Here is an 88,456-nt window from a genome sequence, read left to right as displayed (position 1 = left end):
CGTGGCCGACCCGGTCGAGGCGCCCACGCCCGTGGCCGTCGCGACAGCCGTGGCGCCAGCGCCGTTGCCGCCGCTGCCCCCCAGGCCAGCCCCGGCGCCGCCGCTGGCGCCACCGCTGCCTCCCGATCCACCATGGCCGCCGTTGGCGGCGGCGTTGGCGGTGGCCGCGCCTGCAGCGGGCGCCGTGGTGGCACTGGCGGCGGCCGAGCCGCCGTCGCCGCCGTTGCCGGCGTTGCCGCCGGAGACGACCGCGGTGCCGCTGCCCCCATTGCCGCCGGCACCGCCGGTGCCGCCGCTGGCGTTCGCCGTGTTGCTGCTGTCGCCATTGGGGCCTGCCGTGGCGCTGGCGCTGCCGCCGGTGCCGCCGTTGCCACCACCACCACCCGGCGACGTGCCCTGCGTGCCCGCGGTGCCGGCGGCCCCGATGTCGTTGACCGTGGCGGCCCAGGCCTGCTGGATCGCCGCGCTGAGCAGCAGCGGCACCAGCACGGCGCCCATGGCCAACGGACGGGCCATGCGGCTGGCACGGCGGGAGGTGATCGGTCGATTCATGGCAAGGCTCCTGGAGTCGGCGCGCCATCCCTTTGGGCGCACCGCATCAGCAGATGCTGCCAGTTGCAGCGCCCGCGCACCCTCCCTCGGATCAAGTTTCGAGCGCGTCGGACACCCTTGCTTTAGGGATGCCGACACGGCGCCATCTTCCGTGCGGGTTCAGCCGCGCCCGACAAAGGGCATGCCGGTGGCCATCACCGTCATGAACAGCACATTGGCCTCCAGCGGCAGGCCGGCCATCTGCACCACCGCGTCGGCCACGTGCCGCACGTGCATGCGGGCCTCGGCGCGCACGCTGCCGTCGGCCTGCGGCATGCCGGCGGCCATGGCGGTGGTCATGTCGGTGGCGGCGTTGCCGATGTCGATCTGACCCACCGCGATGTCAAAGGCGCGGCCATCGAGCGCGCAGGACTTGGTCAGCCCGGTCATCGCATGCTTGGTGGCGGTGTAGGCGGCCGAGTTGGGCCGCGGCACATGGGCCGAGATCGAGCCGTTGTTGACGATGCGCCCGCCGCGCGGCTGCTGCGCCTTCATCAGCCGGAAGGCGGCGCGGGTGCACAGGAAGGCGCCGGTCAGGTTGGTGTCCACCGCGGCGCGCCAGGCGGCCACCGGCAGGTCGTCCAGCGGCACACCGGCGGTGAAGACACCGGCGTTGTTGAACAGCAGGTCCAGGCGACCAAAGCGCTGCTGGATCTGCGCGAACAGCGCATCGACCGAGGCCTCATCCGTCACATCGGCGACGATCGCCACGCCGCGCTCGGGCGTGGGTGAGGCGTTGATCGCAGCCTGCAGCTTGTCGGCCGAGCGGCCGCTGAAGACCACGGTCCAGCCGACGGCCATCAGGGCCAGCGCGCAGGCCTGGCCAATGCCGGAGCCGGCGCCGGTGACGAGAGCGATGCGGGAAGCAGGAGGATGCATGGCGGGCTGGCAGGACGACGGGTCGGTCAGTCTGCCATGCCCGGCTGAGAGGCTGAGAGTCTTTCACTCATGCCCGCCCTGCACCTGAAAACGCCCCCGCTCATCGTTGCAAATGCTCGCCATAGCCCGAGCTATGGCTGTGCTTTGCGCCTCAATCGGAGGCGTTTGCAGGCACCTGTCGGGCACGATCGAAAAACACTCAGCCTCTGAGCCGAGATCAGGCCGCTGCGCCGGTGCCATACCCCGCCGGCGCCAGCACCTCGCCGCCCGCGCTGACCCGCACCGCGCAGTACTTGAACTCCGGGATCTTGCCGAAGGGGTCCAGCGCCGGGTTGGTCAGCAGATTGGCCGCCGCCTCGGCGTAGGCAAAGGGCATGAACACCGTGCCTTCGGGCGTGCCATCGTCGCGCCGCGCATGCAGCGTGACGCTGCCGCGGCGCGAGCTGACCGTCAGCGCATCGCCGGGCTGCAGGCCCAGCCGGTCCAGATCGGCGCCACACAGGCTGACGGTGGCCAGCGGCTCCACCGCGTCCAGCACGCGGCTGCGCCGCGTCATGCTGCCCGTGTGCCAGTGCTCGAGCTGGCGGCCGGTGATCAGCACGAAGGGGTAGTCGGCATCCGGCGGCTCGTTGCCCGGCACCAGCGAGGTGGGCACCAGGTGGACCTTGCCGTCGGCGGTGGGCACGCCGTCGGTGAAGACGATGGGCTGGCCGGGGTCGTCCTCGCTCAGGCAGGGGTAGGTGACCGAATCGGCGGCCAGCAGCCGCTCCCAGCTGACGCCGGCGATCACGCCGTGCATGGCCTGGCGCATTTCCTCGTAGACCGCGGCCACGCCGTCCTCGGGGCCCTCGTAGCGCCAGTCCAGGCCCATGCCGCGCGCCAGCTGCTGCAGGATCCACAGGTCGCGCCGCGCGTCGCCGGGCGGGGCCACGGCGGGGCGGCCCATCTGCACCATGCGGTCGGTGTTGGTGGCCGTTCCCCACTTCTCGGGCCAGGCGCTGGCGGGCAGCACCACGTCGGCCAGCCAGGCGGTCTCGGTGAGGAACAGGTCCTGCACCACCAGATGCGTCAGCGAGGCCAGGCCTTCGCGCGCATGGTTCAGGTCGGGGTCGGACATCGCCGGGTTCTCGCCCATCACGTACATCCCGCGGATCTTGTGCGGGTCGCTGTCGGGCGCCTTGGCCTTGTGCAGGATCTCGACCACGGTGTAGCCCGGCGTGGCGTCCAGCGGCGTACCCCAGAAGCGCTCGAACCAGGCATGGGCCTCGGTGTTGTTCACGCGCTGGTAGTTGGGGAACATCATCGGGATCAGGCCGGCGTCGCTGGCGCCTTGCACATTGTTCTGGCCGCGCAGCGGGTGCAGGCCGGTGCCGGGGCGGCCGATCTGGCCGGTCAGCGTGGCCAGCGCGATCAGGCTGCGCACGTTGTCGGTGCCGTGCACGTGCTGGCTGACCCCCATGCCCCACAGGATCATCGAGCCCTTGCTCTTGGCATAAGCGCGGGTGACCTCGCGGATGGTCTGCGCCGGGATGCCGCAGATCGGCGCCATCGCCTCGGGGCTGAAGCCCTGGACGCCGTCGATCACCGCCTGCAGGTTGTGCGCGCGCTGGGCCACGAAGGCGTGGTCGATCAGGTCCTCCTCGACCACCACGTAGAGCATGGCGTTGACCAGGGCCACGTCGGTGTCGGGGCGGAAGTTCAGCACCTGCCAGGCGTCACGGGCCAGCTCGGTGCGGCGCGGGTCGGCCAGCACGATCTTGGCGCCGCGGCGCGCGGCGTTCTTCATCCAGGTGGCGGCCACCGGGTGGTTGGCGGTGGGGTTGGAGCCGATGACGATGAACAGCTCGGCCAGCTCCACGTCGCGCACCGGGTTGCTGACCGCGCCCGAGCCCACGCCTTCGAGCAGCGCCGCCACGCTGGAGGCATGGCACAGCCGGGTGCAGTGGTCGACGTTGTTGCTGCCAAAGCCCACGCGCACCAGCTTCTGGAACAGGTAGGCCTCTTCATTGCTGCCCTTGGCCGAGCCGAAGCCAGCCAGCGACTTCGGGCCGTGCTGGTCGCGCAGCGCCTTCAGGCCACCCGAGGCCAGCGCCAGCGCCTCGTCCCAGCTGGCCTCGCGGAAGACCTCGGCCCACTGGTCCTGGCGCCAGGGGATGCTGGGGTCCTTGGCCACGCCCTCGCGACGCACCAGGGGCTTGGTGAGGCGCTGCGGGTGGTGGATGTAGTCGAAGCCGAAGCGGCCCTTGACGCACAGCCGCCCGCCGTTGGCCGGGCCGTCGCGGCCGGTGACGCCAACGATCTGCTCGTCCTTGACATGCCAGGTCAGCAGGCAGCCCACGCCACAGAAGGGGCAGACCGAGTCGACGCTGCGGTCGGGCATCAGGCCCGGCGGCATGGTCTTGGCCGACAGCGCGCCGGTGGGACAGGCCTGCACGCATTCGCCGCAGGCCACGCAGCTGCTCAGGCCCATCGGGTCGCCCAGGTCGAAGGCGATCTGCGCATGGGCGCCGCGGTGCAGCACACCGATGACGTCGTTGTTCTGCGTCTCGCGGCAGGCGCGCACGCAGCGGGTGCACTGGATGCAGGCGTCCAGGTTGACCGCCATCGCCGGGTGGCTGAGGTCGGCGGCGGGGGCCGGCGCGCGCAGAGCCGTGAGCGCCTCGCGCGGCTGCACGCCCAGGCGAGCGGCCCAGTCGGCCAGTTCGCCCAGCGGGCGGCCGCTTTCAAGCGCATCGGGGCGGTCGGCCAGCAGCAGCTCCAGCACCATCTGCTGGCTCTTGCGCGGGCGCTCGCCACTGACATTGACCTCCATGCCGGGCTGCACGCTGCGGCAGCACGAGGCCGCCAGCGCGCGCTCGCCCTTGACTTCCACCACGCAGGCGCGGCAGTTGCCGTCGGGGCGCAGGCCGTCGCTGTAGCACAGGCGCGGCACGTTCACGCCGTGGCGCTCGGCGGCCTTCAGGATGCTTTCGCCTTCGAAGGCTTCGGCGGGCTGGCCGTCCAGCACAAAAGCAATCATCTTCGGGAGATCGGTCATCGCGTTCACAGCCCCACCTCCTGCGGGAAATGCCGCTGCACGCAGCGGATCGGATTGGGGGCCGCCTGGCCCAGGCCGCAGATGGACGCGTCGGCCATCACCGTGGCCAGGTCCTCCAGCGTGGCGTGGTCCCAGTCGGCGCGGGCCATCAGCACGGCGGCTTTCTCGGTGCCCACGCGGCAGGGGGTGCACTGGCCGCAGCTTTCCTCGGCGAAGAAGCGCATCGCGTTGAGCGCCGCCTCGCGCGCGGTGTCGTGCTGCGACAGCACCACCACCGCCGCCGAGCCGATGAAGCAGCCATGCGGCTGCAGGGTGTCGAAGTCCAGCGGCACATCGGCCAGCGCGGCCGGCAGCAGGCCGCCCGAGGCGCCACCGGGCAGGTAGCCGTAGAGCGTGTGGCCGTCCAGCAGGCCGCCGCAGAACTCGTCGACCAGCTCGCGCAGTGTGATGCCCGCCGGCGCCAGCTTGACGCCCGGGCGCTTCACCCGCCCGCTGACCGAGTACGAGCGCAGCCCCGTGCGGCCATGGCGGCCAAAGCCGCTGAACCAGGCGGCGCCGCGCTGCACGATGTCGCGCACCCAGTACAGGGTCTCGAAGTTGTGCTCCAGCGTCGGCCGGCCGAACAGGCCCACCTCGGCGATGTAGGGCGGGCGCAGGCGGGGCTCGCCGCGCTTGCCTTCCAGGCTCTCGATCATCGCCGACTCTTCGCCACAGATGTAGGCGCCAGCGCCGCGGCGCAGCACCAGGCGCGGCAGCGCGCAGGGCGGGTCGGCCTGCAGCTCGGCCAGGGCGTGTTCCAGCACCGCGCGGGCGCCGTGGTATTCGTCGCGCAGGTACAGGTAGGCGGCCTCGCAGCCCACCACCTGGGCGGCCACCAGCACACCTTCCAGGAAGCGGTGCGGGTCGCGCTCCAGATACGTGCGGTCCTTGAAGGTGCCAGGCTCGCCCTCGTCGATGTTCACCGCCATCAGCCGCGGACCCGGGAAGCCGCGCACGATGCGCCACTTGCGGCCGGCCGGGAAACCGGCGCCGCCCAGACCGCGCAGGCCGGCGTCGGACAGCGCGCTCAGCACCGCCTCGGCGTCGCGCTCGCCGTTCACCACCTCGGCCGCCAGCGCGTAGCCGCCGGCCGCGCGGTAGGCGGCATAGCCGACGTGGGCGGGCGCGATGTCGGTGGCGGGGCCGGTCACCTCGTGCGGGCCGTGGGCGGCAGGGTCGAAGGCGCCGTCGCCCGCCGACAGCGCGTGGCGGGTGTCGCCTGCCGCGATGGCGTCCTGCACGCTGGCCAGCGTGGCCTGCGGCAGCGCGCGCTGGCCCAGCACCGCCACCGGCGCCTGCTCGCAGCGGCCCACACAGGGCGCGGGGATCACCCGCACCTCCGGGCCCACCGCGGCGGCCAGCGCGGCCATCAGCGGCGCGGCACCGGCCATCGCGCAGCTTTGGCTGTCGCACACGCGCAGCGTCATCGCCGGCGGGGTGTCGTCATCGGCCCGGAGGTCGAAGTGGTGGTAGAAGCTGGCGACTTCGGCGACCTCGGCGATGGCCAGGCCCATCTCGGCGGCCAGCGCCACCAGGTGGCCCTCGAACAGCGCGCCGTGGGCGTCCTGCAGGCGGTGCAGCTGCTCGATCAGCGTGTCGCGCGCATGCGGGCCGGCGCCGATCAGGGCGCGCACCGCGGCGCGGGCGGCGTCGCCCGGCTGGCGGCCCTTGAGGCGGCTCTTGCGCTGCAGGCGCTGGCGCAGGGCGTCGACGCTGACGGTGGTCTCCGGGGGATGGTTGGGGCTCATGGCGGCGCCTTGTTGCGCGGGGGATCCGCGGCTGCTCGGCGCACTGTACGCAGCCGCCCGCGGCGGCTCAATATGCGGCGCACGGCGCTCGCCATGTGCTGGCCAGTGCATAAATCGTTTACCCTGCCCTGTCGCCATGAAACGCATCTCGATCCGCCCCACCTGGACGATCCAGGACCCCGACGGCCCGGCCCTGCCCGTGCGGCTGGTGGAACTGCTGGTGCAGGTGCAGGCGCAGGGCAGCCTGCTGTCGGCCTGCCAGCAGCTGGGCATGTCCTACCGCCACGCCTGGGACCTGGTGCGCCAGGGCGAGGCGCTGTTCGGCAGCACGCTGCTGCACATGGAGCGCGGCAAGGGCTCCACGCTCAGCGCGCTGGGCGAGAAGCTGGTCTGGGCCGACCACCGCATCACCGCCCGGCTGGGCCCGGTGCTGGATTCGCTGGCCTCGGAGCTGGCCGCCGAGATCGGCCGCGTGGTCGAGCAGGTGCCGCCGGTGCTGCGGGTGCATGCCAGCCACGGCTTCGCGATCGAGGCGCTGTTCGAACAGTTGGGCCGCCAGGGCCTGGTGGTGGAGCGCCGCTACGGCAGCACCACCGCCGCACTGGCCGCGCTGCACGACGGTGACTGCGACGCCGCCAGCCTGCACATCCCGCAGGGCCCGTTGCAGGCCGCAGCGCTGGCCCATTACGCGCGCTGGCTGGACACCGAGGATCTGTGTGTGCTGGACATCGCCGTGCGCCGCCAGGGCCTGATGGTGCCGGCCGGCAACCCCAAGAAGCTCTACGAATTGCGCGACCTGGCGCGGCCCGATGTGCACTTCATCAACCGCGAAGCGGGCTCGGGCACCCGCTTCCTGCTGGAAGGCCTGCTGCGCGCCGAGGGCCTGGCGCCGGAGGCCATCGCCGGCTTCGAGCGCGGCGAGTACACCCACGCCGCGGTGGCCGCCTATGTGGCCAGCGGCATGGCCGACGCCGGCTTCGGCCTGGAGCCGCCGGCGCGCCAGTTCAAGCTCGACTTCATCCCGCTGGCCAGCGAGCGCTACTTCCTGCTGTGCCGCGCCAGCACCCTGGCCACGCCGGCCATGCAGCGTCTGGTCGAGACCCTGCGCGACCCCGCCTTCCGTGCCGCGGTGGACGCCCTGCCCGGCTACCACGCCGCCGACACCGGCCGCGCCTGGCCACTGCGCGAGGCCTACCCGGAGGCCTGATGGAGCGCGTCGACACCGTCGTCATCGGCGCCGGCGTGGTGGGCCTGGCCTGCGCCCGGACACTGGCCATGGCCGGGCGCGAGGTGATCATCCTGGAGAGCGAGAACGCCTTCGGCACCGCCACCAGCGCGCGCAACTCCGAGGTCATCCACGCCGGTCTGTATTACCCCGCCGGCTCGCTGCGCGCGCGGCTGTGCGTGCGGGGCAAACAGCAGCTGTACGCCTTTTGCGCCGAGCGCGGCGTGGCGCACCAGCGCTGCGGCAAGCTGGTGGTGGCCACTGAGGCCGCGGAACTGCCAGCCTTGCGACGCCTGCAGCAGCACGCCGCCGGCAACGGCGTCGATGACCTGCGCTGGCTCAGCCACGCCGAGGCCCAGGCGCTGGAGCCCGCGCTGCGCTGCGAGGCGGCACTGTTGTCGCCCTCCACCGGCATCGTCGATAGCCACGGCCTGATGCTGGCGCTGCTGGGCGAGGCCGAGGCGCATGGCGCGATGCTGGCGCTGTGCTCGCCGCTGCTGCGCGGCCGGGTGGTGGACGACGGTCTGGTGCTGGAGGTGGGCGGCGACACCGCCACCACGCTGCACGCGCGTCAGGTGATCAACGCCGCCGGCCTGCATGCCTGCGCGGTGGCCGCCGCCATCGACGGCCTGGACCCGGCCGATGTGCCACGGGCCTTCTACGCCCAGGGCGCCTACTTCACGCTCAGCGGCCGCGCGCCGTTTCGCCACCTGGTCTACCCGGTGCCCGGCGAGAGCAGCCACCTGGGCGTGCACCTGACGCTGGACCTGGGCGGCCAGGCGCGCTTCGGGCCCAGCTTCCGCTGGGTGGACGCCGTGGACTATGGGGTGGATCCGGCCGATGGCGCCGGCTTCGCCGACGCGGTGCGCCACTACTGGCCCGGCCTGCCCGAGGGCGCGCTGCAGCCCGGCTACGCGGGCGTGCGACCCAAGATCAGCGGCCCGGGCGAGCCGGCCGCCGACTTCCGCATCGACGGCCCGGCGGTGCATGGCGTGCCGGGGCTGGTGAACCTGTTCGGCATCGAGTCGCCAGGCCTGACGGCGGCGCTGGCGATCAGTGAGGAGGCGCTGCTGCGCCTGGCGCGCTGATCAGCCGGCCGACGCCGCCGAAGCCGCCACCGGTGCTGCGGGCGCGCTGGCTGGGGCGCTGGCACCTTCGGGCGCATGGATGGCTTCGGAGCCGTGCTTCTCGCCGCTCATGTCGAGCTTGTCGCCGCCCTTCATGATGATGAACATGGCCAGGCCGGCAAAGACGATGAAGCCGAGAGCGATCTTCCACATGGTGACTGTCTCCTGAGAACTGAGGGGATGGCGGATTGTGGAGGTCGCGGCTGACGCGACCCCTTCACCGAATGGGAAAGGCCCGCCAGGTGGCGGGCCTTCGGGAGCGGGTGCGGCACCGCCGGGCGGCGCCGCACCGCGGCAGGCATCAGTCGCCCGCGTAGATGTCCACGTCCTTGGTCTCCTTGACGAACAGCATGCCGACGACGAAGGTCATCGTGGCGATGATGATCGGGTACCACAGGCCGTTGTACATGTTGCCGGTCTGCGCCACGATCGCGAAGGCGGTGGTGGGCAGCAGGCCTCCGAACCAGCCGTTGCCGATGTGGTACGGCAGGCTCATCGAGGTGTAGCGGATGCGGGTGGGGAACATCTCGACCAGCATCGCGGCGATCGGGCCGTAGACCATGGTGACGTAGATCACCAGGATGGTCAGGATGCCGACGATCTTCACCTTGTCGAGCTTGGCCGGGTCGGCCTTGGTCGGGTAGCCGGCGGCCTTCAGCGCGGCCGACAGGCCGGCCTTCATCGCGGCGTCCTTGGCCTTGACGGTGGCCGCCTTGGCGTCCTTCTCGAAGCCGGCGACGGCCTCGGTGGCCTTCTTGATGTCCTCTTCCTTGCCGCCGGCGGCCTTCAGGTCCTCCAGCTTCTTGGTGGCGGCAGCCTTGGCGGCGGCGATGTCCTCGTCGCTGACCTTGGCGGCGTTGTAGCTGCTGACCACGGTGTCGCCCACCTTGATCACGGCGGTCGTGCCGGCCGGCGCGGCCACGTTCTCGTAGCTCACCGAACCTGCGGCCAGCTGTTGCTTGGCGATGTCGCAGGAGCTGGTGAACTTGACGGTGCCGGTCGGGTTGAACTGGAACGAGCACTCGGCCGGATCGGCTTCCACCACCACCTTGTTCGCGGCCTGGGCCTTGGCGAGGTCGGGGTTGGCGGCCTCGGTCAGCGCCTTGAACAGCGGGAAGTAGGTCAGCGCGGCGATCAGGCAGCCGGCCATGATGATCGGCTTGCGGCCGATCTTGTCCGACAGCGTGCCGAAGACCACGAAGAAGGGCGTGCCGATGATCAGCGACGCGGCCACCAGGATGTTGGCGGTGGCGCCGTCAACCTTCAGGGCCTGGGTCAGGAAGAACAGGGCGTAGAACTGGCCCGTGTACCAGACCACGGCCTGGCCGGCGGTCAGGCCGATCAGCGCCAGGATCACGATCTTCAGGTTCTTCCACTGGCCGAAGGACTCGGTCAGCGGCGCCTTGGAGGTCTTGCCCTCTTCCTTCATCTTCTTGAAGGCGGGCGACTCGTTCATGCTCAGGCGGATCCACACCGAGATGCCCAGCAGCACGATCGAGACGATGAACGGCACGCGCCAGCCCCACTGGGCGAAGGCTTCCTCACCGGTGAAGGTGCGGGTGCCCAGGATCACCATCAGCGACAGGAACAGGCCCAGGGTCGCGGTGGTCTGGATCCAGGCGGTGTAGGCGCCGCGCTTGCCGTGCGGCGAGTGCTCGGCCACATAGGTGGCGGCGCCACCGTACTCACCGCCCAGGGCCAGGCCCTGCAGCAGGCGCAGCACGATCAGGATCACCGGGGCGGCGACGCCGATCGAGGCGTAGTTGGGCAGGATGCCGACGATGAAGGTCGACAGGCCCATGATCAGGATGGTCACCAGGAAGGTGTACTTGCGACCGATCATGTCGCCCAGGCGGCCGAACACCAGCGCACCGAAGGGGCGCACGATGAAGCCCGCGGCGAAGGCCAGCAGCGCGAAGATGAAGGCCGAGGTCGGGTCCAGACCCGCGAAGAACTGCTTCGCGATGATCGCCGCGAGCGAGCCGTAGAGGTAGAAGTCGTACCACTCGAACACCGTACCCAACGACGAGCCGAAGATGACCTTCTTCTCCTCGGCGGTCATGGGCGCATTGGACGCCGTTGCCATATGTTGTCTCCTGTTGATGCGGGCGGACCACCACACTGACCGTGGCCCGTGGAAGGCGACTGTGTTCAGGGTCGCTGACCGCGATCTGACGCGAGGCTGAACGAAACCTGACAAAGTCAGGAGCAACCCGGACGCGCCGTTTCGCACGGTGAGATGGTGACCGGGTGTACGGGAAAATCCCGACGATCGCAGTCAGGTTCAACCGGGGCGATCACGTGCGCTGCAGGCTGGGTCAATGGCCGGCGAGCGCGGCCATCGTCGGCCTCAGACGGGCGACAGCTGCGGCGCGCAGAATCGCCCGCTCCCGCATCGACGAGCCGCCCGACATGAACACCCACGCCACCCTCATCATGGCCATCCCTGCGGGCGTGGCGGTGGCCGGCGGCGCGCTGGCCGCGCTCTGGCGTCCGTCGCATCAGCTGCGCAGCCTGATCCAGCATTTCGCGGCGGGGGTGATCCTGGCGGCGCTGGCGGTGGAGCTGCTGCCCGACATCGGCAAGGAGCACGCCACCAAGGCGGTGGTGCTGGGCGCGTTTGCCGCCGGCAGCCTGTTCATGTATGCGCTCAACCTGTGGACCGAGCGGCTGGAGCAGGCCGCCCAGGGCGCGGCCGTGGGCCTGCTGGTGGCGACCTTTGTCGATGTGGCCACCGACGGCTTCATCATCGGCGCAGGCTTCGCTGCCGGCGGCGAGACCGGCACCGTGCTGGCGCTGGGGCTGTCGGTGGAGCTGCTGTTCCTGGGGCTGGCGGTCACCTCGGAGCGCATCGCCGGGTGGCGCATCGTGGCCGTGACGGCGGCCCTGGGGCTCACCGTGATGGGCTGTGCGGTGCTGGGCAGCGCGCTGCTGGCCGGGGCCTCGCCGGCCCTGCTGGCGGGCACCTTGTCATTCAGCGCCGCGGCGCTGCTCTACCTGGTGACCGAGGAGCTGCTGATGGAGGCCCATGAGGTGGAGGAAAAGCCGATCGCCACGCTGGTGCTGTTCGGCGGCTTCCTCACCTTCTGGGGCATCCAGCTGATGGGGCATTGAAGGCGGCGCGTGGCCAGCACGCGCCGCAGCGACGCGCGTCAGGTCGCCTTGCAGGCGGTCGGGCGCCACTTGTTCGGCACGGTGGTGCCGGTCACGCATTCCCAGGTGGTGCCGTTGTCCGCCGACTTGAAGACCACCACGTAGGTCTTGGCCTGGCCTTCCTGCATGCTGTACTGGATGGCGATGTTCGGCAGGGTGCCGGTGACCGAGTCGAACTTCGAGTAGCGGCCCTTCAGGGTGGCGCTCAGTTCGGTCGGGCCCGGGCTGGCCGGCGGCGCCACATAGGCGGAGGGCAGCGTGTTGCGGTCGATCACGTAGTCGGTCAGTGGCTGCTTCAGCCCGCCGCCCAGCTCCACCGCCTCCGCCACCTGGGCGCGGGTGGTGTAGTCGTTGTAGGCGGGCAGCGCGACGGCGGCCAGGATGCCGATGATCGCCACGACGATCATCAGTTCGATCAGAGTAAAACCTTGGTGGACTCGTTGCATGGAGGTGCTCATGGTGGTTGGGTAATGCCAGGGAGCCGTTGATCGGCCCCGTCCTCCTGTTGCGAATCGCGTGCCCGGTCCCGGGACGGCCGTTCGGGCCGCGCGCACCGCTGTGACTGACCACGCGTGTCAACTGGATGCGACCAAAGCTGTCAGATGGGCACACCCTGTGACAGGTTTGGTCGGTCCGCGCGTTACCGCGTGAGGGCCTGCGCGCCACAGGGCGCGCGCTGTGGCGCCACGCCCCTCAGCCGGCGGCCAGCAGGTCCTCGCGCAGCATCGGCAAGGCGTCGACACCCCAGTAGAGGCGCCCGTCGACCTCCACCGTCGGCACGCCGAACAGGCCGCGGGCCACCGCCTGGTCGGTCAGTGCGCGCAGCTCGGCCTTGACCTCGTCGCCTTGCGGGTCGCGCAGCGGCTCAAGGTCGGCCTGCAGCGCCTGCAGGCGATGCGGGTCGTTCGGATCGGCGCCGTCGGCACACCAGGCATGGCGGAACAAGGCCTCGACGATGCGCCGCCCCGGCATCTGGCCGGCCGGCACGCACGCCAGGCCCAGGCGCAGCAGCGCCAGCGGGTTGAACGGATGGGGCTGCGGCAGTTGCAGCGGCACGCCCAGCTGGCGCGCCAGCCAGTCGACCTGGCGGTAGGTCCATTCGCGCTTGCCCGGGATCTCGGCCGGGCCCTTGTGCCCATGGGCCTTCAGCAGGCCGGCGAACAGCACCGGGCGGTAGGCCACCGCATGGCTGATGCCTTCCATCGCCTGGGGCAGCCGCTCGAAGGCCAGCCAGGCGTAGGGCGAGACCACGTCGTAGTGGAAGACCAGCGACTTCACGCGCGGGCGCTCATTCGTTGTGCACGCGGGCGCGGCGGCCGGGCAGCAGCATCCAGACGTCCATGCGCTGCTCGTCGGTCATCGTCGACCACGCCGCGATCTCCTGCAGCGTGCGGTGGCAGCCCTGGCACCAGCCGGTGTCGGGGTCGGTGCGGCAGATGCTGATGCACGGCGAAGGCACGCCGCCGGCCGGGCTGTGCGAGGTCTGCGGGGCCACGGGGTCGGTCATGGAGGGTCTCCTGGGTCAGCGGGCCTGCACGACATCGGCCACCGGCGCCGCGGTCAGGCGCGCCAGGTCGGCGAAGCTCAGGCGGAAGACGCCATTGGGGTGTCCGGCTGCGGCCCAGATCTCGTCGAAGCGGGCCAGGTCGGCGTCGATCAGCGTCACCGGCTCGGTGGCGTGGCCGATCGGGGAGACACCGCCGATCGAGTAGCCGGTGCGGGCCTTGACGAAATCGGCGTCGGCACGGCCGATGGCCCCGACCAGCGCCGCCACCTTCTTCTCGTCGACGCGCCGGTCACCGGAGGTGATGACCAGCACCGCGGCCTCATCGGACTTGCGCCGGAAGATCACGCTCTTGGCGATCTGCCCGACCGTCACGCCCAGCGCGTCGGCCGCCTCCTGGGCGGTACGCGCGGGCACGCTCAGCCACTGCGGGGCATGCGGGTGCCCGCGCTCGGCCAGCAACCGGGTGACGGCGGCAAAGGCCTGGTGCGGGGCGTCTTGCAGGGAGGTGTCGTCGGCCATGGCGGCGATTGTCGCCAAGTTCGCCACACCCCTGTTTCAGGCGGTGGCGATGGCGCCGCGGCGCAGCTGGTCGCGCTCCAGGCTCTCGAACAGGGCCTTGAAGTTGCCTTCGCCAAAGCCCTCGTCGTTCTTGCGCTGGATGAACTCGAAGAACACCGGGCCCAGCAGCGGCTGGCTGAAGATCTGCAGCAGCAGGCGCTTGTCGCCGCCAGCGGTGGAGCCGTCGACCAGGATGCCGCGGGTCTTGAGCTCGGGCACCGGCTCGCCGTGGCCGGGCAAGCGCTCCTCGAGCATCTCGTAGTAGACGTTGTTGGGCGCGGTCATCAGCGGGATGCCGGCCAGCTGCAGCTTGTCGACGGCGGCGATCAGGTCGTCGCACAGCAGCGCCACGTGCTGGATGCCCTCGCCGTTGAACTGCATCAGGAACTCCTCGATCTGGCCGCCGCCCTGCTTGGCTTCCTCGTTGAGCGGGATGCGGATCAGGCCATCGGGCGCGGTCATCGCGCGGCTGGTCAGGCCGGTGTACTCGCCCTGGATGTCGAAGTAGCGGATCTCGCGAAAGCCGAACAACTTCTCGTAGAACGCGCCCCAGTGGGCCATGCGGCCGCGGTAGACGTTGTGCGTCAGGTGGTCGACCACCTTGAAGCCGTGGCCTTCGGGGTGGCGGTTCGCCGGGTCGGCGAAGGCGGGCAGGAATTCGAAGTCGATGTCGTAGATGCTCTTGCCGTCTTCGAAGCGGTCGATCAGGTACAGCGGCGCACCGCCGATGCCCTTGACCGCCGGCAGGCGCAGCTCCATCGGGCCGGTGGGAATCTCGATCGGCTGCGCACCGCGCTCCAGCGCCAGCGCATAGGCCTTGTGCGCGTCCTTGACGCGGAAGGCCAGGCCGCAGGCTGACGGGCCGTGCTCGGCGGCGAAGTAGGCCGCCTGGCTCCGGGGCTCGCGGTTGACGATGAAGTTGATGCCGCCCTGGCGGTACAGCAGCACGTCCTTCGAGCGGTGCCGGGCGACGAGCGAGAAGCCCATCGCCTCGAACAGCGGCTCCAGGACATTCGGGGTGGGGGATGCGAACTCGACGAACTCGAACCCCATCAGGCCCATGGGGTTGTCAAACAGATCAGCCATGTGCGGCTCCTGCAGAAAGAAACGATGAACACAGGCTCCGGGCGCGGCAGGCGGCCAGGCCGGGGGCAATCAGCGCGTTTCGCAGGTTCCAGGCGGCGAGCAGGGCACGCCCCGCACGCTGCGTGCGAGGTGATCGCCGATCACACCCTGGAAGACGGAGGTCGTCATGGGGGCGCATCGTAGCCGTCGGGCCCCGCAGGCGCCAGTGGCGAAACTGCTTAACCCCAATCAAGGGTATTCCCGGAGGGTTCTGACTTGCGTCAAGCCACGCCGGAAATTACATTGACCGACCGGTCGGTCGAATAACTCGATCCGGCCCTCACCGGAGATCCCCCGCATGTACACCCAAGCCATGGACACCATGGGCAAGGACGGCGAAAGCGCCGCCGGCAAGCCCGTGCGCTCGGCCGAGGAGATGCACCTGGAACAGCGCTTCGAGGCCCGCATCGACGACGGCGGCTTCATCGAAGCCAAGGACTGGATGCCCGAGCACTACCGCAAGACGCTCACCCGCCAGATCAGCCAGCACGCGCACAGCGAGATCGTCGGCATGCTGCCCGAGGGCAACTGGGTGACCCGCGCGCCGACGCTCAAGCGCAAGGCCATCCTGCTGGCCAAGATCCAGGACGAGGGCGGCCACGGCCTGTACCTGTACGCCGCGGCCGAGACCCTGGGCACCAGCCGCGACCAGCTGCTGGGCGCGCTGCACAGCGGCAAGGCCAAGTACAGCTCGATCTTCAACTACCCGACGCTGACCTGGGCCGACGTGGGCGTGATCGGCTGGCTGGTCGACGGCGCGGCGATCATGAACCAGGTGCCGCTGTGCCGCTGCTCCTACGCGCCCTATGCGCGGGCGATGGTGCGCATCTGCCGCGAGGAGAGCTTCCACCAGCGCCAGGGCTATGACGCGCTGCTGGTGATGATGCAGCAGGGCACGCCCGAGCAGAAGGCGATGGTGCAGGACGCGGTGAACCGCTGGTGGTGGCCCTGCCTGATGATGTTCGGTCCGCCCGACGCCGAGAGCGTGCACAGCGTGCAGAGCATGCGCTGGGGCATCAAGCGCATCAGCAACGACGACCTGCGCCAGAAGTTCGTCGACGCCACCGTGCAGCAGGCCGAGGTGCTGGGCGTGACGCTGCCCGACCCCGAACTGAAGTGGAACGAACAACGCGGCCACTGGGACTTCGGCACCATCGACTGGGACGAGTTCTGGCGCGTGGTGGGCGGCGACGGCCCCTGCAACCGCGAGCGCCTGGGCATGCGCGTGAAGGCCTGGAACGACGGGGCCTGGGTGCGCGAAGCCGCCCTCGCCCACGCCCGCAAGCAAGCAACCAAGCAGGAGGCCGCATGAGCGCCGACAACACATCGAAGGAATGGCCTCTGTGGGAGGTGTTCGTCCGCAGCAAGGCGGGCCTGGACCACAAGCACTGCGGCAGCCTGCATGCGGCGGATGCCGCCATGGCCATCCAGATGGCGCGTGACGTCTACACCCGGCGCCAGGAAGGCACCAGCGTGTGGGTGGTGCTGTCCAGCCAGATCGTCGCCAGCGACCCGGGCGACAAGGACATGTTCTTCGATCCGATGGAGGACAAGGTCTACCGGCACCCGACCTTCTACAAGCTCCCCGCCAGCGTGGACCACATGTAAGGCCATGACCGCTCCCTCCATCACCCCGAGCCGCGCCCCCGCGGTGCGCTACCTGCTGCGCCTGGCCGACCTGTGCCTGATCCACGCCCAGCGCCTGGGCGAGTGGTGTGGCCACGCGCCGATCCTCGAAGAGGACATCGCGCTGACCAACCTGTCGCTGGACCTGATCGGCCAGGCCCGCGCGCTCTACACCCATGCCGGCCGGCTGGGCGCGGCCGACACCGGCGGCCAGCCGCTGGACGAGGACCAACTGGCCTTTCTGCGCGAGGAGCGCGACTACCTGAACCCGACGCTGGTGGAGCTGCCGCACAGCGCCGATGGCAGCCCGCGCGGTGAGCGTGACTTCGCCGTCACCACGCTGCGCAACGCGCTGGTCGCCACCTGGCTGCGCCTGGCCTGGGAGCGGCTGACCGAATCGTCCGACGAGGAAGTGGCCGCGATCGCCGCCAAGGCCGTCAAGGAGGCCCGCTACCACCAGCAGCACTCGGCCGACTGGGTGCTGCGCCTGGGCGATGGCACCGACGAGTCGGCGCGCCGCATGCAAAACGCCGTGGAGCAGCTGTGGCGCTTCGTGCCCGAGCTGTTCGAGGACGACGAGGTCGACGCCCACGCCGCCGCCAGCGGCCTGGGCCCGGCCGCCTCGTCGCTGAAGGAGGCCTTCGATGCCGAGATCGCCGAGCTGATGGCCGAGGCGCAGCTGAAGGCGCCCGCCGTCGGCGTGTTCCGCAGCACCGGCCGGCGCGGCGTGCACAGCGAGCACCTGGGCTTCATCCTGGCCGAGATGCAGCACCTGCAGCGCGCCTATCCCGGGGGCGCCTGGTGACCTCTGTCGTCACCGAGCGCATCCAGCAAGCCTGGACCGTGCTCCAACAGGTCCCCGACCCCGAAGTCCCCGCGATCTCGGTGTGCGAGCTGGGCATCGTGCGCGACGTGCAGCAGGCCGATGACGGCGCGCTGGAGGTGGTGCTCACGCCCACCTATTCCGGCTGCCCAGCCACCGAAGTGATCGAGCGCAGCGTGCTGGACGCGCTGTCCGCCGCGCAGCTGGGCCCGGCCCGCGCGCTCACCCGCCGCCACCCCGCCTGGACCACCGACTGGATCAGCGACGAGGGCCGGCGCAAGCTGCGCGAGTACGGCATCGCGCCGCCCGGCCGCACCACGCCGGCCGACACCGCCCCGATCCGCATCGTGCGCCGCCAGCGCGAGGCCAGCGTGGCCTGCCCCCGCTGCGACAGCCCGCAGACCGAGCGCCTGAGCGCCTTCGGCTCCACCGCCTGCAAGGCCCTGTACCGCTGCCTGGCCTGCCGCGAACCCTTCGAGCACTTCAAACCCATCTGAAGGCCTCTTCTCGATGAGCACCCCCCTCTTCCACCCCTTGCGCGTGCGCGCCATCGAACCCGACACCGCCGAAGCGGTGATCGTCAGCTTCGACGTGCCGCCCGAGTTGCGCGAGACCTTCGCCTTCACCCAGGGCCAGTACCTGACGCTGCGCGCCACCGTCGACGGCGAGGACCTGCGCCGCTCGTACTCGATCTGCGCTGGCGTGGACGATGGCGAGCTGCGCGTGGGCGTGCGCCAGGTCAAGGGCGGCCGCTTTTCCAACTGGGTCAACCAGCAGCTCAAGGTGGGCGACGCGGTGCAGGTGATGGCGCCGCAGGGCCGCTTCTTCGTGCAGCTGCAGCCCGCAGCGCGCCGGCACTTCGTCGGCATTGCCGGCGGCAGCGGCATCACGCCGATCCTGTCGATCATGAAGACGGTGTTGGCGCGCGAGCCGCTGAGCCGCTTCACCTTGCTGTATGCCAACCGCGCGCTGGCCTCGACGATGTTCAAGGAAGAGATCGAGGACCTGAAGAACCAGTACCTGACACGCGTGGTGCTGCACCATGTGTTCAGCGACGAGCCCACCGAGTCGCCGATCAACCACGGCCTGATGAACCGAGACAAGCTGGGCGAGTTCCTGAGCACGCTGGTGCCGGCCGCCACGATCGACCACGCCTTCGTTTGCGGCCCTTTCCAGATGAACGATGAGGCTGAGGCCGCGCTGAAGGCCGCGGGCGTGCCCGCCGAGGGCATCCACATCGAGCGCTTCGGTGTGCCGCAGGACAAGAAGGTGGACGCCATCGTCCACCAGGCCCAGCCCGGCGATGCCGAGCAGGCCCGCGTGACCATCGTGCGCGACGGCCTGAAGCGCGAGATCGCCTTCCACAAGGACCAGCCCAGCATCCTGGACGCCGCCAGCGCCGCCGGCCTGGAGGTGCCGTTCTCCTGCACCTCCGGTGTCTGCGGTACCTGCCGCGCCAAGGTGCTGGAAGGCCAGGTGCGCATGGAGCGCAACTTCGCGCTGGAAGCCGCCGACGTGGCCGCCGGCTTCGTGCTGTGCTGCCAGGCGCACCCGCTGACCGAACGAGTCCTCCTCTCCTTCGACGAGAAATGATGCAACTCCAGTCCTACATCGCCGGCCGCTGGGTCGGCCGCGAGGCCGCGCAGACGCTGCGCAGCGCCATCAACGGCCAGCCGGTGGCCACCACCCACGCCGAGGCGATCGACTTCGCCGAGGCGGTGCACCACGCGCGCACCGTCGGCGTGGCGAACCTGCTGAAGCTCGATTTCCAGCAGCGCGCCGCGATCCTCAAAGCACTGGCCAAGTACCTGAACGAGCGCAAGGAGCAGCTCTACGCGGTGTCGGCCCACACCGGCGCCACGCGCGCCGACAGCTGGATCGACATCGAAGGCGGCACCGGCACGCTGTTCGCGTACGCCAGCAGCGGCAGCAACGAGCTGCCCTCAGGCAATGTGTGGCATGAGGGCCCGGCGCTGTCGCTGGGCAAGCAGGGCCAGTTCGCCGGCACCCATATCCTGGTGCCGCGCCGCGGCCTGGCGGTGCACATCAACGCCTTCAACTTCCCCATCTGGGGCCTGCTGGAGAAGTTCGCGCCGAGCTTCCTGGCCGGCATGCCCTGCATCGGCAAGCCCGCCAGCGCCACCAGCTACCTGACCGAGGCGGCGATGCGGCTGATCGTCGACAGCGGCCTGCTGCCAGAGGGGGCCCTGCAGCTGGTGATCGGCTCCACTGGCGACCTGCTCGACCGCCTGGACGGCCGCGACGTGGTCACCTTCACCGGCTCGGCCGACACCGCCGCCAAGCTGCGCGTGCACCGCAACGTGATCGCGAAGAGCATCCCGTTCAACGCCGAGGCCGACTCGCTGAACTGCGCGATCCTGGCGCCCGACGCGGTGCCCGGCTCGCCCGAGTTCGACCTCTTCCTCAAGGAAGTGGCGCGCGAGATGACAGTCAAGGCTGGCCAGAAGTGCACCGCGATCCGCCGCGCCATCGTGCCGCGGGCTCATCTGGATGCCGTGGCCAGCGCGCTGCGCGATCGCCTGGCCAAGGTGGTGGTGGGCGACCCGGCGGTCGACGGCGTCAAGATGGGCGCACTGGCCAGCGCCGACCAGCAGCGCGACGTGGCCGAGCGCGTGGCGGCGCTGATCGAGGGCGGCGCGCGTCCGGTCTTCGGCGCCAGCGATGGCTTCGCGCCGCGCGGCGAGGGCGTGGCCGAGGGCGCCTTCTTCGCGCCCACGCTGCTGCTGGCCGAGCGCGCGCTGCACACCCCCGCTGTGCACGAGCTGGAGGCCTTCGGCCCGGTCAGCACGCTGATGCCCTACGACGACCTGGACGAGGCGGTGGCGCTGGCCGCGATGGGCCAGGGCAGCCTGGTCGGCTCGCTGGTCACCCACGACCCGGCCGTGGCTGCGCGCGTGGTGCCCGAGGTGGCGGCGCTGCATGGCCGCATCCTGGTGCTGGACCGCGACGCCGCGCCCGAATCCACCGGCCACGGCAGCCCGCTGCCGATGCTCAAGCACGGCGGCCCCGGCCGCGCCGGCGGCGGTGAGGAGCTGGGCGGCACCCGAGCGGTCAAGCACTACCTGCAGCGCGCCGCGCTGCAGGGCTCACCCACGATGCTGGCCGCGGTGACGGGAGAGTACGTCCGCGGCGCCGCCCGCATCGAGACCGAGGTCCACCCCTTCCGCCGCCACTTCGAGGAGCTGCAGATCGGCGAGAGCCTGCTGACGCATCGCCGCACGGTGAGTGAGGCCGACATCGTCAACTTCGGCGGCATCTCGGGCGATTACTTCTACATGCACTTCGACGCCATCGCCGCCAAGGACACTGCCTTCGGCCAGCGCATCGCCCACGGCTACTTCGTGCTGTCGGCGGCGGCTGGCCTCTTCGTCAGCCCGGCCCCGGGCCCGGTGCTGGCCAACTACGGGCTGGACACGCTGCGCTTCGTCAAGCCGGTGGCGATCGGCGACACCATCCAGGCGCGCCTGACCGCCAAGCGCAAGATCGACCGCATGAAGGTCGACGCGCAGGGCCGCGGCCAGGGCGTGGTGGCCTGGGACGTCGAGGTGACGAACCAGGCGGGTGAGCTGGTGGCCAGCTACGACATCCTGACGCTGGTGGCCAAGAAGGGCTGAGCGCCGTGCGGATCAGGGCGCCGGCTGCTTGGTCAGCACCAGCATCACGTTGGTGTTGTCGGCCGGGTTGGCGCCGGTGCGCGTGATCACCGTCATGTCGGCGCTGATCGTGCCGGCCGGGTTGCCGTCAACCATCAGCGTATTGCCCTTGACCGTCCACTTACCCTTGACAACCTGCTCGGGCGAGGCGAAGGACTGCACGGTGTCGCCGCCGTTGATCAGTTCATTGCCCGAGGACGCGATCGTTAGCTTGTACTTGCCGGTGTCGTAGAGGCTGATCGTGCCCTGGTGCACGTAGCTGCGCACCTGCCAGGCGCCGGCGCCGCCGTGCATTTCGCTCTGGAATCCTGTCAGCGTCCAGTCGCCGACCAGATCAGCCGGGGTGGGCGCGGCGGTCACCCGGGCGGCGCGCGCCTGCAGCGCCGCCACCTGGGCAGCCAGCGCATCCACCTTGGCGCTCAGCGCCTGCAGGCGCGACGACTCGGCCTGGGCCGCGAACGGCAGAACGGCCAGTGCGGCAACCAGCACAGTGCTCGCCATCCACTGGGGGCAACGAACTTCACATCCCATGTCAACTTCCTTTCGGTGGTCGCAGCCAAACCACCCGGCCGCGTGTCACCGATGCTGACGGACCGGCCCGGGCCGACGTTTCCGGGCTAACCCTCGGCCATCCCCAGGACAGCGGATCAGGCCAGCAAGCGGCGGGCGTCCAGGTAGTCCGTCACGAAGTCGTCGAAGCTGCCCTGCTGTTCGGCCTCGATCCGGGCCTGCTCGCGCAGCGAACGGTCGGCCAGCGCGGCCCAGTGCAGCGCGCGTTCGGTGGACAGCGGTTGCGCCAGCAGCACCCGCCGGGTGGCCTGCGACAGCGCAGCGATCATCGCGGCGTACTCGCCGCGCCAGGTGTCACCGGCTTCGCGCAGCACCCGCGCCGAGGGCAGCGCGTCGGGGTGCAGCAGCCGCGACTGTGCGCCGGCCAGCGCCTGGCGGTAGGCCTGGCCGCCCAGCGCCGCGTCCATGCGGCGGGCGATCGGCTCGCAGCCTTCCAGCAGCTCGGCCGCCCACTCCACCAACACCACCTCGGCACCGCCGCGGCTCAGGCGCAGACCGGGCTCGCGGCCACGGGCGGCCACGCGCTGCTGGTTCTCGCTGAGCGCGGCGATTTCCTCCGGGCTGTCGGGCGGGCTGTCGCTGGCCAGGCAGTGCAGCAGGAACAGGTCGATCACGCGGGCGGTGTCGGGGGCGATGCCCAGCGGCTCGAAGGGATCCAGGTCCATGCAGCGCACCTCGACGTACTCGACGCCGCGCTCGCGCAGCGCATGCAGCGGCCGCTCGCCGGAATGAATGGTGCGCTTGGGGCGGATGGTGCCGTAGAACTCGTTCTCGATCTGCAGCAGGTGGGTGCTGAGCTGGCGCCAGCCGCCCTGCTCGTCGCGCAGGCCGATCGCCTGGTAGGCCGGCCAACTGCGCGTCATCGCGTCTTCCAGCGTGGCGCCGTAGCCGGCCAGACCGTTGTAGCTGACCGCCAGCGAGGCCTGGGCCTCGCTCTGGTAGCCCAGGCGGCCCATGCGCAGCGAGGTGGCGTGCGGCAGGTGCAGGGTGCCGCTGCCCAGCGGCTCCAGGCCGTGCGGCAGGCCGTCGACAAAGCTGGCGCACACCGCCGGTGACGCGCCAAACAGCCACAGCAGCAGAAAGCTGTCACGGCGGAAGTTGCGGATCAGGTGGAAGTACTCGTCATTGCCCAGCCCGGGCAGCGACCAGTTGTAGTGGATGCCCGAGATGGTCTGCATGCGCCGCCCGTAGCGGTGCGACAGGCCCTGGCGGTAGACGGTCTTGACGCGGCCGATGTGCGAGGCGCCGTACTGGCCCAGCGGAATGGCCTCCTCGCTGGGCAGGCAGCAGGGCATGCTGGAGACCCACATGCGCTCGTCGCCCAGGGCCTGGGCCACCGCCTGGTGCAGCTCGCCGAGCTGGGCGAAGGTGTCCTCGACCCGGGTGAACGCGCCGGTCACCAGCTCCAGCTGCGACTCGCTGAAATCGGTGGTGATGTGCGGGTGGGTGAGGGCCGAACCCAGCGCCAGCGGGTGCGGCGTCAGCGCCAGGCCGCCGTCGGGGGTGGTGCGCAGGCTTTCCTTCTCGATGCCGCGGCGCATGCCGACCAGTTGGTCGTCACGCCAGGCGTCGATGCGGTCATGCAGGGTCAACAGGGTCTCCTTGTCGGGCCCACCGAAGCAGCCCGGGGGCGTATTGGACGCTTTTTTCGTGATCGGCGTGCGACCGGGGCCAAGCCGGCCTCAAGTCAGGCCGCAGGGCGCCGAATCACGCAGGAACACGACTTGCATCAACCAAATCGCCCCCTCACGCGTTGTCGCCCGATGTGCCTGATCATCCACAAACCCGCCAACCGACCGGTCTGCCCGGCCTTTGTTGAGAACGCCTGGCAGCGCAATGGCCATGGCTGGGGCGTGATCACCTGGGACACCGACGGCGAGCCGCACGCCCAGCAGGGCATGCGCCTGGATGACCTGCTGCGGCAGCTGCAGGCCCTGCCCGAGGCGCAACCGGCGTTGCTGCACCTGCGGCAGGCCACGGTGGGCGCGGTGAACCTGGCGATGACCCACCCCTTTCTGGTGCGTCCGGGCCTCTGGCTGATGCACAACGGCTCGATCCGCACGCTGCGGCCCAGCCAACCGGGCCACAGCGACACCGCCGAGCTGGCCCGTCTGCTGGGCGAGCTGCTGGCCGGTCTGGACGATACCCAGGCCCGCGCCATGGTGCGCTCTGAGGCCTTCGCCCGCCTGCTGGCGCCGCTGGTCAAGGGCTCGATGGTGCTGCTGGCCGACCGCGACGGCGTGGTCCGCCTGGGCCGCGAGTGGCACCGCGTGGCCCACGACGAATGGCACCCCAGCATGCAGGGCATCGAGGTCTCGAACGCCCGCACCTGGCGGCCGCGCTGCCCGCAAGCCTGGCGCCAGGCCTGGGCCGACCTGCGCTGGCAGTTCCGCCACTGGAAGGCCCGGCTGGCGGCCTGATCAGCGCTGCTGCAGCGCCCGCGCGATGCGCTGGCGGTGCACTGTGGGCCGCGGCACCTTGCCCGGCCACTGCTCGAACCAGGCGCGCACGTCCTCGTCCAGGCCGATGCCGTGCATGAAGTTGTAGATCGCCTTCTTCAGCCCCGGCCCGAGCAGGTCATGGTCGACGCCGGTGGGGTCATGGAAGCCGACATCGTTCATCGCAAAGGGTGAATCGGGCAGTGGCTTGAGCGTCACGCCGTAATGCGCCGGATCCTGGCCCACCGGCGAATGCACGGTGCAGGCAAAGCGGTGGAAGAAGCCGCTGTGGATGCAGCCCTCGGCAAACAGCTGGCGCACCAGCTCCAGCGCGTCCACCGTGTCCTGCAGTGTCTGGGTGGGAAAGCCGTACATCAGGTAGGCGTGGACCAGCACCCCGGCGTCGGCAAAGCCCTTGGTGACGCGCGCCACCTGCTCCACCGTCACGCCCTTGGCCATCAGCGCCAGCAGGCGGTCGGAGGCCACCTCCAGGCCGCCGGTGACGGCGATGCAGCCGCTGTCGGCCAGCTGCCGGCACAGCGCGGGTGTGAAGGTCTTCTCGAAGCGGATGTTGCCCCACCAGCTGATGCCGGTGCCGCGGCGTTGCAGCTCATCGGCCAGCGCCTTCAGCGCCTTGGGCGGCGCGGCCTCGTCGACAAAGTGAAAGCCGGTCTGCCCGGTCTCGGCGACGATGGTCTCGATGCGGTCGACCAGCACCGAGGCATTGGCCGCCTCGTAGCGCGAGATGTAGTCGAGGCTGACGTCGCAGAAGCTGCACTTCTTCCAGTAGCAGCCGTGGGCCACGGTCAGCTTGTTCCAGCGCCCGTCGCTCCACAGCCGGTGCATGGGGTTGAGCATGTCCAGCAGCGACAGGTACTTGGCCAGCGGCAGGCCGTCCCAGGTGGGCGTGCCGACCTCGTCGAAGGGGATGTCGGGCTCGGGCCAGTGGATTTGGCGCACCGCCCCGTCCTCGCGCACCATGGCGCGCACCAGGCGTTCGCGCGAGCGCTGGCCCTGCAGGTGCTCGATCAGCGCCAGCAGCGGCCGCTCGCCGCCGTCCAGCGTGATCACGTCCACGTGGTCAAAGAGCCGCGGCTCGCGCAGCTGGCGCAGCTCGGTGTTGACGAAGCCGCCGCCCAGCGCCACGGTGATCGTGGCATCGTGCGCCTTGACCGCCGCGGCGATGCGCAGCGCCGCGTACAGCGCGCCCGGGAAGGGCACCGACAGCAGCAGCAGCGTGGGCTGGTGGCGCGCCAATGCCTCACGCGTCAGGCGCGCCAGCGTGCGGTCCAGCAGGTTGGGCGGTGCGGCCAGCGCCTCGGCCATGGGCTCGAAGCTGGGCTGGCTGGTGGCCAGGCGCTCGGCGTAGCGGACGAACTCGAAGCGCGGGTCCACCGCCTCGCGGATCACATCGGCCAGGTCGTTCAGGTACAGCGTGGCCAGGTGGCGTGCGCGGTCGCTGCCGCCCAGCACGCCGAAGGCCCAGCCCAGCGGGTCGCCGCTGCCATCGTCCACGTAGTGTTCCAGCGCGTCGAAGCGCGGGCCTTCGGGCAGCAGGGTGCGGGCGTTGATGCGGTGCGCCAGCGTGCTGTCGCCGCCCTGCAGGAAGCGGATCACCGGCGCGATCGTGGCGCGGTAGGCGTCGAAGTGCTGCAGGAAGTGGGCAATGACCGGGCCGGGCTTCGTCACGCGGCGGGCGTCGGCGCGCAGCGCGTCCAGGCCGTCGGGGGTGAACAGGTCCAGCACCAGCGCCAGCGCCAGGTCCTCCTGCACCGCGTCGATGCCGCGCGAGCGCAGGAAGCCGGTCAGGTAGGCGGTGGACGGGTAGGGCGTGTTGAGCTGCGTCATCGGCGGGATGACGCTGAGAACGCGGACCGGCGTGGCCGTCATGGCCGGGGCTCCAGCCAGGGTGACCAGGTGGGCAGCTCGATCGGCCCCAGCGCGCGGCCGTGTTCGTAGGTGGCGGCCAGGCGGAAGGGGTGGCGCGCGCTGCTGTTGTCGTAGACGCGGGTCGAATCGGCCCGCTGGGCGGCCTGGGCCAGCAGGCTCCACAACCGCTGGTGGCGCTCGCGCACCCGCTCTTCGGGCACCGAGTGGCCGCCCTGCGCCGAGCGCAGCTTCACCCGCGCCACGCTCAGTTCCACCGGCACCAGCACCACGTGCAGGTGGACCAGGTAGCCGCGCGCCTGGGCGTCCTGCACCAGGGCCAGCTTGGACGGGTGGGAGAAGACGGTCTCGGCCACGAAGGACAGGCCTTGCGCCAGCGCCTGCTGGCGGGCCTGCGCGGCCAGTGCGGCGGCCTCGTGGCCATGCGCCTCTTCGTCACCCGGCCAGTGCTGGCGCGCCAGCACGTCGGCATTGATGAAGGGCAGGCGCGTGATGGGTGACAGCACGCGCTCGAACAAGGTGGTCTTGCCGGCGCCATTGGGGCCGGCGATCAGCTGCAGCAGCGGCATTCACTCGACGATGCGCAGCTGGCCGTCGGCGTCGAGTTCGGCGTAGCGGTGGCCCTCCTGGGCGAAATCGCGCGCCAGGTCCAGCCGCGCCAGCTGCGCCGCCAGCTGCTCCTCCCAGGTGGCGCGCACCACGGCCTGTTCCTGCAGCTGCAGCGCGTCGTACGAGGCCTGGCCGCGCAGCACCGCCTGCACCTGGGCCACCGAGACGCCGGGGCTGCGTTCCAGCTCGCGGCCCAGCCGGGCCCAGTGGCTGACCTGCTCGGCCACGCTGCGGCTCATGGTCTGGGCGGCCTCGCGGGCGGCGGCGGCCAGTTCACGGTCCAGGCGGATGGGGGCGGCGGCAGTGGCCATGGTGGGCTCCAGAAGGACGAGTAGCAATATGCTACAGCAATCCGGCCGACTGCATCAGAACAAGGACGGCTGGTCCGGGTGGGGCGTCAGGCGCGCCTGCTCCAAGGTCAGCAGCTGCAGCTTGGTGCGGGTGCCGCCCGGTGCCGAGAAGCCGCCCGCCCCGCCCTGGGCCGCCAGGATGCGATGGCAGGGCACGAAGGGCGCGAAGGGGTTGGCGCCCAGCGCCTGACCCACGGCCCGGGCGGCGCCGGGCTCGCCCAGGTCCAGCGCCAGCTCGCCGTAGGTGCGCGTGCGGCCGGGCGGGATGGCCCGGGCCAGCGCCCAGACGCGGCGGTGGAACTCGGGCGCATCCTCATCGGCCAGTGGGATGTCGGCCAGGTCGTCGGCGGCGCCGGCCATCACCGCGCGCAGGCGGGTGATCCAGGTCTGGGCGACAGCCGGCACGTCGCTGGCCGGGCCCTCGCCGTGGCGGCGGCGCATGCGCGCCGGCAGGCCATCGCCGGGCAGCAGGCTGCCGGCCAGGCGCGCTTGTGCATCCCAGGCCAGGGCGCAGACGCCGACCGGCGTTTCGAATGCGACCCAGCCCGTTTCGATCACTGTGCCTGGAAGCCAGTAGCCTTGATGATCTTCGACCAGGTCGCGGTGTAGGCCGCCTCGGTCTTGCCCAGTTGCTCGCCACTCATGTGGCCCACCGTCAGGCCCATCGCGGTCAGGCGATCGTGTACCGCCGGCTTGGCCACCGCCTTGGCCAGCGCGGCCGAGAGCTGGTCCAGCGTGGCCTTGGGCGTGCCGGTGGGCGCCCAGATGCCGTAGTAGGGCAGGTCCTCGAAGCCGGCGAGGCCCAGCTCCTTGAAGGTGGGCACGTCGGGCAGCACGGCCTGGCGCTTGTCGCCGATCACCGCCACCATCCGCAGCTTGCCAGCCTTGTGGTTCTCGATGAAGTCGGGCACCGAGCCCACACCGGCGGCGATCTGGTTGCCCAGCATGTCGGCCATCATCGGTGCGCTGCCGCGGTAGGGCGCGGCCACCAGGTCGAGCTTGTTGCGCTCGCCCAGCACCTTGACCAGGAACTCGGGCACCGAGCCCGGCGCCGGCACGCCCACCACGCCCTTGCCGCCCTGCGGGCCACGCAGCCACGCCAGGTACTCGGTGTAGCTCTTGGCCGGCGTGCCGCCCGAGACCGCCAGGCCGTTGACGAAGGTGGCGAAGCCGGCCACCGGCACGAAGTCCTTGGCCGGATCGAAGCCGGGCGTCTTCATCGTCTGCGGAATGATCGAGATGCTGTGGTCGTGGCTGAGGAACAGCGTCGTGCCATCGGCCGGTGCGGCCTTCAGCGCCTGTGCCGCCAGCTGGCCACCGGCGCCGGCCTTGTTCTCGACGATGACGGTGGCGCCCAGTTCGTCCTTCAGGTGCTCGGCCAGCAGCCGGGCGATGGCGTCGGTGCCGCCGCCGGGCGGAAAGCCCACCAGCAGCTTGATGGTCTTGCCATCGGCGTGGGCCAGGCCGGCGGCGCACAGCGCGGCGGTGGCGAGCAGGGTGCGGACGAGGCCGCGGCGGGAGGAAACAGGAGGCATGGCGGACTTTCTGCTGGAGGAGAGGGGGCGGGCCAGGCCGCCGGTCGAGGGCCAGAATACCGCAGCTGGCGGCAACAGCCTCAGCCGGGCTGACGGGGTCGCTACACTCGACCAGGGCGCACCAGACTGACCGCTTCGCCGGCTTCAGCGCAGGTGCCGTGATGCCTGGCACCTTCCGTCTTCCTCGATGGATGCCCGGCGGCAGAACAAGACATCCAGGAGGATTCCCATGCTCACCATTGTTCTCAGCGCGGCGGTCGCCACGGCCCTGGCCCAACAGCCCTTGCCATCGGCCGCTGCAGCACCCCAGGCGGCAGCCCGGTTCGCGGCCATGCCCCCGAGCCGGGTGATGGCCGAGTTGCAACGGCCCGCGGCACCCCCCAAGCTGCCAACCGACGCGGTGGACAGGGATGTCGAGCCGCCCATCCTGTCGCAGTTCGAATCCAAGACCACCGTGAACGCCGGTGGCCTGATGACGATCAAGCTGCAGGTCAGTGACGACCTCTCGGGCATCGCAAGCATTTATGCGCGCGCGGTCGGACCCGGCGCGAACATCTGGGTCGAGCTGAGGCCGTCCTTCCCCCGCACCACCTTTTCCGGCAAGATCGTCGCCAAGGTCAGCGAGTACACCACCCCAGGGACCTACACGTTCGATCGCGTCGACCTCTACGACGGCGCAGGGAGCGGCCGGTACTACGGCGCCGCAGCCTTGGCAGCCATGGGCAACACCCAGGTGGTGGTCCGAAATACCCATGGCAGCGATGGCATCCCACCGACGCTGAACCGTGGCCAGATCCTGACCCCCGAACTGTCGGTCAGCGCCTACCAGCCAGGCACCATCCAAGCGGCCGTGGCCGGGGTGATGCTGGCGGTCACCGACACAGGCGAGACGCGCGTCTCGGGCGCCAAGCAGATCAGCGTCGAGTTCTGCAAGTTGGACCAGAGCAAATGCTTCGACGTGAGCGGGTACGCCGGTCTTGAAGGCCGCACCAGCCATGACTTCGAAGCGGGCGGCCGACCGGCCTGGCGTGGCGCGACGGCGGGCAATTACTACCCGATGTGGGTCACGATGTTGGATTGGGCAGGCAATACCGTGATTCTCAAGGGCACACGCTTTGGGGGCAGTACCGACTTCTCCACGCTGTTCGTCAACGGTGATCAGATCACCTTGACGCCCTGAGGCGCAGCGCCGCCGCCTGCGACGACAATCGGGCGGCGCATGAACCCTCCTCTCCTTCGCCTGCCCGACGCCCGCCACGCCCCCCGCGTGCCGGCCCACATCACCCCCGAGCAGCTGGAGCGTGTTCGCCAGGGGGCCTACAACCTGCCCCAGGTCGTCAAGCCGGCCGACTTTGTCGACGAAGCGACGCCCGGCCTGGAACGCCTCCTGGACGAGCGCGGCCTGATCCTGCTGCAAAAGGCCGTGCAGCACCAACGGCCCAGCCGCTGGATCGCGCCGGGCCTGATCGACGCCGCGCTGCGCCACCTGGACGAGGTGGGTGTGGGCCGCGAGACCCGTGGCCCGATGCTGGAGCGCCACGCCACGCTGGAGGCGCTGGGCATCACCCGCGACACCGCGCGCGGCCAGGGCGAGGGCTGGGAGCGCCTGTACCGCGCGCCGCTGCCGCTGCGCTGGGCGGCCTGGAGCAAGCCAGGCACACTGCAGATCGCTTACCGCGCGCCGGTGGACGCCGAGATGGTCTGGGCCTTCTTCCGCCACGGCGACAAGCGCGCGCTGCTGGGCGGCCTGGCCGATGCGCCGCCCTGCCCCCACGCCGCCGAGGTGGCCGCCCACATCGACAGCCTGGCCGAGCGCAGCGCCTGGTGCGACGAGGGCGCGATGGACACGCTGCTGCCACGGCTGCAGGCCGAGCTCTCCCGCGCCGGCAGTGCCGATGAACTCAAGGCCGCCTGCACCCGCGCCCAGGACCGCTGGGAGCGCCAGGTGGGCGAGCAGCAGACCCTGTCCAGCCTGACCCACGAGCTGGCCTTCCAGGGCTACCCCGACAGCTTCCCGCTGGCGCGGCAGTTGAAGCGCAAGGTCACGCTCTACGTGGGCCCGCCCAACAGCGGCAAGACCCACGCCGCCTTCGAGAAACTGGCCGGCGCGCTGGACGGTGCCTACCTGGCGCCGCTGCGCCTGCTGGCGCTGGAGGGGCGCGATCGCCTGGTGGCGCGCGGCGTGCCCTGCAGCCTGCTGACCGGCGAAGAGAACCAGCCCGCCGACGGCGCGCGGGTGGTCAGCAGCACGATCGAGATGGTGGGCACCCGCGAGGTGCTGGACGTGGCGGTGATCGACGAGGCGCAGATGATCTTCGACGCGTCACGTGGCTGGGCCTGGACCCAGGCCATCGTCGGCGTGCCGGCGCGCGAGGTGATCGTGATCTGCTCGGCCTATGCGGTGCCGGCCATCGAGACCCTGCTGGGCCTGTGCGGCGAGGCGGTGGAGGTGCGCCAGTTCCAGCGCAAGCAGCATGTGCAGCTGCTGCCCGGCCCGGTGGCCCTGCCTACGCTGAAGAAGGGCGATGCGGTGGTGGCCTTCAGCCGCCGCGACGTGCTGATGCTGCGCGACCAGATCGCCGCCAACGGCCACCCGGTCAGCGTGATCTACGGCGCGCTGCCGCCCGAGGTGCGCCGGCGCGAGGCCGAGCGCTTCGCCGGTGGCGAGTCGCACATCCTGGTGGCCACCGACGCCATTGGCATGGGCCTGAACCTGCCGATCCGGCGCGTGCTGTTCAGCACCATGGTCAAGTTCGACGGCGTGGGTGACCGCGCGCTGACCGAGTCCGAGGTGCACCAGATCGCCGGCCGTGCCGGCCGCTACGGCATCCACGAGGAAGGCTTCACCGGCGTGCTGCACGAGGCCGAGCCCGGCGCCGCGCGCGCACTGAAGGAACTGCTGCCGCGCCCGCCGCGCGCGCCGCGCCACTTCAAGGCGCCGGTGGCGCCGAACTGGTGGCATGTCAGCACGATCTCGCAGCGCCTGGGCAAGTCGCGGCTGCACGAGGTGCTGAGCGTGTTCATGGACCAGCTGGCGCTGGACAACGCCCACTTCGAGGTGGCCGAGCTCGAGCAGATGCTGGACCTGGCGGTGGAGCTCGATGCCCAGGCCGGCAGCCTGAGCCTGAAGGAGCGCTTCATCTATGCCCAGGCCCCGGTGGACACCCGCACCGAGCACCTGCTGCAGGACTTCTACAGCTGGGCCCACCAGCACGCCGCCACCGGCCAGGCCGGCCGTCCGGTGTTCCTGGACATGGTCGACAGCCACAGCCGACTGGAGCGGATGGAGCAGGCGCTGCGCGCCTGCACGCTGTGGCTGTGGCTGGACCTGCGCTTCCCCGGCGTCTACGGCCACCTGGACGAGGTGTTGGGGCTGCGCGAGGTGCTCAATGACGGCATTGAGCGCCAGCTCAAGGCGAAGCGGCCGCTGTGGCAGGCCCGGCAGCGGCGCGGTGCGCCGCGCCGCTGACACGACCGTCGACGCACTCCTCAGTTGGGTGGATGCGCGCGCGAGCGCACCGGCCTAGTCTGGCGTCCACGCGTCCGGTGGTCGGGCCGCAAGAAGGTGTGCAGATGCGTCATTCCTGGTGGGTGCTGGGCCTGTGGGCCCTGGGTGTGCAAGCGGTCTGGGCGGCAACGCCCTGGGGGTCGGAGCGTCTGAGCGGCGCCGAGCTGTCGCGGATGCCGCTGCCGATGGTGAAGGCCTATGTGCGCGAGCGCATCGCCCAGCAGCGGCTGCGCGGTGAGCGCGCGGGCGCCGACACGACGCCGCCGGAGCTGACCCGGCTGTCGGTGGCACCGCAATCCGTGGCGGGCGAGGCGATGCTGGTGGACATCCGGGCCTCGGACAAGGGCTCGGGCATCATGCGCCTGGGCCTGTACGGTGGCGAACGGGGTCAGGAGGTCAGCCTGGCCTACGACTTTCCGGCGCCGCGCTGGAGCCTGGCCGAAACGCTCAGCGGTGAGGTCTCACGCTATACGCCACCGGGCCCGGTGACGCTGAGCTGGGCCTTCCTGGAAGACAAGGCCGGCAATTTCGTCGAGTACGAGGGCGAGGCGCTGACCCGCCTGGGGCCGTTGCAGACCACGGTGATCAATCCGCTGGGCGGCGACCGCACGCCACCCGAACTGGTGCGGGGCGTGATCGAAACGCCGCGCACCCGGCTGTCGCGCACCACCCCGGGGTCCGATGATGCGCGCTATGTCCGCGCGACGCTGACGGTGCGCGACCTGGGCGATCCGCAGGTGGCGGGTCCGGCGATGTCCTACCTGTACTTCTGCACGCTCGACGGACAGTCCTGCTTCGGCATGCGCAGCGACTGGCCAGGCCCGGGCGTCGCGCAAGCGGCGCTGCATTTCGGCGGGCAGCCGCACGCCGACGCGGTGCGACCCGGCGTGCACTACCTGCGGGAAGTGGCGTTGAGGGATCACGCCTGGCTGTGGCGGACCTACACCAGCCTGCGCTTTCCGGAGGGCACCGATGACCTGTCGGCCTGGTTCCCGGAGGGCGACAGCATCCTGGTCAAGCCCTGAGGCTCAGGCCGCGCCGGGGTAGAAGCCCTCGGTGTGCAGCAGCTCGTCGCGCGCACCCAGCGCACGGGCGGCGGCGACGCAATCGTCGACAAACGCGGTGGATCCGGCCACGAACACGCTGTGGCCGGACAGGTCCGGGAACAGCGTGGGCAGCAGCGCCGGGATGCGGCCACTCAGGCCGTTCCAGTCCGCGGGGGCCGGGCCGGTCAGTGTGGGCCGGTAGCTGAAGCCGCGGTGCTTGGCTGTCCACCAGGCCATCAGGCCGGTGTCGTAGACATCGTCTGGCGTGCGGCCCGAGTAGAGCAGCGTCACGCGCTGCTTGAAGCCACGGCGCAGTGCCGCCTCGGTCAGCGCCAGGATGGGTGCCAGGCCCGAGCCGGCGGCCAGGCATAGCACCGGCGTGTCCACCGCCGGGTCGCCGATGAAGGTGCCGTAGGGGCCGCTGACCTTGACCTGCTGACCCGGCAGCAGTTGCTCATGCACCCACCGGCTGGTGATGCCAGCCTCCTGGCGCGTCACCTGCAGCGTGATCTCGCCATCGTCGCGGGGCGCGCTGGCCAGCGAGTAGCTGCGCACCGGCGCACCCGCCGCCGCATCACCCAGCTGCACGTACTGGCCAGGCCAGTAGCGCATCGGCTCGCCCAGCGGGCGCAGCTTCAGCTCGATGATGCGCGGCGTGCGCACCACCCGGTCGGTGACCACGTGGTACTGCTGCTCGCGCGGCGGAAACAGCTTGGGTCCGGCGGCGTCGGTGCCCCACTCGATGACCAGCTCGTCCGACAGCGGCTTGGCCATGCACATCAGGCCATAGCCCTGGCGCCGCTCGTCCTGGCTCAGCGCCATGTCCAGCACGAAGCCCTGGTCGAAGTGGCCCGAGACCACCTTGACCTTGCACTCGCCGCACGCGCCCGCACGGCAGTTGTTCGGCAGGGCGTAGCCCGCCTTCTCCAGCGCCTCCAGCACGGTCAGGCCGCTGTCGCACTCGACCGTGCGTCCGCTGGGATGCAGACGAATCACACCCATTCAGTTCTCCGCTTTGACGCTGCGCCGACCGCGGCGGTACGCCGCCCCGTCAAGGACCGCGCGCGGAACCGGCTTCGCCGGGCCGCTGCGCGAGCCCCCTTGGGGGGTGGCGACCGCCAGGGAGCCTGGGGGCCTCAGAACACCGGGATGATGTCGACCATGTCAACGTCGCGGATCTCTTCGCCGGTGATGCCCACTTCGGGGATCGCCGGGAAGGGGATGCCGTACTTGTCGAGCACGCCCTTGAGGTTGAGCATGGCGCTCTTCCAGTTCTCCTTCTTGGCCTCGTATTCGGGCACGAAGAAGCCGGCGTTGCGCGCGACGGTCTCGATCTCGCGCTGCCAGGCGACGAAGTCGGCGGGGATGTCCCAGAAGTCCTCCGGCGGCTCGAACAGCACGCCCGACAGGAACAGGAAACCGGCGCGCACCTGCTTGGTGATCAGCGCCTTGTCGCTCAGGTCCATCTTCGGGTAGTCGCGCTCCATCAGCGAGAGGCAGATCGCCATGTGGCGGCCCTCGTCGCGGCCGATGTTCCGGAAGGCCTCCTTGAACACCGGCTCGGTGCACTTGGCGGCCATCTGGTGGAAGATCGTGGCGGCGGCGATCTCGCCCATCAGGAAGCTGCTGAACAGCACCGCCAGGCTGTACTTGGGCACGGCGTTCTTGTAGCCGTTCCAGTAGCGCCCGCCGTTGTAGTACAGCCAGTGCGCATTGCGCTGCGCCTTGCGACCGATCTCGGTCTTGGGCACATAGGTCAGCGGGTCCGGGTGCTCCAGCATCTTGGTGATGGCCAGGCCGCAGACCTGCTCGTGGTTCTGCTCGTCACGCGTCACGCTGAAGAAGCAGCGGCGCACCGGATCTTCCTCGTGCGCTTCGTAGGTCTTGATGAAGGCGGCAGCAAACACCGGCGGCGCCGAGGCGTCGAAGACCGACAGGATGGTCCACCAGTAGGCGATGGCCTCGCGCTCTTCCCAGCTGTACTTGCTGGCATCAAACGTGTCCCAGGGCAGCTTCTTCGGGTCCCAGTTCTCGCGCTGGGCGGCGTCCCAGATGTCTTCCAGCTTCTTCGTGTGGGCGTGCCAGCTCAGCGGATAGACGTTGGGCTGCGGCGTGATCGGCGGCAGCGCCATCGACTTTGCCAGGTGTTCGTGCTTGGCCATCGGGTGTCTCCTTGGGGGTGGGGTCTGTTCATTAACCGACCGGTCGGTAATCTAATTCAGTGAGGCCCTTGACGCAAGACAGGCCAGCGCCCGGATAAACCCTGATCGCCTCAGGGTGGCTGCTACACTGGCGTCGTCATGGGGGAGTAGCCGCCCTGCGCAAGGCAGGGGCCCGACGTCAACACACTTGGCCTGAAAGCGGCCATGGCGCGGGCAACCTCAACCGTCTGGCAAGACCTTTGACCACGCGTGCCGCCACTGGAGCCGGGGCGGCGCCGTGGTCATCGCGATCTGTGCCGGCCCCTGTTGGACATCACATGGAAGCCTTCCTCGTCTCGACCGGTCTGGTCGCCCTCGGTGAAATGGGTGACAAGACCCAGTTGCTGGCCCTGATGCTGGCCGCCAGGTTCCGCCGCCCCGCCCCCATCGTGCTGGGCATCCTGGTGGCCACGCTGCTCAACCATGCAGCGGCCGGCGCCGTGGGCGGCTGGGTCGCAGCGCAACTGGGGCCGGACCTGCTGCGCTGGGTGATCGGCGGCGGCTTCCTGGCGATGGCGGTGTGGATGCTGGTGCCCGACTCGCTGGACGAGGACACCGAGGGCGGCACGCAGCGCTGGGGCGTCTTCGGCACCACGCTGGTGGCCTTCTTCCTGGCAGAGATGGGCGACAAGACGCAGATCGCCACCGTCGCGCTGGCCGCGCGCTACCCCAGCCTGGTGGCGGTGGTGGCCGGCACCACGCTGGGCATGATGCTGGCCAACGTGCCGGCGGTGTTCCTGGGCGACGCGGTGTCCCGGCGCATCAACATGCGGCTGGTGCACACCATCGCCGCGGCCGTGTTCGCGCTGCTGGGTGTGCTGACCCTGCTGAACGTCGGCCAGCTCTTTTGAGCCAACATCACGCCATGACGACGCTGCACGACGACAGCCCCGGCGGCTGGCTGCACTCCCACGACTTCGACGCCGGCAACCCGGCCGGCGAGCGCGGCACGCGCCTGGTGATGTGGCTGACGCTGGCCACGATGGCGGTGGAGATCGCCGCCGGCTGGTGGTTCAACTCGATGGCCCTGCTGGCCGACGGCTGGCACATGAGCTCGCATGCGCTGGCGCTGGGGCTGGCGGCCGGCGCCTATGCGCTGGCCCGCCGCGAAGCGCGCGACCCGCGCTACGCCTTCGGCACCTGGAAGATCGAGGTGCTGGCCGGCTTTGCCAGCGCGGTGCTGCTGCTGGTGGTGGCGGCGCTGATGGTGGCCGGTTCGGTCGAGCGCCTGATCGACCCGCAGGCCATCCACTACCCCGAAGCCATGGCGGTGGCCGTACTGGGCCTGCTGGTCAACCTGGGCAGCGCCTGGCTGCTGGGGGGCGGCCATGGGCATGGGCACGACCATCACCATGCCCACGACCATGACCACGACCATGACCATCCCCACGACCTGAACCTGCGCTCGGCCCAGGTGCATGTGCTGACCGACGCCGCCACCTCGGTGCTGGCGATCGTCGCGCTGGGTGCCGGCTGGTGGCTGGGCTGGGCCTGGCTGGACCCGGTGATGGGCATCGTCGGCGCGGTGCTGGTGGCGCTGTGGGCCAAGGGCCTGGTCACCGACACCGCCCGCGTTCTGCTCGACCGCGAGATGGACCACCCGGTGGTGGCCGAGATCCGCGAGGTGGTCGAGGTGGACGGCGCACGCATCACCGACCTGCACGTCTGGCGCGTCGGCCGCGAGCGCTTTGCCTGCGCGATCACGCTGAGCGCCCCGCCCGGCCTGAGCGCCGCCGAGGTGCACCGCCGCCTGGCCGTGCACGAGGAGATCGTGCACGCCACGATCGAGCTGCAGTAGACCCCGGCCATGGACGCCAGCCACCAGCTGCCCTGGATCCCCGACAGCTTCGCCGCCCTCTACCAGGGCCAGCGCGGCAAGCTGCTGGTGCTGGTCGAGGAACTGCGCGCGCGCTACGAGCTGTGCGAGGACCTGGCCCAGCAGCTGATGCCCACCGCCCAGGCCCTGCACCACGATGACGGTCTGGCCGAGGACGATGTGCTGGGCCGCATGCAGGCCGCGCTGTCGGTGCCCGATTCGGGCCTGCGCGAGGACGAGGCCGGCTGGGTGGTCACCCGGCTGGCCGAGCTGCTGCGCTGGTAGACCGGCCGCGGCTCAGCGCGGCTGCAGCATCGCGCAGGTGGTGGTGGCGTGGGCGTAGAGCCGCCCGTCCGGGCCGTACAGCCGCCCCTCCGAGAACCCCAGCTGGCGCCCGGCGCTGATCACCTTGCCTTCGGCCCTCACCAGCGGCACATCATGGGTCAGCGCGCGCAGGTAGCTGATCTTCAGCTCGGCGGTGGTCTGCGCCCGGCCGGCCGGCAGCGTGGTGTGGATCGCGCAGGCCACCGCCGAGTCCAGCAGCGCGGCGATCCAGCCGCCATGGATGGTGCCCATCGGGTTGAGGAACTTGATGCTCGGCCGGCCCTGGAAGACGAAGCGGCCCTCTTCGTACTCGACCGGGTAGAAGTCCATCGACGCGCCGATCGGCACGCTGGGCAGCTCACCGCGACCGATGGCGGCGAAGAACTCCAGCCCGCTCAGGTGCGCCACATCGGCCGGGCGGGTCACGCCAGGCGGCGCCAGCGCGGCGCGCACGCGCGCCTCGTCGGCTTCCCAACGCGCCAGCGTGGCGGCGATCTCGTCATGCAGGGCGTGGCTGGCGGTGCTCATCGGGGTCTCTCCATTCCGTTGCAGATGCAATCATTGCATGTACAATGATAACCATGCCTGCCGCCCGCCCATCAGTCACCCTGGCGACAGCCGCCACGCCGCGCGGCTGCAGCCACTTCAAGCTGCGCCAGGCCGATCGCGTGGTCAGCCGCCACTATGACCGGCACCTGGCCGAGGTGGGGCTGAAGACCTCGCAGTACTCGCTGCTGGGGCACATCGCCGCGATGGCCCCGGTGCGGCCCGCCGAGCTGGCCGCGGCGATGGCGCTGGACGCTTCCACCCTGACCCGCAACCTGCAGCCGCTGGTGGCCCAGGGCTGGGTGGCGGTGGGCGCTGGCGACGACGCCCGCTCGCGCTCGGTGCAGCTCACCGAGGCCGGCCGCGCCAAGCATGCCGAAGCCAAGCGCGCCTGGAAGAAGGCGCAGCTGGCCTTCAACGCGCGCCTGGGCGAGGCGCGCGTGGCCGAGCTGCACGCGCTGCTCGACGACTGCCTGCAACTGCTGGACGCCGCCGAGCCCTGACACAGTCAGGTGGTCAAGCGCTCAGGCCGCCTGTCGCTGGTGCACCGCCAGCGTCTGCAGCACGGCCCGCGCCGCTTCGGTGCCCTTGAGCACGAAGTGCTCGCCAAACTGCTGCTGGTGCACCGGATGCTCATGGAAGTGGTGGGGCGTCAGCACCGCCGAGAACACCGGCACACCGGTGTCGAGCTGCACCCGCATCAGGCCGTCGATCACCGCCCGGCCAACGAAGTCGTGGCGGTAGATGCCGCCATCGACCACCAGCCCGAAGGCGACGATGGCATCAAAGCGGCCGCTGTCGGCCAGGCGCCGCGCCAGCAGCGGGATCTCGAAGGCGCCGGGCACCTCCAGGTACTCGATGCCGTCGGGCGGCCAGCCCTCGCGCAGCAGTTCGTCGGTGCAGGCGTCGCGGGCACGGTGGACGATCGCCGCATGCCACTGGGCACTGATCGCCGCCAGGCGGCGCGAGGGGAACTTCGGGATCTGATTCATGGTGATTTCCTTGAGTTGAAGGCCAGAATCAGGGCAAGCGAACGCGCGGCCCGCCGTGCAGGCACGGCAGCCGGTGCGGTTCTCTTTCATCCGGACTGTGACCGTCGGCCCCGGGATCACACCGGGTCTGCTGACCCCGTCCACGGGCGTGGACGGGCGCTCGCGGGCTTGTGTCGCGCCTGTTGCCAGGCGCCACCATCACCGCCGGTGGGGACTTCCACCCCGCCCTGAGAACATCGGCACCGCCGGCAGGCGGCACCGGCTTTGATCATCGCACAGGCCCGACAATGCGCGCCGATGAACCCCGAGACCTGGATCCTGCTGCTCACCGCCGCCCTGGCTGCCGGCGCCCTCAATGCGGTGGCGGGCGGCGGCAGCTTCCTGACCTTCCCGGCGCTGGTCTTTGCCGGTGTGCCGCCGATCGCCGCCAACGCCACCAGCGCGGTGGCGGTGAGCCCCGGCTACCTGGGCAGCACGCTGGGGTTCCGGCCTGAGCTGGCGGCCTTGCCGCGGCCGCGGCTGTGGGCCGAGGGCGCGGTGTGCGCCGCGGGCGGCCTGGCCGGGGCTGGGCTGCTGCTGGTGACGCCAGCCAAGGTCTTTTCGGCATTGGTGCCCTGGCTGCTGCTGTTCGCCACCGCGCTGTTCGCGCTGGCGCCCTGGCTGACCGGGCGGCGCGGCGGCGCCGCGCATCCCGCAGCGCGCCTGGCCGGGCTGGCCTGCGTGGCGGTCTATGGCGGCTACTTCAACGGCGGCCTGGGCATCCTGCTGATGGCGCTGTACGCGATCACTGGCGAGACCTCGATCAACACCGCCAACGCGCTGAAGAACCTCAACTCGCTGGTGCTGTCGCTGCTGTCGGTGGCGGCCTTCGCCTGGGCCGGTGCGGTGGCCTGGCCGCAGGCGCTGGCGATGGCGGCCGCCGCCACGGTCGGCGGCTATGCCGGCGCGCGCGTGGCGCGGCGACTGCCGCCCAAGCTGCTGCGCGGCGGTGTCATCGCCACCGGGCTGGTGATGGCGGCGCTGTTCTTCGCGCGCGGCTGATCAGAGCAGTTCGGCCACGGTGGCCGCTGGCCGGCACATCCGCGTGGCCCGGGGCGAGACCACGATCGGCCGGTTGATCAGCACCGGGTGCGCCAGCATCGCGTCGAGCAACGCATCGTCACTGGCGCCGTCCAGCGCCAGCTCGGTGTAGAGCGCCTCCTTGGCGCGCACCAGGCCGCGCACACCCTGGCCCATGTCGCGCGCCAGACGCTGCAGGGTGGCGCGGTCGGGCGGGGTCTTCAGGTACTCCACCACCTGGGGCTCGATGCCCGCATCGCGCAGCGCGGCCAGCACCTGGCGCGAGGTGCTGCAGCGCGGGTTGTGGAAGATCGTCCAGCCGCTCATCAGTTCTTGCCGGCCTTGGCGGCGCCCTCGTGGTTCAGGTTCAGGAAGGGCACCGGCGCGCCGGCGTAGATGTTCTGCGGCAGCTCGCCGTTCCAGCGCTCGGCCTTGATCTTTTCCACCTCGATGCGGCGCAGCTCCAGCACCTCGCGGCTCTGCGCCAGCGCGGCGTTCTGGATCTTCAGCGCCTCGGCCTGCGCGGTGGCCGCCTTCAGCGCGGCATAGGCCTCGCCATCGGCCTTGGCCTTCAGCGCGGTGGCTTCGGCCTCGGCAATGGCGACCTTCTGCTTCTGCTCGGCCTCGACCGTGCGCACCTTGTTCTCGGCCGCCAGGCGCAGCTGCTCCTGCGTCACCTTCTGGTTGATCGCCGACATGTAGTCCTGCGAGAAGCTGAAGTTGCGCATGTCGACGTTGATCACCTGCGCGCCGTAGATGGCCAGCTTGGCGCGCAGTGCGGTGACGATGTCACCGCTGACCGCGGCGCGCTTGGCGATCAGGTCGGGCGCGTTGTAGCGCGCCGTCACTGCCTTGAAGACTTCCTGGGTGGCGGTCTGCACATAGCTCTGCAAGTCGCCGTCGCGGCTGTACTTCTCGAAAACCTCGGCCACCTTGTCGGTCTGGATGCTGTAGCGCACCGTCAGGCTGACCTTGACCGGCTGCGTGTCGCTGGTGCTGCCCTCGGCGTTCTCGACCGTGGCCTCCTCGGCGCGGATGTTGAAGATGCTCAGCGACTGCCAGGGCCAGATCAGCGTGAAGCCCTCGTTCTCGATGCCCTTGATCGCGCCGCCCACGGTGATCACGCCGCGGTGGCCGGTGGGCACGGTGCGCAGCGGCCACAGCCACCACAGCAGGGCCACCACGGCCAGCAGCGTCACGGCCTTGCGCAGCAGCCCGGGGGCGGCCGACGGCGTGTCACTGCCACGCGCAAACAGACTCCTCACGTCCATGCTCTCCTCCTGTTGGTGGGCACAGTGTAGGAGCATGCCCGCAGCGCCCACCGGCCCATGGCTGACGGCGCACAATCGCCCGCATGAAATACCTGCACACCATGGTCCGCGTGACCGATCTCGACGCCTCGCTGCGCTTCTACCGCGACGCCCTGGGCCTGGAGGTCCTGCGCCGCAACGACTACCCGCAGGGCCGCTTCACGCTGGTCTTCCTGGCGGCGCCCGGCGACCACAGCGCCCAGGTGGAACTGACCCACAACTGGGATCCCGAGGCCTACAGCGGCGGCCGCAATTTCGGCCACCTGGCCTACGCGGCCAAAGACATCTACGCCACCTGCCAGCGCCTGCAGGACCACGGCGTGACCATCCTGCGCCCGCCGCGCGACGGCCGCATGGCCTTCGTGCGCTCGCCCGACCAGATCAGCATCGAGCTGCTGCAGGACGGCCCGGCGCTGGCGCCGGCCGAGCCCTGGGCCTCGATGCCCAACACCGGCAGCTGGTGATCAGGTGCGGCGGATCATGGCTTGGCGCGGCCGTCTGGGCTGACGTCGTAGCCATTGTCGAGCACCACGCGCCAGCGGCCGTCGGCCTCGCGCCGCCAGGTGCTGTAAAAGCGCGCCACCAGCGTGCCGGCTGGGTCCGTGACCGGCCCGATCGACTGCGCCAGACCGCCGCTGCCGATCACCTCGACCAGCTCGGGCTTCCAGGCAAACGGCGCCTTCGGACCGTCGAAGAAGCGCTTCCAGTGCGCCAGCACGGCATCCTTGCCGCGCAGCGGCTGGCCGCCGTTGAGGAACACGGCATCGTCGGCCACGAAGCCGGCGAAGGCGCCCCAGTCACGGCGCGCCATGCTGTCTGCGAAGGCAGTTTCGGCGGCGCGCACTTCCTCGCGCAGCGCCGCCAGATCGGGCGCGCCAGCCGCCCCGGCCGGTAGCGCGGCCAGCAGCCACAGGGTGGGGTCGAACAGGCGGCGCAACGGGTTCATCGGCACTCCTTCGCCCCAGGCCGGGGCCGGTCGGATTGTCCCGCCGCAAGCTTCGTGTCGGGAAGCGGATGCTAAGATTTCGTCCGTTGGTGCCTGGGCCGTCCATCGTGGCGGCTTGGGGTAAACGGGAAGCAGGAAGGCCGCCCTCGACGAGGAACGCCCAACCTGCGCTGCCCCCGCAACGGTAAGCGGACAGGGTGCCGGTCTCGGCCCCCTCGCTCGTGCTCCCTCGCCACTGAAGCCTCGGCTTCGGGAAGGCCGCACGGGTCGTCTCCGCCAGCCCGGATACCGGCCAACGACGGGGTGGTGCTGCGCAGGCGGCGTCACCGACATGGTGCCCAGCTGCGGGGAAGCGGCCGGGCACGACCATCGCTCCTGGCCGGCCCGACAGCGCCAGCCGGGGCGCCTTTGCAGAAGCTTCCATGATGTTCCCGCGCACCGCGCTTGCCCTGGCCACGCTGCTGGCCGCTTCGCCCCTGGGCGCCTTCGCCCAGTCCACTCCCTCCGACGACGACCTGGTCGTCACCGCCGCCCGCCAGCCGCAACGCGCCCGCGCCGCGGTGCGGCCGGTGCAGGTGATCACCGCCGAGGACATCCGAGCCGCCGGCGCCGGCTCGCTGACCGAGCTGCTGCGCAGCCTGGGCGGCGTCGAGACCAGCACCAACGGCGGCCTGGGCCAGATCAGCGGCGTGTTCATGCGCGGCGCCAACAGCGACCACACCGTGGTGCTGGTCGACGGCGTGCGCATCGGCTCGGCCACGCTGGGCACGGCGCCGCTGGAGGCCATTCCGCTGGCCCTGATCGAGCGCGTGGAGCTGCTGCCCGGCGCCTCCAGCAGCCTGTACGGTGCCGACGCGATCGGCGGCGTGATCCAGATCTTCACCAAGACCGCGCAGCGCAGCCCAGGCGTCGATCTGTCCTGGACCGCCGGCGAGCGCGGTCTGGCCCGCGTGGCCGGCAGCTATGCGGCGCGCCTGGGTCAGACCGAGCTGTCGCTGGGCGCCACCGCGCTGCGCAGCGACGGCTACAACGTCTCCGATCCCAGCTTCTGGGGCTACAACCCCGACCGCGACGGCAGCCGCCAGCTGGGCCTGCAAGCCCGCGTGGTGCAGCACCTGGACGGCGGCCATCAGCTGGGTCTGCAGTTCCTGCGCAGCGACAGCACCGTGCAGTACGACGCCACCGCCGTGGCCGACGACCTCAGCCGTGACCGCACCCAGACCCTGGCCGCGCACTGGAGCGGTCCGCTGCTGCCCGGGGTCGAGCACACGCTGCGCCTGGCCCGCAGCTGGGACGACAACCACCTGGCCGGCAGCTCCACGGTCTTCACCGACACCACCCAGGACCAGCTCTCGTGGATCGGTCGCCACCGCGTGGCCGGCGGCACGCTCAGCGCCGGCCTGGAGTGGTCGCGCCAGGCGGTGGACAGCGCCACCGCCTATGCCCGCGACAGCCGCAACGTGGGCAGCGGCCTGCTGGGCTGGCAGGCGGCCTATGGCGCGCTGTCGGTGCAGGCCGATCTGCGCCATGACCGCAACAGCCAGTACGGCGGCCACAGCACCGGCCAGCTGGGCCTGGCCTGGCAGGCCTCCAGCTCGCTGCGCCTGCGCGGTGCGCTGGGCAGCGCCTTCAAGGCGCCCACCTTCAACCAGCTCTACTACAGCGACAACTTCGGCAGCAACGGCAACCCGGCCCTGCAACCCGAGCGCAGCGTCAATGCCGAGCTGGGCGCCGACCTGTCGGCAGGCGGCGTGCAGTGGAGCGCGACGCTGTTCTCCAACCGCATCCGCCAGTTGATCAACTGGGTCGAGACGGTGCCGGGCAGCTTCAGCTACCAGCCGCGCAACACCGCGCGCGCCCGCATCGACGGCCTGGTGCTCGGCGCCAGCGGCACGCTGCCCACCGGCACCCGTGTGCGCGTCAGCCTGACCGCGCAGTCGCCCGAGGACAGCGACACCGGCGCGCAGCTGCAGCGCCGGGCCCGCCAGTTCGCCCAGCTGCACTTGGTGCAGCCGATGGGCGACTGGTCGCTGGGCAGCGACCTGGGCTACAGCGGTGCGCGCTGGGACTCGGTGGACGAGAGCGCCGGCACCCGCATGGGTGGCTACGCCACGCTGGCGCTGTTCGCCCGCTGGCGCGTGACGCCAGAATGGTCGCTCGAGGGTCGCGTCGACAACCTCACCGACCGCAGCTACCAGCAAGCGCTGGGCTATGTCGCCCCGGGCCGCCAGGCCCAGCTGACGCTGCGCTGGACGCCGCTGTTCTGACCATGGACCGGCCACGCCGCATCGGCTTCGGACCGCGCGCCCAGGGCGCGCTGGTCGCGCTGGTGCTGCACGGTGCCGCCTGGGCGCTGGTGTGGCCGGCGCTGAACAGCCGGCCGGCCGCCGCCGCGCCGGAGCGCGGCCCGGCGCTGATCTATCTCAGCGCCCCGGCCGTGGGGGCGGCGGTACCGGTGCATCACACCGAACCGCGGCCTCAGGTCCGGGCGCCGCGGCACGCCGCGCCGCCGATCACGGCCGAGCCTCGTCCCACGTCGGACGCCGCACTGCCCGCCCCGGCCCCGGCGCCCACACTGCTGCTGGCCGTGGCCGCCCCACCCGCGGCCAGCCTGCCGCGCAATGGCCTGCCCGCAAGTGCCCCGGCCAGCGCGGCACCGCTGGTCGCCACCACGCTGCCCGCACGCCCGCTGCCCGGCAACACCCTGCCCGCCTACCCCGAGGCCGCGCGCGAGGACGGCCTGCAGGGCCGCGTGCGCCTGCAGCTGCACATCGATGCCGAGGGCCGCGTCGAGTCGGTGCAGTGGTTGCAGCGCAGCGGCATCGCCCTGCTCGACCTGGCCGCGCGCGACGCCGCCCGCGCCTGGCGCTACGAACCCGCCCGCGTCGGGGCCGAGGCCGTGCCCAGCACGCTGACTGTGGCCATCCGCTTCCAGCTCGACCAACCGGTCGGCGCCACGCTGCTGGCCAGCCAATGAGCGCCTTGCGCCGCCCCGGCCCGGTGCTGGCGCTGCTGGTGGCGGTGCTGGCCGGGCTGTTCCTGCTGGCCCTGTCGGTGGGCAGCGTGACGATCACACCCGCCGATCTGCCCACCTTGCTGCGCCACCCCGACGCCTCGGCCGAGGCCGAGATCCTGCACCGCCTGCGCCTGCCGCGCGCGCTGGCCGCCCTCAGCGTGGGCGCGCTGCTGGCCCTGGCGGGCGCGCTGATGCAGGTGCTGCTGCGCAACCCGCTGGCCGACCCCTATGTGCTGGGCCTGTCGGGCGGCGCCGCGCTGGGCGCGCTGGGGCTGATGGTGCTGGGCGGCGGCGCACTGGCGGTGCATGGTGGCGCCTTCGCCGGCGCCTTCGCGGCGGTGCTGATGGTCTTTGCACTGGCCCACCCGGACCTGGGCCGCATCGAGCTGGCCAGCCGCCAGGACGCCACGCCGCGCCTGCTGCTGACCGGCGTGATGCTCTCGGCAGTGGCGATGGCCGGCGTCGGCCTGCTGCTGGCGCTGGCGCCCGACGCGCAACTCAAGGGCATGCTGTTCTGGATGATGGGCGACCTCTCGGCGGCCGAGCCGGCGTGGCCGGTGCTGCTGGCCCCCTGGGCACTGCTGGCCGGGCTGTGGCCGCTGGGCCGCGAGCTGAACCTGCTGCTGCGCGGCCCCGGCGCGGCGCAGATGCTGGGCGTGCCGGTGGCGCGGGTGCGGCTGGTCGTCTACCTGGCCGCCTCGGCGGCAGCGGCGCTGGCCGTGGCCACCGCCGGCACGATCGGCTTTGTCGGCCTGGTGGTGCCGCATGCGCTGCGCCTGCTGATCGGCAACGACCAGCGCTGGCTGCTGCCGGCCAGCGCGCTGGCCGGGGGTGTGTTCCTGCTGGCCGCCGACACCTTGGCACGCACCGTGGCCGCACCGCTGCAGCTGCCGGTGGGCGTGGTCACTGCGTTGGTGGGGGCGCCGGCCTTCATCGCGCTGTTGACGCGCGGGGGCCAGCGATGACGCTGCTGTCCACCCGCGGCCTGACGGTGCGCATCGGCACGCGCGTGCTGGTGGCCGCGCTGGACCTGGCGGTGCGGCGCGGCGAGGTCTGGTGCCTGCTGGGCCCCAACGGCGTGGGCAAGACCACGCTGCTGCACACGCTGGCCGGCGCGCGCGCGCCCGAGGCCGGCTCGGTGTGGCTGGGAGACCAGCCGCTGTCCGCACGGCCGCTGGCCGAGCAGGCCTGCTGGCGCGGCTTCGTGCCGCAGTCGGTGCATGACGCCTTTCCGGCGCCGGTGCTGGATGTTGTGCTGCAGGGCCGCCATCCGCACCTCTCGCGCTGGCACTGGGAGGGCGAGGCCGACCGCACACTGGCGCTGGCCGCGCTGGCCCGCGTGGGCCTGGCCGGCTTCGAGTCGCGCGATGTGACCACGCTGTCCGGTGGCGAGCGCCAGCGCGTCGCGCTGGCCACGCTGCTGACCCAGGACCCGCCGCTGGCGCTGCTGGACGAGCCGCTGGCCCACCTGGACCTGGCCCAGCAGCTGCGTGTGGCCGAACTGCTGGCCTGCGAAGCACGAGAGCGCGGGCGCGGCCTGCTGCTGTCCATCCACGACCTCAGCCTGGCCCAGCGCCTGGCCACCCACGCCCTGCTGCTGCCCGGCGACGGCCGCGCGATCGCCGGCCCCGCCGCCGAGGTGATGACCGAGGCCGCGCTGTCCGCCGCCTTCGGCCACCCGCTGAGCGCTGTCCACGCCCACGGCCACCGCTGGTGGCTGCCTGCCTGATGCGCACCGAATTTCATATCCTTCCAGTCTCCACCGCGCTCGACGCCGAGCTGCGCCACGCAATCGACCGCAAGACCAAGCCGCTGGGCGCACTCGGCCGGCTCGAGGACCTGGCGCTGCAGCTGGGCCGCATCCAGGGCACGCTGCGGCCGGTGATCGAGCGGCCGCGCGTGATCGTCTTCGCCGGTGACCACGGCATCGCCGCCGAGGGCGTCAGCGCCTACCCGCAGGACGTCACCTGGCAGATGGTGATGAACTTCGTGCAGGGCGGCGCGGCGGTCAATGCACTGGCGCGCAGCCTGGGCGTGGAGGTGGAGGTGGTCGATGCCGGCGTGGCGCACCACTTCGGTCCGCTGCCCGGCCTGGTCGATGCCAAGCGGGGCCACGGCACCCGCAACTGCGCTACCGAGCCGGCGATGACGCCCGCGCAGTGCGAGGCCGCGCTGGCCTGCGGCCGCTTGCGCGTGCAGGCCGCGCAGGCCGACGGCTGCACGCTGCTGGCCTTTGGCGAGATGGGCATTGCCAACACCAGCGCCGCCAGCCTGCTGCTGCACAAGCTGCGCCATGTGCCGCTGGAGGTGGCCACCGGCCGCGGCACCGGCCTGGATGACGCCGGCCTGGTGCACAAGCGCGCTGTGCTGGCGCGCGCCGCGGCGCGCACCGGTGGCATCTCCGACGGCCGCGAGGCGCTGGTCGAGTACGGCGGCTTCGAGATCGCCATGATGGCCGGTGCGATGCTGGGCGCCGCCGAGGCCGGCATCGCCTTCGTGGTGGACGGCTTCATCACCGGCAGCGCCTTCCTGGCGGCGCAGTGCATCGAGCCCGCGCTGCGCGACCATGCCATCTTCGCCCACCGCTCGGCCGAGGCCGGGCACGGCGCCATGCTCGAGCTGCTGCACGCCGATCCGCTGCTGGACCTGGGTCTGCGCCTGGGCGAAGGCACCGGCGCCGTGCTGGCCGTGCCGCTGCTGCGCGCCGCCTGCGCCTTCCTGGGCGAGATGGCCAGCTTCGACAGTGCGGGCGTCAGCGAGCAAGGCGGGTGATCATGCGCGAAGAGCTGCGCCTCTTCTTCACTGCACTGCAGTTCTTCACCCGCGTGCCGGTGCCGGCCTGGGTGGGCTGGTCACCCGCGCAGCTCAATGCCTCGTCGCGGCACTTTCCCACCGTGGGCGCCTTGGTGGGCGCGGTCGGTGCGGCCGTGCTGCTGGGGGCGCTGCCACTGTGGTCGGCCCCGGTGGCGGTGCTGCTGTCCATGGCTGCGAGCGTGCTGCTCACCGGTGCCTTTCACGAGGACGGCTTTGCCGACAGCTGCGACGGCTTCGGCGGCGGCTTCACCCGCGAACGCGTGCTGGCGATCATGAAGGACTCGCGGGTGGGCAGCTACGCCACGATTGGCGTGGCCCTGCTGCTGGCGCTGAAGTACCAGTTGCTGCTGGGGCTGGTCGAGCGGCTGGACACGCTGATGCTGGCGGCCGCGCTGGTGGCCAGCCATGCGGTCAGCCGCCTGGCCGCACTGGGGGTGATGGCGCGACTGGACTATGTGCGCGACGACGACAGCGCCAAGTCCAAACCGATCGCCCAGACGCGTCCCGGCGCCGGCGCGCTGCTGTTTGCCACCACCGTGGCGCTGCTGCCCTGCGCGCCGCTGGGCACGGCCGCCGGGCCCGCGCTGCTGGGCGCGGTGCTGGTGTGGCTGGCCGCCGTGGCCTACCTGCGCCGCCGCCTGGGCGGCTACGTGGGCGACGCGCTGGGCGCCACGCAGCAGCTGGCCGAGATCGGCTTCCTGCTCGGCCTGAGCGCACGGGGCGGTGCATGGAGCTGATCCTGCTGCGCCATCCGGTGGTCGCCGCGCCGGCTGGCACCTGCTACGGCCAGGCGGACCTGCCGCTGCGCGAGCCGATGGAGCCGCCGCTGGCGCAGGTGCTCCAAGCCCTGCCCGCCGGCATCGACGCGCTGTGGAGCAGCCCGCTGCAGCGCGCCCGCGTGCTGGCCGAGGCACTGGCGCCCGCGCTGCGCTGCGCGCTGCAGATCGATGCACGCTGGCAGGAGCTGCACTTCGGCGCCTGGGAGGGCCGCCCCTGGTCGGCCATCGACCGCGCCGAGAGCGACCCCTGGGCCGCCGACCCCGAGCAGCAGGCGCCGCCCGGCGGCGAGACGCTGGCCGCGCTGCGCGCGCGCACCCACGCCGCGATGGACGCGCTGGCCGATCTGGCCGCCGCGCGCGTGCTGGTTGTGGCCCACGCCGGCCCGATCCGCGTGGCCCTGGCGCGCGCCCGCGGCCAGGCCGCCACCGAGGCGCTGGCGCAGCCGCTGGCCTTTGGTGGGCTGACCCGCCTGCAGCACCTTGGCGGCCAGTGGAGCGAGGCCGCATGAAGACCCTGATCCTGGGCGGCGCCCGCAGCGGCAAAAGCCGGCTCGCCGAGCAGCTGGCGCAAGGCAGCGGCCGCGCGGTCACCGTGATCGCCACCGCCCAGGCGCTGGACGACGAGATGGCCGCGCGCATCAGCGCCCACCGCGCCGCACGGCCCGCCCACTGGCGCTGCATCGAGGAGCCGCTGGCACTGGCCGCCGCGCTGCAGGCCGCCGATGCGCCCGGCGCGCTGCTGCTGGTCGACTGCCTGACGCTGTGGCTCAGCAACCTGCTGCAGGCGGGCGACGAACGCTGCATGGTCGAGCGCGCCGCGCTGCTGGAGACGCTGCCCATGCTGCAGGCCGAGTTGCTGCTGGTGGGCAACGAGGTGGGCCATGGCATCGTGCCGCTGGGCGCGCTGAACCGCCGCTTCGTCGATGAGAACGGCTGGCTGCACCAGGCGCTGGCCGAGCGCTGCGACGCGGTGCGCTTCGTGATGGCCGGCTGCGTGCTGCCGCTGAAGGGATGAGGACCATGCGCCTGCTCGCGATACTCTGGCTGGTCGGGTCGTGGGCGGTCGGTGCCCAGGCCGCGGTCAGCGCGCTGGACGACGAGGGCCGCACCGTCACGCTGCCGGCCCCGGCGCGGCGCATCGTCAGCGTCGCGCCGCACGCCACCGAGCTGCTGTTCGCCGCCGGTGCTGGCGCCCAGGTGGTGGCCACGGTGCGCTACGGCGACTATCCCGACGCGGCCAAGCGCCTGCCGGTGGTGGGCGATGCCAATCAGCTGGATCTGGAGCGCATTGCCGCGCTCAAACCGGACCTGATCGTGGTCTGGGCGCATGGCAACTCCGCCGCGCAGCTCGACCGGCTCAGGGCGCTGAAGCTGCCGCTGTTCCACAGCGAGCCGCGCGACCTGGCGCAGATCGGCGAGAGCCTGCGCCGCCTGGGCACGCTGGCCGGCACCCGTGCCGCGGCTGACACGGCCGCCGATGCCTACGCCGCCGAGCTGGCCGCACTGCGCCGCCAGTACGCCGCGCGGCCACCGCTGCGGGTCTTTTACCAGGTGTGGCACCAGCCGCTGCTGACGATCAACGACCGCCACCCGATCGCTGACATGATCCGCGGCTGCGGTGGCGTCAACGTCTTCGGCGCCGAGCCGCTGCTGGTGCCCACCGTCAGCCCCGAAGCGGTGCTGGCCGCGCGCCCGCAGGTGCTGGCCAGCAGCAGCGTCGAGACGCGTGACGACGAGACCCTGTCGCCCTGGCGCGGCCTGGCCCGCTTCGAGCCGGTGGCCAGGCAGGCGGTGGTGATGGTGCCGGCCGACCTGATCAGCCGCGCCTCGCCGCGCGCGCTGCAGGCGATGCGCCTGTTGTGCGAGGGCTTCGAGCAGGTGCGCGCGCGGCGCTGAACGGCGCGGCGACACAGGCCAGCAACATCCGCCCGCAGCCGCGGTGCTACGCTGGGCGTCTTCACGCTTTGCGGTTGCTGCCATGTCTGTTCTGCGCCGCCGTCTGCTGCTGACCGCGCCCGCGCTGGCGCTGGCCGGCTGCGCCGATCTCGCCCGCACCCCGCCCAGCGCCGCCGACACCAACCCCAGCCGCGTGCGCCGCTGGCTGGTGCGCCTGGCCTGGGGCGCCGATGCCGACACCCTGGCCCAGGTGCGCCAGACCGGCCTGTCGGCCTGGGTGTCGCAGCAGCTGCAGCCCACCACCACCGCGGCGCCGCTGCCCGCCGCGCTGCAGGCGCGCCTGGCCGAGCAGACCACGGCGCGCAGCGACCTGAGCACGCTGGTCTGGCAGATGCAGGCGCAGCGCAAGGAGGCCGTCGGCCTGGCCGACCCGCAGGCGCGCGAAAAGGCCTTCAAGGCCTGGCAGCAGGCGATGGCACAGCTGCAGCAGGAGGCCGCGGCGCGCCATCTGTGGCGTGCGGTGCATTCGCCGCGGCCGCTGCAGAGCCGCCTGGGCTGGTTCTGGCTCAACCACTTCAACGTGTTCCAGGGCAAGCAGGACCTGCGCGCGATGGTGGCCGACTACGACGAGCAGCTGCAGGCCCAGGCGCTGGGGCGCTTTCGCGACCTGCTGGGCGTGGCGCTGATGCACCCGGCCATGCTGCGCTACCTGGACAACGACCAGAATGCCGCCGGCCGCCTGAACGAGAACCTGGGCCGCGAGCTGCTGGAGCTGCACACGCTGGGCGTGGACGGCGGCTACACCCAGGCCGACGTGCTGGCGGCCGCGCGCGCCCTGACCGGCCTGGGCGTGGCCCAACCGCCCGAGCCGCGCGGCCCGTCCGTGCAGCGCCGTGGCCTGATGGCCTTCAACCCCGCACGCCACGACAACGCCCCCAAGGTTCTGCTGGGCGAGCCGCTGCCCGGCCAGGGGCTTGCCCAGGTCGAGGCGATGCTCGACCGCCTGGCCCGCCACCCCGCCACCGCGCGCCACATCACCCGCCGCCTGGCGCTGTACCTGCTGGGCCAGCCGCCGTCGCCAGCGCTGCATCAGCAGCTGGCACAGCGCTTCCTGGACAGCGATGGCCGCATCGCCGAGGTGCTGCGCACGCTGCTGGCCCACCCCGAGTTCGAGGCCTCGCTGGGCCAGGGCTTCAAGGACCCGGTCCACTGGGTGGTGTCGGCGCTGCGCGAGCAGCGCCCACCCGGCGCCGGGCTGCAGCCCGATCTGCCGGTGAGCTGGATGGCCCGCCTGGGCGAGGCCCCCTACCAGCGCGGCACGCCCGATGGCTACCCACTGGAGCGCACCGCCTGGGCCGCGCCGGGCCAGCTGGCACTGCGCTTCGAGCTGGCCCGCAGCATGGCGCTGCGCTGGCCCACGGTCTGGGGCCAGGCGGCCGACACACCACTGCCCGCCGACGGCGCCGACGGCTCCACGTCGGCCAGCACCCGCGAGGTGCTGGCCTCGGCACGCCGTCCGGCCGAGCGCCTGGCGCTGTGGTGGTCGTCGCCCGAGTTCATGAGCCATTGAAGGGGCCACCATGCAACGACGCCGATTCCTGCAGGCCACCACCGCACTGGGCGCCGCAGCGCCGCTGCTGCGCGGCTGGGCCGCTGCGCCCGAGCTGCCACGCTTCCTGCTGGTCTTTCTGCGTGGCGGCTACGACGGCGCCAGCCTGCTGCTGCCGCAGGACAGCGGCAGCCGTGCGTTCTATGCCGAGTCGCGCCCGCGCCTGGCGATCGCGCCGCCCGGCAGCGACGACGGCGCGCGCGCACTGGACAGCGACTGGGCCCTGGCTCCCGCCGTGGCCGACACCCTGCTGCCACTGTGGCAGGCACGGCAGCTGACCTTCGTGCCCTTTGCCGGCAGCCAGGACAACAACCGCAGCCACTTCGAAACGCAGGACCGCTTCGAGCTGGGCCTGCCCGTCGGCCAGGCCGTGGGCAGCGAGGGCCGCAGCGGCTTCCTGGCGCGCCTGGCGATCGAGCTGGGCCTGGCCACGCGCGAGCACGCCGGGCGCGAGCTGCTGTCCTTCACCGAGCAGCTGCCGCTGGTGCTGCAAGGCGCCGGGCCGGTGGGCAATGTCTCGCTGCGCAACCTCGGCCGGCCGGCGCTGGACGAGCGTCAGATGACTCTGCTGAGCCGCCTGTACGCCGGCCACCCGCTGGAGGCCGCGGTGCAGGAGGGCCTGGCCACGCGCGGCGAGGTGATGCGCGAGATGGCCGCTGAACCGATGGACCCGGGCCGCCGCGCGGTGGCGGCCTCGGCCTTCGCCAACGAGGCCCGGCGCATCGGTCGGCTGATGCGCGAACGCGTGGCGCTGGGCTTTGTCGACGTGGGCGGCTGGGACACCCACGCCAACCAGGGTGCGGCCACCGGCGTGCTGGCCAACCGGCTGGCCGAGCTGTCCACCGGCCTGGCTGCGCTGGCTGCCGAGATGGGCCCCACCTGGCAGCGCTGCACCGTGCTGGTGGCCAGCGAGTTCGGCCGCACCTGGCGCGAGAACGGCACCCGCGGCACCGACCACGGCCACGGCAGCGTCTGCTGGCTGCTGGGCGGCGCGCTGCGCGGTGGCCGCATCGCCGGGGAACAGGTGGTACTGGGCCAGCCCACCCTGCACCAGAACCGCGACTGGCCCGTGTTGAACGACTACCGGCCGCTGTTGGCCGGCCTGTGGGCGCGGCAGTACGGGCTGTCGGCCGAGCGGCTGGCGCGCGTCTTTCCGCAGGCCGCGCCACGCGATCTGGGTCTGGTCTGACCCGTCCGAACGTCAGTCAGCGCACAGATCCTGGTAGAGCTGCGCGCCCAGGCTGCCCGCCTCCACCGGCTTGAGCTGCACCGGCCCCGCTTCGGGGCCGAAGTACATGCGCGCATCGCGGCAGTCGCCGCGCAGCAGGAACTGGCGCTGCCAGGCCGGCTCGGCGCGCAACACCTGCACCAAGGCGTCGCGCAGACCGTCGTCGCGCCGGCGCACAAACTGGGCGGTGTTGGCCGGGTCGACAAGGCTAAAGCGCAGGCCCTGCGCAGTGAACAGCTCGCGCCGCGAGGCCGCGTCGGGCAGCGTCAGCTTCAAGCCGTCACGCTCCAGCTGCGAGGGCGCGGTGGGCGGCTTGATCATCGTCGGGTCGCGCAGATTGGGGTTGCTCTGTGCCATCACGGCACCGGTCACGCAGGCGCCGGTCAGCGCCAGCCACAGCCAGGCGCCGGCACAGAGCGATCGCGAGCGACAGCAGGTGTTCATCGCCCCAGTATAGGCAGCGTCCGCCGAGCAGGACCATTCAAGTCGCTTGAACGGCGCCGCCAAGCCCTTCGCACCGTCGCGGCAGGCGGCGGGCCGACCATCACGGCACAGGCAGCCCCATCGGGCCGCCGCCCACCGAAAGGACTGCCCCATGGCCCGCATCGTCATCGTCTTCCACAGTGGCTACGGCCACACCGCCAAGATCGCCCAGGCGGTCGCCGCCACCTCGGGCGCCACGCTGCTGCCCATCGACGCCAACGGCGACCTGCCCGAGGGCGGCTGGGACACGCTGGCCGCCGCCGACACCATCGTCTTCGGTGCGCCCACCTACATGGGCATGGCCAGCTGGCAGTTCAAGAAGTTTGCCGACGCCTCCAGCAAGGCCTGGTTCACCCAGGCCTGGAAGGACAAGCTGTTCGCCGGCTTCACCAACTCGGCCACGATGAACGGCGACAAGCACAGCACCCTGCACTACATGATGACGCTGGCGATGCAGCACAGCGGCCTGTGGGTGGGCACCGGCATGATGCCCAGCAACAGCAAGGCGGCCACGCGCGACGACATCAACTTTGTCGGCTCCTCGGGCGGCCTGATGACCAGCACGCCCTCCGACGCCTCGGTCGACGAGATGGTGCCGGGCGATCTGGCCACCGCCGCGAAGTTCGGCGAGCGCCTGGCCGCCGTGACGCAGGCCGTCAAGGCCTGATCACTCGGCCGGCAGCGTCGCCAGCAGCGCCATGCCCGCGGCCATCACCGCCGCGGTCAGCCACAGCGCGCCGGTGAAGCGGCCGCTGGCCTGCGCCATCGCGCCGGCCAGCGCCGGTGCCACCACCTGCGCGGCGCCGTAGCTCAGCGTCAGCCGTGCCATGGCCTTGCCCGGGTTGCGCGGCGCGCGCCGGCCGGCCAGCGCCAGCGTCAGGCTGACGATGCCAATGAAGGTGGCGCCATAGCCCAGCGCGCCCAGCAGCGCCGCGCCCAGCGAGCCCGACAGCGCCGGCGCGATCACCGCCAGCGTCTGCAGGCCGAAGGCCAGCAGCAGCGCGCGCTGCTCGCCCAGGCGGCGCGCCACACGGTCCCACAGCGCCACCGCCGGCATCGCGGCGATGCCCACCAGCGCCCACATGAAGGCGCCCTGCCCGGCCAGTGCCGGCTCGCGCTCGACGATGGCGACGGTGAAGGTGGCGCTGATCACAAAGCCCCAGCCGGCGGCGAAGTAGCTGCCGACCATGGTCAGCAGCCAGCGCCTGGACGGGCCGCTGCCGTCATCGGCCACGCTGGCCGGCGCTGGCGGCACCGGCGGGCGCCACAGCCAGGCCGGCACCAGAAAGACCGCCCCCACCACCGCCAGCATCAGCCAGGGCGGCCGCCAGTCACCGGGCCACAGGCGTGTGAAGCCCCAGGCACTGAGCGCCGAGACCACGATGCCCAGGCCGATGCCGATGAAGTACAGGCCCAGCTCGGGCCGCCGCCCCGAGCGCATCAGCCAGCCCAGCACCAGGCCCGAGCCCAGCAGCATGCCCGCCGCGCCGCACAGGCCACCCAGGTAGCGCAGCAGCAGCCAGCCCGGGTACCAGGCCGCCAGGCCGGTGGCCGCGGTGCCCAGCACCGCCACCCACAGGCCCGCACTGTAGAGCCGGTGGCGCCAGGCGGGCGAGTCGATCCACGCCGCCAGCAGCGCACCGCTCATGTAGCCGGCGTAGTTGACCGCGGCCAGCACGCCCGCCGCGGCATCGCCCAGCCCGGTGTGGGCCTGCAGCGAAGGCAGCAGCGGCGTGAAGGCAAAGCGCGCCAGGCCCAGCGTCAACACCAGCGCGCAGATGCCGCCGGTGATCACCTGCCAGGGTTGCAGGTGCTTGTCAGCGGCACCCATCAAAACGGGCCGTCCGCCAGCCAGCGCTCGATCTGCGGCTTGCGGTCATTGCCCCAGAAGGGCTCGCCATCGACCATGAAGAAGGGCGCGCCGAAGACACCGCCGGCAATGGCGGCCTCATTGGCGCTGCGCAGGCGGTTCTTCCACAGCGGGTCGCTCCAGGCGGCCTCGGCGGCCTCGGCGTCCAGCCCCGACTCGGCGCACAGCGCCTTCAGCGCCGCCGCATCCGAGAGGTTGACGCCGCGGGTGAAGAAGGCACGGAAGGCGCTACGCGCCCAGCGCGCCGCCGCTTCGGGGCCGCCATCGTCGTGCAGCCACCAGAAGACACGCGCGGCGTTGTGCGTGGCGATCGGGAACACCTCGGGCGCCACATAGGGCAGCCGCTCGAAGCGCGCCGAGCGGGCGAAGTCGCGCAGCGAGTACTCGCGCTTGAGCGGATACGACACCGGGCTCTTGAGCTCGGCCGCCTGGAAGGTGGCGCCCAGCAAGATGGCATGGCGCTGCACCGTGCGGCCATGGCGCGCCGCCAAGGCATCGATCCATTCGTTGGCAATGTAGGAATACGGCGACGAGAAGTCGAACCAGAACTGGATCGGGGCACGCAGATTCATGCCCGGTACCTTAGCGCGCCGCGCAGTCAGCGTCATGGGGGTCGGCCCCGCAGTGATGACCAAAATGCCACAGAGCGATTGACCGCGGTCACGCGCGGCGGCGGCGCGCTGGCTAGGATCGCGCGATGTCCCTGGAACTGCCGATCGCCCTGCTCGCGCTGGCCCTGGCGCTGTGGCTGCGGCCCTGGCGCTCGGTCGCCGCGGGCGGCCCGCCCTGGCCCTGGCTGGCCTGGTGGGCCGTGATGCCCTGGCTCTGGAGCGCCGACCATGTGGCGCGCATCCCGCTGGCCCAGCCCTTGTCGGGCGCTTGTCTGCTGGTGCTGATGGCCGGCTGGCCGATGGCCATGCTGGGCGTGGCCACGGTGGCCGCCGTGGCCGGCACCGTGACCGGGCTCACCCCCGAGGCCACGCTGGCCCGCGCCGTCTGGCTGGGCGTGGTGCCCGGCACGCTGGCGCTGGTGCTGGGCGCCGGCGTGCGCCGCTGGCTGCCGCACCACCTGATGGTCTACATCCTGGGCCGCGGCTTCTTTGCGTCGCTGTTCTCGCTGACGCTGGCCGGCGCCGCCGCCATGCTGTGGAACGGCGTGCCCGAGGGCTTGAGCGCCAGCGAGCTGATGATCGGCCGCTGGTTGGCCGCCTGGGGCGATGCCTTCCTCACCGGCATGGTGGTGGCGATCTTCGTGGCCTACAAGCCGGAGTGGCTGGCCACCTATTCGGACCGGCTGTACCTGCCGCGCTGAAGCTCGTCCCGGCGGCGCGGCTGGCCAAAATGGGCCAAGGATTCCAGCATCGCGCCATGAGCACGATGAACAGGTCCCTGCCCTGGCCCCAGACCGTGCCCACGCGGTCTGGCCACCTCGGGCGACACCAGGTCGGCCGGCAGTTCGGCGCTGGCGCCGACGCCCAGGGCAGGCCCCTGGGAGGCTCGGCCATGAACCACCCACGACCCGGCGCCCTCACACGGCCTGGTTGATTGCGGTTCTCCGCAAGGCACCTGGCGCCGGCTGTTCGGGCGCCCGACAAGTCGATCAGTCGGCCGGCCCGTCCGTGGGCCGGGATCGCTGGGCCAGCAGGCGCTTGCGTACCGCGTAGATGTTGTTGCGCAGCGCGTACAGCTCGTCGGCATAGGACAGCGGCACCGCAATGCGGTGGGTGACACGGTCCAATTCATCCAGCTCGTCAAGCAAGGCGTCGCGCTCGCCGGTGCCGGCTTCCAGCTTGGCTTCCACCTCGCGCAGTCGCGCATACCAGCGGAACACCCGCGAGCGCACGCGGAAGGTGTAGAGCGGCGGCACCACGCGCGACAGCGGAAGCATCAGCACCAGCAGGCCGCCGACCACCAGCCACATGCGTTCCAGCAGGTTGCCGGCCCAGAAGGGCAGGTAGCGCGCCCAGGCCGGCGGCGTGCCGTTGATCGCGCGGTCGCCCTCGGCGCTGACCGCAAGCTCGCTGGTGCGGGTGTTGGGGAAATCGCGCGTGCCATTGAACCAGCCGGCCTCGCCGTGCTGGCCCAGGGCCGCCTGCGCGAACAGCTGGCGCAGCGCCGGGTGCGTCTGCTCGCGCGCCAGCAGGGCGGTTGTGGTGGCCAGCAGCGGCACGTCCTGGGGCGGCACATCAGCCCCCACGTCCACCACACCGCGCGGCAGCCTCACGGTGGACAGGAAGGGCAGGTGGCGCGAATAGGCCTCGTTCTGCTCGAAGGCCATCAGCGCGATGGCCGGGTCGCGCAGCAGCGTGCGGATCAGGCTGGCCTGCGGCGCCGACATCAGCACCGCGGCGTCCAAGCGGCCCTGGCGCAGGGCCTCGCCGGCGGCGTCGGGCGCTGCGTTGGACAGCCGCAGATCGGTCGGCTTCAGCTGGTTGAGCGCCAGCAGCTTCTCGACAATCTGGGGGACACCGCTGCCGTCCTGATCCACACTGACGCGCAGACCGCGCAACTGGGCCAGGCGCTGCAGTTCGCCGCCGGGCTGGCGGCGCGCGATGCCGAGATCGCGGCGATAAAAGATCCAGATCGGCTCATAGAACAGGCTGCCCAGCGAGACGATGCCGGCCTCGGTATCGGCCACCGGATCGGCCATGCCGCCACGGACGAAGCCCACATCGGCCGCACCCGCGCGCAGAAGGGCCAGATTGTCCTGCGCGCCTTCGCTGGCGAGCAGATCCACCTGGATGCGCTCGCGCGCCAGCGCTTTCGCGTAGCCCTCTCCGAAGCCGGCGTAGGCACTTCCGGCCGGGCCGGTGGCCAGCCTGACCTGGCGCGGCGGCTGCGGATCGAGCCACCAGTAGGCCGCTATCAACAGGCCCCCGCCGAGCAGCAACAGAGGGCCCAGCGAAATCATCATGTCGCGCAGCGTCTGCAGCAGCAGGCGCAGGCTGCGGGTGGCTTGCCAATGGTGAATCGGGGTCATGGTGGGCCATTCTGCCGATCCATCGCCAGGCTTGGGCGCCTTGCCGATGGCGGACCGACCCAAGGTCTGCAAAGCGCGCCGGACCATGGCACTCCCTGTCGCTGGCAGAACGGCCGCTCACCCGGCGGCGTCGGCGTCAGGCAGCGCGCTTTCTGTCAAACAGGGAGGGTGGCTCACAGGTCAGCATGAGCGGGTTGGACCCTGGTCGCAGAGAAGTAAAGTACCTTGACTTTCCAGGTGACACGGCCGTCGAGCGCGATGCTGCCACACCTACGTAGAAACTCGTCTCGAAGAGAGGCGCGTTGGTCTATGGTCAGTGCATGGAGTTCATACATGCCGCCAAACCAGGCCCACGCCTGAAGAGGTGTGCCATCTTGAGCGATCAGGCACGACTTGGAAATGAAGTCGGTGAAGCCGACCAGGAGCTCAGCGATCGACGATGGCGAAGAAAACAATCTGCTTCTGAACCGAATGTCCCTCCATTCAGGGAGCCTCTCGTATTGAGAGAGCAACTCACTGAAAACGGCCTGGACCTGCGACTTTGGCGGCGCTACACCGACAACCGCCGAAAGGCGACCACCTGGGCGGAGGACTCGCTCTATTTCAGCGACAACCAAGTGCTCCTGCTCGAACAGCATGAGGGCCATGTGGCTCAAGACCAGGTCGAAGGTCTGGGCTGCAAATGGAAGCGCCTGCGCTCGTCCTAACTGCAGAGTCGCCCGAGGCCCAAGCAGACCACGGGCGTGGACCAGTTCTTCGGGGCTCATGTCGACACCGAACAACTCTGTGGATGTGGGTGCTCTACTGGCGAGGATATTGAGAAGTTGTCCATCGCCGCAGGCCAAGTCCAGCACGGCGGCCGCAGGCCGCGCGGAATTCAAGGAGCTTGCCAGGAGCTCATAGGTCGATGGGTACTCCTCGGCGTTGTCAAACTTGACCGGGAGGGCCGACATGGCACGCCAAGTTGCGCCTTGATCGGAGCTGTGCGCGTGCGCGAGAAATCTCTCTATCTTGAGCAGAGGTAGTGTCATGCAGGGCCCTTGCGTTGAACGCTTATCTGCCGAGCCCTGCGGCCGGCAGCGAGCCAGGCGAGCATGAGGGCGACTTGGTGCGGGGCTATCTTCGCATTCCCGGTTGAATGGGCGCGCCACGTCATGCGCAACCGACTATCGGGGCTCCACATGCCGATCACGCCGCGCGCCCCCTACCACGCCCCGCCCGGCGGATCGTGTGATCTAATGCTGTTCATGCATCCAGTAGACGCGCCAACCATCGTCGACCTGTTTGCCGGGGCAGGCGGCATCTCCGAGGGGTTCCGATTGGAGGGCTTCCGGGCGCTCGCCGCAAGCGACATCGACCCTGACGCCTGTGCGACCTACAAGTTGAACTTCCCCGGTGCGAAGGTTATTCATGGCGATGTCCGCAAGGAAGCCGTGGCACGGGAGATTCTGGAGGCGAGCCAGGGCGCGGATGTGGTCGTTGGCGGGCCTCCTTGCCAAGCCTTCTCCCAGGTTCGGAACCACATCCGCATCATTGATGACCCCCGCAACTCCCTCTACAAGGAGTTTGTCCACATCGTCTCCGAGGTCAGGCCGAAAGTGTTCCTGATGGAGAACGTCACCGGCATCGACCAGATGGGCTTCAGGGAGCAGATCGTCAGTGACCTGGAACTCGGCGGCGACTACGTGGTGATGCCTCAGGTGATAGACGCTGCGGACGTGGGGGTACCGCAGACTCGGAAGCGGCTTATCTTCATCGGCGTTCGCAGCTCGCTTGGATTGGCAGCGCCGAGCGTTGAGCAGTCGGGCATCACTCGCTCGCTTGCATTGCGCAGGCTGATGAAAAAGGGGGACCGAGGCTACAAGTATGTGCTCATGGCGGAGGCAGACTTGTTCACCTCCCACCTTGGGCGCGTGCTGGCGGACCCCATGGACATGACCGCAGTAACGGCCTCGCAAGCCATCTCCGACCTCCAGGTGCTTCGAGCGGGAGACCGTCTCGACCAGATCGACTACTCGAAGCTTCCCGCGCCGCAGTCCGCCTACCAGCAGTTCATGCGCGACGGGTCCCAAGGCATCCTCTCGAACGTACAGGTACCGCGTCTGATGGAGGACACAGCGCAGCGGCTCAGGGCCATTCCGCCGGGAGGCAATCATCGTGATCTTCCGGAGGCCCTGACGCAGCGCAACCTGACAGGCCAGAAGTGGGGGCAGGAGAACGGGTCGGGCAAGCTGTCCCGCCGGCACTTCTACGCATATCGGCGGCTGCATCCCGATGTCTGGTCGTGGACGCTGAACACAAAGGCGGACTCGGTGTACCACTACAAGGACGTGCGCGCCCTGTCTGTGCGCGAGTTCGCGCGCTTGCACTCCTTCCCTGACCGATTCGTGTTCACGACCGACTCACGCCCCGGACCCCTTGATGGCCGCCACGATGGGGGGGCGGCGCACTCACGGTACCGGCAAGTGGGCAACGCGGTCCCCCCATTGCTGGCGCGTGCCTGCGCCGCTGCTATACGCCGCTCAGTTTTCGACGCCTTGGCCGTAGAGAGTCTCCAGCGTGCTCTCAAGGCGGCCTGATCCACGGACGATGCCCGGCCCGAAAACCCCTGAGGAAGGCGTTGACCCGAATGGCGCCAGCGAGGAAGGCGGCGGGGCCGACGAGGCGAAGTTGATTCGAGCGGCATTCGGTGCCGCGAATCGCAACCGGCTGATTGGCCAGTTTCTGGATGCCTCGGCCGACCCTGCCTGGGTGTCGATCTACAAGCTGATCCTGTGGACCGACAAGACCACCGGCCTTGCCCACTGCTACGAGAGCGACAAGTGCCAGCCGGGCAAGAACTGGCACGCGCGGAACCTGCGCTTTCATGACTGGCTCGCTGCATCGCTTGGGTGCGAACCCGGCGAGGTCGTGGGCAACATAGACTGGCTGTTCCGCCGCGTGGCCGACGACTACGCGAATTACATGGTGCAGCGGTATCAGCAACTCCTTGAACGGGCAGCCCAGCAGCGAGCGCCTTACGTCGGCCGGGGCTTTCCCGAGCCCGGTGATGACCCCGAAATCGTTGCTCTAATCCGCCAGGAGCTTCGCGAGCACCTCACCGGCACGCCGACCCCGGACCAGTGGCGCACCTTGGCGATCAAGATCCGCGACCTGATCTCCGTTGAGAACAAGCGCAAGAACATCGTGGGTGAGGGATTCGAAGACGCGCTTGCAAACATCATTGCGCGGGCCGACGGGCAAGACCGTCTCAAGTTGTTCACGCGCAGCATCCTCCACGACATCCCGGGGTTCGCTAACCGGCGAGCGCACGAGAAGCCTGTGAAGGTTGATCTTGCGCTTGTGCGGGCCACCGATCAACACCGCATCATGGTCACCGCGAAGTGGAGCACCCGAGCAGATCGTGAGGAACAGATCAGAACGGACCACCAGAAATACATCGCTGCGGAATCACTGAGCGACACCTTCGAGTACGTCATGGTGACCAACGAGTTCGATCCGGCACGGCTGAAACGCGCATGCGAGTGGACTTCAGGCAACTCGAAGATGCTGCACCGGGTCGTCCACATCAGCCCTGCCGCACTGCGCGCGGTCTACGGTGACCGACCAGAAACCACGATGTCCGATGTCATCCGCTACATCGACAGCGGCAGGATCGTCTCCATTGACCACTGGATCGATGAACTGCTGGCCTCGCCACCCGCAGCCAGCAGCCGCGTCGGATAGGGTGCCGCCGCCGAGGCTGCACCGAACCATTGAACCGCAGAGCCGCTGCTGACCAAGGACGGCTTCCGACCGTCGTCGATCAAGTCCCACACACCCACACTCAGCGTCGTCGTCAGTCGCGTCGCTCTGCCTCTGGCGGCCGCGCCGCCGACATCGCCCGCTGCGCCTCGCTCTCCAATGCGATGGCCTGCGCGAAAGACGCCAACCCGATCTGGTGGAGCACCTTCTTGAACCGACCGGCCACCCCGGGCTGCAGGGCGGCCAGCCGGGCGGCCACGGTGTGCGCCTGCGCGGCCAGTTGCTCGGCGGGCACCACCTGCCACACCAGCCCCCAGGACTGCGCCTCGGCGGCGGTGAAGGCCTCGCCCAGCAGCATCAGCGCCTTGGCGCGGGCCAGACCGGCGCTGGCGGGCAGCGTGGCGCTGAGGCCGCCGGTGACGAAGACGCCGAGCGAGGCTTCGGGCAGTTTGAAGCGGGCGCTGTCGGCGGCGACGGCGATGTCGGCATCCAGCATCCACTCCAGCCCGGCGCCCACGGTCCAGCCGTGCACCGCGGCGACCACGGGCTGGGGCTGCTGGACGATGGCCTGGGACACGGCCTGGACCAGCACCAGGTCGTCCTCGGTGGGCGCGGCCGAGACATCGCGCCCAGCGCAAAAGGCCCGGCCGGCGCCCTGCAGCACCAGCACGCGGACGGCAGGATCGGCGGCGGCGGCCCGCAGTGCCTGCAGCAGCGCCTGCGCGAGCGGGTTGTCGATCGCGTTGAGCTTGTCGGGCCGGTTCAGGGTGAGCGTCATCACGCCGTCGGCGACGGCGCACAGCAGCCGCGGATCGGTCATGTCGGCGCCGTCACAGGTCCACCACCAACCGCGCGGTGCGCGAGCGCGACACGCAGGGCAGGAAACAGTGGCCGGCGGCCAGCTCGTCGTCGGTGAGGTAGGCGTCGCGGTGATCGGGTGTGCCGCCCAGCACGGTGGTCAGGCAGGTGCCGCAGATGCCCTGCTCGCAGGAGGTGGACACGGCCACGCCGGCGGCGTCCAGCGCCTGCACCGCGGTCTGGTCGGCAGCCACGGTGATCACGCGCTTGGTGCGCGCCAGCTCGATCTCGAAGGGGCCGTCGGCGCTGTGGTTGATGGCCGGCGGCGTGAACGACTCGCTGTGCCAGCGATCGTCCGACCAGCCGGCGGCCTGCACCGCGGCGCGCGCCCAGGCGATGTAGCCGGCAGGGCCGCAGGCGTAGGCGTGGGTGTCGGGGCTGGCAGCGCGCAGCACGGCGGCGATGTCCAGCGCGGTGGCCGGCTCGTCGTCCACGTGCACCACCACCTGCGCCGCCCAGGGCACGGCCGCCAGGTGCGCGGCCAGCGGCAGGCGGTCGCGGCTGCGCACGCTCAGGTGCAACTGGAAGGCGCGGCCGTCGGCATGCAGTTGCTCGGCCATGGCCAGCAGCGGTGTCAGGCCGATGCCGCCGCCCAGCAGCAGCGCGCCGCCGCTGGCGGCCAGCGGGAAGGCGTTGCGCGGGGCGGAAATGGTCAGCGTCTGCCCGGCCTGCAGCGCATGCACGCCCAGCGAGCCGCCGCGCGAGGTGGGCTCGCGCAACACCGCCAGGCGGTAGCGGCTGAGATCAGACGGCGCGCCGTAGAGCGAGTACTGGCGGATCAGGCCATCGCTCAGGTGCACGTCGATGTGCGCGCCAGCGGTGAAGGCGGGCAGCGGCTGGCCATCGGTGGCCTGCAGCTCGAGGGCGCAGACATCGGCGGTGACATCGGTCTTGGCGGCGATCAGGACGGTGAGCGTGGTCATGGCGGTGTGAGGGGGTAGGAGGTCAGAGCAGGCGGCCGTAGCGCACGCCGATCCAGGCATGTTCGCGCATCAGGGCCTCGACGCGGGCGCCTTCGCGCTGGCGCAGCGCGTCGAGCACCAGCTCATGATGGACCTGGGCGACACGGAGTTTGTCGTACTCGCGGTCGAGCGCGCCGATGTCCAGCGTGATCGAGTCGGCCGAGGCAAAGGGCAGGTGGTTGTTGCGGGCGATCGCGTCGGCGATCACCGGGCTGCCGGCCGCCGCCACCAGCGCGGCATGGAAGTCGCTGTTGAGCGCACCCCAGGCGGCCACGTCGGCCGGCACCAGGTGGCCCTTGGCCAGCAGCGCGCGGCCGCGCTGCACGGTCTCGTCCAGCGCGGCCAGCAGCGCGGCATCGGGCCCGCGTTCGGCGGCGCGGCGGGCGGCCAGGCCTTCCAGCGCGCCGCGCACCTCCACCGCGCACATCACGTCGTCGGTGGAAAAGGCGCGCACCACCAGGCCGCGCTTGCCGGTCTTGGTCAGCAGGCCTTCTTGTTCCAGGCTGCGCAGCGCCAGCCGCACCGGCGTGCGCGACACGCCCAGCGACTCGGCCAGCGCGTCTTCGGTGACGCGGGTGCCGGGCGGCAGCTCGCCACGGATGATGCGCTGGCGCAGCCGCGCCAGGACGCTGCCGCCTTCGGGCTCGTCGGCATCAATTGGATCCGAAACACTGTTCATATTGACGAATGATAGCTCATGGGCGCAAAATTGGATCCAATTTCAGCCAACACCCCTGGAGACAGCCCCGATGTTCCCGCTCAACGCCTGGTACGTGGTCGCCCGCCCCGACGAGATTGGATCCGACAAGCCGCTCGGCCGCCGCATCTGCAACCAGCCCATCGCCTTCTTTCGCAACAGCGAGGGCGTGATCGGCGCGGTGGAAGACTTTTGCCCGCACCGCGGCGTGCCGCTGTCGCTGGGCTTTGTGCGTGACGGCCACCTGGTCTGCGGCTACCACGGCCTGGCGATGGGCTGCAACGGCCGCACGGTCAGCATGCCCGGCCAGCGGGTCAAGGGCTTCCCGGCCATCCGCAGCTATCCGGTGGCCGAGCGCTACGGCTTTGTCTGGCTGTGGCCGGGCGACGCGGCCCTGGCCCAGGAAGAGGACATCCCGGTGCCCGCCTGGCATGGTCGCAGCGACTGGGCGGTGGGCGGCGGCCTGTTCAACATCCGCTGCGACTACCGGCTGCTGATCGACAACCTGATGGACCTGACGCACGAGACCTATGTGCATGCCACCAGCATCGGCCAGAAGGAGATCGACGAGGCGCCGGTGGCCACCCGCATGGTCGACGGCCTGGTGGTGACCGAGCGCCACATGGAGAAGATCAAGGCGCCGCCGTTCTGGCAGATGGCCATGGAGTCCAACGGCATGGACAAGACCGCCACGGTGGACCGTTGGCAGATCTGCCGCTTCCAGCCGCCCAGCAATGTGCTGATCGACGTGGGCGTGGCGCTGGAGGGCCACGGCGGCTTTGACGCGCCGGTGGACAAGAAGGCCTCGGCCATCGTGGTCGACTACATCACACCCGAGACCGACGGCAGCTGCTGGTACTTCTGGGGCATGGCGCGCCACTTCAAGGCCGACGACGCCGCGCTGACCGAGGCCATCCGCAGCGGCCAGCACGTGATCTTCAGCGAGGACCTGGAAATGCTGGAGCGCCAGCAGCAGAACCTGCAGGCCTGGCCCGATCGCGGCCTGCTCAAGCTCAACATCGACGGCGGCGGCGTGCAGGCGCGGCGCATCATCGACGAGCTGATCGCCCGCGAGCGCTCGCCTGCGGACCACTGACCGGGCGCGTGAGCGGCCAGACGAGGCGCACAGGCCCCGTGCGCTGCGGCATGGGTGGGATCGCAGCGCGGCCGCTGGCCGAGGCGCCTGTCTGACGACGTGGCCAAGACCTCCTGGTCACCACCATTTCTTCCTATGATGGTGGCCTCATCAGGACATGGCTGATCCTGACCGCAACGCCGCGCGAGCACAGGCCCGGAAGCCCGAACCACCATGACTGATGTGTCGACCCAGGCCACGGCCGCGCCCACGGCCCCGACCTTCTGGCAGGCCTTTGCCTACTGGCTGCGCCTGGGTTTTGTCAGCTTCGGTGGCCCGGCGGGGCAGATCGCGCTGATGCACGACGATCTGGTGGAGCGCAGGCGCTGGATCTCCGAGAAGCGCTACCTGCATGCGCTGAACTACTGCATGGTGCTGCCTGGGCCCGAAGCGCAGCAACTGGCCACCTACATCGGCTGGCTGATGCACCGCACCTGGGGCGGCATCGTCGCGGGGGGCCTGTTCGTGCTGCCCTCGCTGATCATCCTCATCGCCTTGTCGTGGATCTACCTGGCCTGGGGCCATGTGCCGGCCGTGGCCGGTGTCCTGTACGGCATCAAGCCTGCCGTGACCGCCATCGTGGTGTCGGCGGCCGTGCGCATCGGCTCACGGACCCTCAAGAACGGTCTGCTCTGGAGCATTGCCGCGGCAGCCTTTGTGGCGATCTTCGCGCTGGACCTGCCGTTCCCGCTGATCGTCGCCGTGGCGGGGCTGGTCGGCTACCTTGGCGGGCGCCTGTGGCCAGAGAAGTTCACGGTCGGCGGTGCTCATGGCCAGGCCGACCAGGCCCACCGCCCTGCCGTCATTGACGATGACACGCCCACGCCAGCGCATGCCCGCTTCAGTGGGGGACGCTTCTGGCGTGTGCTGCTGGTCAGCCTGGGGCTGTGGTCCCTGGGCATCGGCGGCATGACGCTGGCCCTGGGCTGGGACGCCGTGCTGACGCAGATGGCGTGGTTCTTCACCAAGGCCGCACTGCTGACCTTTGGCGGCGCGTACGCGGTATTGCCCTACGTGTACCAGGGCGCGGTCGAGCACTTCCAGTGGCTGAGCCCGACGCAGATGATCGACGGCCTGGCGCTGGGCGAGACCACCCCGGGCCCGTTGATCATGGTGGTGTCCTTCGTGGGCTTTGTGGGTGGCTGGACCCAGGCCCTGTTCGGTCCCGACGCGCTGCCGCTGGCCGGCATCGCGGCCGCGTGCGTCGTCACCTTTTTCACCTTCCTGCCGTCGTTCCTGTTCATCTTTGTCGGCGCGCCGTTCATCGAAACCACCCACGGCAAGCTGACATTCACCGCGCCGCTGACCGGCATCACCGCCGCTGTGGTCGGCGTCATCGTCAACCTGGCGGTGTTCTTCGCCTGGCATGTGCTGTGGCCCAAGGGCTGGGCAGCGGGCCTGGAGTGGCCGGCGGCCGTCATCGGCGCATTGGCCGCACTGGCGTTGCTGCGCCTGAAGGTCGGCGTGATCCCCGTGGTGCTGGGCTCCGGCCTGCTCGGACTGCTGTGGCAGCTGGCGCGTTGACTAAGCCAGGGCGCGTCCGATGAGGATCTTCTGGACCTCGGACGTGCCCTCGTAGATCTGACACACCCGCACGTCACGGTAGATGCGCTCGACCGGGAAGTCGCTGAGGTAGCCGTAGCCGCCGTGCACCTGGATCGCGGCTGAGCAGATGCGCTCGGCCATCTCGCTGGCGAAGAGCTTGGCCATCGCCGCCTCTTTCAGACAAGGCTGGCCGGCGTCCTTCAGGCTGGCGGCGTGCCAGATCAGCTGGCGCGCGGCCTCGATCTGGGTGGCCATGTCGGCCAGCTTGTGCTGCACCGCCTGGTGCTCGAAGATCGGCTGGCCGAAGGCCACGCGCTCCTTGCTGTAGCGCAGCGCGGCTTCAAAGGCCGCGCGCGCCATGCCCACGCTCTGGCTGGCGATGCCGATGCGGCCGCCTTCCAGCCCGCTGAGCGCGATCTTCAGGCCCAGGCCCTCGTCGGCCAGGCGGTTGGCGGCGGGCACGCGGCAGTTCTCGAAAACGATCTGCGCGGTGTCCGAGCTGTGCTGGCCCATCTTCTCCTCAACCCGCGCCACGATGTAGCCGGGCGTGGCGGTGGGCACCAGGAAGGCGCTGATGCCCTTCTTGCCCGCGGCCTTGTCGGTCACGGCCATCACGATGGCCACGTCGCCGTGCTTCCCGCTGGTGATGAACTGCTTGACGCCGTTGAGCACGTACTCGTCGCCATCCCGCGTGGCGGTGGTGCGCAGGCCGCCGGCCTCCGAGCCCACATGCGGCTCGGTCAGACAGAAGGCGCCCAGCATCTCGCCGCGCGCCAGCGGCTTGAGAAAGCGCTGCTTCTGGTCTTCGTTGCCAAAGGCCATCAGGATGGAACACACCGGGCAGTTGTTGACGCTGACCACGGTGGAGGTGCCGCCGTCGCCGGCCGCGATCTCTTCCAGGATCAGGCTCAGCGCCAGGTAATCCAGGCCGGCGCCGTCGTACTCGGGCGGCACGGCCACGCCGTAGCAGCCCAGCTCGGCCAGGCCGCGCAACTCATAGGCCGGGAAGTGGTGCTCCTTGTCCCAGCGCGCGGCGTTGGGGGCGATGCGGTCTTGCACATAGGCGCGTACGGCGTCCTGCACGGCACGGTGGTCGTCGCTGAGCAGCATGGGGGTGTCTCCGTGGTTCTGGGTAAGCGCGTCACCAGGGCAGGGCCTGGCCGTCCTGGTCAAAGAAGCGGCCGTGGTCGGCCGGGGTCAGTTCGGCCAGCACCGCGCGCAGGCCGGTGGCGCTCTGCTCGACCGAGAGGTCGGCGCCCTCGCCACCCATGTCGGTGCGCACCCAGCCGGGATGCAGGGCCACGCACAGCGCGCGCCCGTCCAGCGCAAAGGCCAGATCACGCAAGACCGAGTTGGCCGCCGCCTTGCTGGCGCGGTAGAGCCAGCCCTGGCCATTGGTGCGCGCACCGATCGAGCCCATGCGCGAGGTGATGATGCCCAGCCGGGCCTGCGGCGCCAGCGCATCCACCAACTGCGGCACCACCTGCATCGGGCCCAGCACATTGGTGCGCATGACCTGGTCGAAGTCGTCGCGGCCGGGCGCCTGCAGCGCGCTCAGGGCCTTCGGGCCGTAAACGCCCGCATTGATCACCACGGTGTCGAAGGCCTCGCCATCGATCTGCCAGGCCAGGCCGGCGACGCTGGCCAGCTCGGTCACGTCGATGCGCAGTGCCTTGGCGCCCAGCGCCTGCAGACGCGCCAGACCCGCGTCGTCGCGCGCGGTGGCCACCACCGCAGCGCCCTGGGCACGGTACTGGCGCACCAGCTCCAGACCGATGCCGCGCGAGGCGCCCACCACCAGCACCGACTCGGCCACCGACCGGGACATCTCAGGCCCCCCGCGCACTGGCGCCGCGCAGCACGCGCTGCGCCGCCACCACGCCCAGCACACCCAGCGTCAGGCCGTAGACCACCCATTTCAGCTGCGTCAGCGCGCTGGCAGCCTGGACCAGGCCGGCGCTGGCGTTGTCCTGCAGCATCAGGTACCACAGCATCAGGTTCTCCAGCGTGTCCACCGCCGCAGCCAGCAGGCCCATGCGGGCCAGGCGCGGCGCACCCATGGTGCACAGGCTGCCGGCCAGCAGCGCGCCCAGCACCACCGGCAGCAGCAGGTCCAGCAGGCGGTAGCGCAGGTAGGCGCGGTACTGCAGCGTGTCCATGCCGGCCATCACCGCCAGCGCCTGGCCGGGGTCGTAGCCGTCGATGCGCTCATCAAAGGGTCGCTGCAGCACGGTGGCGCCGAAGCCGGCGTCGGCCCCGCTCCAGCGCAGCGCGGCCAGCAGACCCAGGCTCAGCAGCAGCAGGATCACCAGGGTGCGGCCATGCACCAGCGTCGGGTGGCAACGGCCGGAGCGCGGGTCGCGGATCATGGCTGTCGGCGGACCAGTCCGCTCACAGCATCTCGACGGCCAGCGCGGTGGCCTCGCCGCCGCCAATGCACAGCGAGGCCATGCCGCGCCGCTTGCCCTGCTGGCGCAGCGCACCCAGCAGCGTGACGACAATGCGCGCGCCCGAGGCGCCGATCGGGTGGCCCAGCGCGCAGGCACCGCCGTGGACGTTGACGATCTCGTGCGGCAGCTGGAACTCGTGCATCGCCGCCATCGTGACCGCCGCAAAGGCCTCGTTGACCTCCCACAGATCGACCTGCTGGGCGGTCCAGCCGGCCTTCTTCAGCGCCTTCTCGATCGCGCCGGCGGGCGCGGTGGCAAACCACTCGGGGGCCTGCGCATGCACCGCATGCGCGACGATGCGGGCCAGCGGGGTCACGCCCATCGCACGGGCGGTGCTCTCGCGCATCAGCACCAGCGCGGCGGCGCCGTCGGAGATGCTGCTGGCGTTGGCGGCGGTGATCGTGCCGTCCTTCTTGAAGGCCGGCTTGAGGCCGGCGATCTTGTCGAGCTTGGCCTTGAAGGGCTGCTCGTCGTGCCTGACCAGCACCTCGCCGCCCTTGCCCGGCAGCGTCACCGGGGCGATCTCCCAGTCGAAGCGGCCGTCCTCGTTGGCGGCCTTGGCGCGGGTGGTGGAGGCGATCGCGTAGGCGTCCTGCGCCTCGCGGGTGAACCCATACTTGGCCACACAGGCCTCGGCGAACACGCCCATGGCCTTGCCGCGCTCGTAGGCGTCCTCCAGGCCGTCCATGGCCATGTGGTCGAACAGCTGCGCAGCGCCGTACTTCACGCCCTTGCGCGCGAACATCAGGTGCGGCGCGTTGGTCATGCTCTCCATGCCGCCGGCCACCATCACGGTGGCCGAGCCGGCGGCCAGCATGTCGTGCGCAAACATCATGGCCCGCATGCCGGAGCCGCACATCTTGCTCAGCGTGACCGCACCGGCACTCTGCGGCAGACCAGCCCGCAGCACCGCCTGGCGCGCCGGAGCCTGGCCCTGGCCGGCCATCAGGCAGTTGCCCATCAGCACTTCATCCACCGCGTCACCGGGCACGCCGGCGCGCTCGACGGCGGCGCGGATGGCCACGCCGCCCAGCTCCCAGGCTGCCAGGCTGGTGAAGTCGCCCAGCAGGCCCCCGATGGGCGTGCGGGCCACAGAGGCGATGACGATCGGATCGGTCATGGACAGGTCTCCTGGTTCAGCTGCGTGGCGGTCAGGCAGCGTGGTAGCGGGTGATGATGCCGGCAAGAGCGGCGCGGTAGGCCGGTGCCACCTGCTCGGCGGCGGCGGCGGTGATGCGCAGGTCTTCCAGCAGGCCGTTGTGCAGGCCGTAGACCCAGCCATGCACCACCACCTCCTGGCCGCGGGCCCAGGCGTCCTGGACCACGGTGGTGTCGCACACATTGCGCGCCTGCTCCAGCACGTTGAGCTCGCACAGCGCGTTCAGTCGCTGCTCGGGTGCAACGCGTTCGAGCAGCGCCTCGTGCTTGCAACGCACGTCCTTGACGTGGCGGATCCAATTGTCCACCAGGCCCAGGCGCAGGTCGTTCAGCGCGGCGCGCACGCCGCCGCAGCTGCTGTGGCCGACGACGATGATGTGCTGGACCTTCAGGCCCTCGACCGCGAACTGGATCACCGACAGCGCATTGAGATCGGAATGGGCCACGACATTGGCCACATTGCGGTGCACGAAGAGCTCGCCCGGCAGCAGGTCGACCAGCTCGTTGGCGGGCACGCGGCTGTCGGCGCAGCCGATCCACAGGTACTGCGGGGTCTGCTGCTCCAGCAGCTTGCTGAAGAAGCCGGGCTCGCGCTGCTCGGTGCGGCGCGCCCATTCGCGGTTGCTGTCGAACAGCTCGGTCAGCTGGGTGCTCACGATCGACGACTCCGGGGGACGATGACGACAACCATGCTGCATCGCAACACGGCGGGACGGCAGTGTACGCAGCGCGGGAATTGACCGCCATCAAGCCACACACCCCGGCGGGCCATCGGCGACCGACCCCGGGATGCTTCAGATGATTGACGTTAACGTCAACGTCAATTGTAGTGCGGTCTCAGCGCCGCTTGCGCAGCAAGGTGCGGCAACGCGATTCGTGCTGGCCGATCTCGGCCAGCGTGACCTGGATGTCCTCGAGCTGCTGCTCGAGCTGGCGGCGGTGCTCGGAGAGCACGCCCAGGAAGGCTTCGAGCTGTGGCCGGTCATCGGTGCCGGAGTCGTACATGTCGACCAGTTGCTTGATCTCGAGCAGCGACAGGCCCAGGCGCTTGCCGCGCAGCGTGAGCTTCAGCCGGGTGCGGTCGCGGTGGGTGTAGACGCGGTTGCGGCCGCTGCGGGCCGGCTCCAGCAGGCCGACGTCCTCGTAGAAACGGATGGCGCGGGGCGTGATGTCGAACTCCTGCGCCAGCTCGGTGATCGTGAAGGTCGGGCTGCCCGGCTCGTCGGCGGGGGCCCGGGGGCGGGCGGCGGGGGCGGGGCGGGCTGGACTCATCAGGGCGGATTGACGTTCACGTCAACGGAAGTCTAGCCCATGCGTCTGGACGCGACCGGGCAAAAAAAAACGCCGATGGGGTGACCATCGGCGTTGATGTGTGGTGTCACACGATCCTCCCTGGACCTCGCCCGCTCGTGGAGAGCTGATGACAGCGAATCAGGGGTGACTGTGCCAAGACATGCTGCGCTGCGCCATCCCTCTTTGGGGGGATGCGCAGCGCAAGGTCCGCCTCACAGCGGCGGCAGGACCTCGGCGCGCAGGCTGCCACGCACCTGTTCATAGTCGGGGACGACCGAGCGCACCACGTCCCAGAAGGCGGGGCTGTGGTTCATCTCGCGCAGATGGGCCAGCTCGTGGGCGACCACATAGTCGATCACCGGCAGACCGAAATGGATCAGGCGCCAGTTCAGCCGCACCGAGCCATCGTGCGAGGCGCTGCCCCAGCGCGTCTGGGCCGCACTGAGCGACAGCCGGCGCACCGTCACGCCCAGGCGCTGGGCGAAATGGGCGCAGCGCTCCTCGAAGATGCGGCGGGCCTGGCGCTGCAGCCAGCTCTGCACCAGGTCGCGGATCTGCGCCGGCTCGGCCTGCTGCGGCAGGCCCAGGTGCAGGGTCAGGCGCGGCACGCCAGGCAGCGCCTGGCCGTCGGTGTTGAGCTGGGCGCCGGCCACGCGGGGATCCAGCACCAGGATCACCGTCTCGCCCAGAAAGGGCAGACCGGCGCCGTCGCGCCACTCCACCCGCGCCGCCTCGACGCGGCGGCGGCGGTCGCGCTGCTCGGCCAGCTTGCGCAGGATCCAGATGGATTTCTCGCGCAGCGCCGATTCGATCTCACCGAAGGACACCCAGCGCGGTGCGCTGACCACCAGGCCGTCGCCGTCAACGATGAAACCGATGGTCTTGCGGCGGGCGCGGCGCAACTGGTAGGCCACCAGACAGTCACCCAGGCGCAGGCTGCGGTCGGCCTGGGGGTGGCGGTAGTCGGCGCTGGGTCCCGCGGCGGGTGCGGCGGCCACCGGCGTGGGCCCAGGCACGGGTCGGTCGGCCGGCGGCGCGGCGGCGAATGCGCCGGTCGCCCCTGCCGCACCGGGCGCAGGTGCCGGTGCAGGGGCGTCGAACAGCGACAGCTGCCAGGCGTCGGCCATCGGGGTGGACATGGCCGGCGATTCTAAGGCGGGGCTCAGGCGGCGTAGGCCTCGGGGTCGATGCGGCGCATCTCGGCCTCGATCCAGGTTTCCACCTCGCGCATCAGTTCTTCCGGCCGGCGACCCTCGACCGGGATCGGCCGGCCGATCGACACCTCGATCACGCCCGGGCGCAGCAGAAAGCTCTTGCGCGGCCAGCAGCGCGCCGAGGCCACCGCGATCGGCACGATCGGCACGCCGGTGGTGATGGCCAGGCGGCTGGCGCCGGTCTTGTACTCGCCCTGGCTGCCGCGCGGCGTGCGGGTGCCCTCGGGGAACATGATGACCCAGCTGCCCTTGCCCATGATGCGCTGACCCTGCTCGGCCACCTTGCGCCAGGCCTCGGAGCGGCGGCTGCGGTCGATGTGGATCATGTCCAGGCTGCCGATCGCCCAGCCGAAGAACGGGATCCACAGCAGCTCGCGCTTGAAGACATAGGCCAGCGGGTGCGGCATCAGCATCGGGAAGGCAAAGGTCTCCCAGGTGCTCTGGTGTTTGGGCGCCAGCAGCACGGCAGCCCGGCCATCACTGGCGGGCGGCACGTTGTCCATGCCCTGCACGCGCCAGCGCACGCCGCAGATCCAGCGCGCCGCCCAGATCGCCTGGCGCAGCCAGCCGGCGCAGATCCAGTACAGCGTGGTGGAGCTGACGAACAGCGAGACCAGCACCACGAACGTGGCCCAGGGGATCACCGTCAGCACCAGCCAGACGAAGAACAGCGACGAGCGCAGCAGCCAGGACAGACGTTGCATGACAGGGATCAGGAAGAGGTGGGCGCGGCGCCGCCGCCCAGCAGGTGCTCGGCCAGCGCGGCCAGATCGGCATGCACCACGGTGCCGGGCACGGTCTGCTGCCATTGGGCCAGCTCGGCCTCGTGGACCAGTGCGGCGCGGCCAGTGCGCACCAGGTGCGGCCGGCAGCCGGCAGCCTGGGCGGCCTGAAGATCGCGCAGGGTGTCGGCCACCATCGGCACGGTGGCGAGGTCAACGCCATAGCGCTCGCCGATCTCGCGCATCATGCCAGGCAGGGGCTTGCGGCAGGCGCACTCGTCTTCGGGCGCGTGCGGGCAGAAGAAGACCGCATCGATGCGCCCGCCCTGCACCGCCAGCAGCTTCATCATGTGGCGGTGCACCGCGTTGACCGCGGCCATGTCGATCATGCCGCGGCCGATGCCGGCCTGGTTGGTGGCCACCACCACATGCCAGCCGGCATGGTTCAGGCGGGCCACGGCCTGCAGCGCCCCGGGCAGCGGCTCAAACTCGGCCGGATCCTTGACGTGGTCGTCGCGGAAGCGGTTGAGGATGCCGTCGCGGCCGATGATGATCAGCTTGGGCGCCTGCATGGTGGTGGCTCGTCAGGCGGCCAGGCGCGACAGGTCGGCCACGCGGTTCATCGCCTGGTGCAGGCGGTTCAGCAGCGCCTGGCGGTTGGCGCGCAGTGCGGCGTCGTCGGCATTGACCATCACGCCGTCGAAGAAGGCATCGACCGGCGCCTTCAGCGCGGCCAGCGCCTGGAGCGAGCCGGCGTAGTCGTGCTGCTCGAACAGGCGGTCAGCGGCAGGCTGCACCTGGGCGATCGCGGCGGCCAGGGCCTGCTCGGCGGGCTCTTGCAGCAGCGCCTCGGTGACCGCCGTGGGCAGCGCGCCCTCGATCTTCTTCAGGATGTTGCCCACGCGCTTGTTGGCCGCGGCCAGCGACGCGGCCTCGGGCAGCGCGGCGAAGGCGCGCACGGCCTCCAGGCGGCGCGGGATGTCGCCCAGGCGCTGCGGCGCCAGCGCCAGCACCGCATCCACCTCCTGGGCGCTGTAGCCCTGGTCGCGCAGCGAGACCGACAGGCGGTCGGCGAAGAAGCCGGCCAGCGCCTCGCTCGGGTCCTGGATCAACTCGCCGAAGCAGGGCACGGCGGCCTTGAGCAGCTCGGCCAGGTCCAGCGGCAGGTTCTTCTCGACCAGGATGCGGATCACGCCCAGCGCATGGCGGCGCAGCGCAAACGGGTCCTTGTCGCCGGTGGGCAGCTGGCCGATGCCGAACAGGCCGACCAGGGTTTCCAGCTTGTCGGCCAGCGCCACGACGGTGCCGCTGTGGTTGCGCGGCAGCGCGTCACCGGCAAAGCGCGGCTTGTAGTGGTCCTCGATGGCGATGGCCACACCGTCGCGCAGGCCCTCGGCGCGGGCGTAATAGCCACCCATGATGCCTTGCAGCTCGGGGAACTCGCCGACCATGTCGGTCAGCAGGTCGCACTTGGCCAGTGTGGCGGCCTCGCGCACCTTGGAGTCGAGCACGTCGAACTCGTCCTTGGCTTCCACCGTGAAGGGCACGGTGGCCATGCGCAGCTGGTTGACGATCGCGTGGCCGATCGCGCGCACGCGCTCCATGCGCTCGCCCTGGGTGCCCAGCTTGCCGTGGTAGACCACCTTGGCCAGGCCCGGCACGCGGTCTTCAAGCTTCTTCTTGCGGTCCTGGTCGAAGAAGAACTTGGCGTCGGCCAGGCGCGGGCGCACCACGCGCTCATTGCCCTGGATCACGGCGCTGGGGTCGGCCGGCGAGATGTTGCTGACGATCAGGAAGGTGTTGGTGAGCTTGCCGTGCCCATCCAGCAACGGAAAGTACTTCTGGTTGGCCTTCATCGTCAGGATCAGGCATTCCTGCGGCACACCGAGGAATTCCTGCTCGAAGTGGCAGGTCATCACATGGGGCTTCTCGACCAGCGCGGTGACTTCGTCCAGCAGGGCCTCATCCTCGATCGGCGTCAGGCCTTCCTTCGCAGCGGCGACAGTGAGCTGGCGCACGATCTCGGCGCGGCGCTCGTCGAAGCTGGCGATCACGGCGCCCTGCTCACGCAACTGCTGGGCGTAAGTGTCGGCGCTGGTGATGGCCAGCACCGGCGTCGCGGCTTCGAAGCGGTGACCCAGCGTCTCGCGGCCGGCGCTCAGGCCCAGGGCCTGCACCGGCACCAGCTGCTCGCCATGCAGCGCGATCAGGCGGTGCGCCGGGCGCACGAACTTGACGTCGCTCCAGCCATCGGCCTTCTGGTAGGTCATGACCTTGGGGATGGGCAGCTTGGCGACGGCCTCGTCCAGCGCCTTTTGCAGGCCCTCGGCCAGGCTGGCGCCGGGCACCAGGCTGTCGAGGAACAGGGCCTCGGCCTTGCCGTCGGGCAGCCGCTTGAGCTGCGGCACGACCGACGCGTCGGCGCCCACCGCAGCCAGCTTCTTCAGCAGCGCGGGGGTGGGCAGGCCATCGGCGGTGAGCGCCACCGCCACCGGCATCAGCTTGATCTGCTGCGCCTTGTCGGCGGCCTTGGCGGCCACGCCGACGACATGCACCGCCAGCCGGCGCGGCGACGCGAACGAGGTGACCGCGGCATCGGCCGCCGCCAGGCCCTGAGCCCTCAGGCTGCCGGCCAGCACCGACGAAAAGGCCTCGCCCAGTTTCTTCAGCGCCTTGGGCGGCAGCTCTTCGACGAACAGTTCAACAAGCAGGTTGGATACGCTCATGGTGTTCAGGCCGCTTCTTTCTTGGCGGCCTTTTCGGCCTTGGCTTGCAGTTCCGCAATCACTTCATCGGCCCAGGCCTTGGGGGCCATCGGGAAGCCCAGGCGGGCGCGGCTGTCGAGGTAGCTGGCCGCCACGCTGCGGGCCAGGTTGCGGATGCGGCCGATGTAGGCCGCCCGCTCGGTCACGCTGATCGCGCCGCGCGCGTCCAGCAGGTTGAAGGTGTGGGCCGCCTTGAGCACCTGCTCATAGGCCGGCAGCGCCAGTTGCGCCTGCATCAGCTGCTGCGCGTTGCCCTCATGGGCACCAAAGGCCTGCAGCAGGAACTCGACGTTGCTGTACTCGAAGTTGTAGGTGCTCTGCTCCACCTCGTTCTGGTGGTAGACGTCGCCGTACTTCAGCCCCGGGGCAAAGGTCAGGTCGTAGACGTTCTCCACGCCCTGCAGGTACATCGCCAGGCGCTCCAGGCCGTAGGTGATCTCGCCGGTGATGGGCTTGCAGTCGATGCCGCCCACCTGCTGGAAGTAGGTGAACTGGGTCACCTCCATGCCATTGAGCCAGACCTCCCAGCCCAGGCCCCAGGCGCCCAGCGTGGGGTTCTCCCAGTCGTCCTCGACGAAGCGCACGTCGTTCTTCTTCAGATCGAAGCCCAGCGCCTCCAGGCTGCCCAGGTAAAGCTCCAGGATGTTGGCCGGCGCCGGCTTGAGCACCACCTGGTACTGGTAGTAGTGCTGCAGGCGGTTGGGGTTCTGGCCATAGCGGCCGTCCTTGGGGCGGCGGCTGGGCTGCACATAGGCGGCCTTCCAGGGCTCGGGGCCCAGGGCGCGCAGGAAGGTGGCGGTGTGGCTGGTGCCCGCACCCACTTCCATGTCGTAGGGCTGCAGCAGGGCGCAGCCCTGGGCGTCCCAGTAGTCCTGGAGGCGGAGGATCAATTGCTGGAAGGTGAGCATCGGCCGGTCGCGCACCGCGCGCGTCAGACGCGGGCGGAGACTATCGTGAGGGGGAAACCTCAGATTCTACGGGGCGACCCGCGCCGCTCAGCGGCGGCGCACCGCCGGGGCCATCGCCCCGAACAGGGCCAGCGCCAGCACCCACAGTGGCCACAGGCCTGCGCGCGCCAGCCAGCGGGCATAAGGGGTGTCGCCCCGGCGGCCCTGCACGCTGGCGTCGAGCGTGCCCTCCTGCCAGGCCGGCAGGCGGTGGGTGACCACGCCGCGGTGGTCGATCACCGCGGTGGCACCGGTGTTGGTGGCGCGCACCAGCGGGCGTTGGAACTCCAGTGCGCGCAGACGCGAGAACTGCAGGTGCTGGTCCTGCACCATCCAGCGGCCGAACCAGGCCAGGTTGCTGGCATTGACCAGCACGGTGGCGGCCTGCGGGCCGACCACCGCGTCGGCAAAGTCCTCGCCGAACAGGTCTTCATAGCAGATCAGTGGCCGCACCCGCTGGCCAGCCACCGCGAATGCCGCGCTGTTGTGGCCGCTGGCCTGATCGCCCAGCGGGATGCGCATCAGCTCGACGAACCAGCGGAAACCCGGCGGGATGTACTCGCCAAAGGGCAGCAGGTGGCGCTTGCCGTATTCATAGTCCGGCCCGCTGCCGGCCTGCACGCCGACCATGGCATTGACGTAGCCATCGCGCTCGTTGCCGATGAAGGTGCCCACCAGTGCGGCGCGGCCCGGCTGACGGAACGGAGCGGTCAGCCCGGCCCAGTAGCCCTCGTCCAGCAGGTCGCGCGGCACCGGCAGCACCGACTCGGGCGTCACCACCAGCGCACCGCGCGCCGCATGCAGTTGCCGCTGCAAGGCCTGCATGTTGTCGTTGATGCGCGCGGGATCGAACTTCAGGTCCTGCGGCACCGCCGGTTGCAGCAGGCTGACCGTCAGCTCGCCGGCCGGCTCGGTGAACTGCTGAGGCAGCAGGTACAGCCCGCCCAGCAGCGCCACCGCCAGCAGGCGGTTGAGGCGCGCCTCGCTCCCCTGCCCCAGCACCACCAGCGCGGCCAGCAGCGCGGCCAAGGCCCCCATCGCGTAGACCCCGCCCCAGGGCGCCAGCATGGCCAGCAGGCCATCGGCATGCGCATATCCCGAAGCGATCCACGGAAAGCCGGTGAGGAACTGCGCCCGCGCCAGCTCGGCCAGCAGCCACAGGCCGGCAAAGCCCAGCGCATCGGCCAGCGGCCGACGGCTGCGCCAGCGCGCCCAGGCTGCCAGCGCCAGCGCCAGGTAGAGGGACAACGCCAGCGACAGCAGCAGCACCGCCACCGCCGCCAGCGGTGACGGCAAGCCGCCAAAGTCGTGCAGGCTGATATAGAGCCACCACAGGCCGCTGGTCAGCCAGGCGGTGCCGAAGGCCCAGCCGCGCGCAAAGGCCTGGGCCGGCGTGGCCGTCTGGACCAGGGCCACCAGCGCGACCACGGCCAGCACTTGCAGCCAGGGCAGATCCAGCGGCGCAAAGGCGGCGGTGTGCGCCACCCCGGCCAGCGCCGCCAGCGCCAGCGCGCCCGGGGCGCCCAGCCTCACGCGGCCGACCCGGCCTCGGCCGGCACGCGCCGCACCCGGAACCAGCGCACCGCGCCGCCACGGGTGAGCATCACGTTGAAGTCCAACCCGCCCAACACCACCGACTCGCCGCGCCGCGGCACCCGACCCAGCTCGTGGGCCAGCAAGCCGCCGATGGTGTCGAAGGCATCTTCGGGGAACTGCGCCGAAAAGGCCTCGTTGACGGTGCGGATGTCGGCATCGCCGGCCACCCGCAGGCTGCCATCGGCCAGGGTGTAGACGCCGCTGGCGGCGTCGGCCACGTCGAACTCGTCCTCGATCTCGCCGACGATCTCTTCCAGCACGTCCTCGATCGTCAGCAGGCCGGCGGTGGAGCCGAACTCGTCGATGACGATCGCCAGGTGGTTGCGGTTGGAGCGGAAGTCACGCAGCAACTCGTTCAGGCCCTTGCTTTCGGGCACGAACACGGCCGGCCGCAACAGCGTGCGCAGGTTCAGCTCGGGCGCGCGCTGCAGCTTCAGCAGATCCTTGGCCATCAGGATGCCGATGATGTTGTCGCGCGCGCCCTCCACCACCGGGAAGCGCGAGTGGCCGGTGTCGATCACCGCGGCCAGCAGCTCCTCGTAGGGGGCGTCAATGTCGAGCACGTCCATGCGGGGCTCGGCCACCATGACGTCGCCGGCGACCATGTCGGCCATGCGCAGCACCCCCTCGAGCATGGCGCGCGACTGCGGCTCGATCAGCTCGCGATGCTCGGCATCGGCCAGGGTCTCGATCAGTTCGGCCTTGGAGTCGGGCCCGGGGAGCACGAACTCCACCAGACGCTCAAAGAGGCCGCGCTTGTCAGCGGCGGCCGGACGACCTCCGCGCGGCGGTCGTGGGGAAGGCGGTTCGGACACAACGTGTGCCGGCAGTGGGAATGTGCCGAGAATACCCGATCCTTTTGACGGCGCTTGACAGCCCCGCCCCGACGGGCTCAGAGTGGCGGCCCCTTGAACCCCAGCGGCCCGCCCCCATCTGCCTGGGCTTGCCCACCCGACACCAGAGCGCCATGTCCAACGGCCTGATCCCCGCCACCATCCTGACCGGCTTCCTCGGCTCGGGCAAGACCACCCTGCTCAAGCGCGTGCTGACCGAGGCCCATGGCCAGAAGATCGCCGTCATCGAGAACGAGTTCGGCGAAGAGAACATCGACAACGACATCCTCGTCTCGGACACCAACGAGCAGGTGATCCAGATGAGCAACGGCTGCGTCTGCTGCACGATCCGCGAGGACCTGCGCTCCACGCTGGCCGACCTGGCGATGAAGCGCCGCCAGGGCAAGCTGCAGTTTGACCGGGTGGTGATCGAGACCACCGGCGTGGCCGACCCCGGCCCGGTGGCCCAGACCTTCTTCATGGACGACGAGGTGGCCGAGAGCTACCTGCTGGACTCGGTGCTGACCCTGGTGGACGCCAAGCACGCCGAGCAGCAGCTCAACGACCGCCAGGAAGCGCGCCGCCAGGTGGGCTTTGCCGACCAGATCTTCATCAGCAAGTCCGATTTGGTCGACGCCGAGGCCCTGGCCGCGCTGCAGCACCGCCTGAAGCACATGAACCCGCGCGCGCCGCAAAGCGCGGTGCACTTCGGCGAGGTGCCGATCGCCCAGGTCTTTGACCTCAAGGGCTTCAACCTCAACGCCAAGCTGGACATCGATCCCGATTTCCTGACCGAGGGCCACGGCCATGATCACCACCACGATCACGATCACGAGCACGGCGAGCACTGCGATCACCCCCACCACCACGCCCACGACGACGACGTGAAGAGCTTCGTCTTCCGCTCGGACAAGGCGCTGTCGCCGGCCAAGCTCGAGGATTTCCTGGGCGCCATCGTCCAGGTCTATGGCCCCAAGATGCTGCGCTACAAGGGCGTGCTGTGGCTCAAGGGCAGCGATCGCAAGGTGATTTTCCAGGGCGTGCACCAGCTGATGGGCTCCGACCTGGGCCCGAAATGGGCGCCCGGCGAGGCCAAGGGCAGCAAGATGGTCTTCATCGGCATCGATCTGCCGCGCGACATCCTGTTGCAGGGTCTGGAAGGCTGTGTGGCCTGATCTGGCAGATTCGCCACGGCTGTCAGCTGCGCTGAAGTGCCGGATCGCTACAATCCGCGCGCCCGAACGTGGCGGTTGCACCACATGCGCCGGGCCAACAGGGGTATAACAGCCCTCGATGTTCGAGCGACGTGGTGAGGAGACCGACGTGAGCAAGACCCCGGCCAAGAGCGCCAGCCCGGCAGCAGCCAAGAAGCCTGCTGCCAAGGCCCCGGCCGCCGCCAAGAAGGCTGCGGCCGAGCCGGCAGCGCCTGCTGTCCACCCCGGCGACCGAACCACCGCCCCGCCCGCCGTGTCGCGGGCGAGCTTCTCTGACCGTTTCTCGCCCAAGAAACCAGCCCCCCGGACCGACCCCGAACCGATGACTGCCCTCAAGCCCGCCGCCAAGGCGGACCCCAAGCTGGCCAATGCCTGGAAGACCAAGGCCGGCCGTGACCTGAGCGAGCCCGAGCTGCTGGCCATGCCCGACTCGGAGTACATGAACGACAAGCAGCTGGAGTTCTTCCGCGCCCGGCTGCAGGCGCTCAAGGACGACCTGCTGTCCAACGCCGGTGAGACCACCGAACACCTGCGCGAGGACACCTCCATCGTCCCCGATCCGGCCGACCGCGCCACGATCGAGGAAGAGCACGCGCTGGAGCTGCGCACCCGCGACCGCGAGCGCAAGCTGCTCAAGAAAATCAGCCAGTCGCTGGCGCGCATCGACGCAGGCGACTACGGCTACTGCGACGAGACCGGCGAGCCGATCGGCCTGGGCCGCCTGCTGGCCCGCCCGACTGCCACGCTGTCGCTGGAAGCCCAGCAGCGTCGCGAGCTCAAGCAGAAGATGTTCGGCGACTGAGCGCCGGGCAGAGCAGCAGTTCCAGGAGCGCCCACCATGGCCAGCCGCGAAGAAGGCAAGGGCGTGCTGAGCCGGGTGGTGCGGATGATGTCTGCCCCCACCCGGGAGCTGGTTGGCCTGGGTGCCGACAGCGGCGGCAGCCAGTTCGCCGAGGCTGAGAAGGCCGAGCTCAAGGCGATGATCGAGCGCAAGCGGCGCAACGACTTCGTCCGCAAGCGCGAGCTCAACATGCTGCGCCGCATCCGCCGCGAGGGCCTGACGCCCGAGCAGGCCGCGGCGCTGGACGCCTCGTCCAACATCGACGACTCCGAGGTCCGCCCCACCCAGCCGCCCGGTGGCGCCGACGTGGGCGTCAAGGCCAAGATCGACGCCATCGAGCAGCAAATGGTGGGCAGCGCGCCGCCGCTGCGCCCCACGCCGGCCCGGCCGGTCAGCGCCGGTGCCCGCCGGGTGGACACCGCCAGCCCCGATGGCGCGGCCACCATCCCCGCCGGCATGGTGGTGGACGGCATGGACGAGAACACCCGGCCGATGATGATGATGCCGGCCGACGAGGCCGCGCTGCGCTCGGCGCCCACGCTGACCGAGGCCGTCGCCCCGGCCCTGCAGGTGCGCCGTGGCGACACTTTGCCGCTGGTCGAAGTCTCCGAAGTGGTGCACGACCACGACCTGGACGAGGCGGTGATCGCCTTCGCCAACGCCGATTTCGCCCATGCCGAGCGCGCCCTGGTCACCCTGGTCGGCCCGGGCGGCGCTCGCCATGAGCATGCCGAGACCTGGCTGACCCTGTTCGACCTGTACCGCGCCACCGGCCAGATGCAGCGTTTCGAGACCCTGGTGGCTGAGTACGGCCATCGCTTCCAGACCTCGCCGCCGCAGTGGTACTCGCTGCCGCGCCTGGTGGCCGATGCCTCGCAGAGCGGCATGCTGGCGCCGCAGCCCAAGGACAGCGAGATCGGCTGGGTCTGCCCGCCCACGCTGGACAGCGCGGGCCTGACCGACCTGAGCAGCCGCTGCATGCAGCTGCCCCAGCCCTGGGTGCTGGACTGGACGGCACTGCAGCGCGTGCAGCCCGAGGCCGCGAACCAGCTGACTCGCCTGTGCCGGGAGTGGGCCCTGCAGCCGCTGCAGATGCGCTGGCTGGCCTCTGACCGGCTGTTCGCCGTGCTCGGCGAAGCAGCCCCGGTGGGTGTGCGCGACGCCGATCCGGGCTACTGGATGGCCCGCCTTGAGGCGCTGCGCCTGACCAACCGCCCCGACCAGTTCGACGAGGTGGCGATCGACTACTGCGTGACCTACGAGGTCTCGCCGCCCAGCTGGGAGCCCAGCCGCTGCGTCGCCCGCGTGGGCAGCTCGGCCGCCAACACCCGGGCATCCTCGCTGTCGGTGGTAGGCGACGCGGTCACCACCATCCAGGGCGGCGACAGCCACCATGGCGTGGCGGTCACCACGCTGGATCTGTCGGGCCAGCTCTCCGGCGACCTGGGCGTGGTGCTCAAGACGCTGGACGCCAAGCTGGGTGGCGCCCAGGTGGTGCGCATCTCCTGCGCGCTGCTGATCCGCGTCGACTTCATCGCCGCTGGCGACCTGCTGAACTGGATCATTGCCCGCAAGGGTGAAGGCCGGCACATCAGCTTCATCGAGGTCCACCGACTGGTGGCCGCGATGTTTGGCGCGATGGGCATCGGCGAGCACGCCCCCGTGCACCTGCGGCAGGCCTGACCCATTTGTCCCGGCGCCCCAGGGCGCCCTCACGCCCCATCCCCACCATGGATTCGTACCACGGTACCACCATCGTCAGCGTGCGCCGGCCGCTGCCCGACGGCCGCTGGCAGGTCGCCCTCGGCGGCGACGGCCAGGTCACGCTGGGCCACATCGTCGTCAAGGCCAGTGCGCGCAAGGTGCGCCGCCTGCACCACGACAAGGTGCTGGCCGGCTTTGCCGGCGCCACCGCCGACGCCTTCACGCTGTTCGAGCGCTTCGAGGACAAGCTGTCCAAGCACGGCGGCCACCTGGTGCGCGCCGCCATCGAGCTGACGCGCGACTGGCGCACCGACAAGGTCCTGCGCAACCTCGAGGCCATGCTGGCGGTGGCCGACCGCGAGGCCTCGCTGATCATCACCGGCAATGGCGATGTGCTCGAGCCCGAACGCGGCCTGGTGGCCATCGGCTCGGGCGGCGCCTATGCGCAGGCGGCGGCGATGGCGCTGCTGGACCACACCACACTGGACGCCGCGCAGATCGTCAAGCAGGCGCTGGAGATTGCCGGAACGATCTGCATCTACACCAACCAGCACCACACGATCGAGGTGATTGAATGAGTCGCGCACGGTCCTGGCCGCAGGTGGCTGCGCCCAGCGCCAGGAGGACCCCATGACGATGACGCCCAAGGAGATCGTCTCCGAACTGGACCGCCACATCGTCGGCCAGCAGGCGGCCAAGCGGGCGGTGGCGATCGCACTGCGCAACCGCTGGCGGCGCCAGCAGGTGGACGAGAAGCTGCGCGCCGAGATCACGCCCAAGAACATCCTGATGATCGGCCCCACCGGCGTGGGCAAGACCGAGATTGCGCGCCGCCTGGCGCGGCTGGCCGATGCGCCCTTCGTCAAGGTCGAGGCCACCAAGTTCACCGAAGTGGGCTATGTCGGCAAGGACGTCGACACCATCGTGCGCGATTTGGTCGAGGTGGCGGTCAAGCAGGAGCGCGAGGCCGCGCTCAAACGCGCCCGTCTGCGCGCCGAGGACGCCGCCGAGGACCGCATCCTCGATGTCCTGGTGCCGCCGCCGCGGGGCGGCAGCGAGCTGGGCTTTGCGGCCCCGGCGCCGGCCCCCGACAACACCGCCCGCCAGGTCATGCGCAAGCGCCTGCGCGAGGGCGCGCTGAACGACAAGGAGATCGAGCTGGAGCTGGCCGAGCCACGGCCCAACGTCGACATCATGGCCCCCGCCGGCATGGAGGACATGGCCGAGCAGCTCAAGGGCCTGTTCGGCCAGATGGGTGCCGGGCGCAAAAGCACGCGCAAGCTGCGCATCCAGGACGCCCTGCGCCAGCTCACCGACGAGGAAGCCGCCAAGCTGGTCAACGAGGAGGAGATCCGCAGCCGCGCGGTGGCCAACGCCGAGCAGAACGGCATCGTCTTCATCGACGAGATCGACAAGGTCGCCGCGCGCGCCAACACCCAGGGCGCCGATGTCTCGCGCCAGGGCGTGCAGCGCGACCTGCTGCCGCTGGTGGAAGGCACCACGGTGCAGACCAAGCACGGCCTGGTGCGCACCGACCACGTGCTGTTCATCGCCTCGGGCGCCTTTCACCTGGCCAAGCCCAGCGACCTGATTCCCGAGCTGCAGGGGCGCTTTCCGATCCGGGTGGAGCTGCAGCCGCTGTCGGTCGAGGACTTCGAAGCCATCCTGGGCAGCACCCACGCCAACCTGATCCGCCAGTACCAGGCCTTGCTGGCCACCGAGGGCGTGACGCTGGAGATCGGCGCCGATGCGATCCGCCGGCTGGCCGAGGTGGCCTTCGAGGTGAACGAGCGCACCGAGAACATCGGCGCGCGCCGCCTGGCCACGGTGCTCGAGCGCCTGCTCGACGAGATCAGCTACGAGGCGCCGGACCGCAGTGGCCAGACCGTGAGCATCGATGCCGCCCTGGTCAGCGAGCGGCTGGGCGAGCTGGCGCGCAACCAGGACCTGTCGCGCTACATCTTGTGAGCGGCGCGGTTCAGACCGCCACGCGGACGCGGTTGCGGCCTTCGTGCTTGGCGGTGTAGAGGGCCTGGTCGGCGCGGCGCAGCCAGTCGTCCACGGTCTCGTGGCGACCGAGCTGGGCCACGCCGACGCTGACCGTCAGCGTGCGTGGCCGACCGTCGATCAGCAGCGCGGTGCCGGCCAGCGTGCCGCGGAAGCGCTCGGTTACCGACACCGCCTCGCGCAGCTGGGTGTCGGGCAGCAGCAGCGCGAACTCCTCGCCGCCAATGCGGGCCAGCACGTCATACGGGCGCACCAGCGAGCGCAGGTGGCTGGCCAGGTGCACCAGTGCCTGGTCGCCGATGTCGTGGCCGTGGTGGTCATTGATGCGCTTGAAGTGGTCCACATCGACGATCGCCACCGACAGCTGGCGCCCCTCGCGCCGCGCCCGCTCGCTCTCGTGGGTGAGTGCCTGCAGGAAAAGCCGCCGGTTGGCCAGGCCGGTCAGGCCGTCGGTGCCGGCCAGGGTCTGCAGGCGCGCCTCGTTCTCGGCCACCGCGGCCTCGGTCAGCAGCGTCATGGCCACGGCGATCAGCACGCAGGACATCAGCATCGACAGCATCAGGCCCTCGTGCCAGGCGGCGGGCAGCAGCGCCATGTCCGGGTGGGCGGGCCAGCCGAAGCGGGCGATCAGCGCATAGGCCCCCAGGTTGGCTGCCACCAGCAGCGCCATCCCCCAGCGCTCCTCGGCCGACAGGATGGTGGGCACCAGGATCGCGAACAGCAGGTAATAGGCGTGGATGTGGGTGCTCGATCCCTGGCCGCCGCCCATGCCCAACAGCACGTCCACCATCGCCAGCAGCAGCACGAACCAGCGCGCCCATGACAGCTGGCGCCGGGCATTGAGCCACCAGGTCAGCGGCGCCAGCGCGGCCGCGGGCAGCTGCCACAGGCCGGAGGAGATCAGCGCCGCATTGCCCGACCACCAGAACGCCAGGTTGTAGACCACGATGGCCAGCACGGTCAGCAACGCCCCGGCGTTGACCTGCAGCATCTTGCGCCGGGTGGTGGCGCTGTCGTCGGGCCGCACGCCGGCCAGCAGCACGCGCCAGAGCAGCGATGGGCGCGGCGCTGCTGTGGCGGCCATGTCCGGGTTCGAGACGGCGGGACCTGCTGATGGCATGGTGACTCCAGCATACGTCGCACACCCGCTTGCGTGCCATCAAGACCGAACCGCAAGCTCGTGCGAAGCTTGCTGGATGTCACGCTGGAGTCTCGATACCCACACGTTCGTCCGCCGCGCGGTCGCCTGGGGACTGACCGCGGCGCCCCGCGACAACCCCGCCGCGGTCCGCACCGAGCGCCGCTGGCGCTGGCCGGTGCTGCTGGCGCTGGTGCTGACCATCCCGGCTTTCTACGCCGAGCTGCTGCACCAGCACCCGACGCACTGGGCCGACGCCGCTTACCTGCTGGCCGCCGTGGTGGTGAGCGCCCACCTCTGGCAGGTGGCGCGCCGTTGCCGGCATGCCCCCACCCACCTGCGCGCCAACCCGAGCGACCTGCTGCTGGTGGCGGGCCTGCTGGCAGCGGCGTTGGCCCCCAGCAGCCTGCAGTCCACCGCCGCGCTGGTGCTGCGCATGGCGGTGGCCGGTCTGACGCTGCTGCGCATGGTGTGGACGGTCCAGCACCTCATCACCCGCGGCGGCCTGGCCTACATGCTGGTGAGCGCCCTGGGCCTGCTGCTGGCCTGCGGATTCGGCTACTGGTGGCTGGAGCCCACCACGCCCACGCTGGCCGACGGCCTGTGGCTGGCCTTCACCACCGCCGCCACCGTGGGCTATGGCGACATCGTGCCCACCACGCCGGCGGCGCGCATCTTCTCGGTCTTCGTGGTCATGCTGGGCTTTGGC

The 88,456-nt window shown here is 70.6% G+C and carries 88 protein-coding genes, 1 pseudogene and 3 riboswitches (1 of these 92 running past the window's edge); of the genes and pseudogenes, 42 read left to right on the top strand and 47 right to left on the bottom strand.

Going from position 1 to position 88,456, the window contains the following annotated elements; genetic code table 11:
- From KAK06_RS10535 to KAK06_RS10520, 4 genes and pseudogenes are all read right to left on the bottom strand, one after another.
- Positions 1-552: pseudogene (locus KAK06_RS10535) on the bottom strand (hypothetical protein); the annotation flags it as partial.
- A gap of 159 nt (positions 553-711) precedes the next feature.
- Positions 712-1,470, bottom strand: a complete 759-nt coding sequence (locus KAK06_RS10530) for an SDR family oxidoreductase (protein WP_210802029.1) — start codon at positions 1,468-1,470, stop codon at positions 712-714.
- A gap of 217 nt (positions 1,471-1,687) precedes the next feature.
- Positions 1,688-4,507 (bottom strand): formate dehydrogenase subunit alpha, encoded by a 2,820-nt coding sequence (gene fdhF, locus KAK06_RS10525; protein WP_210802028.1) that lies wholly within the window; start codon positions 4,505-4,507, stop codon positions 1,688-1,690.
- Positions 4,508-4,512: 5 nt separating this feature from the next.
- Positions 4,513-6,294, bottom strand: a complete 1,782-nt coding sequence (locus tag KAK06_RS10520) for an NADH-ubiquinone oxidoreductase-F iron-sulfur binding region domain-containing protein (RefSeq protein WP_210802027.1) — start codon at positions 6,292-6,294, stop codon at positions 4,513-4,515.
- A 136-nt stretch (positions 6,295-6,430) separates the two neighbouring features.
- Between KAK06_RS10520 and KAK06_RS10515 the strand changes: the two genes are divergently transcribed.
- Positions 6,431-7,501: a substrate-binding domain-containing protein gene (locus tag KAK06_RS10515; protein ID WP_210802026.1), complete on the top strand. Its 1,071-nt coding sequence runs from the start codon at positions 6,431-6,433 to the stop codon at positions 7,499-7,501.
- Positions 7,501-8,607 (top strand): NAD(P)/FAD-dependent oxidoreductase, encoded by a 1,107-nt coding sequence (locus tag KAK06_RS10510; protein ID WP_210802025.1) that lies wholly within the window; start codon positions 7,501-7,503, stop codon positions 8,605-8,607. The genes KAK06_RS10515 and KAK06_RS10510 overlap by 1 nt, the downstream gene beginning before the upstream one ends.
- On the opposite strand, the gene KAK06_RS10505 is transcribed toward KAK06_RS10510, so the two are convergent.
- Together KAK06_RS10505 and KAK06_RS10500 are read right to left on the bottom strand one after the other, a co-directional pair.
- Positions 8,608-8,799 carry a hypothetical protein gene (locus tag KAK06_RS10505; RefSeq protein ID WP_210802024.1) on the bottom strand — a complete coding sequence of 64 codons (192 nt, stop codon included), beginning with the start codon at positions 8,797-8,799 and terminating at the stop codon, positions 8,608-8,610. It lies immediately after the preceding gene.
- Positions 8,800-8,947: 148 nt separating this feature from the next.
- Positions 8,948-10,732 (bottom strand): MFS transporter, encoded by a 1,785-nt coding sequence (locus KAK06_RS10500; protein ID WP_210802023.1) that lies wholly within the window; start codon positions 10,730-10,732, stop codon positions 8,948-8,950.
- A gap of 326 nt (positions 10,733-11,058) precedes the next feature.
- Here KAK06_RS10500 and KAK06_RS10495 point away from each other — a divergent pair, with 326 nt between their 5' ends.
- Positions 11,059-11,760 (top strand): ZIP family metal transporter, encoded by a 702-nt coding sequence (locus KAK06_RS10495; RefSeq protein ID WP_210802022.1) that lies wholly within the window; start codon positions 11,059-11,061, stop codon positions 11,758-11,760.
- 38 nt (positions 11,761-11,798) lie between these two features.
- Here the strand turns inward: KAK06_RS10495 and KAK06_RS24145 are convergent, their stop codons facing one another.
- The 5 genes from KAK06_RS24145 to hppD all read right to left on the bottom strand — a co-directional run bounded on the left by KAK06_RS24145 (position 11,799) and on the right by hppD (position 14,950).
- Positions 11,799-12,245, bottom strand: a complete 447-nt coding sequence (locus KAK06_RS24145; protein ID WP_310738700.1) for a pilin — start codon at positions 12,243-12,245, stop codon at positions 11,799-11,801.
- Positions 12,246-12,492: 247 nt separating this feature from the next.
- Positions 12,493-13,077 (bottom strand): 2-hydroxychromene-2-carboxylate isomerase, encoded by a 585-nt coding sequence (locus KAK06_RS10485; protein ID WP_210802020.1) that lies wholly within the window; start codon positions 13,075-13,077, stop codon positions 12,493-12,495.
- Between the two features lie 10 nt (positions 13,078-13,087).
- Complete coding sequence (locus KAK06_RS10480; RefSeq protein ID WP_210802018.1) at positions 13,088-13,306, bottom strand: DUF1289 domain-containing protein; 219 nt, start codon at positions 13,304-13,306, stop codon at positions 13,088-13,090.
- A gap of 15 nt (positions 13,307-13,321) precedes the next feature.
- Positions 13,322-13,825 (bottom strand): YbaK/EbsC family protein, encoded by a 504-nt coding sequence (locus KAK06_RS10475; protein ID WP_210802016.1) that lies wholly within the window; start codon positions 13,823-13,825, stop codon positions 13,322-13,324.
- Between the two features lie 36 nt (positions 13,826-13,861).
- Positions 13,862-14,950, bottom strand: coding sequence for a 4-hydroxyphenylpyruvate dioxygenase (hppD, locus tag KAK06_RS10470; protein ID WP_210802014.1), 1,089 nt, complete (start codon positions 14,948-14,950; stop codon positions 13,862-13,864).
- A gap of 337 nt (positions 14,951-15,287) precedes the next feature.
- Here hppD and paaA point away from each other — a divergent pair, with 337 nt between their 5' ends.
- Genes paaA through paaZ form a run of 6 tightly spaced genes read left to right on the top strand, consistent with a single transcriptional unit; the run spans position 15,288 to position 21,073 of the window.
- Positions 15,288-16,301, top strand: coding sequence for a 1,2-phenylacetyl-CoA epoxidase subunit PaaA (gene paaA, locus KAK06_RS10465; protein ID WP_210802012.1), 1,014 nt, complete (start codon positions 15,288-15,290; stop codon positions 16,299-16,301).
- Positions 16,298-16,597 (top strand): 1,2-phenylacetyl-CoA epoxidase subunit PaaB, encoded by a 300-nt coding sequence (gene paaB / locus KAK06_RS10460; protein WP_210802010.1) that lies wholly within the window; start codon positions 16,298-16,300, stop codon positions 16,595-16,597. Before paaA ends, paaB begins: the two co-directional genes overlap by 4 nt.
- A 4-nt stretch (positions 16,598-16,601) precedes the next feature.
- On the top strand, positions 16,602-17,420 hold the full coding sequence (gene paaC, locus KAK06_RS10455; RefSeq protein ID WP_210802008.1) for a 1,2-phenylacetyl-CoA epoxidase subunit PaaC: 819 nt from the start codon (positions 16,602-16,604) through the stop codon (positions 17,418-17,420).
- On the top strand, positions 17,414-17,935 hold the full coding sequence (paaD, locus tag KAK06_RS10450; protein WP_375140887.1) for a 1,2-phenylacetyl-CoA epoxidase subunit PaaD: 522 nt from the start codon (positions 17,414-17,416) through the stop codon (positions 17,933-17,935). The genes paaC and paaD overlap by 7 nt, the downstream gene beginning before the upstream one ends.
- 13 nt (positions 17,936-17,948) lie before the next feature.
- Positions 17,949-19,031, top strand: a complete 1,083-nt coding sequence (gene paaE, locus KAK06_RS10445) for a 1,2-phenylacetyl-CoA epoxidase subunit PaaE (protein ID WP_210802004.1) — start codon at positions 17,949-17,951, stop codon at positions 19,029-19,031.
- A complete protein-coding gene (gene paaZ / locus KAK06_RS10440; RefSeq protein ID WP_210802002.1) occupies positions 19,028-21,073 on the top strand; it encodes a phenylacetic acid degradation bifunctional protein PaaZ in 2,046 nt (681 codons plus the stop codon). The genes paaE and paaZ overlap by 4 nt, the downstream gene beginning before the upstream one ends.
- A 12-nt stretch (positions 21,074-21,085) precedes the next feature.
- Here paaZ and KAK06_RS10435 read toward each other — a convergent pair whose 3' ends face one another.
- Positions 21,086-21,613, bottom strand: coding sequence for a hypothetical protein (locus KAK06_RS10435; RefSeq protein WP_210802000.1), 528 nt, complete (start codon positions 21,611-21,613; stop codon positions 21,086-21,088).
- 146 nt (positions 21,614-21,759) lie between these two features.
- Positions 21,760-23,277, bottom strand: coding sequence for a glutamate--cysteine ligase (gene gshA / locus KAK06_RS10430; RefSeq protein ID WP_375140886.1), 1,518 nt, complete (start codon positions 23,275-23,277; stop codon positions 21,760-21,762).
- A 168-nt stretch (positions 23,278-23,445) separates the two neighbouring features.
- Between gshA and KAK06_RS10425 the strand changes: the two genes are divergently transcribed.
- Positions 23,446-24,102: a class II glutamine amidotransferase gene (locus KAK06_RS10425; RefSeq protein WP_210801998.1), complete on the top strand. Its 657-nt coding sequence runs from the start codon at positions 23,446-23,448 to the stop codon at positions 24,100-24,102.
- On the opposite strand, the gene KAK06_RS10420 is transcribed toward KAK06_RS10425, so the two are convergent.
- Genes KAK06_RS10420 through KAK06_RS24135 form a run of 5 tightly spaced genes read right to left on the bottom strand, consistent with a single transcriptional unit; the run spans position 24,103 to position 28,501 of the window.
- The gene (locus tag KAK06_RS10420) at positions 24,103-26,010 is read right to left on the bottom strand and encodes a B12-binding domain-containing radical SAM protein (protein ID WP_210801996.1); all 1,908 of its coding nucleotides are present in this window, start codon (positions 26,008-26,010) and stop codon (positions 24,103-24,105) included.
- Positions 26,007-26,576: an ATPase gene (locus KAK06_RS10415; protein ID WP_210801994.1), complete on the bottom strand. Its 570-nt coding sequence runs from the start codon at positions 26,574-26,576 to the stop codon at positions 26,007-26,009. Before KAK06_RS10415 ends, KAK06_RS10420 begins: the two co-directional genes overlap by 4 nt.
- Complete coding sequence (locus tag KAK06_RS10410) at positions 26,577-26,927, bottom strand: TA system antitoxin ParD family protein (protein WP_210801992.1); 351 nt, start codon at positions 26,925-26,927, stop codon at positions 26,577-26,579.
- Between the two features lie 54 nt (positions 26,928-26,981).
- Positions 26,982-27,524, bottom strand: a complete 543-nt coding sequence (locus tag KAK06_RS24140; RefSeq protein ID WP_310741065.1) for a methylated-DNA--[protein]-cysteine S-methyltransferase — start codon at positions 27,522-27,524, stop codon at positions 26,982-26,984.
- On the bottom strand, positions 27,521-28,501 hold the full coding sequence (locus KAK06_RS24135; RefSeq protein WP_247652773.1) for a Bug family tripartite tricarboxylate transporter substrate binding protein: 981 nt from the start codon (positions 28,499-28,501) through the stop codon (positions 27,521-27,523). Before KAK06_RS24135 ends, KAK06_RS24140 begins: the two co-directional genes overlap by 4 nt.
- Before the next feature lie 229 nt (positions 28,502-28,730).
- On the opposite strand from KAK06_RS24135, the gene KAK06_RS24130 reads away from it, so the two are divergent.
- The 3 genes from KAK06_RS24130 (at position 28,731) to KAK06_RS10395 (ending at position 33,034) form a co-directional block, all read left to right on the top strand.
- Positions 28,731-29,681, top strand: coding sequence for a hypothetical protein (locus KAK06_RS24130; RefSeq protein WP_247652772.1), 951 nt, complete (start codon positions 28,731-28,733; stop codon positions 29,679-29,681).
- Positions 29,682-29,720: 39 nt separating this feature from the next.
- Entirely contained in the window at positions 29,721-31,970 is a 2,250-nt protein-coding gene (locus tag KAK06_RS10400; protein WP_210801990.1) for a helicase-related protein, read from the top strand.
- Positions 31,971-32,074: 104 nt separating this feature from the next.
- The gene (locus KAK06_RS10395; protein WP_210801989.1) at positions 32,075-33,034 is read left to right on the top strand and encodes a hypothetical protein; all 960 of its coding nucleotides are present in this window, start codon (positions 32,075-32,077) and stop codon (positions 33,032-33,034) included.
- Between the two features lie 3 nt (positions 33,035-33,037).
- Here the strand turns inward: KAK06_RS10395 and KAK06_RS10390 are convergent, their stop codons facing one another.
- Together KAK06_RS10390 and KAK06_RS10385 are read right to left on the bottom strand one after the other, a co-directional pair.
- A complete protein-coding gene (locus KAK06_RS10390) occupies positions 33,038-34,057 on the bottom strand; it encodes a 2Fe-2S iron-sulfur cluster-binding protein (RefSeq protein WP_210801987.1) in 1,020 nt (339 codons plus the stop codon).
- 134 nt (positions 34,058-34,191) lie between these two features.
- Positions 34,192-35,217, bottom strand: a complete 1,026-nt coding sequence (locus KAK06_RS10385) for a ferritin-like domain-containing protein (protein WP_210801985.1) — start codon at positions 35,215-35,217, stop codon at positions 34,192-34,194.
- Between the two features lie 124 nt (positions 35,218-35,341).
- Positions 35,342-35,525: riboswitch (yybP-ykoY riboswitch) on the top strand.
- Positions 35,526-35,534: 9 nt separating this feature from the next.
- On the opposite strand from KAK06_RS10385, the gene KAK06_RS10380 reads away from it, so the two are divergent.
- The 3 genes from KAK06_RS10380 to KAK06_RS10370 are packed head-to-tail and all read left to right on the top strand — an operon-like array spanning position 35,535 to position 37,357.
- On the top strand, positions 35,535-36,107 hold the full coding sequence (locus KAK06_RS10380) for a TMEM165/GDT1 family protein (protein WP_210801983.1): 573 nt from the start codon (positions 35,535-35,537) through the stop codon (positions 36,105-36,107).
- 14 nt (positions 36,108-36,121) lie between these two features.
- On the top strand, positions 36,122-37,054 hold the full coding sequence (dmeF, locus tag KAK06_RS10375; protein WP_210801981.1) for a CDF family Co(II)/Ni(II) efflux transporter DmeF: 933 nt from the start codon (positions 36,122-36,124) through the stop codon (positions 37,052-37,054).
- Between the two features lie 9 nt (positions 37,055-37,063).
- On the top strand, positions 37,064-37,357 hold the full coding sequence (locus KAK06_RS10370) for a hypothetical protein (RefSeq protein WP_210801974.1): 294 nt from the start codon (positions 37,064-37,066) through the stop codon (positions 37,355-37,357).
- 12 nt (positions 37,358-37,369) lie between these two features.
- On the opposite strand, the gene KAK06_RS10365 is transcribed toward KAK06_RS10370, so the two are convergent.
- Positions 37,370-37,924: a PaaI family thioesterase gene (locus KAK06_RS10365; RefSeq protein WP_210801973.1), complete on the bottom strand. Its 555-nt coding sequence runs from the start codon at positions 37,922-37,924 to the stop codon at positions 37,370-37,372.
- Positions 37,925-37,968: 44 nt separating this feature from the next.
- On the opposite strand from KAK06_RS10365, the gene KAK06_RS10360 reads away from it, so the two are divergent.
- On the top strand, positions 37,969-38,445 hold the full coding sequence (locus KAK06_RS10360; RefSeq protein ID WP_210801971.1) for a MarR family winged helix-turn-helix transcriptional regulator: 477 nt from the start codon (positions 37,969-37,971) through the stop codon (positions 38,443-38,445).
- A gap of 21 nt (positions 38,446-38,466) precedes the next feature.
- Here KAK06_RS10360 and KAK06_RS10355 read toward each other — a convergent pair whose 3' ends face one another.
- A complete protein-coding gene (locus tag KAK06_RS10355; RefSeq protein WP_210801969.1) occupies positions 38,467-38,934 on the bottom strand; it encodes a 6,7-dimethyl-8-ribityllumazine synthase in 468 nt (155 codons plus the stop codon).
- Positions 38,935-39,008: 74 nt separating this feature from the next.
- Positions 39,009-39,173, bottom strand: a riboswitch (FMN riboswitch).
- Positions 39,174-39,231: 58 nt separating this feature from the next.
- Here KAK06_RS10355 and KAK06_RS10350 point away from each other — a divergent pair.
- The gene (locus tag KAK06_RS10350) at positions 39,232-39,975 is read left to right on the top strand and encodes a sulfite exporter TauE/SafE family protein (RefSeq protein WP_210801967.1); all 744 of its coding nucleotides are present in this window, start codon (positions 39,232-39,234) and stop codon (positions 39,973-39,975) included.
- Here the strand turns inward: KAK06_RS10350 and arsC are convergent, their stop codons facing one another.
- Positions 39,976-40,320 (bottom strand): arsenate reductase (glutaredoxin), encoded by a 345-nt coding sequence (gene arsC / locus KAK06_RS10345; RefSeq protein WP_210801965.1) that lies wholly within the window; start codon positions 40,318-40,320, stop codon positions 39,976-39,978. It lies immediately after the preceding gene.
- Positions 40,320-41,264, bottom strand: a complete 945-nt coding sequence (locus KAK06_RS10340) for a prohibitin family protein (protein WP_210801963.1) — start codon at positions 41,262-41,264, stop codon at positions 40,320-40,322. The genes arsC and KAK06_RS10340 overlap by 1 nt, the downstream gene beginning before the upstream one ends.
- Before the next feature lie 83 nt (positions 41,265-41,347).
- Between KAK06_RS10340 and KAK06_RS10335 the strand changes: the two genes are divergently transcribed.
- Positions 41,348-41,767 carry a VOC family protein gene (locus tag KAK06_RS10335; RefSeq protein WP_210801961.1) on the top strand — a complete coding sequence of 140 codons (420 nt, stop codon included), beginning with the start codon at positions 41,348-41,350 and terminating at the stop codon, positions 41,765-41,767.
- 14 nt (positions 41,768-41,781) lie between these two features.
- On the opposite strand, the gene KAK06_RS10330 is transcribed toward KAK06_RS10335, so the two are convergent.
- Positions 41,782-42,249 (bottom strand): YybH family protein, encoded by a 468-nt coding sequence (locus KAK06_RS10330; RefSeq protein WP_210801959.1) that lies wholly within the window; start codon positions 42,247-42,249, stop codon positions 41,782-41,784.
- Positions 42,250-42,319: 70 nt separating this feature from the next.
- Positions 42,320-42,560, top strand: a riboswitch (cobalamin riboswitch).
- Positions 42,561-42,671: 111 nt separating this feature from the next.
- Between KAK06_RS10330 and KAK06_RS10325 the strand changes: the two genes are divergently transcribed.
- From KAK06_RS10325 to KAK06_RS10275, 11 genes are all read left to right on the top strand, one after another.
- The gene (locus KAK06_RS10325) at positions 42,672-44,516 is read left to right on the top strand and encodes a TonB-dependent receptor domain-containing protein (RefSeq protein WP_210801957.1); all 1,845 of its coding nucleotides are present in this window, start codon (positions 42,672-42,674) and stop codon (positions 44,514-44,516) included.
- Between the two features lie 2 nt (positions 44,517-44,518).
- Positions 44,519-45,226 (top strand): energy transducer TonB, encoded by a 708-nt coding sequence (locus KAK06_RS10320; protein ID WP_210801955.1) that lies wholly within the window; start codon positions 44,519-44,521, stop codon positions 45,224-45,226.
- On the top strand, positions 45,223-46,230 hold the full coding sequence (locus KAK06_RS10315) for a FecCD family ABC transporter permease (RefSeq protein ID WP_210801953.1): 1,008 nt from the start codon (positions 45,223-45,225) through the stop codon (positions 46,228-46,230). Before KAK06_RS10320 ends, KAK06_RS10315 begins: the two co-directional genes overlap by 4 nt.
- Positions 46,227-46,994, top strand: a complete 768-nt coding sequence (locus tag KAK06_RS10310; RefSeq protein ID WP_210801952.1) for an ABC transporter ATP-binding protein — start codon at positions 46,227-46,229, stop codon at positions 46,992-46,994. Before KAK06_RS10315 ends, KAK06_RS10310 begins: the two co-directional genes overlap by 4 nt.
- Positions 46,994-48,037 carry a nicotinate-nucleotide--dimethylbenzimidazole phosphoribosyltransferase gene (gene cobT / locus KAK06_RS10305; RefSeq protein WP_210801950.1) on the top strand — a complete coding sequence of 348 codons (1,044 nt, stop codon included), beginning with the start codon at positions 46,994-46,996 and terminating at the stop codon, positions 48,035-48,037. The genes KAK06_RS10310 and cobT overlap by 1 nt, the downstream gene beginning before the upstream one ends.
- A gap of 2 nt (positions 48,038-48,039) precedes the next feature.
- Positions 48,040-48,816 (top strand): adenosylcobinamide-GDP ribazoletransferase, encoded by a 777-nt coding sequence (locus KAK06_RS10300; protein ID WP_210801948.1) that lies wholly within the window; start codon positions 48,040-48,042, stop codon positions 48,814-48,816.
- On the top strand, positions 48,807-49,367 hold the full coding sequence (locus tag KAK06_RS10295) for a histidine phosphatase family protein (protein WP_210801946.1): 561 nt from the start codon (positions 48,807-48,809) through the stop codon (positions 49,365-49,367). Before KAK06_RS10300 ends, KAK06_RS10295 begins: the two co-directional genes overlap by 10 nt.
- A complete protein-coding gene (gene cobU, locus KAK06_RS10290) occupies positions 49,364-49,873 on the top strand; it encodes a bifunctional adenosylcobinamide kinase/adenosylcobinamide-phosphate guanylyltransferase (protein WP_210801944.1) in 510 nt (169 codons plus the stop codon). The genes KAK06_RS10295 and cobU overlap by 4 nt, the downstream gene beginning before the upstream one ends.
- A gap of 5 nt (positions 49,874-49,878) precedes the next feature.
- The gene (locus KAK06_RS10285; protein ID WP_310741064.1) at positions 49,879-50,754 is read left to right on the top strand and encodes a helical backbone metal receptor; all 876 of its coding nucleotides are present in this window, start codon (positions 49,879-49,881) and stop codon (positions 50,752-50,754) included.
- A gap of 82 nt (positions 50,755-50,836) precedes the next feature.
- Positions 50,837-52,324 (top strand): DUF1800 domain-containing protein, encoded by a 1,488-nt coding sequence (locus KAK06_RS10280; protein WP_210801941.1) that lies wholly within the window; start codon positions 50,837-50,839, stop codon positions 52,322-52,324.
- Between the two features lie 10 nt (positions 52,325-52,334).
- Positions 52,335-53,552 carry a DUF1501 domain-containing protein gene (locus tag KAK06_RS10275; protein WP_210801939.1) on the top strand — a complete coding sequence of 406 codons (1,218 nt, stop codon included), beginning with the start codon at positions 52,335-52,337 and terminating at the stop codon, positions 53,550-53,552.
- Positions 53,553-53,564: 12 nt separating this feature from the next.
- Here the strand turns inward: KAK06_RS10275 and KAK06_RS10270 are convergent, their stop codons facing one another.
- Positions 53,565-54,035 (bottom strand): hypothetical protein, encoded by a 471-nt coding sequence (locus KAK06_RS10270; RefSeq protein ID WP_210801937.1) that lies wholly within the window; start codon positions 54,033-54,035, stop codon positions 53,565-53,567.
- A gap of 151 nt (positions 54,036-54,186) precedes the next feature.
- On the opposite strand from KAK06_RS10270, the gene KAK06_RS10265 reads away from it, so the two are divergent.
- Positions 54,187-54,741: a flavodoxin family protein gene (locus KAK06_RS10265; protein WP_210801935.1), complete on the top strand. Its 555-nt coding sequence runs from the start codon at positions 54,187-54,189 to the stop codon at positions 54,739-54,741.
- Here KAK06_RS10265 and KAK06_RS10260 read toward each other — a convergent pair whose 3' ends face one another.
- Together KAK06_RS10260 and KAK06_RS10255 are read right to left on the bottom strand one after the other, a co-directional pair.
- Positions 54,742-55,905 (bottom strand): YbfB/YjiJ family MFS transporter, encoded by a 1,164-nt coding sequence (locus tag KAK06_RS10260; protein ID WP_210801933.1) that lies wholly within the window; start codon positions 55,903-55,905, stop codon positions 54,742-54,744.
- Positions 55,905-56,516 (bottom strand): 2-hydroxychromene-2-carboxylate isomerase, encoded by a 612-nt coding sequence (locus tag KAK06_RS10255; RefSeq protein ID WP_210801932.1) that lies wholly within the window; start codon positions 56,514-56,516, stop codon positions 55,905-55,907. Before KAK06_RS10255 ends, KAK06_RS10260 begins: the two co-directional genes overlap by 1 nt.
- A 125-nt stretch (positions 56,517-56,641) precedes the next feature.
- Here KAK06_RS10255 and KAK06_RS10250 point away from each other — a divergent pair, with 125 nt between their 5' ends.
- Positions 56,642-57,256, top strand: a complete 615-nt coding sequence (locus KAK06_RS10250) for a hypothetical protein (protein WP_210801930.1) — start codon at positions 56,642-56,644, stop codon at positions 57,254-57,256.
- 288 nt (positions 57,257-57,544) lie between these two features.
- Here KAK06_RS10250 and KAK06_RS10245 read toward each other — a convergent pair whose 3' ends face one another.
- Both KAK06_RS10245 and KAK06_RS10240 read right to left on the bottom strand, forming a co-directional pair.
- The gene (locus KAK06_RS10245) at positions 57,545-58,924 is read right to left on the bottom strand and encodes a TAXI family TRAP transporter solute-binding subunit (protein ID WP_210801928.1); all 1,380 of its coding nucleotides are present in this window, start codon (positions 58,922-58,924) and stop codon (positions 57,545-57,547) included.
- Between the two features lie 173 nt (positions 58,925-59,097).
- Positions 59,098-59,955 carry a class I SAM-dependent methyltransferase gene (locus KAK06_RS10240; RefSeq protein WP_210801927.1) on the bottom strand — a complete coding sequence of 286 codons (858 nt, stop codon included), beginning with the start codon at positions 59,953-59,955 and terminating at the stop codon, positions 59,098-59,100.
- A 216-nt stretch (positions 59,956-60,171) separates the two neighbouring features.
- On the opposite strand from KAK06_RS10240, the gene KAK06_RS10235 reads away from it, so the two are divergent.
- Together KAK06_RS10235 and KAK06_RS10230 are read left to right on the top strand one after the other, a co-directional pair.
- Positions 60,172-61,503, top strand: coding sequence for a DNA cytosine methyltransferase (locus KAK06_RS10235; RefSeq protein ID WP_210801925.1), 1,332 nt, complete (start codon positions 60,172-60,174; stop codon positions 61,501-61,503).
- Positions 61,504-61,513: 10 nt separating this feature from the next.
- On the top strand, positions 61,514-62,650 hold the full coding sequence (locus KAK06_RS10230) for a hypothetical protein (RefSeq protein ID WP_210801923.1): 1,137 nt from the start codon (positions 61,514-61,516) through the stop codon (positions 62,648-62,650).
- Positions 62,651-62,762: 112 nt separating this feature from the next.
- Here KAK06_RS10230 and KAK06_RS10225 read toward each other — a convergent pair whose 3' ends face one another.
- Genes KAK06_RS10225 through KAK06_RS10215 form a run of 3 tightly spaced genes read right to left on the bottom strand, consistent with a single transcriptional unit; the run spans position 62,763 to position 65,167 of the window.
- Positions 62,763-63,488 (bottom strand): enoyl-CoA hydratase/isomerase family protein, encoded by a 726-nt coding sequence (locus tag KAK06_RS10225; protein ID WP_210801921.1) that lies wholly within the window; start codon positions 63,486-63,488, stop codon positions 62,763-62,765.
- 10 nt (positions 63,489-63,498) lie between these two features.
- Positions 63,499-64,449, bottom strand: coding sequence for a PDR/VanB family oxidoreductase (locus tag KAK06_RS10220; RefSeq protein ID WP_210801920.1), 951 nt, complete (start codon positions 64,447-64,449; stop codon positions 63,499-63,501).
- 22 nt (positions 64,450-64,471) lie between these two features.
- Positions 64,472-65,167, bottom strand: a complete 696-nt coding sequence (locus KAK06_RS10215; RefSeq protein ID WP_210801918.1) for a GntR family transcriptional regulator — start codon at positions 65,165-65,167, stop codon at positions 64,472-64,474.
- 70 nt (positions 65,168-65,237) lie between these two features.
- On the opposite strand from KAK06_RS10215, the gene KAK06_RS10210 reads away from it, so the two are divergent.
- Together KAK06_RS10210 and chrA are read left to right on the top strand one after the other, a co-directional pair.
- Positions 65,238-66,281, top strand: coding sequence for a Rieske 2Fe-2S domain-containing protein (locus KAK06_RS10210; RefSeq protein WP_210801916.1), 1,044 nt, complete (start codon positions 65,238-65,240; stop codon positions 66,279-66,281).
- A 213-nt stretch (positions 66,282-66,494) separates the two neighbouring features.
- Positions 66,495-67,844, top strand: a complete 1,350-nt coding sequence (gene chrA, locus KAK06_RS10205; RefSeq protein WP_210801915.1) for a chromate efflux transporter — start codon at positions 66,495-66,497, stop codon at positions 67,842-67,844.
- Here the strand turns inward: chrA and KAK06_RS10200 are convergent, their stop codons facing one another.
- The 13 genes from KAK06_RS10200 to KAK06_RS10140 form a co-directional block, all read right to left on the bottom strand.
- Positions 67,845-68,975, bottom strand: a complete 1,131-nt coding sequence (locus tag KAK06_RS10200; RefSeq protein ID WP_210801913.1) for an acyl-CoA dehydrogenase family protein — start codon at positions 68,973-68,975, stop codon at positions 67,845-67,847.
- A gap of 31 nt (positions 68,976-69,006) precedes the next feature.
- Complete coding sequence (locus KAK06_RS10195) at positions 69,007-69,693, bottom strand: SDR family oxidoreductase (protein WP_210801911.1); 687 nt, start codon at positions 69,691-69,693, stop codon at positions 69,007-69,009.
- Position 69,694: 1 nt separating this feature from the next.
- The gene (locus KAK06_RS10190) at positions 69,695-70,234 is read right to left on the bottom strand and encodes a hypothetical protein (protein ID WP_210801909.1); all 540 of its coding nucleotides are present in this window, start codon (positions 70,232-70,234) and stop codon (positions 69,695-69,697) included.
- A gap of 22 nt (positions 70,235-70,256) precedes the next feature.
- A complete protein-coding gene (locus KAK06_RS10185; protein ID WP_210801907.1) occupies positions 70,257-71,435 on the bottom strand; it encodes an acetyl-CoA C-acyltransferase in 1,179 nt (392 codons plus the stop codon).
- 31 nt (positions 71,436-71,466) lie between these two features.
- Positions 71,467-72,171, bottom strand: coding sequence for a carbonate dehydratase (gene can / locus KAK06_RS10180; protein ID WP_247652770.1), 705 nt, complete (start codon positions 72,169-72,171; stop codon positions 71,467-71,469).
- 139 nt (positions 72,172-72,310) lie between these two features.
- Complete coding sequence (locus tag KAK06_RS10175; RefSeq protein ID WP_210801904.1) at positions 72,311-72,745, bottom strand: MerR family transcriptional regulator; 435 nt, start codon at positions 72,743-72,745, stop codon at positions 72,311-72,313.
- 233 nt (positions 72,746-72,978) lie between these two features.
- Positions 72,979-73,905, bottom strand: coding sequence for a M48 family metallopeptidase (locus tag KAK06_RS10170; protein WP_210801902.1), 927 nt, complete (start codon positions 73,903-73,905; stop codon positions 72,979-72,981).
- Between the two features lie 23 nt (positions 73,906-73,928).
- A complete protein-coding gene (locus KAK06_RS10165) occupies positions 73,929-74,684 on the bottom strand; it encodes a lysophospholipid acyltransferase family protein (RefSeq protein WP_210801900.1) in 756 nt (251 codons plus the stop codon).
- An 8-nt stretch (positions 74,685-74,692) separates the two neighbouring features.
- The gene (gene gmhB, locus KAK06_RS10160) at positions 74,693-75,274 is read right to left on the bottom strand and encodes a D-glycero-beta-D-manno-heptose 1,7-bisphosphate 7-phosphatase (RefSeq protein WP_210801899.1); all 582 of its coding nucleotides are present in this window, start codon (positions 75,272-75,274) and stop codon (positions 74,693-74,695) included.
- A gap of 12 nt (positions 75,275-75,286) precedes the next feature.
- Entirely contained in the window at positions 75,287-77,428 is a 2,142-nt protein-coding gene (gene glyS, locus KAK06_RS10155; protein WP_210801897.1) for a glycine--tRNA ligase subunit beta, read from the bottom strand.
- A 5-nt stretch (positions 77,429-77,433) separates the two neighbouring features.
- Positions 77,434-78,375 carry a glycine--tRNA ligase subunit alpha gene (gene glyQ / locus KAK06_RS10150; protein WP_210801895.1) on the bottom strand — a complete coding sequence of 314 codons (942 nt, stop codon included), beginning with the start codon at positions 78,373-78,375 and terminating at the stop codon, positions 77,434-77,436.
- 87 nt (positions 78,376-78,462) lie between these two features.
- Complete coding sequence (lnt, locus tag KAK06_RS10145; protein ID WP_310741063.1) at positions 78,463-79,947, bottom strand: apolipoprotein N-acyltransferase; 1,485 nt, start codon at positions 79,945-79,947, stop codon at positions 78,463-78,465.
- Positions 79,944-80,825 (bottom strand): CorC family transporter, encoded by an 882-nt coding sequence (locus KAK06_RS10140; RefSeq protein WP_210801893.1) that lies wholly within the window; start codon positions 80,823-80,825, stop codon positions 79,944-79,946. Before KAK06_RS10140 ends, lnt begins: the two co-directional genes overlap by 4 nt.
- Positions 80,826-80,977: 152 nt before the next feature.
- Here KAK06_RS10140 and KAK06_RS10135 point away from each other — a divergent pair, with 152 nt between their 5' ends.
- The 5 genes from KAK06_RS10135 to hslU all read left to right on the top strand — a co-directional run bounded on the left by KAK06_RS10135 (position 80,978) and on the right by hslU (position 86,570).
- Positions 80,978-82,018, top strand: a complete 1,041-nt coding sequence (locus KAK06_RS10135; RefSeq protein WP_210801887.1) for a CobW family GTP-binding protein — start codon at positions 80,978-80,980, stop codon at positions 82,016-82,018.
- 148 nt (positions 82,019-82,166) lie between these two features.
- Positions 82,167-82,859 (top strand): RNA polymerase-binding protein DksA, encoded by a 693-nt coding sequence (gene dksA, locus KAK06_RS10130; RefSeq protein ID WP_375140885.1) that lies wholly within the window; start codon positions 82,167-82,169, stop codon positions 82,857-82,859.
- A gap of 36 nt (positions 82,860-82,895) precedes the next feature.
- A complete protein-coding gene (locus tag KAK06_RS10125) occupies positions 82,896-84,581 on the top strand; it encodes an STAS domain-containing protein (protein WP_210801885.1) in 1,686 nt (561 codons plus the stop codon).
- Between the two features lie 47 nt (positions 84,582-84,628).
- Complete coding sequence (gene hslV / locus KAK06_RS10120; protein WP_210801883.1) at positions 84,629-85,180, top strand: ATP-dependent protease subunit HslV; 552 nt, start codon at positions 84,629-84,631, stop codon at positions 85,178-85,180.
- A 52-nt stretch (positions 85,181-85,232) separates the two neighbouring features.
- The gene (hslU, locus tag KAK06_RS10115; protein WP_210801881.1) at positions 85,233-86,570 is read left to right on the top strand and encodes an ATP-dependent protease ATPase subunit HslU; all 1,338 of its coding nucleotides are present in this window, start codon (positions 85,233-85,235) and stop codon (positions 86,568-86,570) included.
- Positions 86,571-86,580: 10 nt separating this feature from the next.
- Here hslU and KAK06_RS10110 read toward each other — a convergent pair whose 3' ends face one another.
- Positions 86,581-87,693, bottom strand: a complete 1,113-nt coding sequence (locus KAK06_RS10110; protein ID WP_210801880.1) for a GGDEF domain-containing protein — start codon at positions 87,691-87,693, stop codon at positions 86,581-86,583.
- 112 nt (positions 87,694-87,805) lie between these two features.
- Between KAK06_RS10110 and KAK06_RS24125 the strand changes: the two genes are divergently transcribed.
- A protein-coding gene (locus KAK06_RS24125; RefSeq protein WP_247652768.1) for a potassium channel family protein crosses the window boundary here: on the top strand, positions 87,806-88,456 show its 5' portion. 174 nt of this gene lie beyond the right edge of the window; 651 of the gene's 825 nt are visible here — the first part of the coding sequence; it begins with the start codon at positions 87,806-87,808; the stop codon falls past the right edge of the window.

The sequence above is a fragment of the Ideonella aquatica genome, assembly GCF_018069755.1.
Classification (GTDB): domain Bacteria; phylum Pseudomonadota; class Gammaproteobacteria; order Burkholderiales; family Burkholderiaceae_C; genus Ideonella; species Ideonella aquatica.
The sequence above is the reverse complement of the archived record's forward strand: the minus strand, read 5'-3'. Positions and strand labels throughout refer to the sequence as shown.

Coding starts and splice junctions, on each gene's coding strand:
- KAK06_RS10350 (WP_210801967.1), top strand. CDS start 39,232: ATGAACCCCGAGACCTGGATCCTGCTGCTCACCGCCGCCCTGGCTGCC.
- KAK06_RS10260 (WP_210801933.1), bottom strand. CDS start 55,905: ATGGGTGCCGCTGACAAGCACCTGCAACCCTGGCAGGTGATCACCGGC.
- chrA (WP_210801915.1), top strand. CDS start 66,495: ATGACTGATGTGTCGACCCAGGCCACGGCCGCGCCCACGGCCCCGACC.
- can (WP_247652770.1), bottom strand. CDS start 72,171: ATGCAGCATGGTTGTCGTCATCGTCCCCCGGAGTCGTCGATCGTGAGC.
- KAK06_RS10320 (WP_210801955.1), top strand. CDS start 44,519: ATGGACCGGCCACGCCGCATCGGCTTCGGACCGCGCGCCCAGGGCGCG.
- KAK06_RS10505 (WP_210802024.1), bottom strand. CDS start 8,799: ATGTGGAAGATCGCTCTCGGCTTCATCGTCTTTGCCGGCCTGGCCATG.
- KAK06_RS10255 (WP_210801932.1), bottom strand. CDS start 56,516: ATGAATCTGCGTGCCCCGATCCAGTTCTGGTTCGACTTCTCGTCGCCG.
- arsC (WP_210801965.1), bottom strand. CDS start 40,320: ATGAGCGGCTGGACGATCTTCCACAACCCGCGCTGCAGCACCTCGCGC.
- KAK06_RS10170 (WP_210801902.1), bottom strand. CDS start 73,905: ATGTCCACCCCGATGGCCGACGCCTGGCAGCTGTCGCTGTTCGACGCC.
- KAK06_RS10330 (WP_210801959.1), bottom strand. CDS start 42,249: ATGAACCCGTTGCGCCGCCTGTTCGACCCCACCCTGTGGCTGCTGGCC.
- KAK06_RS10355 (WP_210801969.1), bottom strand. CDS start 38,934: ATGAATCAGATCCCGAAGTTCCCCTCGCGCCGCCTGGCGGCGATCAGT.
- KAK06_RS10310 (WP_210801952.1), top strand. CDS start 46,227: ATGACGCTGCTGTCCACCCGCGGCCTGACGGTGCGCATCGGCACGCGC.
- KAK06_RS10245 (WP_210801928.1), bottom strand. CDS start 58,924: ATGACCCCGATTCACCATTGGCAAGCCACCCGCAGCCTGCGCCTGCTG.
- KAK06_RS10275 (WP_210801939.1), top strand. CDS start 52,335: ATGCAACGACGCCGATTCCTGCAGGCCACCACCGCACTGGGCGCCGCA.
- KAK06_RS10190 (WP_210801909.1), bottom strand. CDS start 70,234: ATGATCCGCGACCCGCGCTCCGGCCGTTGCCACCCGACGCTGGTGCAT.
- KAK06_RS10215 (WP_210801918.1), bottom strand. CDS start 65,167: ATGAACAGTGTTTCGGATCCAATTGATGCCGACGAGCCCGAAGGCGGC.
- KAK06_RS10390 (WP_210801987.1), bottom strand. CDS start 34,057: ATGGGTGTGATTCGTCTGCATCCCAGCGGACGCACGGTCGAGTGCGAC.
- KAK06_RS10250 (WP_210801930.1), top strand. CDS start 56,642: ATGTCCCTGGAACTGCCGATCGCCCTGCTCGCGCTGGCCCTGGCGCTG.
- KAK06_RS10410 (WP_210801992.1), bottom strand. CDS start 26,927: ATGGCCACTGCCGCCGCCCCCATCCGCCTGGACCGTGAACTGGCCGCC.
- dmeF (WP_210801981.1), top strand. CDS start 36,122: ATGACGACGCTGCACGACGACAGCCCCGGCGGCTGGCTGCACTCCCAC.
- KAK06_RS10185 (WP_210801907.1), bottom strand. CDS start 71,435: ATGACCGATCCGATCGTCATCGCCTCTGTGGCCCGCACGCCCATCGGG.
- KAK06_RS10240 (WP_210801927.1), bottom strand. CDS start 59,955: ATGACACTACCTCTGCTCAAGATAGAGAGATTTCTCGCGCACGCGCAC.
- paaA (WP_210802012.1), top strand. CDS start 15,288: ATGTACACCCAAGCCATGGACACCATGGGCAAGGACGGCGAAAGCGCC.
- KAK06_RS10400 (WP_210801990.1), top strand. CDS start 29,721: ATGAACCCTCCTCTCCTTCGCCTGCCCGACGCCCGCCACGCCCCCCGC.
- KAK06_RS10220 (WP_210801920.1), bottom strand. CDS start 64,449: ATGACCACGCTCACCGTCCTGATCGCCGCCAAGACCGATGTCACCGCC.
- KAK06_RS10165 (WP_210801900.1), bottom strand. CDS start 74,684: ATGCAACGTCTGTCCTGGCTGCTGCGCTCGTCGCTGTTCTTCGTCTGG.
- KAK06_RS10475 (WP_210802016.1), bottom strand. CDS start 13,825: ATGGCCGACGACACCTCCCTGCAAGACGCCCCGCACCAGGCCTTTGCC.
- KAK06_RS10280 (WP_210801941.1), top strand. CDS start 50,837: ATGTCTGTTCTGCGCCGCCGTCTGCTGCTGACCGCGCCCGCGCTGGCG.
- KAK06_RS24130 (WP_247652772.1), top strand. CDS start 28,731: ATGCTCACCATTGTTCTCAGCGCGGCGGTCGCCACGGCCCTGGCCCAA.
- KAK06_RS10265 (WP_210801935.1), top strand. CDS start 54,187: ATGGCCCGCATCGTCATCGTCTTCCACAGTGGCTACGGCCACACCGCC.
- paaB (WP_210802010.1), top strand. CDS start 16,298: ATGAGCGCCGACAACACATCGAAGGAATGGCCTCTGTGGGAGGTGTTC.
- KAK06_RS10385 (WP_210801985.1), bottom strand. CDS start 35,217: ATGGCCAAGCACGAACACCTGGCAAAGTCGATGGCGCTGCCGCCGATC.
- cobT (WP_210801950.1), top strand. CDS start 46,994: ATGCGCACCGAATTTCATATCCTTCCAGTCTCCACCGCGCTCGACGCC.
- KAK06_RS10340 (WP_210801963.1), bottom strand. CDS start 41,264: ATGGACGTGAGGAGTCTGTTTGCGCGTGGCAGTGACACGCCGTCGGCC.
- KAK06_RS10110 (WP_210801880.1), bottom strand. CDS start 87,693: ATGGCCGCCACAGCAGCGCCGCGCCCATCGCTGCTCTGGCGCGTGCTG.
- KAK06_RS10510 (WP_210802025.1), top strand. CDS start 7,501: ATGGAGCGCGTCGACACCGTCGTCATCGGCGCCGGCGTGGTGGGCCTG.
- KAK06_RS10325 (WP_210801957.1), top strand. CDS start 42,672: ATGATGTTCCCGCGCACCGCGCTTGCCCTGGCCACGCTGCTGGCCGCT.
- KAK06_RS10175 (WP_210801904.1), bottom strand. CDS start 72,745: ATGAGTCCAGCCCGCCCCGCCCCCGCCGCCCGCCCCCGGGCCCCCGCC.
- KAK06_RS10360 (WP_210801971.1), top strand. CDS start 37,969: ATGATAACCATGCCTGCCGCCCGCCCATCAGTCACCCTGGCGACAGCC.
- KAK06_RS10135 (WP_210801887.1), top strand. CDS start 80,978: ATGTCCAACGGCCTGATCCCCGCCACCATCCTGACCGGCTTCCTCGGC.
- KAK06_RS10125 (WP_210801885.1), top strand. CDS start 82,896: ATGGCCAGCCGCGAAGAAGGCAAGGGCGTGCTGAGCCGGGTGGTGCGG.
- KAK06_RS10315 (WP_210801953.1), top strand. CDS start 45,223: ATGAGCGCCTTGCGCCGCCCCGGCCCGGTGCTGGCGCTGCTGGTGGCG.
- KAK06_RS10500 (WP_210802023.1), bottom strand. CDS start 10,732: ATGGCAACGGCGTCCAATGCGCCCATGACCGCCGAGGAGAAGAAGGTC.
- paaC (WP_210802008.1), top strand. CDS start 16,602: ATGACCGCTCCCTCCATCACCCCGAGCCGCGCCCCCGCGGTGCGCTAC.
- KAK06_RS10225 (WP_210801921.1), bottom strand. CDS start 63,488: ATGACCGATCCGCGGCTGCTGTGCGCCGTCGCCGACGGCGTGATGACG.
- KAK06_RS10230 (WP_210801923.1), top strand. CDS start 61,514: ATGCCCGGCCCGAAAACCCCTGAGGAAGGCGTTGACCCGAATGGCGCC.
- KAK06_RS10495 (WP_210802022.1), top strand. CDS start 11,059: ATGAACACCCACGCCACCCTCATCATGGCCATCCCTGCGGGCGTGGCG.
- hslV (WP_210801883.1), top strand. CDS start 84,629: ATGGATTCGTACCACGGTACCACCATCGTCAGCGTGCGCCGGCCGCTG.
- KAK06_RS10435 (WP_210802000.1), bottom strand. CDS start 21,613: ATGGCGAGCACTGTGCTGGTTGCCGCACTGGCCGTTCTGCCGTTCGCG.
- KAK06_RS10370 (WP_210801974.1), top strand. CDS start 37,064: ATGGACGCCAGCCACCAGCTGCCCTGGATCCCCGACAGCTTCGCCGCC.
- glyQ (WP_210801895.1), bottom strand. CDS start 78,375: ATGCTCACCTTCCAGCAATTGATCCTCCGCCTCCAGGACTACTGGGAC.
- fdhF (WP_210802028.1), bottom strand. CDS start 4,507: ATGACCGATCTCCCGAAGATGATTGCTTTTGTGCTGGACGGCCAGCCC.
- paaZ (WP_210802002.1), top strand. CDS start 19,028: ATGATGCAACTCCAGTCCTACATCGCCGGCCGCTGGGTCGGCCGCGAG.
- KAK06_RS10395 (WP_210801989.1), top strand. CDS start 32,075: ATGCGTCATTCCTGGTGGGTGCTGGGCCTGTGGGCCCTGGGTGTGCAA.
- KAK06_RS10285 (WP_310741064.1), top strand. CDS start 49,879: ATGCGCCTGCTCGCGATACTCTGGCTGGTCGGGTCGTGGGCGGTCGGT.
- KAK06_RS10425 (WP_210801998.1), top strand. CDS start 23,446: ATGTGCCTGATCATCCACAAACCCGCCAACCGACCGGTCTGCCCGGCC.
- KAK06_RS10235 (WP_210801925.1), top strand. CDS start 60,172: ATGCATCCAGTAGACGCGCCAACCATCGTCGACCTGTTTGCCGGGGCA.
- KAK06_RS10335 (WP_210801961.1), top strand. CDS start 41,348: ATGAAATACCTGCACACCATGGTCCGCGTGACCGATCTCGACGCCTCG.
- paaE (WP_210802004.1), top strand. CDS start 17,949: ATGAGCACCCCCCTCTTCCACCCCTTGCGCGTGCGCGCCATCGAACCC.
- KAK06_RS24135 (WP_247652773.1), bottom strand. CDS start 28,501: ATGCCTCCTGTTTCCTCCCGCCGCGGCCTCGTCCGCACCCTGCTCGCC.
- KAK06_RS24145 (WP_310738700.1), bottom strand. CDS start 12,245: ATGCAACGAGTCCACCAAGGTTTTACTCTGATCGAACTGATGATCGTC.
- KAK06_RS10200 (WP_210801913.1), bottom strand. CDS start 68,975: ATGCTGCTCAGCGACGACCACCGTGCCGTGCAGGACGCCGTACGCGCC.
- hslU (WP_210801881.1), top strand. CDS start 85,233: ATGACGATGACGCCCAAGGAGATCGTCTCCGAACTGGACCGCCACATC.
- KAK06_RS10300 (WP_210801948.1), top strand. CDS start 48,040: ATGCGCGAAGAGCTGCGCCTCTTCTTCACTGCACTGCAGTTCTTCACC.
- KAK06_RS10365 (WP_210801973.1), bottom strand. CDS start 37,924: ATGAGCACCGCCAGCCACGCCCTGCATGACGAGATCGCCGCCACGCTG.
- KAK06_RS10415 (WP_210801994.1), bottom strand. CDS start 26,576: ATGCCGCTGCTGCAGCTGATCGCCGGCCCCAATGGCGCCGGCAAGACC.
- glyS (WP_210801897.1), bottom strand. CDS start 77,428: ATGAGCGTATCCAACCTGCTTGTTGAACTGTTCGTCGAAGAGCTGCCG.
- KAK06_RS10270 (WP_210801937.1), bottom strand. CDS start 54,035: ATGAACACCTGCTGTCGCTCGCGATCGCTCTGTGCCGGCGCCTGGCTG.
- KAK06_RS10295 (WP_210801946.1), top strand. CDS start 48,807: ATGGAGCTGATCCTGCTGCGCCATCCGGTGGTCGCCGCGCCGGCTGGC.
- KAK06_RS10530 (WP_210802029.1), bottom strand. CDS start 1,470: ATGCATCCTCCTGCTTCCCGCATCGCTCTCGTCACCGGCGCCGGCTCC.
- KAK06_RS10210 (WP_210801916.1), top strand. CDS start 65,238: ATGTTCCCGCTCAACGCCTGGTACGTGGTCGCCCGCCCCGACGAGATT.
- gmhB (WP_210801899.1), bottom strand. CDS start 75,274: ATGCAGGCGCCCAAGCTGATCATCATCGGCCGCGACGGCATCCTCAAC.
- KAK06_RS10380 (WP_210801983.1), top strand. CDS start 35,535: ATGGAAGCCTTCCTCGTCTCGACCGGTCTGGTCGCCCTCGGTGAAATG.
- KAK06_RS10520 (WP_210802027.1), bottom strand. CDS start 6,294: ATGAGCCCCAACCATCCCCCGGAGACCACCGTCAGCGTCGACGCCCTG.
- KAK06_RS10195 (WP_210801911.1), bottom strand. CDS start 69,693: ATGTCCCGGTCGGTGGCCGAGTCGGTGCTGGTGGTGGGCGCCTCGCGC.
- KAK06_RS10515 (WP_210802026.1), top strand. CDS start 6,431: ATGAAACGCATCTCGATCCGCCCCACCTGGACGATCCAGGACCCCGAC.
- KAK06_RS10420 (WP_210801996.1), bottom strand. CDS start 26,010: ATGACGGCCACGCCGGTCCGCGTTCTCAGCGTCATCCCGCCGATGACG.
- cobU (WP_210801944.1), top strand. CDS start 49,364: ATGAAGACCCTGATCCTGGGCGGCGCCCGCAGCGGCAAAAGCCGGCTC.
- KAK06_RS10480 (WP_210802018.1), bottom strand. CDS start 13,306: ATGACCGACCCCGTGGCCCCGCAGACCTCGCACAGCCCGGCCGGCGGC.
- hppD (WP_210802014.1), bottom strand. CDS start 14,950: ATGGCTGATCTGTTTGACAACCCCATGGGCCTGATGGGGTTCGAGTTC.